Source organism: Brevibacterium sp. 239c, assembly GCF_900169365.1.
Taxonomy (GTDB): domain Bacteria; phylum Actinomycetota; class Actinomycetes; order Actinomycetales; family Brevibacteriaceae; genus Brevibacterium.
The window spans coordinates 1-115,343 of the sequence record NZ_FXZH01000008.1; the positions used below are offsets into that span (position 1 = coordinate 1).

Annotated in this window: 94 protein-coding genes, 1 tRNA gene, 1 rRNA gene and 7 pseudogenes (1 of these 103 running past the window's edge); 61 read left to right on the forward strand and 42 right to left on the reverse strand. The window is 62.0% G+C overall.

What is annotated here, in order from left to right; all coding sequences use genetic code 11:
- A 16S ribosomal RNA gene (locus BSP239C_RS09025) occupies positions 1-332 on the reverse strand; the annotation flags it as partial.
- Positions 333-1,269: 937 nt separating this feature from the next.
- Here BSP239C_RS09025 and recQ point away from each other — a divergent pair.
- The gene (gene recQ, locus BSP239C_RS09030; RefSeq protein ID WP_101572072.1) at positions 1,270-3,105 is read left to right on the forward strand and encodes a DNA helicase RecQ; all 1,836 of its coding nucleotides are present in this window, start codon (positions 1,270-1,272) and stop codon (positions 3,103-3,105) included.
- A 40-nt stretch (positions 3,106-3,145) separates the two neighbouring features.
- Here the strand turns inward: recQ and BSP239C_RS09035 are convergent, their stop codons facing one another.
- Positions 3,146-3,715, reverse strand: coding sequence for an OsmC family protein (locus tag BSP239C_RS09035; RefSeq protein WP_101572074.1), 570 nt, complete (start codon positions 3,713-3,715; stop codon positions 3,146-3,148).
- Between the two features lie 194 nt (positions 3,716-3,909).
- Between BSP239C_RS09035 and BSP239C_RS09040 the strand changes: the two genes are divergently transcribed.
- A complete protein-coding gene (locus BSP239C_RS09040; RefSeq protein WP_101572076.1) occupies positions 3,910-4,359 on the forward strand; it encodes a hypothetical protein in 450 nt (149 codons plus the stop codon).
- 6 nt (positions 4,360-4,365) lie between these two features.
- Positions 4,366-4,548, forward strand: a pseudogene (locus BSP239C_RS21350) (type II CAAX prenyl endopeptidase Rce1 family protein); the annotation flags it as partial.
- Positions 4,549-4,638: 90 nt separating this feature from the next.
- Here the strand turns inward: BSP239C_RS21350 and BSP239C_RS09050 are convergent.
- Positions 4,639-5,121 (reverse strand): Lrp/AsnC family transcriptional regulator, encoded by a 483-nt coding sequence (locus tag BSP239C_RS09050; RefSeq protein WP_257930143.1) that lies wholly within the window; start codon positions 5,119-5,121, stop codon positions 4,639-4,641.
- A gap of 131 nt (positions 5,122-5,252) precedes the next feature.
- Between BSP239C_RS09050 and kynU the strand changes: the two genes are divergently transcribed.
- The gene (kynU, locus tag BSP239C_RS09055; protein WP_101572080.1) at positions 5,253-6,536 is read left to right on the forward strand and encodes a kynureninase; all 1,284 of its coding nucleotides are present in this window, start codon (positions 5,253-5,255) and stop codon (positions 6,534-6,536) included.
- A gap of 95 nt (positions 6,537-6,631) precedes the next feature.
- Here the strand turns inward: kynU and BSP239C_RS09060 are convergent, their stop codons facing one another.
- Positions 6,632-7,906 carry an MFS transporter gene (locus BSP239C_RS09060; protein ID WP_101572083.1) on the reverse strand — a complete coding sequence of 425 codons (1,275 nt, stop codon included), beginning with the start codon at positions 7,904-7,906 and terminating at the stop codon, positions 6,632-6,634.
- Positions 7,907-8,075: 169 nt separating this feature from the next.
- Between BSP239C_RS09060 and BSP239C_RS09065 the strand changes: the two are divergent.
- Positions 8,076-8,501, forward strand: a pseudogene (locus tag BSP239C_RS09065) (isochorismatase family protein); the annotation flags it as partial.
- A 52-nt stretch (positions 8,502-8,553) separates the two neighbouring features.
- A complete protein-coding gene (locus tag BSP239C_RS09070; protein ID WP_101572087.1) occupies positions 8,554-8,976 on the forward strand; it encodes an OsmC family protein in 423 nt (140 codons plus the stop codon).
- Positions 8,977-9,001: 25 nt separating this feature from the next.
- Here the strand turns inward: BSP239C_RS09070 and BSP239C_RS09075 are convergent, their stop codons facing one another.
- The 3 genes from BSP239C_RS09075 to BSP239C_RS09085 all read right to left on the reverse strand — a co-directional run bounded on the left by BSP239C_RS09075 (position 9,002) and on the right by BSP239C_RS09085 (position 11,317).
- The gene (locus tag BSP239C_RS09075) at positions 9,002-9,865 is read right to left on the reverse strand and encodes a PPK2 family polyphosphate kinase (protein ID WP_101572089.1); all 864 of its coding nucleotides are present in this window, start codon (positions 9,863-9,865) and stop codon (positions 9,002-9,004) included.
- 67 nt (positions 9,866-9,932) lie between these two features.
- On the reverse strand, positions 9,933-10,616 hold the full coding sequence (locus tag BSP239C_RS09080) for a trimeric intracellular cation channel family protein (protein ID WP_101572091.1): 684 nt from the start codon (positions 10,614-10,616) through the stop codon (positions 9,933-9,935).
- 200 nt (positions 10,617-10,816) lie between these two features.
- Positions 10,817-11,317 (reverse strand): OsmC family protein, encoded by a 501-nt coding sequence (locus tag BSP239C_RS09085; protein WP_101572093.1) that lies wholly within the window; start codon positions 11,315-11,317, stop codon positions 10,817-10,819.
- A gap of 124 nt (positions 11,318-11,441) precedes the next feature.
- Between BSP239C_RS09085 and BSP239C_RS09090 the strand changes: the two genes are divergently transcribed.
- The 8 genes from BSP239C_RS09090 (at position 11,442) to BSP239C_RS09125 (ending at position 20,421) form a co-directional block, all read left to right on the forward strand.
- Complete coding sequence (locus BSP239C_RS09090) at positions 11,442-13,058, forward strand: molybdopterin-dependent oxidoreductase (RefSeq protein ID WP_101572095.1); 1,617 nt, start codon at positions 11,442-11,444, stop codon at positions 13,056-13,058.
- Between the two features lie 260 nt (positions 13,059-13,318).
- Positions 13,319-13,996, forward strand: coding sequence for a fasciclin domain-containing protein (locus BSP239C_RS09095; RefSeq protein WP_101572096.1), 678 nt, complete (start codon positions 13,319-13,321; stop codon positions 13,994-13,996).
- Between the two features lie 130 nt (positions 13,997-14,126).
- Positions 14,127-14,756, forward strand: a complete 630-nt coding sequence (locus BSP239C_RS09100) for a sigma-70 family RNA polymerase sigma factor (protein ID WP_101572098.1) — start codon at positions 14,127-14,129, stop codon at positions 14,754-14,756.
- On the forward strand, positions 14,753-15,637 hold the full coding sequence (locus BSP239C_RS09105) for an anti-sigma factor (protein WP_101572100.1): 885 nt from the start codon (positions 14,753-14,755) through the stop codon (positions 15,635-15,637). The genes BSP239C_RS09100 and BSP239C_RS09105 overlap by 4 nt, the downstream gene beginning before the upstream one ends.
- Before the next feature lie 99 nt (positions 15,638-15,736).
- Positions 15,737-17,113: a sensor histidine kinase gene (locus tag BSP239C_RS09110; RefSeq protein WP_101572102.1), complete on the forward strand. Its 1,377-nt coding sequence runs from the start codon at positions 15,737-15,739 to the stop codon at positions 17,111-17,113.
- A 3-nt stretch (positions 17,114-17,116) separates the two neighbouring features.
- On the forward strand, positions 17,117-17,767 hold the full coding sequence (locus BSP239C_RS09115; protein WP_101572104.1) for a response regulator transcription factor: 651 nt from the start codon (positions 17,117-17,119) through the stop codon (positions 17,765-17,767).
- A 600-nt stretch (positions 17,768-18,367) separates the two neighbouring features.
- Entirely contained in the window at positions 18,368-19,255 is an 888-nt protein-coding gene (locus tag BSP239C_RS09120) for an ABC transporter ATP-binding protein (protein WP_101572107.1), read from the forward strand.
- Positions 19,252-20,421: an ABC transporter permease gene (locus BSP239C_RS09125; protein WP_101572109.1), complete on the forward strand. Its 1,170-nt coding sequence runs from the start codon at positions 19,252-19,254 to the stop codon at positions 20,419-20,421. The genes BSP239C_RS09120 and BSP239C_RS09125 overlap by 4 nt, the downstream gene beginning before the upstream one ends.
- Positions 20,422-20,442: 21 nt before the next feature.
- Here BSP239C_RS09125 and BSP239C_RS09130 read toward each other — a convergent pair whose 3' ends face one another.
- Genes BSP239C_RS09130 through BSP239C_RS09145 form a run of 4 tightly spaced genes read right to left on the reverse strand, consistent with a single transcriptional unit; the run spans position 20,443 to position 24,070 of the window.
- Positions 20,443-21,048: a response regulator transcription factor gene (locus tag BSP239C_RS09130; RefSeq protein ID WP_101572111.1), complete on the reverse strand. Its 606-nt coding sequence runs from the start codon at positions 21,046-21,048 to the stop codon at positions 20,443-20,445.
- Positions 21,045-22,217, reverse strand: coding sequence for a sensor histidine kinase (locus BSP239C_RS09135; RefSeq protein ID WP_101572112.1), 1,173 nt, complete (start codon positions 22,215-22,217; stop codon positions 21,045-21,047). Before BSP239C_RS09135 ends, BSP239C_RS09130 begins: the two co-directional genes overlap by 4 nt.
- A gap of 31 nt (positions 22,218-22,248) precedes the next feature.
- A complete protein-coding gene (locus BSP239C_RS09140; protein ID WP_101572115.1) occupies positions 22,249-23,064 on the reverse strand; it encodes an ABC transporter permease in 816 nt (271 codons plus the stop codon).
- A gap of 1 nt (position 23,065) precedes the next feature.
- Positions 23,066-24,070 carry an ABC transporter ATP-binding protein gene (locus tag BSP239C_RS09145; protein WP_101572117.1) on the reverse strand — a complete coding sequence of 335 codons (1,005 nt, stop codon included), beginning with the start codon at positions 24,068-24,070 and terminating at the stop codon, positions 23,066-23,068.
- 142 nt (positions 24,071-24,212) lie between these two features.
- Here BSP239C_RS09145 and BSP239C_RS09150 point away from each other — a divergent pair, with 142 nt between their 5' ends.
- Positions 24,213-24,794, forward strand: a complete 582-nt coding sequence (locus BSP239C_RS09150; RefSeq protein WP_101572119.1) for a GNAT family N-acetyltransferase — start codon at positions 24,213-24,215, stop codon at positions 24,792-24,794.
- Between the two features lie 35 nt (positions 24,795-24,829).
- On the opposite strand, the gene BSP239C_RS09155 is transcribed toward BSP239C_RS09150, so the two are convergent.
- The gene (locus BSP239C_RS09155; RefSeq protein WP_101572121.1) at positions 24,830-25,564 is read right to left on the reverse strand and encodes an ABC transporter permease; all 735 of its coding nucleotides are present in this window, start codon (positions 25,562-25,564) and stop codon (positions 24,830-24,832) included.
- The gene (locus BSP239C_RS09160) at positions 25,561-26,403 is read right to left on the reverse strand and encodes an ABC transporter ATP-binding protein (RefSeq protein ID WP_101572123.1); all 843 of its coding nucleotides are present in this window, start codon (positions 26,401-26,403) and stop codon (positions 25,561-25,563) included. Before BSP239C_RS09160 ends, BSP239C_RS09155 begins: the two co-directional genes overlap by 4 nt.
- 183 nt (positions 26,404-26,586) lie before the next feature.
- Between BSP239C_RS09160 and BSP239C_RS09165 the strand changes: the two genes are divergently transcribed.
- Both BSP239C_RS09165 and BSP239C_RS09170 read left to right on the forward strand, forming a co-directional pair.
- Complete coding sequence (locus tag BSP239C_RS09165) at positions 26,587-27,855, forward strand: pyridoxal phosphate-dependent aminotransferase (RefSeq protein WP_101572125.1); 1,269 nt, start codon at positions 26,587-26,589, stop codon at positions 27,853-27,855.
- A 26-nt stretch (positions 27,856-27,881) separates the two neighbouring features.
- Positions 27,882-29,096: a GAF domain-containing protein gene (locus tag BSP239C_RS09170; protein WP_101572127.1), complete on the forward strand. Its 1,215-nt coding sequence runs from the start codon at positions 27,882-27,884 to the stop codon at positions 29,094-29,096.
- Positions 29,097-29,138: 42 nt separating this feature from the next.
- Here the strand turns inward: BSP239C_RS09170 and BSP239C_RS09175 are convergent, their stop codons facing one another.
- A complete protein-coding gene (locus BSP239C_RS09175) occupies positions 29,139-29,699 on the reverse strand; it encodes a PadR family transcriptional regulator (RefSeq protein WP_101572129.1) in 561 nt (186 codons plus the stop codon).
- Positions 29,700-29,770: 71 nt separating this feature from the next.
- On the opposite strand from BSP239C_RS09175, the gene BSP239C_RS09180 reads away from it, so the two are divergent.
- From BSP239C_RS09180 to BSP239C_RS09220, 9 genes and pseudogenes are all read left to right on the forward strand, one after another.
- The gene (locus BSP239C_RS09180; RefSeq protein WP_101572131.1) at positions 29,771-30,709 is read left to right on the forward strand and encodes a hypothetical protein; all 939 of its coding nucleotides are present in this window, start codon (positions 29,771-29,773) and stop codon (positions 30,707-30,709) included.
- Positions 30,706-31,692, forward strand: a complete 987-nt coding sequence (locus tag BSP239C_RS09185; RefSeq protein WP_101572133.1) for an IS481 family transposase — start codon at positions 30,706-30,708, stop codon at positions 31,690-31,692. Before BSP239C_RS09180 ends, BSP239C_RS09185 begins: the two co-directional genes overlap by 4 nt.
- A gap of 8 nt (positions 31,693-31,700) precedes the next feature.
- On the forward strand, positions 31,701-32,402 hold the full coding sequence (locus BSP239C_RS09190) for a CdaR family transcriptional regulator (protein ID WP_101572136.1): 702 nt from the start codon (positions 31,701-31,703) through the stop codon (positions 32,400-32,402).
- Between the two features lie 202 nt (positions 32,403-32,604).
- A pseudogene (locus BSP239C_RS09195) lies at positions 32,605-33,894 on the forward strand (hydroxymethylglutaryl-CoA reductase, degradative); the annotation flags it as partial.
- Positions 33,891-34,826, forward strand: a complete 936-nt coding sequence (locus BSP239C_RS09200) for a hydroxymethylglutaryl-CoA lyase (protein WP_308298062.1) — start codon at positions 33,891-33,893, stop codon at positions 34,824-34,826. The pseudogene BSP239C_RS09195 and the gene BSP239C_RS09200, both read left to right, overlap by 4 nt.
- 91 nt (positions 34,827-34,917) lie before the next feature.
- Complete coding sequence (locus BSP239C_RS09205) at positions 34,918-35,331, forward strand: hypothetical protein (RefSeq protein WP_101572140.1); 414 nt, start codon at positions 34,918-34,920, stop codon at positions 35,329-35,331.
- The gene (locus BSP239C_RS09210; RefSeq protein WP_101572142.1) at positions 35,328-36,713 is read left to right on the forward strand and encodes a tripartite tricarboxylate transporter permease; all 1,386 of its coding nucleotides are present in this window, start codon (positions 35,328-35,330) and stop codon (positions 36,711-36,713) included. The genes BSP239C_RS09205 and BSP239C_RS09210 overlap by 4 nt, the downstream gene beginning before the upstream one ends.
- A 198-nt stretch (positions 36,714-36,911) precedes the next feature.
- Positions 36,912-37,820, forward strand: a complete 909-nt coding sequence (locus BSP239C_RS09215) for a sulfite exporter TauE/SafE family protein (protein ID WP_101572144.1) — start codon at positions 36,912-36,914, stop codon at positions 37,818-37,820.
- A gap of 33 nt (positions 37,821-37,853) precedes the next feature.
- On the forward strand, positions 37,854-38,312 hold the full coding sequence (locus BSP239C_RS09220) for an Rrf2 family transcriptional regulator (protein ID WP_101572146.1): 459 nt from the start codon (positions 37,854-37,856) through the stop codon (positions 38,310-38,312).
- 27 nt (positions 38,313-38,339) lie between these two features.
- Here the strand turns inward: BSP239C_RS09220 and BSP239C_RS09225 are convergent, their stop codons facing one another.
- The gene (locus BSP239C_RS09225) at positions 38,340-39,341 is read right to left on the reverse strand and encodes a LysR family transcriptional regulator (protein ID WP_101572330.1); all 1,002 of its coding nucleotides are present in this window, start codon (positions 39,339-39,341) and stop codon (positions 38,340-38,342) included.
- A gap of 90 nt (positions 39,342-39,431) precedes the next feature.
- On the opposite strand from BSP239C_RS09225, the gene BSP239C_RS09230 reads away from it, so the two are divergent.
- The 3 genes and pseudogenes from BSP239C_RS09230 to BSP239C_RS09240 all read left to right on the forward strand — a co-directional run.
- Entirely contained in the window at positions 39,432-40,970 is a 1,539-nt protein-coding gene (locus BSP239C_RS09230) for an aminotransferase class I/II-fold pyridoxal phosphate-dependent enzyme (protein WP_219618873.1), read from the forward strand.
- A gap of 271 nt (positions 40,971-41,241) precedes the next feature.
- Positions 41,242-42,963: an RNA polymerase sigma factor gene (locus tag BSP239C_RS09235; protein WP_101572148.1), complete on the forward strand. Its 1,722-nt coding sequence runs from the start codon at positions 41,242-41,244 to the stop codon at positions 42,961-42,963.
- A gap of 121 nt (positions 42,964-43,084) precedes the next feature.
- Positions 43,085-43,420 (forward strand): annotated as a pseudogene (locus BSP239C_RS09240) (transposase); the annotation flags it as partial.
- A 30-nt stretch (positions 43,421-43,450) separates the two neighbouring features.
- Here BSP239C_RS09240 and BSP239C_RS09245 read toward each other — a convergent pair.
- Positions 43,451-44,640: pseudogene (locus BSP239C_RS09245) on the reverse strand (IS3 family transposase).
- A gap of 601 nt (positions 44,641-45,241) precedes the next feature.
- Between BSP239C_RS09245 and BSP239C_RS20440 the strand changes: the two are divergent.
- The 4 genes and pseudogenes from BSP239C_RS20440 (at position 45,242) to BSP239C_RS09265 (ending at position 49,365) form a co-directional block, all read left to right on the forward strand.
- Entirely contained in the window at positions 45,242-45,673 is a 432-nt protein-coding gene (locus tag BSP239C_RS20440; protein WP_145997424.1) for a hypothetical protein, read from the forward strand.
- 58 nt (positions 45,674-45,731) lie between these two features.
- Positions 45,732-45,953 (forward strand): hypothetical protein, encoded by a 222-nt coding sequence (locus BSP239C_RS20445; protein WP_145997425.1) that lies wholly within the window; start codon positions 45,732-45,734, stop codon positions 45,951-45,953.
- Between the two features lie 176 nt (positions 45,954-46,129).
- Positions 46,130-47,536: pseudogene (locus BSP239C_RS09260) on the forward strand (IS1380 family transposase).
- Positions 47,537-47,919: 383 nt separating this feature from the next.
- Positions 47,920-49,365 carry an MFS transporter gene (locus BSP239C_RS09265; RefSeq protein ID WP_101572334.1) on the forward strand — a complete coding sequence of 482 codons (1,446 nt, stop codon included), beginning with the start codon at positions 47,920-47,922 and terminating at the stop codon, positions 49,363-49,365.
- A gap of 108 nt (positions 49,366-49,473) precedes the next feature.
- On the opposite strand, the gene BSP239C_RS09270 is transcribed toward BSP239C_RS09265, so the two are convergent.
- Positions 49,474-50,136, reverse strand: coding sequence for a GntR family transcriptional regulator (locus tag BSP239C_RS09270; RefSeq protein WP_257930145.1), 663 nt, complete (start codon positions 50,134-50,136; stop codon positions 49,474-49,476).
- Positions 50,137-50,360: 224 nt separating this feature from the next.
- Between BSP239C_RS09270 and BSP239C_RS09275 the strand changes: the two genes are divergently transcribed.
- On the forward strand, positions 50,361-52,454 hold the full coding sequence (locus BSP239C_RS09275; RefSeq protein WP_101572155.1) for an FAD-dependent oxidoreductase: 2,094 nt from the start codon (positions 50,361-50,363) through the stop codon (positions 52,452-52,454).
- Positions 52,455-52,458: 4 nt separating this feature from the next.
- Positions 52,459-53,502 carry a proline racemase family protein gene (locus tag BSP239C_RS09280; RefSeq protein ID WP_101572157.1) on the forward strand — a complete coding sequence of 348 codons (1,044 nt, stop codon included), beginning with the start codon at positions 52,459-52,461 and terminating at the stop codon, positions 53,500-53,502.
- Positions 53,503-53,578: 76 nt separating this feature from the next.
- On the opposite strand, the gene BSP239C_RS09285 is transcribed toward BSP239C_RS09280, so the two are convergent.
- Both BSP239C_RS09285 and BSP239C_RS09290 read right to left on the reverse strand, forming a co-directional pair.
- Positions 53,579-54,766 (reverse strand): hybrid-cluster NAD(P)-dependent oxidoreductase, encoded by a 1,188-nt coding sequence (locus BSP239C_RS09285; RefSeq protein WP_101572159.1) that lies wholly within the window; start codon positions 54,764-54,766, stop codon positions 53,579-53,581.
- Positions 54,766-56,100: an SRPBCC family protein gene (locus tag BSP239C_RS09290; protein WP_219618874.1), complete on the reverse strand. Its 1,335-nt coding sequence runs from the start codon at positions 56,098-56,100 to the stop codon at positions 54,766-54,768. Before BSP239C_RS09290 ends, BSP239C_RS09285 begins: the two co-directional genes overlap by 1 nt.
- Before the next feature lie 112 nt (positions 56,101-56,212).
- Here BSP239C_RS09290 and BSP239C_RS09295 point away from each other — a divergent pair, with 112 nt between their 5' ends.
- The 3 genes from BSP239C_RS09295 to BSP239C_RS09305 all read left to right on the forward strand — a co-directional run bounded on the left by BSP239C_RS09295 (position 56,213) and on the right by BSP239C_RS09305 (position 59,726).
- Complete coding sequence (locus BSP239C_RS09295) at positions 56,213-57,139, forward strand: LysR family transcriptional regulator (RefSeq protein WP_101572161.1); 927 nt, start codon at positions 56,213-56,215, stop codon at positions 57,137-57,139.
- Positions 57,140-57,423: 284 nt separating this feature from the next.
- Complete coding sequence (locus tag BSP239C_RS09300; protein WP_101572163.1) at positions 57,424-58,356, forward strand: ornithine cyclodeaminase family protein; 933 nt, start codon at positions 57,424-57,426, stop codon at positions 58,354-58,356.
- Entirely contained in the window at positions 58,353-59,726 is a 1,374-nt protein-coding gene (locus BSP239C_RS09305) for an APC family permease (protein WP_101572165.1), read from the forward strand. The genes BSP239C_RS09300 and BSP239C_RS09305 overlap by 4 nt, the downstream gene beginning before the upstream one ends.
- A gap of 36 nt (positions 59,727-59,762) precedes the next feature.
- Here BSP239C_RS09305 and BSP239C_RS21105 read toward each other — a convergent pair whose 3' ends face one another.
- On the reverse strand, positions 59,763-60,803 hold the full coding sequence (locus BSP239C_RS21105; protein ID WP_257930146.1) for a hypothetical protein: 1,041 nt from the start codon (positions 60,801-60,803) through the stop codon (positions 59,763-59,765).
- Between the two features lie 794 nt (positions 60,804-61,597).
- Here BSP239C_RS21105 and BSP239C_RS09315 point away from each other — a divergent pair.
- Positions 61,598-64,345: a hypothetical protein gene (locus BSP239C_RS09315; protein WP_101572340.1), complete on the forward strand. Its 2,748-nt coding sequence runs from the start codon at positions 61,598-61,600 to the stop codon at positions 64,343-64,345.
- Here BSP239C_RS09315 and BSP239C_RS09320 read toward each other — a convergent pair whose 3' ends face one another.
- A complete protein-coding gene (locus BSP239C_RS09320) occupies positions 64,346-65,773 on the reverse strand; it encodes a D-serine ammonia-lyase (protein ID WP_101572167.1) in 1,428 nt (475 codons plus the stop codon).
- Between the two features lie 70 nt (positions 65,774-65,843).
- Positions 65,844-66,812, reverse strand: coding sequence for an ABC transporter substrate-binding protein (locus BSP239C_RS09325; protein WP_101572169.1), 969 nt, complete (start codon positions 66,810-66,812; stop codon positions 65,844-65,846).
- A gap of 285 nt (positions 66,813-67,097) precedes the next feature.
- On the opposite strand from BSP239C_RS09325, the gene BSP239C_RS09330 reads away from it, so the two are divergent.
- Entirely contained in the window at positions 67,098-68,126 is a 1,029-nt protein-coding gene (locus BSP239C_RS09330) for a siderophore-interacting protein (RefSeq protein WP_257930147.1), read from the forward strand.
- A 24-nt stretch (positions 68,127-68,150) separates the two neighbouring features.
- On the opposite strand, the gene BSP239C_RS09335 is transcribed toward BSP239C_RS09330, so the two are convergent.
- On the reverse strand, positions 68,151-69,173 hold the full coding sequence (locus BSP239C_RS09335; RefSeq protein ID WP_257930148.1) for a DMT family transporter: 1,023 nt from the start codon (positions 69,171-69,173) through the stop codon (positions 68,151-68,153).
- 82 nt (positions 69,174-69,255) lie between these two features.
- Here BSP239C_RS09335 and BSP239C_RS09340 point away from each other — a divergent pair, with 82 nt between their 5' ends.
- On the forward strand, positions 69,256-70,218 hold the full coding sequence (locus tag BSP239C_RS09340) for a LysR family transcriptional regulator (RefSeq protein ID WP_101572173.1): 963 nt from the start codon (positions 69,256-69,258) through the stop codon (positions 70,216-70,218).
- Here the strand turns inward: BSP239C_RS09340 and BSP239C_RS09345 are convergent.
- Positions 70,172-71,341, reverse strand: a complete 1,170-nt coding sequence (locus BSP239C_RS09345; protein WP_101572175.1) for an acyl-CoA dehydrogenase family protein — start codon at positions 71,339-71,341, stop codon at positions 70,172-70,174. The genes BSP239C_RS09340 and BSP239C_RS09345 overlap by 47 nt on opposite strands.
- A 205-nt stretch (positions 71,342-71,546) precedes the next feature.
- Here BSP239C_RS09345 and BSP239C_RS09350 point away from each other — a divergent pair, with 205 nt between their 5' ends.
- The 6 genes from BSP239C_RS09350 to BSP239C_RS09375 all read left to right on the forward strand — a co-directional run bounded on the left by BSP239C_RS09350 (position 71,547) and on the right by BSP239C_RS09375 (position 77,237).
- Positions 71,547-72,245, forward strand: a complete 699-nt coding sequence (locus BSP239C_RS09350; protein WP_101572177.1) for a FadR/GntR family transcriptional regulator — start codon at positions 71,547-71,549, stop codon at positions 72,243-72,245.
- A gap of 114 nt (positions 72,246-72,359) precedes the next feature.
- Positions 72,360-73,442, forward strand: coding sequence for a TRAP transporter substrate-binding protein DctP (dctP, locus tag BSP239C_RS09355; RefSeq protein WP_096161128.1), 1,083 nt, complete (start codon positions 72,360-72,362; stop codon positions 73,440-73,442).
- Entirely contained in the window at positions 73,439-73,987 is a 549-nt protein-coding gene (locus tag BSP239C_RS09360; protein WP_226831548.1) for a TRAP transporter small permease, read from the forward strand. The genes dctP and BSP239C_RS09360 overlap by 4 nt, the downstream gene beginning before the upstream one ends.
- The gene (locus tag BSP239C_RS09365; protein WP_101572179.1) at positions 73,984-75,264 is read left to right on the forward strand and encodes a TRAP transporter large permease; all 1,281 of its coding nucleotides are present in this window, start codon (positions 73,984-73,986) and stop codon (positions 75,262-75,264) included. The genes BSP239C_RS09360 and BSP239C_RS09365 overlap by 4 nt, the downstream gene beginning before the upstream one ends.
- An 11-nt stretch (positions 75,265-75,275) precedes the next feature.
- The gene (locus BSP239C_RS09370) at positions 75,276-76,478 is read left to right on the forward strand and encodes a CaiB/BaiF CoA-transferase family protein (protein ID WP_101572181.1); all 1,203 of its coding nucleotides are present in this window, start codon (positions 75,276-75,278) and stop codon (positions 76,476-76,478) included.
- Positions 76,479-76,523: 45 nt separating this feature from the next.
- Positions 76,524-77,237, forward strand: coding sequence for an IclR family transcriptional regulator (locus BSP239C_RS09375; RefSeq protein ID WP_096161358.1), 714 nt, complete (start codon positions 76,524-76,526; stop codon positions 77,235-77,237).
- A gap of 194 nt (positions 77,238-77,431) precedes the next feature.
- Here BSP239C_RS09375 and BSP239C_RS09380 read toward each other — a convergent pair whose 3' ends face one another.
- The 3 genes from BSP239C_RS09380 to BSP239C_RS09390 form a co-directional block, all read right to left on the reverse strand.
- Positions 77,432-79,330: an HNH endonuclease signature motif containing protein gene (locus tag BSP239C_RS09380; protein ID WP_257930149.1), complete on the reverse strand. Its 1,899-nt coding sequence runs from the start codon at positions 79,328-79,330 to the stop codon at positions 77,432-77,434.
- A gap of 309 nt (positions 79,331-79,639) precedes the next feature.
- Positions 79,640-81,061, reverse strand: a complete 1,422-nt coding sequence (locus BSP239C_RS09385) for an FAD-binding oxidoreductase (RefSeq protein WP_101572185.1) — start codon at positions 81,059-81,061, stop codon at positions 79,640-79,642.
- 106 nt (positions 81,062-81,167) lie between these two features.
- Entirely contained in the window at positions 81,168-82,535 is a 1,368-nt protein-coding gene (locus tag BSP239C_RS09390; RefSeq protein WP_257930150.1) for an MFS transporter, read from the reverse strand.
- Between the two features lie 235 nt (positions 82,536-82,770).
- Here BSP239C_RS09390 and BSP239C_RS09395 point away from each other — a divergent pair, with 235 nt between their 5' ends.
- The gene (locus BSP239C_RS09395; protein WP_101572348.1) at positions 82,771-83,751 is read left to right on the forward strand and encodes a DUF2332 domain-containing protein; all 981 of its coding nucleotides are present in this window, start codon (positions 82,771-82,773) and stop codon (positions 83,749-83,751) included.
- Positions 83,752-83,763: 12 nt separating this feature from the next.
- On the opposite strand, the gene BSP239C_RS09400 is transcribed toward BSP239C_RS09395, so the two are convergent.
- Complete coding sequence (locus BSP239C_RS09400) at positions 83,764-84,987, reverse strand: CdaR family transcriptional regulator (protein WP_219618875.1); 1,224 nt, start codon at positions 84,985-84,987, stop codon at positions 83,764-83,766.
- Positions 84,988-85,537: 550 nt separating this feature from the next.
- On the opposite strand from BSP239C_RS09400, the gene BSP239C_RS09405 reads away from it, so the two are divergent.
- Both BSP239C_RS09405 and BSP239C_RS09410 read left to right on the forward strand, forming a co-directional pair.
- Complete coding sequence (locus tag BSP239C_RS09405; protein WP_180958970.1) at positions 85,538-87,109, forward strand: choice-of-anchor G family protein; 1,572 nt, start codon at positions 85,538-85,540, stop codon at positions 87,107-87,109.
- A 192-nt stretch (positions 87,110-87,301) separates the two neighbouring features.
- Positions 87,302-88,669, forward strand: coding sequence for a copper amine oxidase (locus tag BSP239C_RS09410; protein WP_101572188.1), 1,368 nt, complete (start codon positions 87,302-87,304; stop codon positions 88,667-88,669).
- A 390-nt stretch (positions 88,670-89,059) separates the two neighbouring features.
- Here BSP239C_RS09410 and BSP239C_RS09415 read toward each other — a convergent pair whose 3' ends face one another.
- Positions 89,060-90,229, reverse strand: a complete 1,170-nt coding sequence (locus BSP239C_RS09415; RefSeq protein ID WP_101572190.1) for a CdaR family transcriptional regulator — start codon at positions 90,227-90,229, stop codon at positions 89,060-89,062.
- 141 nt (positions 90,230-90,370) lie between these two features.
- Between BSP239C_RS09415 and BSP239C_RS09420 the strand changes: the two genes are divergently transcribed.
- The 3 genes from BSP239C_RS09420 (at position 90,371) to BSP239C_RS09430 (ending at position 94,840) form a co-directional block, all read left to right on the forward strand.
- On the forward strand, positions 90,371-91,702 hold the full coding sequence (locus tag BSP239C_RS09420) for an MFS transporter (RefSeq protein WP_101572192.1): 1,332 nt from the start codon (positions 90,371-90,373) through the stop codon (positions 91,700-91,702).
- Positions 91,703-91,802: 100 nt separating this feature from the next.
- A complete protein-coding gene (locus BSP239C_RS09425; protein ID WP_101572194.1) occupies positions 91,803-93,479 on the forward strand; it encodes a thiamine pyrophosphate-dependent enzyme in 1,677 nt (558 codons plus the stop codon).
- An 83-nt stretch (positions 93,480-93,562) separates the two neighbouring features.
- Positions 93,563-94,840: a M20 family metallo-hydrolase gene (locus tag BSP239C_RS09430; protein ID WP_101572195.1), complete on the forward strand. Its 1,278-nt coding sequence runs from the start codon at positions 93,563-93,565 to the stop codon at positions 94,838-94,840.
- 134 nt (positions 94,841-94,974) lie between these two features.
- Here BSP239C_RS09430 and BSP239C_RS09435 read toward each other — a convergent pair whose 3' ends face one another.
- Positions 94,975-95,544: a hypothetical protein gene (locus BSP239C_RS09435; RefSeq protein WP_101572197.1), complete on the reverse strand. Its 570-nt coding sequence runs from the start codon at positions 95,542-95,544 to the stop codon at positions 94,975-94,977.
- Positions 95,545-95,816: 272 nt separating this feature from the next.
- Between BSP239C_RS09435 and BSP239C_RS09440 the strand changes: the two genes are divergently transcribed.
- The gene (locus tag BSP239C_RS09440; RefSeq protein ID WP_101572200.1) at positions 95,817-96,644 is read left to right on the forward strand and encodes an aminoglycoside adenylyltransferase domain-containing protein; all 828 of its coding nucleotides are present in this window, start codon (positions 95,817-95,819) and stop codon (positions 96,642-96,644) included.
- Here the strand turns inward: BSP239C_RS09440 and BSP239C_RS09445 are convergent.
- The 4 genes from BSP239C_RS09445 to BSP239C_RS09460 all read right to left on the reverse strand — a co-directional run bounded on the left by BSP239C_RS09445 (position 96,637) and on the right by BSP239C_RS09460 (position 100,914).
- Positions 96,637-97,245, reverse strand: coding sequence for a hypothetical protein (locus BSP239C_RS09445; protein ID WP_101572202.1), 609 nt, complete (start codon positions 97,243-97,245; stop codon positions 96,637-96,639). The genes BSP239C_RS09440 and BSP239C_RS09445 overlap by 8 nt on opposite strands.
- 334 nt (positions 97,246-97,579) lie before the next feature.
- The gene (gene selB / locus BSP239C_RS09450; RefSeq protein ID WP_180958971.1) at positions 97,580-99,391 is read right to left on the reverse strand and encodes a selenocysteine-specific translation elongation factor; all 1,812 of its coding nucleotides are present in this window, start codon (positions 99,389-99,391) and stop codon (positions 97,580-97,582) included.
- Between the two features lies 1 nt (position 99,392).
- Positions 99,393-100,793 carry an L-seryl-tRNA(Sec) selenium transferase gene (selA, locus tag BSP239C_RS09455; RefSeq protein WP_101572206.1) on the reverse strand — a complete coding sequence of 467 codons (1,401 nt, stop codon included), beginning with the start codon at positions 100,791-100,793 and terminating at the stop codon, positions 99,393-99,395.
- A gap of 26 nt (positions 100,794-100,819) precedes the next feature.
- Positions 100,820-100,914, reverse strand: a tRNA-Sec gene (locus tag BSP239C_RS09460).
- Between the two features lie 82 nt (positions 100,915-100,996).
- Here BSP239C_RS09460 and BSP239C_RS09465 point away from each other — a divergent pair.
- From BSP239C_RS09465 to selD, 4 genes are all read left to right on the forward strand, one after another.
- The gene (locus BSP239C_RS09465) at positions 100,997-101,605 is read left to right on the forward strand and encodes a class I SAM-dependent methyltransferase (RefSeq protein ID WP_101572208.1); all 609 of its coding nucleotides are present in this window, start codon (positions 100,997-100,999) and stop codon (positions 101,603-101,605) included.
- Positions 101,606-101,670: 65 nt separating this feature from the next.
- A complete protein-coding gene (locus BSP239C_RS09470; protein WP_145997427.1) occupies positions 101,671-102,345 on the forward strand; it encodes a hypothetical protein in 675 nt (224 codons plus the stop codon).
- Positions 102,329-102,925, forward strand: coding sequence for a TetR/AcrR family transcriptional regulator (locus BSP239C_RS09475; protein WP_101572212.1), 597 nt, complete (start codon positions 102,329-102,331; stop codon positions 102,923-102,925). Before BSP239C_RS09470 ends, BSP239C_RS09475 begins: the two co-directional genes overlap by 17 nt.
- A 97-nt stretch (positions 102,926-103,022) precedes the next feature.
- Positions 103,023-104,009, forward strand: a complete 987-nt coding sequence (gene selD / locus BSP239C_RS09480) for a selenide, water dikinase SelD (protein WP_101572214.1) — start codon at positions 103,023-103,025, stop codon at positions 104,007-104,009.
- A 121-nt stretch (positions 104,010-104,130) separates the two neighbouring features.
- Here selD and BSP239C_RS09485 read toward each other — a convergent pair whose 3' ends face one another.
- The 7 genes and pseudogenes from BSP239C_RS09485 to BSP239C_RS09520 form a co-directional block, all read right to left on the reverse strand.
- Complete coding sequence (locus BSP239C_RS09485) at positions 104,131-104,361, reverse strand: hypothetical protein (protein ID WP_101572216.1); 231 nt, start codon at positions 104,359-104,361, stop codon at positions 104,131-104,133.
- Between the two features lie 59 nt (positions 104,362-104,420).
- Positions 104,421-105,659, reverse strand: a complete 1,239-nt coding sequence (gene nrfD / locus BSP239C_RS09490; protein ID WP_101572218.1) for an NrfD/PsrC family molybdoenzyme membrane anchor subunit — start codon at positions 105,657-105,659, stop codon at positions 104,421-104,423.
- Positions 105,656-106,789: a 4Fe-4S dicluster domain-containing protein gene (locus BSP239C_RS09495; protein WP_180958972.1), complete on the reverse strand. Its 1,134-nt coding sequence runs from the start codon at positions 106,787-106,789 to the stop codon at positions 105,656-105,658. Before BSP239C_RS09495 ends, nrfD begins: the two co-directional genes overlap by 4 nt.
- 359 nt (positions 106,790-107,148) lie before the next feature.
- Positions 107,149-110,316: pseudogene (gene fdnG / locus BSP239C_RS09500) on the reverse strand (formate dehydrogenase-N subunit alpha); the annotation flags it as partial.
- Between the two features lie 109 nt (positions 110,317-110,425).
- The gene (locus BSP239C_RS09510; RefSeq protein WP_101572224.1) at positions 110,426-111,136 is read right to left on the reverse strand and encodes a bifunctional 2-polyprenyl-6-hydroxyphenol methylase/3-demethylubiquinol 3-O-methyltransferase UbiG; all 711 of its coding nucleotides are present in this window, start codon (positions 111,134-111,136) and stop codon (positions 110,426-110,428) included.
- A complete protein-coding gene (gene trxA, locus BSP239C_RS09515) occupies positions 111,133-111,576 on the reverse strand; it encodes a thioredoxin (protein WP_101572226.1) in 444 nt (147 codons plus the stop codon). Before trxA ends, BSP239C_RS09510 begins: the two co-directional genes overlap by 4 nt.
- An 84-nt stretch (positions 111,577-111,660) precedes the next feature.
- Complete coding sequence (locus tag BSP239C_RS09520) at positions 111,661-112,719, reverse strand: LCP family protein (RefSeq protein ID WP_257930151.1); 1,059 nt, start codon at positions 112,717-112,719, stop codon at positions 111,661-111,663.
- A gap of 504 nt (positions 112,720-113,223) precedes the next feature.
- Between BSP239C_RS09520 and BSP239C_RS09525 the strand changes: the two genes are divergently transcribed.
- From BSP239C_RS09525 to BSP239C_RS09535, 3 genes are all read left to right on the forward strand, one after another.
- A complete protein-coding gene (locus BSP239C_RS09525; protein ID WP_009882802.1) occupies positions 113,224-113,427 on the forward strand; it encodes a cold-shock protein in 204 nt (67 codons plus the stop codon).
- Positions 113,428-113,934: 507 nt separating this feature from the next.
- Positions 113,935-114,336: a hypothetical protein gene (locus tag BSP239C_RS09530; protein ID WP_145997428.1), complete on the forward strand. Its 402-nt coding sequence runs from the start codon at positions 113,935-113,937 to the stop codon at positions 114,334-114,336.
- A 163-nt stretch (positions 114,337-114,499) separates the two neighbouring features.
- The gene (locus tag BSP239C_RS09535; RefSeq protein ID WP_101572231.1) at positions 114,500-115,144 is read left to right on the forward strand and encodes an HAD-IA family hydrolase; all 645 of its coding nucleotides are present in this window, start codon (positions 114,500-114,502) and stop codon (positions 115,142-115,144) included.
- Between the two features lie 125 nt (positions 115,145-115,269).
- Here BSP239C_RS09535 and BSP239C_RS21110 read toward each other — a convergent pair whose 3' ends face one another.
- On the reverse strand, positions 115,270-115,343 hold the 3' portion of the coding sequence (locus BSP239C_RS21110; protein WP_257930152.1) for a hypothetical protein. The gene runs 58 nt beyond the window's last position; 74 of the gene's 132 nt are visible here — the last part of the coding sequence; its start codon lies beyond the right edge, outside the window — the gene reads right to left on this strand; the stop codon is at positions 115,270-115,272.

Genomic DNA, 115,343 nt, shown 5'->3' on the forward strand with positions numbered 1-115,343 from the left:
CCGTGTCTCAGTCCCAGTGTGGCCGGTCGCCCTCTCAGGCCGGCTACCCGTCGTCGTCTTGGTGAGCCATTACCTCACCAACAAACTGATAGGCCGCGAGCCCATCCCCAACCGAAAAAACTTTCCAGCATCCCTCATGCGAGGAATGCTCATATCCGGTATTAGACCCAGTTTCCCGGGCTTATCCCGAAGTCGGGGGCAGGTTACTCACGTGTTACTCACCCGTTCGCCACTCATCCACCCAGTGCAAGCACCAGGCTTCAGCGTTCGACTTGCATGTGTTAAGCACGCAGCCAGCGTTCGTCCTGAGCCAGGATCAAACTCTCCATAAAAAACTTTATGTTACGAATGAATCCCAGCAAGACAGCCAACCAACGATCACGGGGTGATCGCAGCTGACCAAAAAATCATGTCCACACACGCTGGCATGCTCCTCCGGCGAGGGAGGAAACATCAGTGCGTGAACATGTGATTGTCTTACCAGAAAACTAATATTTCTGGCATCACTATTTGTTCAAACAAACACGCTATTGGATTCTCAAACCACAAACACTCACCCGTCACCACAACCCCCAAAAAGGGCGTGTACACCAGGGGTGTCAGTTTCAATTGTCGTTGTCACCCATGTTCCGTGTGAACCACACCCAAACTGTGTTTGTGCTGGTCACACCGGTGAAAACCGTTCCAGAAGAACTCGTTTTCTGCGGGGCAACGAGATACTACTCTAGTCCAGGCCTGGCTCGTCGTGCAACTCGAAACCGGAAAACTGACAGTGACGCCCACCACACGTCAGCAAGGGGCTGGAGAAAACGCGGTGGGAGCCTGCTGTTGCCTTGAAATGTAGCGTTCGTCGGAAGACAGCGCGTAACGGGTTGCACTCGCACGTGAGGGAAACGGGTTGCGCGCGCGTACGGGCATAGGGCGTCTGAGTTGCTGCAGTCGTGGAGTCAGCGCGTTCGACTCGGTGGAGCCTGACTGTGCTCTAGGAGTCTGACTGTGTTCTACCGCCAGGATGCAGCACGGACCGTTGGGAGACCTTTTACGCGGACCGTTCGAAGGCCCTATATAAAACGATTGTTTAAAGGCCCTATATAAAACGATTGTTTATAGGAAGACTTTGTAGAGGCGGTGTACCCGCAGCCTTCAAACCCCCACGTCCTCTCTCGTGCTGGGTCCGTAGACACAGCCCCAGCGCGGTCTGGGTATACGAAGTTCAGCCTGGGTATAGGCGGTTCAGCCGAGTCAGGCCCGTCCACTAGGCTTGATTACATGACCTCGGCACCCACAACCTCCCCGCTCGACGTCCTCCACGATGTCTTCGGTTATGACGAGTTTCGAGGACAGCAGCAGGCCGTTGTTGATCAGATCGTGAGCGGTGGCGATGCCGTCGTCCTCATGCCCACCGGCGGCGGAAAGTCCCTGTGCTATCAGATCCCGAGCCTTGTCAGGCCCGGCACCGGCGTGGTGATCTCCCCACTGATCGCGCTCATGGCAGATCAGGTCGCTGCTCTGGAGAACCTCGGCGTGCGAGCGGCGTACCTCAACTCGACTCTTGACTTCGAGGAAGCCCAGAACGTCGAGCGAGCGCTCCTGGCCGGTGAGCTCGATCTGCTCTACTTAGCGCCTGAACGCCTAGTCCTGCCGCGCACGATGGCTTTGCTCGAGCGTGCTCAGGTCGCCTTGTTCGCCATTGACGAAGCCCACTGCGTATCGCAGTGGGGCCATGACTTCCGCAGCGACTACTTGGGCCTGGGAGTGTTGGCCGAACGATTCCTCGATGTTCCGCGAATCGCATTGACCGCCACGGCCACACCCGCCACGCATGCGGAACTCACCGAGCGTCTTCACCTCGGCGATGCCCAGCATTTCGTCGCCAGCTTCGACCGCCCGAACATCACCTATCGCATCGAGCCGAAGCAGTCCGGCCGCTCGCAGCTCATCAACTTCATCACCACCGAACATTCTGGTGATTCTGGCATCGTCTACTGCCTATCCCGCCGTGGGGTCGAACAGCTCACTGAGGCACTCGTGGCCCGAGGAATCAAAGCCCTGCCCTATCACGCTGGGCTGCCTTCCGAGGTCCGTGCCGACCATCAGGCTCGATTCCTCCGCGAGGACGGGCTCGTCATGGTCGCGACGATCGCCTTCGGCATGGGCATCGACAAACCCGATGTCCGCTTCGTCGCTCACCTCGACCTGCCCCGCAGCGTCGAAGGCTACTACCAGGAGACTGGTCGTGCCGGACGCGACGGATTGCCGGCCGATGCGTGGATGGTCTACGGCCTCGGCGATGTCGTCTCCCAGCGTCGCCTCATCGAATCTGGCGACGGCGATCGGACCTATCAACGACGCGCGATGTCGCACCTCGACTCCATGCTTGCTCTGTGCGAAACCGTTGATTGCCGGCGCGTGCAGCTTCTGCGCTACTTCGACGAGGAATCCGAACCGTGCGGCAACTGCGACACCTGCATCACACCCCCAGTGACCTGGGACGCAACGGTCGCCGTGCAGAAACTGTTGTCGGCGGTCATTCGCCTCGACCGGGAACGTGGCCAGAAGTTCGGTTCAGGACAGGTCATCGACGTCTTGCGCGGCAATGACAATGAACGCTCTCGCGCGGCCGATCACGAACGCCTCAGCGTCTGGGGAATCGGCGACGACCTCAGTGAGACACAGTGGAAGACCGTGGTCAGGCAGGTCCTCGCCCGCGGTCTCCTGGAATCCCATGGCGACTACGGCGTACTGGTCGTTGCCGAAGCCGCCGGCCCTGTCCTGCGCAGCGAAGTGGAAGTATCCCTGCGAGTGGACCCTGTGAAGAAGTCGGGATCCAAAAAGTCCGGAGCAAAGCGCCGAGGCGGCCCTGAGGTCGAACTCGGGACCGCAGACACAGCCCTGTTCGAAGCTCTGCGTACCTGGCGAGCCGATCAGGCCAAGGAACAGGGCGTCCCCGCCTACGTCGTATTCCCTGACGCCACCCTGTACGGAATCGTCGAAGCCAAACCAAGCACTATCGGCGAACTGGGACAAGTCAGCGGGGTGGGTCTGAAGAAGCTCGAGCGCTACGGACCCGGCGTTCTCGAAGTTCTCGAGTCCAGCGCGGGGTGACCGCAGGCCAACTGTCGGCAGGACTGCCGGCTCGCGATCGTCAGTTCGTCTTATTCAGCGTGACATCGATGGGTGTCTGGTTGGTGAAGATGTCGAAGACAGGGCAGTGGGCGTCCACCGTCGTCTGCAGCTCCTGGTAGGCCTCGTCGCTGTCCGGGCCCGTGATGTCGACGTTGACACGGACTGCTGAGAGTCCGGGCCGCACCGTGTCATCGGCGCCGAAGAGGCCTTGTACGTCAATGTCGCCCTCTGCGCTGACCTCGAGGTTCTCGATTGTCAGCCCCAGGTTGTGCGCGTACAGCCGGTAGACGACGATCTGGCATGAGATGAGGGCACCGAGGGCGTATTCCACGGGGTTCGGTGCCGCGTCATCACCGCCCAGCGGTGCCGGCTCGTCGACGGTGAAGGTGTGCTTTCCTGCTGTGATGACCGAGGACACGGAGCCTTGGGCGCATCCCTTGGCCGAAAACACCAGCTGAGCGTTCTTCGTCGAGCTTGCAATCCGCTCGTTCCAGGCCTGATCTGCCGAGGTCAGTCGTGCGGCGCGATCTTCAGCGCTGATGGCAACGGTTTCGCCTGTGTTGGTGGTGGTTTCTGCTGTGGCGGTCATGTGTACGTCTCCTTGGAGTGGGTGATCATCGTTTGCGTGATCACCACACTAGAAACACAAACTTCCCCGGCGATGGCCGCTCGTCAGATTTCGACGCAGTCCGTCATAGGCACGAAATGAGAGGACGCATTTCGACACGAATCTCATACTTCTGGATGACAACATCGCTGATCAGCGACTTATAGGGCCGAGACATGAGCGAATCCCCACTGCGAAGTCGACTCTCGAAGAGGACCCTCCTCATCTCGGCAGGCGCCGTCCTTGGCATCGCTGCTCTCATCTTCGGGACTGCCGTCGCCGTCGGGCTCACCGTTCCAGGAGTCCGAGCACATTTCGAAAGCCTGATTATCGCTGTGCTGCTCGTCCCGAGCACCGGGACGCTGATTGCGTTGGCGTTCACTCTGCGTCGCCGCGGTCACCGCTTATCAGCCATCGGCTTCCCCCGTCCCACCGCGCGACTCTTCCATCTGCTGTGGCAGGCCCCCGCCTCTGTGATCGTTGTGCTCGGGGCACAGCTCCTTGTTTTCGCTGTCACAGGCTCGGAGCCCGTCAGTGACTCATCGACCGACTCGATTGCAGGGAGTGTCGGCCCCATCGCTGCGATCTCGATGTTCGCCGCCGTCGGGATCATCACCCCACTCTAGGAGGAGCTGTTCTTTCGCGGCGTAATCTATGGCTTCGTCCGTGACCACCTCGGGCTGAAGGGGGCAGTTCCGATCAGCACAGTCGTCTTCGCGCTGTGCCACGGTGTGCCGATCCTTCTGCCCTACATGCTTGCGCTGGGTCTTTGCCTCGCGCTGCTGCGGACATTCCACCGCAATCTGTGGGGACCGCTGGGTCTGCACCAGGAATCAACTCGATGGCGTCGGTGGTCCTTCTGCAGGTCGCCTTCAACTGACGTGCATCCTGTCGGACCTCATATCTCAGGGGCGGTGGTGGCCGAACACGAGGCTGGTCTGGGTATGAGCGATCGCGGGGTCCGAGAGATGCTCATTTATAAATGCATTCAGCCCGGCCGGATGGGCCGTGGCGATGTGCACAAGCAGATCTCGCTCCCCCGAAACCTGGAAGACTTCGAGAGTTTCTGGAGCCTGGAGCAGTCCGGCGATGACGGCGTTCATCTTCGACCGCCCGACCGGTGACATCCGCACCGAGATCATGCCGAACACGTGCAGACCCAGCGCTTCGAAGTCGATGTCGGCGTGAAATCCTTTGATGATTCCGCGCGACCGCAGGGCGCTGACTCGCCCGGAGCAGGTGGACGGGGCCAGCCCCACTCGGCCGGCAAGATCCTTGTTGGAGATCCGGGCATCGGAACTGAGCTCACGCAGGATCGCCATGTCCACCTCGGCGAGGTGGGAATCCTTCGATTCAGAACGATGGTCGATGATCAATTCCGAATTCACCACAAGAATCCTCTACCTTTGTCGTCATCTATTCGGTTCCATTCGATGGTATCCGTGATCTGGGTAGTCTATGAGGAGACCCGCCGCCACCGGCGATACCGGCTTCGTGCCCGACCAGATGAAGGTGACCCATGACGACTTCAGCACACACCGCCCCGCGCGATCGCGCGGCCTGCGAGCACCTCGATGCCGCGGATCCGCTGCGCGGCTTCAAGGACGAGTTCATCCTCCCTTCCGACACGATCTATCTCGACGGGAACTCGCTCGGCGCCCGGACGAAGGGGGCGGCCGAACGTGCTCAGACGGTCATCGCCGACGAGTGGGGGACCGGGCTCATCCGGTCCTGGAACACCGCCGGATGGTTCGACCTGCCAGCGAAGCTGGGCGAGAAAGTTGCCGGCATCGTCGGTGGTGGGACCGGCAGCACCGTCGTCACGGACACCACCTCGATCAACCTGTTCAAAGCCGCGTCGGCCGCGCTGAAGATGCAGTCCGCAGATGCGCCCGATCGTCGTGTCATCCTCACTCAGCGGGAGAACTTCCCCTCCGATATCTACATGCTTCAGGGCTTGGCGGAGCAGCTTGATGCCGGCTACGAGGTCCGCCTGGTCGATGACGCCGAGGTGAGCGCAGGGTTCCCGAACACAATGACCGACGAGGTGGCTCTCGTGGTTCTCACCCACGTGAACTACCGCACGGGTCGGCTCTTCGACATGACCACGACCACCTCGGAGATCCATGACGGTGGTGCCTTGGTGATCTGGGACCTGTGCCATTCGGCGGGTGCGCTGGAGATCGACTTGGCCGGGTCGGGTGCGGACATGGCGATCGGCTGCACATACAAGTTCCTCAACGGCGGCCCAGGCTCACCCGCTTTCATCTGGGTCTCCGAGGCATTGCAGAATCGTTTCACCCAGCCGCTCTCGGGCTGGTGGGGGCATGCGAAGCCCTTCGAGATGTCACCGGACTATGCTCCGGCCGACGGTATTCGCCGGTACCTGACCGGCACGCAGGGCATCATCTCGATGTCTATGGCCGAGCTGGGACTCGACATCGCCAACCGGGTCGATATGGCCGCTGTGCGAGAGAAGTCCCTGCAGCTGTCTGACCTGTTCATCGAGCTCGTCGACTCTCGATTGGCCGATCATCCCGTCGAGATCGTCACTCCACGCGAGCACGCCCATCGCGGCTCACAGGTCTCGATCACCCACCCCGAGGGCTTTGCCATCATGAGCGCTCTCATCGAACGTGGAATCATCGGCGACTATCGCGAGCCTGAAGTGCTGCGCTTCGGCCTGACTCCGCTCTACATCGGCTTCACCGATGTCTGGGACACCGTCGAGGCGCTGCGCGACATCCTCGACAACCGGATCTGGGACGCCCCTGCGCACAAGGTCCGCGGCGCCGTCACGTGATCGGTGTGGCTCAATAGCCTCTCGGCAGCCCTCCGGGCACTGAGCAACCTCGCTTTGGAGTGGTCCCCAAAAGTTGCTCAGCCCGATTCGTTCGCTTATCCGACGCTCCGCTCCCGTCCCGCCAACACGTACGCACCGATCCCGATCGCGCCGATGGCCAAGACCGAGCCGCCGATCGTCACAGCCTGCGGGATCGTCGCGATCGTGCCGAGCACGCCGACGGTGACACCGGAGAACGTCTGCATTCCGGGCCCGAACATCGAATAGGAGCCGATCACTCTGCCCCGAATCTCAGTCGGGGCCTCGAGCTGGATGATCGCCATCTCGGTCGACTCGGCGGTGATCTTGCAGACCCCAGCGAGGACGAGGACCGTCAACGCCAGCCACAGGTGCGAGGTGAACGCGAAGACGATCGCACTCGCTCCCAACCCTGCCGCGGCGACCGCTGCTGCCGCGGGCGTTGGTCGCACCCAGCCTGTGGCCTCGAGGAAGAACCCGCCGAGCACACCTCCGGCACCAAGAGCGAAAAGCAGCAGACCGTAGGTGAAGTCACTGTCTCCGCCGGGGCCGGTGAAGATATCGCCGAAGACCGGCATCGCCGTCTGCAACACGGCCCCGATCGTGATCGAGGCGAGCGCAGCCAGCAAGAGCATGCTGATGATCGCCCGGTTGTGGCGGACGTCGACGAGCACCCGCAGTGACTGGATCAGTGTGGTCCTCGCTGCCCGCAGACCACCGCTCCTGGTATGGCCGGTGAAGGGTGTGCGCATGAGGAAAATCGTCAGCGGCAGGTAAAAGACGATGTTGATGAAGATGCCCCACGTCGGCCCGAACGACAGCAGGAGCGCCGAGCCGACAACGGGTCCGAACAGGATGCCGAGGCTGCGGAAGGTCGCATTGATGCGCACGGCGCTGGGCAGCTCGCTGCGTCCGGCGAAGTCGTAGAGCATCATCTGTTCGGCCGGTCCCCACAGGCATCCGGCCAGGCCGTGGATGATCAGCAGCACGCAGGCCTGCCACAGTTGGAGCGAATCGGTGAGGAACAGGATGCCCCAGCACAGGGACACGACCATGAACATGACCTGCCCGATCTGGATGAGTCGGCGGCAGTCGAAGCGTTCAGCCAACGATCCGGCATAAACGGACAGGAGTAGGAACGGCAGCCAGTGGCTGATGAGCTGGAATCCCACGAGGGCCGGGGACTCGAACTTCTGCCACAGCACCCAGTAGGTGATGACGTGCTCAATGTTGTCGCCCATCATCGCCATGCCGGATCCGACCAGATAGGGCGCGGTCTTCCAGCTCCGCAGCACCCCGAACCGGCGCGGATTCGGGGAGGTGTCGGAAGATTCGTCTCGGGTCTCGCTCACCCGCCCATTCTGGCACCACCTGCGTGAAATCAGTGGGTGGTCCCGAACCGTGGAATCCTGACACCGCCGAGGCGGCCCTGGTTCTTTTATGGACAGGGCCCTTGATCTGACCCCTGTATGGGGTCACCGTTGACATGATCAAGGAAGATCAGATGTCAACGACACCGAAGTCATCTGGGTCAAACACACCTCTGGAGAACTGCCCACGGGTTCACCGCAGTGGCAGATCGTCGAGGCCCTCTCCCCTGCCGACGACGAAGCTATAGTGGAGAAGACGCACGGCAACACCTTCGAAAAAACGAACTTCGAGGATGTTCTGGCGTCTAAGAACGTCGAACACCTCATCGTCACCGGCGCCCAGTCCGATGCGTGCGCGAGGTCGACGATCCACGGCGGATTTGCCCGCGGCTGCGATGTCACGCTCGTCTCCGACGCCCACACCACCGAAGATCTCAGCGACTGGAGAGCTGCGCCTCCGGAGAAGGTGGTTGCCCATACGAATCTCTGCTGGGGCTTCGAGTCAGGACCAGGCAGGACCGCTCGCGTCCAGGAAGCGGCTGGGGTCGACTTCACCGCACCGGGCACAGGCGAGTGAGCCGGCGACTCGCGTCCAGACACCGCTCATCGTTTCCTGACATGATGAGTCCATGAGTGATGACACGCGCAGCATCGAACTGACCCGCCTCGCCGAGAACCACTACCGGGCCACGGCCCCAAGTGGTGCGAGCATCGAATTCGGTCGTGGTGAGGGCCTGATGACACCCGTTGAGCTGCTGCTCGCGGCCGTCGCAGGCTGTTCCTCGATCGACGTCGACACAGTGACCAGCAGACACACTGAGCCGACGCGTTTCGATGTCTCGGCCACGGCCGACAAGATCGATGAAGACGGTGCATCTCGAGTCGACAACGTCCACCTCGACTTCGACCTCGCTTTCCCCGACGACGAGGATGGTCGCAAAGCCGATGCGCGCATCGAGAGGCTCGTCGGCCTGTCCCATGACAAGTACTGCACAGTCTCGCGCACCGTCGAGCACCCGACCAACGTGGATTTCAGCATCCGCCGCGGCTGAACTCCACCCTCGCCGCAACCGAGCCTCAGCTTTCGGCCAACCGCTCCCGTTCGACCTCAATCTCGAAGTCCGCAGCAGGCCACTGGGGGTCGATACTCCGCAGCGCATTCAATAAGAGTCGCTGGATCGCCAGACGTGCGTACCATTTGCGGTCAGCGGGGACGACGTACCAAGGCGCCGCCTCGGTCGAGGTGCGCTCGAACACCGCCTGATAAGCCTTCATGTAATCGGGCCACAGGAGGCGCTCATCAACGTCACCCGGGTTGTACTTCCAGTACTTGTCGGGGCGGTCCAAACGCTCCATGAGTCGGTCCTTCTGCTCATCGGGAGAGATGTGGAGCATGACCTTGATAATGCGCACACCCGCCTCGGCGAGCTCGGCCTCGAAGTCATTGATGGCGGCGTAGCGACGCTCGATCTCTTCGTCGTCGGCAAGCTCGCGGACTTTGCCGATGAGCACATCCTCGTAGTGGGAGCGATCGAAGACGCCGATCATGCCAGGCCCGGGCACGCGCGATCGGATGCGCCAGAGGAAATCGTGGGAGAGCTCCTCCTTCGTCGGCGCCTTGAACGCAGCGAGCTCCACGCCCTGTGGATCGACCGATCCGACGACGTGGCGCACGATCCCGCCCTTGCCTGCCGTGTCCATCGCTTGGAGGACGAGGAGAACCGCTGGCCCCGACTCCTCCTCATGATGAGCCGCGAAGAGTCGTTCCTGAAGATCGTCGAGTTCGGGGATGCAGGCTTTGAGGTCCTTGCGTCCGGATTTCTTGTTGCCTTCGTAGCCGGGGGTCGAACGCGGATCAACATCATCGAGCCGAAACCCTTCGCCTGCCCGCAGCAGCGACTCCGGATCCTCGGTCCAACTCAGCGCTGTCTTTTCGCTCATGAGTTCATCTTTGCAGGCAGGGAGGTCAGCGTCTATATCTGTGCTGATCTACAAGGGATCGTCGCCGTCAGTCGGGCTTGCGAAACACCGAGGGCAGCTTCTTCATCTTCTTCGGCGTCTCCCGATAAGACCATCGGCGCATCGGCTGTGGAACTCGCCACTGCAGCTTCCACGCCAGCATTCGGAAGCCGAATGCCAGTGCGGCGATGATCAGCGAAACCACACCGCCGAGCAGGTTCAGCGCATCGGCGATGACCGTTAGCCCCGATCCGAAGAGGGCGGGAATCAGGTAGAGGTCGGTGCCGCTGAAGATCGCCGGGTCCTCACTGGCCACCGCATCGCGCATGAGCCCGCCGCCACAGGCAGTCAAAGCCCCCATGAACAGGGCCGCAGAGTAATTCGCACCGGCACCGAGGGCAATCGTCGCTCCGGTGACACTGAAGATGGCGAGCCCGATCGCATCGAAGGTCACAATCCAGATCCGGGCGCGGGAAACGTGTTTGCCGATGAGATAGATGAGCAAGGTGGCGAACAGCGGAGTAGCCAGATAGATCGGTTGACCCAGCGCGTTCGGCACCCGGTCGAGGAGAACGTCGCGGATCATGCCTCCACCGATGCCTGCCAGCAGTCCGAGGACCAAGCCTCCGGTGATGTCGAAGCCGCGCCGGGCGGCCAGGAGGACTCCGGAGACGGCGAAGACGAAGGTGCCGGTGAGGTCGAGTGCGAGAAAGACCGCTTCTTGAATGTCCACGACTGATTCTCCTTCCGACACATGGAGGGCCCGCCCCACGCGCCGGACGGTGCGTGGTCAGCATTGCCGACGCCACGTCTGTCGTTCTCGGCGTCTGGCTACCTCTGTAGTATCAGTGCGCCGGAGCAGTGAGGTGCGCCGAGGTGGAGTGCACGGTGCTCGTCCGGGCAGGAACGTGCTCGCCCGTGCCGGGAACAGGCTCAGCTGAGCTGGAAGTTGTCCGGGTTCTTGTATTCTTCGATTTCGACGCTCGGGCTGCCCTGCCCCTTGAGCAGCTTCGATATCGGGCATCGAGCGTGGGCCCGCCCCGCGTACTTCTCCGCGTCTGCGGCGGAGACGCCTTCGATGGAGATATAGGCTCGAGGTACGAAGTAGAATCCGGCGTTGGACTCACCGTGCAGGTCGACCTCAACGCGGACTCGGGATAGAGCTTCGACATCATTGACGGCCAGCACCACCTTGAGGGTTTCACCGAGGCAGGTGCTCCACGCCATGGCGAGGAACTGCTCCGGGTTGCTGCCCTGATCGGTGTGCGAGGTGGGGGCCGTCGACAGCGTCATACCGTCTTCGACTCGCACTTCACCCGAGGTCCCGCCGAGGTTCTCGACTTTGGCAGTATAGATGGGAGCGCTTGCGCTTCTGGGTTCGTCCGAGTCTCCGCTTGGCGCCTGCGGCTCGGCGTATCCTGGGTTCTCAGTCATTGCACTATGCTACGTCAGCTTGACGGCAAGTTCACTGACAATTTCGTGAACGGGACGAGTCGCAGCAGCGAATCTTCGCTCCCGAATCACCCATCCGGATCGTCGTCGGCTCCGAATATCCGGCATGAGAAGACCATTTCGCGCCGCCCTTGCCGGGATCGTCGCCACCCTTGTCCTGTTCGGTGCCGCCGATCTGATCGCTCGGGCATTCGGTCCTCAGGCGGCCCCTCTGCTGGCGCTGGGTCAGACGATCATTCCGCTCACCCCTACCGAGATCGTCAAACCTGTCATCGACCTCTTCGGCACCAATGACAAGCTCTTCCTCATCCTCACCACAGGACTCGCAGCTTTGGTGCTCGGAGGGCTGATCGGCTGGCTGGCCTCTCACCGACTCCGCCTAGCGACCGTGCTCCTGTGCACCGCCGGGCTCGTTCCCATCCTAGTCATTCTCATCCGACCCGAGTCCAGTGTCATCGACATCATCCCAACGCTCATCGGACTCGTCGTGGGCCTGGCCGTCTTCCGCATCCTCATGAGTTCGGGAACAAGCCGGACTGAGACCGGAACGGCATCCGCAGCTCCCGCGAAGTTCCCTGCAGCTGCCCGACCCGCTCGCTCGTCCACGGCCGGGCCCTCCCCCGCCGACTCGACCGAGGCACCAGCCTCAGAGCCCTCTCGGCGACGCTTCTTCGTCATCACCGGCATCATCGGTACAGTCGGTGCCGCTGCGGTGGCGGCGGGACAGACCGTCGCCTCCTTGACTCTGGATGCTGGTGCGGCAGCTGCCAAACTGGTGTTGCCAACGCCTGCCAAGAAGGCTCCTCCGATCCCTTCCAATGCCCATCCGGATGTCAAAGGCCTCACCCCCTTCGTCACGGATCCTCAGGATTTCTACCGCATCGACACAGCACTGGCACCTCCTGTCATCGACCCTGAGGACTGGTCGCTGCGGATCCACGGCATGGTCGAGTCGGAGGTGACTTTGACGATGGACGATCTGCTCGACCTTCCTCTCGACGAGCATCACATCACGCTCACCTGCGTCTCCAACCCCGTCGGGGGTGACCTGGTCGGCAACGCCACCTGGTTGGGCTACCCGGTGCGTGAGCTGCTGCGCCGAGCGAAACCCCACAAGAACGCAGACATGGTCCTCTCCCATTCCTTCGACGGCTTCTCCGCCTCAACCCCGATCGAGGCTCTCGTCGATGGCCGGGACTCCCTATTGGCTGTTGGAATGAACGGCAGTCCGCTCCCTCCCGAACACGGGTTCCCCGCCCGCCTCGTCGTTCCCGGTCTGTATGGATTCGTCTCAGCCACCAAGTGGGTCACCGAACTCGAAGTCACTCGCTTTGATGAGAAGACCGCGTATTGGACCGACCGCGGGTGGGACGCCAAGGCGCCCATCCTCGTCGCGTCCAGGGTCGAAGTGCCGAAGCCGTTGGCCAAGGTATCGGCCGGTGATGTGGCCGTCGCCGGCACGGCATGGGCGCAGCGCAGCGGCGTCAAGCGGGTCGATGTGAAACTCGACGATGGAGAGTGGACATCTGCTGAGCTCGGTGACGAGGTGAATATCGATACCTGGCGCCAGTGGAAGACGGGATTCAGCGACGTCGATACAGGATTGCATACCGTCACGGTCCGTGCGATCGATCAGGACGGAAACGTCCAGACCCCGAAGCGCAGGAAGTCCATTCCCAATTCCGCGACCGGTCACCACCACATCCAGTTCAGTGTTGAGTAGAGCGAGCCTCCGCCCGGCACGCACCGCACCACCACGGCCCCAATCAACGCTTACAGGCGGAGGCTGGGGCCGATCTGCGCAGGTCCGAGGACTACGCGGAGAACTCCGTCAAAAAGAAATCCAAAGAATGTTTGAGTTTCACCCATCCAGAACGTCATGGGCTGCGAATACCAGATACACAGCGAGCAATGAAGGCAACTTCAGAGCTGTGCGCTGATACGCACCACCGTTGATGCACCACTTCAATTAGGAGAAGAACGATGAAAACGCTGCTTCGCACTCGCACCACCACCATCCTGGCCGCTGGCGCGATCGGTCTCATGGCTCTGAGCGGTTGCTCGGACATGGGCTCCGACTCCGATTCCGGTGATTCCGAGTCCAAGTCAAGTGACACCGCAGAAAGCCCTGACGCACCCGAAGAGTCAAGCGATGACGCCATGGCCGGCGGGGATCTCGTCGGACCGGATTGCGCGGCGTATGCCGAAGCCAATCCTGACGGCGGCGGATCTGTCGAGGGAATGGCCCAGGACCCTGTCGCCACCGCGGCATCGAACAACCCGATGCTCAAGACGCTGACCAAGGCTGTTTCGGGCAAGCTCAACCCCGATGTCGACCTCGTCGACACTCTCAATGGTGACGAGTTCACCGTCATCGCACCCACTGATGATGCCTTCGCCGATGTGCCCAAGGACGACCTGGATGCGCTGGCCAAGGATTCGGACATGCTGACGAAGGTCCTCACCTATCACGTCATCCCGGGAAAGCTGTCCCCTGACGAGATCGCCGGTGAGCACGAGACCGTCGAGGGTTCGAAGGTGAAGATCTCCGGCAAGGGCGACGACCTCAAGTTCGACGATGCCGGTCTGGTCTGCGGCGGAGTCGCAACCTCGAACGCTACTGTGTACATGGTCGACAGTGTGATGATGCCCTCTAAGTGACATTTGGGCTTCACAGGGTGGTGGCCAAGGACCGACTCCGACCACTCGGATCGGCCCTTGGCCACCACCTTTTTCACTCGATGTGCGGACAACTGAAGAACAGAAGCCGATCAGATGACATGATTGGTCAATGAGTTCAGACGATCCTTCGGTTCCAGGCCATGGACCCCCGGGAAATGATGCCCCAGCGTCAGACGGTACCGTCACCACAGCAGCGGACCCGAGTGGCGACCAGCTGCTGCGGATCGCCACCGGCGACAGGACCGCTTTCGAAGAACTCTTCGTGGCTCAGTCCCGGATCCTCATGGCAGTGATCCTGCGCATAGTGAGAAGTCAGGCGCTCGCCGAGGAGGTGCTCCAGGAATGCTTCACCGAAGTGTGGACCCGGTGCTCCGGGTTCGACCCCGACCATGGGACCGGCAGAGCATGGCTGATCACGCTGTGCCGCAGGAGAGCCATCGACTGCGTCCGCAGTGTTCAGGCCCAGCAGGATCGAGACTACTCCGACGGACTGAGATCGTCGGCTGAAGAGGGCGAGCAGGTCGAGCAGAAGGTCATTGACAGATTCGAGTCAGACAGGACCGTCACTGCGCTGAAGATACTTCCAGCGGATCAGGCACAACCAATTGTCATGGCGTTCTACCAAGGTCTGACGCACGCTGAGATTTCAGAGAATCTCAAGGTGCCCCTCGGCACCATCAAGTCACGGATCAGAGACGGAATGAAGAAGCTGCGAGAAGAGTTGGAGGCAAGCCGATGAACACCGATCGCGACTATTTGGCTGCCGGGCTGGCTCTGGGCGGACTCAGTGAAGCTGAGCTTGCCGAGGCGCAGACTCTTGCAGACACCGATGCCGATTTCCGTTCCGAGGTCGCTGAGTATGAGGACACCATGGCGCTCATGGCCGGATCCGATGCAGAAGCGTCTGAATCCTCAGCCACGGGTGCCCCTGAACCCATCAGTGCAGCCACCCGCAACGCAATTCTCGCCATCCCGAGCACACATGTTCAAGAAGATGCAGATGTGGAACCACAGAGCCTGAATCAGGCTCGTTCTGCACAGCAGCAGACTCAGTCCTCAGCACCGACTCCGCTCAATGCTCCGGTTCAACCCGCACCGCAGGCAGGCACTCATTCGTCCTCGGATGTGCCACCGCCCGCCGACCTGGCTGAGCACCGTCGGAAGCGCCGCCCCTGGGTGCCGATGGCTGCCGCAGCTGCCGCTGTCGTCGTCGCGGCCGGTGTCGGAGTGAGTTCCTGGCAGAAGCAGAACGAGCTGGAAGATGAGCTGGCCGCTGCTCAACAACAGCTCGACGATTCCGCTCGCCTGATGGAAGCCGGAGATCTGAAAACCAGCACTGCCGAGCTGCCCAAGGGCGGTTCTGTCACTGTGCTCTCGTCCGAGAAAGAACAGCTCATTCGCTTCAGTCCTCGCGACGTCACTGCTGCCCCGGCAGGGAAGTCGATGCAGATGTGGGTGATCGGCAATGAGGGTCCCGAGAGCGTAGGACTGATGACTGGACAACCGGTGACGATTGCCGATGAGCCGTTCTCCTCGGGCAGTCTCTTCGGCATCACGGTCGAACCGGAGGGCGGTTCGAAGCAGCCGACCACCGATCCGATCGTGGCCATCGACCTGTAGGCGAGGGGTGAGGGACCTCCGCCCTGCGCCGGAGACTCTGCACGTCTGATCCGCACACCGACGGATGTGGACGAACTTCAGACTGTCTAAGCTGGAGGGATGGAAGAGAACCCGACATCGCTGAGACATACGCGCGGCGACGTATATCTGGTGCTTGCCCTGGCCGCGGCCTCAGTCGTCTTCGCGGTGCTCTACAACACGACGTCGTATTGGCCGTTCAAGGGGCCCTTGTGGTTGATCTGCCTGATGTCGATCCTCGTCACCTTGCCGCTCATCTGGCGTCGACGTTATCCCAGCCAGATGGCATGGATTCAGACCGCTGTCTTCGTCACGGCGCAGGTCCTCTCGATCATGGAACCCGGGGTCACCCAAATCATCGTATTCATGGGGGTGTACTCGGTCGGCGCTTGGCAGGGCAACCGCAAAACGGCTTTCATCTCGCGGCTTCTCCTCTGCGCAGGGATTTTCGTCTACCTGCTGGTGTCGACGGGCGTGCAGTTCAAGGCGATCGGAGACATGACGGTGCTTCAGTTCGCTGCCGCCTCAGCGGTCTCATTCCTCATCAACATCGCCTTCTTCGGCGGGGCATGGCTCTTCGGCAACCGTGCCTGGAGCCAAAGGAACCTTTTCAACGAACTGCGTACCGCCAATGCGGAGGTTCGCTCCCAGGAGCAGCAGCTGACGCGCCAGGCACTCGACCTGGAGCGGGTACGCATCGCTCGTGAACTCCATGACGGCATCGCCCACCACATCACCGGCGTCGGCATCCACGCTGCTGCAGCCCGCCGCAGTCTCGAGAAGAACCCCGACAAAGCGCGCGAGTCCCTCAAAACCATCGAATCCTCTACCCGAGAAACCGTCGACGAACTGCGCGCGCTCGTGTACACGCTCCGGGACACCGACGATGTCACCACCAGTGAAGACAGCGCGAAGGGCAACCCCGGCCTCGGCGATGTTCCTGAGCTCATCGACGCTTCACATCGTTCGGGACAGCAGATCGAGTTTCACACCATCGGTCGACCGCGAGCGCTGACGCCGATCACCGAGATGTCGATCTACCGTGTGATCCAGGAATCTCTGACAAATTGCCGCCGTTACGCAGGATCGCACGCCGAGGTGGATGTCCGCTTGCGGTACGGCACCACCAAGCTCGAAGTCGAGATCAGCGACTCCCGGTCCCCCGCTGCACTTCGCGAGGAACCGCATCGGGAGCCCGAATCACCAGTGAAGCAGCCAGGGTTGGGCTTGGGCATCGTCGGCATGCGCGAACGGATGAGCGCTTTGGGCGGCACTCTGGAGGCGGGCCCCAAGTCCCGTGGCGGCTGGTTGGTGCGGGCACAGATTCCCTACCCTCGGAATGTCGCCGACCCCGAGATCGACGCCGCCGCGCCTGCTGCCATCGAGACCGAGACCGCCACCGAAACCGGCGACGGCCCAAACGCCTCCTCCATCACCGACTCCACAGCAAAGGCCTGAACCGTGATCCGAGTCCTCCTCGTCGACGACCAGTCGATGGTCCGCACCGGTTTCCGCACGATCCTCGAGAGCGAGGACGGCATCGTGGTCGCCGGCGAAGCAGAGAACGGCCAAGTCGCGATCGACCGCGCACTCGATCTCGCTCCAGACGTGATCTGCATGGACGTCCAGATGCCCGTCATGGACGGACTCGAATCCACCGCGGAGATCGTACGTCGGGGAGCGGCCGGTGCTGTCCTCATGCTCACCACCTTCGACCGTGACGACTTCCTGTTCGAGGCTTTGGCAGCAGGCGCCAGCGGGTTTCTGCTCAAGACCGCCGAGGCGGAGCAGCTCATCGACGCGGTCACTGCACTGGCCAACGGCGATGGTCTCCTGTCCCCCGAGGTGACCCGTCGTGTCATCGAACGTTCCGTCCGCAGCCCCGAGACCACAATTGCCAAGGCCCCCGAGCTCGACCTGCTCACCGACCGGGAGCTCGAGGTCCTCCACCTCGTTGCCAAGGGACTGAGCAATTCCGAAATCGCAGGCACGCTCTTCGTCGGCGAAGCAACCGTCAAGACGCATGTGTCCAACCTGCTGACCAAGCTCGACATCCGCGACCGCATCCATGTCGTCATCTTCGCCTATGAGAACGGGCTCGTCGGGAATTGAGCACGCCTGGCCTCCTGCCTTCGCCGAATACTGGTCAAGTGTGAGGCCCAGTCAACTGAATATCGATTCTCCGACAACGGGTGCAACATGATTTCAGATTGTGGAATCGTCTCACCATTGCATAGTCCACTCCCCCGAAACTCCCCGCACGATTGATCCCCAGCACGGCCGATCCAGCGCACCTCCGGCACCGGTTCGCTGCTGGACGGAAAGTTTGCATCAGCATGTGCAGCACGGATATCAGCTCCCCGTTCGACCCCATCTATGACCGCCCGCGAACAAGGCGCCGATCCGCAGTCGAGAAGCGGCGCAGGTCTTCGACTGCCTCCGTGCCGGTCGCTCCGTCGTCGTGGTCTGTCTCACCGGCGACGGTGCCCTCGACGTCGTAGCCCGGGGCGAAGGAGTCTCCGCACAGAGTTCCACAGCGCTACCCCCACGCCAGCGTCGGCACTCCGCCCCTCGACCACCGTTCACTGTCGCAAGTAGTTGTGCATTCAATGACTCAGCGGCCACTCGACCGCTTCCCTCCCCCACACCGGTGAGTAGGAAATAGTCCGCTCGGCTGAGGCGGAGCACGTCGACGCCGAATAGATTTGAACCATGATCACCTTGGACTCTATTTCGCGCAGCTTCGGCGACAAACAGGTTCTCCACGACCTGAGCTTCTCCATCGGCTCGGGTCGGATGACCGGGTTCGTCGGTTCGAACGGCTCCGGCAAGACGACGACCATGCGCATCATCCTCGGTGTGCTCGCCTCGGACTCCGGCCGCATCACCGTCGATGGCGAGCCCATCACTCCCGCACACCGCAGTGCGATCGGCTACATGCCAGAGGAGCGCGGCCTCTACCCGAAGATGCCGATCATCGATCAGCTTATCTACCTCGCCCGCTTCCACGGACTCAGCCGTCACTCCGCACGTCGCCGCGGACTTGAACTCCTCGAGCAGCTCGACCTCAATGGCGAACCCAGCGACAACCTCGAGGCCGTGAGCCTGGGCAACCAGCAGAAGGTGCAGATCGCCGCCGCGCTCATCCACCGCCCGCGTGCCCTCGTCCTCGACGAGCCCTTCTCCGGTCTCGACCCGGTCGCCGTCGAACGCACCCTTGAGGTCCTCAAGGATTTCGCCGACACCGGAGCTCCCGTCCTCTTCTCCAGCCATCAGCTCGACTTGGTCGAACGCCTTGTCGATGACCTCGTCATCATCGACGGCGGCCGGCTTGTTGCGGGCGGCACCGCCGATGAGCTGCGCAGTCAGCGCAGCACCCCCGAGTGGATTCTGCAGACCGATGCGGATATGGGATGGGTGCGCGATATCCCCGAAATCACCGTCGTCGAATTCGACGGGAACTGGGTGCGCTTCGCCGCACCGAATCCGGATATCGCCGAGGCGGTCCTGCACCGTGCCATCGCCGTGTCCTCAGTGAAGTCCTTCACTCCCCACACCGTTGCCCTCAACCGACTCTTCCAGGAGGTCACGCAGGCATGAGCATCCAACAGGATTCGAACTCTTCCGAAACGAGCACCCCCAAGAAGTCGGGACTGGCAACGACAGCGCAGACTCAACGTGCAAGCTTCACCACCGCCATCGGTCTCGTCATCGAACGCGAAATCATGGTGCGCATCAAGTCGAGGGCCTTCATGATCTCCACCTTGCTGAGCATCGTCCTCTTCGGCGCACTCGTGGCGGTATCGGGTTCGCTGCCTTCACTGTTCTCTTCCACGGACAAGGTGGCGGTCACCTCGGCGGGGGCGAAGGCAGTAGAGGGAATCGATGGGATCGAACTCGTCTCCGTCGACAGTGCGGATGAGGCGAAGGCACTGGTGACCTCCGAGGAGGTCGCGGCCGCGGTCGTCGACGACCCTGCGTCCCCTGTCGGCGTCACCGTCATCGCCGAACGCTCCGCACCCGAGTCGCTGACCGGCGAGCTCAGCCAGGTCCCGACTGTCGAGCTGCTCGACCCCGATGCCCCGGACCCGGGACTGACCTACATGATCGGGCTGGGCCTTGGGCTCGTCTTCTTCATGTCGGCGGTGACCTTCGGAACGACCATCGCCTCCTCTGTGGTGGAGGAGAAGCAGTCCCGGATCGTGGAGATCCTGCTCGCCTCCACCTCGGCGAAGGTGCTGATGTTCGGCAAGGTACTTGCGTGTTCCATCCTCGCCTTCGCACAGATCGGCCTGACCGCGCTCTCCGTCCTCGTCGGCGCCGCCATCAGCGGAAACGACCTGGTGCTCGGCAAGGTCACGGAGCCGATCGCCTGGTTCATCCCGCTCTTCATCGTCGGCTTCGTCATGATCGCCTCTCTCTACGCCGCGGCCGCATCGATGGTCTCTCGGACGGAAGATCTCGGCTCGACGAGCAGCCCGATCATGATGCTCATCTTCCTGCCCTATATGGCGGTCATCCTCTTCTCGTCCAACGAAACTGTGATGGCGGTGATGTCCTACATTCCGTTCTCCGCAGCGGTTGCGGTCCCGATGCGAGTCTTCCTCGGCACGATCGAATGGTGGGAGCCGTTGGTCTCGCTGCTCATCCTCGCGGTGACCACGATCTTGGCTCTCCTGTTGGCGACCCGGATCTTCGAACGATCCATCCTGCAGTCGGGCCCGAAGGTGTCGTGGAAGCAAGCACTGAGTCGTACGAAGAAGTGAACCAGTCGAAGCGCTGAGTTTCTACAACCAGCCGTTGTCGCGGGCGATGCGCACGGCGTCGGCTCGGTTGCGGGCGGCGGTCTTGCCGATACCTGCCGACAGTCGATTGCGCACGGTGCCGGAGGAGATGAACAGCGCTGAGGCGATCTCGCCGACACTGCCACCGCCTGCTGCGGCACGGAGGACCTCGGTCTCCCGCTCTGTCAGCGGCGAGCTCCCGTGAACGGTGGATTCGACGACGAGCTCGGGGTCGATGACCTGGAGGCCTGCCATCACTCGGCGGATCCCCTCGGCGAGGCGGTCGACCGGTGCGTCCTTGACCATGAATCCGCTCACGCCGACGTCGATCGCGCGTTTCACCCACCCCGGTCGCCCGTAGGTCGTGACGATGACGACCTTGACCTGGGGAAACTCTTCTGCCAGTACGGCTGCGACCTCAAGCCCGTCTGGGCTGGGCATATCGACGTCGAGCAGCGCTACATCTGGTGGACGGCGACGAATCGCGGGCAGCACCTCATCACCTCGGGTGCATTGGGCGATCACCTCGAAGTCGGATTCCATTCCGAGCAGAGCGGCGAGCGCCTCCCGGACCATGGTCTGATCATCGGCGACGAGCAGCGTCGTCATGCGAGTGCCTCCTGCCGTTCGACGGTCAGGACGAATCCGTCGTCGGTCTTCTCAGTCGTGACCACGGCGCCCACAGACTTCGCCCGCTCGCTCAGGCCACGCAGACCGGAACCGGCACCCACCTCGGCGAGGTCGGTGCGTTCGCCTGAGGAATCGTTTCGGATCGTCAGCCGATCGGGTTCGATGGTGATCGTGCAGTGTCTGGCGTGGGAGTGGCGGAGAACATTGGTGCTGCCCTCGCGCACACTCCAAGCGAAGAGTTCACGCAGGTTCACATCGGCGTTGTCGACCGAAGTGGGCGCCTCGACCTCGATCTCAGCGGCGCGCAGCGCTCGGGAGGCTGCGACGAGCTCCTCTGCCAGGGAGATAGACCGCGTTCCCTGCACCGTGGTGCGCACATCGGCCAGGGCACCGCGCGCCAACTGCTCGATCTCGCTGATGTGCTTCGCCGCCTCGGGAGCTCCAGCGGCTTGCAGTTTCGTGGCCAACTGGGCTTTGAGTGCGATGACAGTCAAAGAATGGCCGAGGACGTCGTGGACGTCTCGGGACACCCGCAGCCGTTCGGCCTCGTGTTCAAGTCGGCGGTTCTCCTCCTCAGCCGCACGCGCCGCACGTGCTCGATCGCCGGCCATGATGGCCATGACCATTGCGAAGCTCGAGATCGAGATGCCGAAGGTGGCGGAGTAGTCGTGGGTCCAGCCGGGTACGAGACGCTGAGCCACCTCGGCGGCGATGAGCGTCAGGCAGGCCACGATGATTCCCGGAACCACCCTCCGGACCACGACGACGAGGATGACCGAGACGTAGGCGAGGAACGACAGTCCCTCCTCACCGATGAGCTTCGTGACGATGAGGCCGATGCCGATCATCGCGACGAGGCAGAGGATGACCGGAAGGCGTCTGCGACCAACGGGGCCCCGTGATCCCCGCTGCCATGCGTTCGCAGCACCGGGGCCCGTGTCCCGGGACAGGTTACCGAGGCCGAGCCCGCTGACCCACATGGCCAGGTAGAACACCGCTGCGAAGAGGATCGTCAGGCCCACTCCCCAATACCGGACGGCACCGGTCTGATTCCATGCCGCGGTCAGCGGGTAGACGAGGAAGACCATCCAGATGGCGGGGAAGAACCACCTGATGAAGGGAAGCCGCACTGGTGATTCTGAGGTCACTGCGGCTCCCCTCCTTCGCTGCTGATTTCCCTCACACCCTGGTGGTGTCTTTGCGCAGCGCCCAAGCCGAACCGGCGGTGAAGACAGCCAACCACACGAGGATATTGACCACTGCCCACTGATCGTAACCCCCGCCGAGCGGTGCGCGGGCGATTTCTCCCGCCCCGTAGGCGGGAGTGAAGCGGGCGATCGTCTGCAGAGCGTGGGGCCACACGGCGAGGGGAACGAAGAGTCCGCCGATGAGGGAGAAGATGCCGAGGACCATGCTGGAGATCTGGATCGCGTTCTCGGCGGGCAGCAGATAGCCGAGCATGACGCCGAAGGCTGCAAACACTGAAGACGTGAGGACGACGAGGAGGCCGCAGGCGACCACGGTGCCCAGAGGCGCGTGGACTCCGGTGATCGCGGTGAGCCCGAAGACGACGATGACGGACACAGCACCCAGGACCATCGAGACGAGCACCTTGGTGAGGATGTAGGTCGCTGGATGCAACGGGGTCAGTGCCAATTGGCGGCTCCAGCCCAATGCCCGTTCCACGGCTACCTGGGCGCCGCCGGTGGTTGTGGCCACCATCGCACCGTAGGTCGCCAGGGACACGGAGATGTAGAGGGCCGCGTCCGTGTTGCCCAGCATCTGACCGCGGTTGGTCAGTCCGAAGATGAGGTAGAAGACCGCGGGCATGATCATAGTGAAGATGAGGGTGCGTCGGTTGCGCAGCTTGCGCAGAAGCTCGAGCCGCACCAGTGTCGAGGAGAATCCGCCCAGTCGCGGTGGTCTGCGTGCGTCAAGAGATTCGAGGAATTCCGTCGCCGAGGCAGTCGCCGGGTTAGCTCTCGAGGTGGTCATGTCATGCCCCTTTCGAGGTCGGAGTGCCGTTCGATGTGGGCCCGTTCGGGGTGGGTCCGTTGCTTGAGGTGAGGCTGATGAAGGCGTCTTCGAGCGAGTGGGAGGTGATCTCCAGTTCGGTGCAGGCATGGTCGAACATTGTGCGTGCGGCGGAATCCGAGTCCGTAGTTCGCATCTTCAGACGCCGGCCCTGCACATCGACGGATTCGACTCCGGCCAGGCCACGAAGCAACGTGATGAGGTCATCCGCACCCGAAGCGGGAAGAGTGGCGCTGACCGTCTTTGCCGAGGCCATGGCCCGGATCTCATGAGCGGGACCATCGGCGACGATGCGACCGCTCGAGACGAGGATGACTCTGTCTGCGAATTCGTCGGCTTCTTCGAGGTAGTGGGTGGCGAAGAGGATCGTCTTCCCGTGCAGGGCGTCGGCGCGCATCTCGTGCCAGAAATCTCGGCGCCCGGTGACGTCCATGCCTGTGGTGGGTTCGTCGAGGACGATCAGAGCAGGGTCCGGCAGGAGAGCCATGGCGAAGCGCAGCCTCTGCTTCTGCCCGCCCGAGCACTTCTTGACGACAGAGTTCGCGATGCCGCTGATGCCGGCCCGCTTGAGGACGACATCGACGTCGAGTGAGGAGGCGAAGACCGCCGAGGTGTATTCCACCGTTTCGCGCACCGTGAGGTCATCGAGGAGCCCCCCTGTCTGCATCACCGAGCTGACCAGTCCACGACTGACTGCTCGCCGGGGTGGCATGCCGAAGATCTCAACCGATCCCTCATCGGGTCGGGAGAGCCCGAGGAGCATATCGACGGTCGTGGTCTTGCCTGCGCCGTTGGGGCCGAGGAAGGCCACGACCTCACCAGGCCGGATGCGCAGGTCGATGTCGTCGACGGCCTTGAGGTCGCCGAAGCTCTTCGTCAGATGGTCAAGGGTCACAGCCGGAGGCATGGCTGCCTGCTCGGTTCGCCTGGGTGGATTGGTCGTCTCATTAGTCGTCTGTGTACTCATGACTTCAGATTAGGAAGATACGGGCGCGGCTGATGATGCCATTTGTCACCGATATTCGAGGTTGTAACTCTCCTTCTCAACAGGACGGAACAGCTGGCTCCACCCCTTGCGCACATCCGGGTCTCGTGATTGCGTTATCCATATGAATCCGCAGGAGCCGTCTCTGCCGTTGACCACCGATCGACTCATTCTGCGTGCCTATCGAGAATCCGATGCCGAGGCTCTGCTGCCCATGTACTCTCGTGAGGATGTCGCGCGATTCCTCCTCTGCGATCCCTGGACCGCCGAGGAGTCACGGACCGAGATCTCCAAGCGCATTCCGAAGACCGGTTTGAGCACCGAGTCACGTGCGCTCTCGCTGGTCATTGAGACCAAGGATGGCCTCGACGATATCGAAGGATCTATCATCATCGGCGACCTCGGAATCTGGCTCAACGGCGAATCGTCAGAGAAGGCCGAGATTGGTTGGGTCCTCAATCCGGCGGCCGGTGGCCATGGCTTCGCCTCGGAAGCGGCCACTGCCGTGCTCAATATCGCCTTCGACCACTACCGACTCAATCGGGTCGTTGCACAGATGGATGCCCGGAACACCGCCTCGGCGAGGCTGGCCAAGCGAATCGGCATGCGGCAGGAGGCGCACCTGCGCCAGGACTGGTGGTCAAAAGGCGAGTGGACGGACACCCTCGTCTACGGAATTCTGCACAGCGACCGGCAGCAGGCCTGAGCTTCAGAGAGCGTGCGTGTCTGACCGTGTGCGTCCTACGGCGTCCGCCGACGCAGAGTCAGCGAACCGACGATGATGGCACCGGTGACCCAGCAGCCGATGAAGAGGATGCGCAGCCAGATGTACGCGGCATCCTCGTTGCCCGTCGACACCGCCGTCAGCGCATCGATCGCATGGGAGAGCGGCATCCAGTCACCGATCGCCTCGAGCACACCTGGCAGCTGATCGCGAGGCAGGAAGATTCCGCCGAGCAGAATCTGTGGGAAGACGAAGACCGGCATGAATTGCACAACCTGGAACTCGGTGCGAGCAAAGGCACTGGCGAGCAGTCCCAAAGCCGTACCGAGGAGGGCATCAGCGATGGCGACGGCGAAGAGCAGGAGCACCGACTCCTCTATCTTGAGTCCGCAGACCCACGTGGCATAGCCCACCGCGATCGCAGTCTGGACGACGGCGAGAAGCCCGAACGCCAGCGTGTAGCCGAGGATGACATCGCCACGACCCATCGGCATCGACAGCAGTCTCTCGAGCGTTCCGCTGCGACGTTCGCGCAGAGTGGCGATGCTCGCGACGAGGAACATGACGATGAAGGGGAAGAGCGCAAGCATCGCGGGTCCGATTCGATCGAAGACCTGAGTCTCGTCGAAGATCCATGCCACAAGCCCGATGAGGAGGCTGGGCACGACAAGCAGCAGTGCAATCGTGCGCGGGTCATTGCGGATCTGCAGGAGGACGCGGCCCGCTGTGGCCATCGTTCGCATCGGACTCACTGCGCACGCCTCGTACGCCCCTTGCCGGGCATCGCCCCCGAGCCGGAGGTCAGAATCGTCCGCGCTCCGGCCCTCGCCTTCCGCCCTGCTCTCTTTCCAGTCCGCTTCCGTGGGAACGACGACCCGGTGGAATCGGACGTGATGATGGAGAGGAAGGCCTCCTCCGCGGTCGCCGCCCCTGTGGTCTCCAGCAGTTCGCTCGGTGTCGTGTCCGCGATCACCTGCCCCTCACGCATGAGAAGCAGCCGATCACACCGCGTGGCCTCGTCCATGACGTGGCTCGAGACCAACAACGTCGTTCCCTCGTCGGCGAGGCTGCGGAAGATGTTCCAGAGATCAGACCTCAGCACGGGATCGAGGCCGACCGTCGGCTCGTCGAGGACGAGCACATCGGGAGACCCGAGCATCGCGGCCGCCAACGACACTCGATTCGCCTGACCACCCGACAGCGTTCTGGCCAGTTGATCGGCCTGCCCGCCGAGGTCGGTGCGGTCGATGACCCGATCGACATCGGACTTCGGTGCCCCCTGGCCGCGTGCGAAGTAGCGCAGGTTCTGCCGTACCGAGAGATCTTCGTAGATGCTTGCCAGCTGCGTCATATAGCCGACCCGGTGCCGCAGAGATGCCGTTCCCGCAGGCTGTCCCAGCACGCTGACCGTGCCGCCTTTGACCGCCTGGACGCCGACGATCGCCCGCATGAGCGTCGTCTTCCCGCTGCCGCTGGGACCCAGCAGGCCAACGATCGCGCTGCGCGGGACATCAAGGTCGAGCCCGTCGATCACGATGCTGGAACCTCGGCGGATCCGCAGACTTCGCGTCTGGATCGCAATGTTTGTCATACTGCGAATCAGACCCCCGATGATCGGACACGTCAAGTGACTTAGCCTGCCAAAGGTCTGCACATCGGTCCGCAGTCCCGGGCAAAGGTTCACGAAACGGGCCTCTGATTGGTCAGAACCACCTCGGCGAGGGTCATAACGTGGAGATAGCAAACGTCGTATCGAAAGGTTCTCACGGTTCCCATGTACAGGCAGTCGTCGAAATTGGCCAACGTCCTCTATGACATTCGGGGACCCGTCCTCGAAGAGGCCGAGGCGATGGAGGCCAAGGGCCACACCATCCTCAAGCTCAACATCGGCAACCCTGCACCCTTCGGATTCGAAGCCCCCGAGGCGATCGTGCACGACATGGTCAAGCAGCTTCCGCTCGCGCAGGGCTATTCCGATTCACGCGGAATCCTCTCCGGACGCCGGGCCGTGGTCCAGTATTACGAGACTCACGGCATCCACAATCTCGATACCTCCGAGGTGTTCCTGGGCAATGGAGTCAGCGAACTCATCACCCTGTCCTTGCAGGCACTGTGCAACCCCGGCGACGAAATCCTCGTCCCCAGCCCGGACTACCCCCTGTGGACGGCATCGGTCGCCCTCTCCGGCGGCACACCCAAGCACTACCTGTGCGACGAGGCCACCGCCTGGCAACCTGACCTCGAAGATCTCGAATCGAAGATCACCGAGAGCACCCGCGGCATCGTCGTCATCAACCCGAACAATCCCACCGGTGCGGTCTACTCACGCGAAACCCTAAAGAAGATCGTCGACATCGCACGTCGCCACAACCTCATCATCTTCGCCGATGAGATCTACGAGAAGATCACCTACGACGATGTCGAGATGGTCAATATGGCTACTCTCACCGGCGACGATGTGCTGTGCCTGACCTATTCGGGCCTGTCGAAGGCCTACCGGATCGCCGGCTACCGCGCCGGCTGGCTGGCCATCACCGGACCACTGTCTGAAGCGAAGAGCTACCTTGAGGGGATCAAGCTCCTAGCCAATATGCGCATGTGCGCGAACGTTCCGGCCCAGCACGCGATCCAGGCGGCACTGGGTGGAAAGCAGTCGATCGAAGACCTTGTTTTGCCCCAGGGCCGACTCGGTGCGCAGATGAATCTCGCCCACGAGGGGTTGAACTCCATCGAGGGCGTGTCCGCGCATCGGGCCAGCGGTGCTCTCTACATGTTCGCGAAGCTCGACGTCGAGAAGTTCGACATCGTCGATGACGAACAGTTCGCACTCGACCTGCTGCGTGAACAGAAGATCCTCGTCTCCCATGGCACCGCCTTCAACTGGTCGAGTCCCGATCATTTCCGGCTCGTCACTCTGCCCTCGGTTGAGGTCCTGGACGAGTCGATCAACCGCCTCGGCGAGTTCCTCTCCGGATACAAGCAACAGGCGAGCAGCACCTGCGAACTTCCGACCGTCAAGGAGATGTCACCCGCTGCGGGGTGAGTCGTCAGGGCTGAGATAATGACCCCATGACGGAGCGCACAGCGGGGCCAGAGAAAGTAGCGGCGGAGTCCGTCGTACGGGCAGTCAGTCTGATCGCGCGGGGCAATCCCGTCGATCGCGGCTCGCTAGAAGCACAGCTCGGGCGGCAGTCGGCCCTCGTCGACTCGCTTCTCGATCTGTCCACCACCATGCTCCGCTGGAGACAGAAGGACCAGGAACGCGCAGCTCTGCTCGAAAGCGCCTCGGAACTAATCCAAGTCAGGGACACGAAGCGTCTTCTGCAGAAGCTTGTCGACAGGGCCAAGTCTCTGATCGGTTGCGACATCGCCTACCTCTCGGAGTACAACCCCGATACCGACGAGCTCAACGTTCGAGCCAGCCGGGGCGCTATTTCGCTCCAGCTCCCAGCACTCCGAGTACCACCTGGAGTCGGGCTCGCAGGCCGTGTAGTCCGCGACCGAGCTGCCCACTGGACATCGGACTACGACCTGACTCAGCTACCGCACGAGCGGCGCGTCGACTCCGCTGTCAAGGCCGAAGGCATGGATTCGCTTCTCGGTGTGCCCATGGTCGTCGACGGCGAAGTGCTCGGTGCCCTGTTTGCGGCGAACCGCTATCCTCACGACTTCGGAGCGGATGAGATCACTCTGCTCTCTGCGTTGGCAGACCACGCCTCAGTAATCCTCAAGACCGCACGGCTGATGGGCGAACTCGCCGATGCGGCGGCCCTCTCAGCAGCCTCAGAGGACCTGGCAGCAGCGAAGGCGAAGACCTTGCAACGCCTCGTTGAGGTGGAAGAGCAGCTCACCCAGCTGGTGCTGCAGGGCCATGGCACAACATCGGTTACGAACGTCATCTCCGAAACTCTCCACGCAGAGGCCCTTACCGTGAACAGTTGGCGCCTCGACTCCCCCGAGTTCCCAACAGACGACGATTTCCTCGGCCAGAGCGGCGTGAGCCGAGAAGATATTCTTGCGGCTCTGGCCACCAGCCGTCACACCGGGCGAAGTGCCCAGATCTCTGACGATGAGCGACTCATCGCCGCCTCGGTGGCATCGAATAAGCGTCAGCACAGCGGACTGTTTGTGCGCTTCCACAGCGCTCCGAAGGACGGTGACCACAGCATCGTCGCTCAGGCGGCGCAGTCCCTGGCCCTGATCCAGATGAACGAGCAGTCACGTGCTGACGCCGAGAACCGTGTGCGCGGCGAGCTAGCTGTACTGATCGGGGACATTAGTTGATTCGATGCCACGCCTTCGCGTTTGGTTGTGAAGCACTTTCTGTTAGTTGGGGTTGGCTTCGGCTGGCGGGGGCCACGGAAGATCGCCATCGTCTATGCGATGGGTTGTTCCCTCTAGCCAGTCGGCGTCGCAGTGCAACGTTGAGACAAGGTAATGAACTTCGAGCATGTGTAGTTCTCGGACAGGTCGTGTGGCTAGAGCTTGCTCGAGGCGCGCTATCCGATCTCGAGTCAACTCGAGTCGACGGCGCAGAAGATCGCTAGCCTGGTCTGGTGCGAGGATTCCGAGGTACGCGACCGCAGTCAGGAACGGCTCACTGGGTCCAAGCGGGGCTTCTACTATTTGTCGGGCGACGCCATCCGCCAGCGCGCGGCTACCACCAGTGGTGATGGTGAACGGGCACGGCGGAGGCTCCTCCGATAGATCGACCCAGCCTGCTTCCGCGAGCCGGTCAAGCAGCGTGTAGACCGTGCTACGACGCACTGAGAGGTTCTCGTAACGGTCACGCAGAGCTGTGTAGAGCCCGTAGCCGTGTAACGGCCCCTCGGTGAGGAGTCCCAAAATCGGCAGGACCAAGGGGTTCGTCAGTGCGTTAGTGGGCATACAGGCCAGTCTATGACGAATCGTCGTATACGTGTACTCTGGTGTAGTCGTATACGACTACAAGGAGAACTATGATTTTTGGAATTTGGCCCGGTGTAGTTGATGCCGACCTCGTTAACTTCTCGCCCGTGGTCTGCCCGCCCGAGGATATTGACGCGACGTGTCGAGCTCTCCAGCACTTACAAGGACGAGCTCCGCTGTTCTATGTGAGATCGTTTCGACATTTCGGTACCGGGGCCCAGGGGTTCAGTAACGCTGTGATGCCAACCCCAGCAGACCCTACGGTGTATTTGAGCGACGGTCGGCAGGTTGATCTGGTGTGCTGCTACCAATCCATGGAGCCGGACCCTGTTGGGTATGCGCGGTTCGTACGAACCGCGGTCCGTGACATACATGAGTGGGGTGGAGGGAAAATTCAGATCGGCGAGGAACTCAACATGCCAGCGCCACTCGACGGCGGTAGCCCAGGCTGCTTCCACGCCATTGCAGCAGGCGTCCGCGCTGCTGCGGAAGAGCGAGAGCGACTCGGCGCGGACGTTCTTATCGGTGTCAACGCAGCAGGTATGGCCAACGAGAAGTTCTGGGAGACCTTTGCGTGCCACCTGCAGGATGACATGGACAACCTCGACTACCTAGGCCTCGATATTTTCCCGGACGTGTTCTTCCCCATTCCGCAAGAGACGTTGGCTGAGGCTACGCAATTTGTTTTGGACACCGCTCAACAGTATTCGTCCACGGCAGGTTTCCCCACCAGCCTGCCCTTCCACATTGGCGAGACGGGTTGGCCTACCGGTCGCGATCGCACCGAGGAGAAACAAGCCGAGGTTCTCATACGTGTCGCCGAAGCCATCTTGACCAGCGGGCACAACGTCACCGCTTACGAGTTCTTCGGTCTACGCGACACTGTCACCAGAGGAAATTGGAAACAGGAGTTTGGCATCATGCGCGACGACTACTCTCCCAAGCCTGCTTTCGGGCGTGTCCTCGAACTGATCGCGAACGCCTCATGAGCCACGCTAACGCCGCCCTGACGCCGCGCCATCGAATGAGAGTCGCTCGTCTCGTCGTCATCGACGGGTGGCCGATCAGCGAAGTCGCTGCGCGGTTCCAAGTATCTTGGCCGACCGCAAGACGGTGGGTCGACCGCTACCTTGCTGGCGAATCGATGCACGATCGGTCTTCGCGGCCCAAGAGTTCACCGAACAAAACAAGAGCAAAAGTGTCGAAGCGGTGTGTGAGTTTGCGAATCCGGCTGAGGGAAGGGCCCGTTCAGCTCGGCGCTCGACTCGGCATCGCACCATCGACCGTGCACCGCATTCTGTGTACCGCGAGATTGAATCGGCTGTCTTACACCGACCGTGCGACTGGCGAGCCTATCCGGCGGTACGAGCACAATTATCCTGGCTCACTCGTCCACGTGGACGTGAAGAAGCTTGGGAACATCCCCGACGGTGGCGGCTGGCGCTATGTTGGACGCCGCCAAGGGGAACGCAATCGCGCCGCCACCCCCGGCAAGCCCAAAACTCAGTGGCACAGTCCCAAGCTCGGGTATGCATACCTCCATACCATCATCGATGATCACTCACGCGTTGCCTACACCGAGGTCCATGACGACGAGACCGCCATTACCGCCGTCGAGGTCTTGCGTCGAGCTGTCGAGTGGTTCGAGCAACGGGGCGTCGAAGTAGAACGAATTTTGTCAGACAACGGCGGCGCGTACCGCTCCGCTCTCTGGCGCGACGTATGCGAGGAGTTGAGGATCAGACCGAAACGCACGCGACCCTATCGTCCACAGACAAACGGTAAAGTAGAGCGCTTCCACCGCACCATGGCAGACGGATGGGCCTACGCCCGTTGCTATAGCTCTGAGCAGGAGCGGAGGGATGCACTTGAGGTCTGGCTGCATCACTACAATCAACACCGACCTCACTCGGCTTGCGGCAAGCAGCCTCCCTTCACGCGATTAATCAACCTCCCCGATCAGTACAGCTAGCCGTCGATTTGATCGCCGACACCAGAAATCTCGACGAGCTGCGAGCGCGAGCGCGCTCCAGCAACTTCACCCTACTCGGCCCCTGGCAGCTGATGGTGGTCCAAGCCGGCCCCAATGACTTCGACCGTATCGGCTCGCTTCTGGCTCGGATCGAGCCGCGGATTCTCATGACCCAGCGCTCGCCAGGGCTGACTGTGCTGCTGCCCCGTTCTGCTCATCGAACCCGGACGCAGTTGAAGGAGCTGCTCACAGCCTCAGAGGTCCTGCGGGACTGTCTCGTCGTCGTCTCCAACACCGATTTCCAGCGCGCACAGCTGCGCACCGCAGAGGACGAGTTGTGGTCGTGCGTGCGGGTGCTCAATTCGCTGTCGATCTCCAGCGGCGTATGTTCCGCTGAGGACTTCGCTCCCTACACTGCAATGTTCGGCACAGCTCCAGAACACGTCGGACAGTTCATGGAGCGTATGCTCGGCCCTCTCCGACAGTGGGACCAGAGGCAATCTGCCGATCTGGTCACCACGTTGCGCACATACTTCGAACACAGCAATAGCATGAGCCGCACCGCCTCGGCTCTCTCGATCCACATCAATACCCTCAAACTACGTCTGGAACGCATCGATACGGTACTCGACAACGACTGGCGAGCACCCGAATACGCGTTCCGTCTCCACGTCGCGCTCCGGCTGGACCAGCTCCAGCGCAACGTCTGAACGCAGCCGAGCAGACAACTCACCTACCCTGGCTGAAACCGCTATAGGCTGGAGTTATTACTAGCTAAAACAGCCATAGGCGATCGATCCATGAAGTGCTTGACTGAACTCTGCGCGGATTTTCTCCGCGCCGCAGTTTTGACGGGCCCAGCTCCGCCGCGTTCGGCAGCCAGCCCGGCAGACACAGAATCGAAGAAGACTCGACAGGAGACACATAATGGCAGAGAACAGTCGTATCGCCGGCTTCCGCAACATGTCGGTCAATGACCGTCGCACGGCAGTGGCCGAGGCAACCGGGCTCGACACCGAGGTGTTCGCCCAGATCGATGCGACTGCGTTTGGCCCCGCGCAGGCTGCAAACCTGAGCGAGAACGTCTTCGGCGTCTTCTCACTGCCCTTGGGAACTGCCACCAACTTTACGATCAACGGCACCGATGTCCTCGTGCCCATGGCCACCGAAGAAGCGTCTGTCATCGCCGCTGCCAGCAACGCTGCCCGGATGGCACGTCCACAGGGCGGGTTCTTCACCAGCTCGACTCAGCCCATCATGCAGGCACAGATTCAGCTCATCAATGTGGCCGACCCGCATGCCGCTCGGTCCCGCATCTTTGAACGCCAGGCCGAAATCATTGACCTGGCCAATGCCCAGGATCCGAAGCTCGTCGAGGTCGGCGGAGGAGTCAAAGACCTCGACGTTCGTCTCGTTCAGGCGAAATCGGCAACGTATGTAGTCGTCCATCTTCATGTCGATGTCCGTGATGCCATGGGTGCGAACGCAGTGAACACAATGGCCGAAGCCGTCTCGAGCAGCCTCGCGGCAATCGCCGAGGGCGACGCACTCCTGCGCATCCTGACGAACAAGGCGGATCTGCGCATCAGTCGTGCACGTGCCGTCTTCGATAAGGAGCTCCTCGGCGGCACAGAGGTCGTGGACAACATCCTCCACGCCTATGATCTGGCGGCTGCCGATCCGTACCGTGCCGCTACCCACAACAAGGGCATCATGAACGGCATCTCTGCCGTCGTTTTGGCCACCGGAAATGACACTCGCGCAGTGGAGGCCGGAGCCCATTCGCACGCACTCGTCGACGGCCGATACTCCTCACTGTCCACGTTCGAGAAGGATGCTGAGGGCAACCTCGTCGGCAACCTCGAGATGCCGATGCCTGTCGGACTCGTCGGCGGAGCCACCAAGGTTCACCCCGCAGCCCGCACCGCACTCCAGATAGCCGAGGTGAGCACGGCGAAAGATCTGGCTGAGATCATCGTCGCAGCCGGTCTGGCGCAGAATCTTGCAGCTCTGCGGGTTCTCGCAACCGAAGGAGTCCAGCGCGGCCATATGTCGCTGCATGCGAAGAATCTTGCCGTTTCCGCAGGCGCCACTGCTGAGGAAGCCAAGACCATTGTGGAGAAGCTCGTCGAAGAGAAAGCCTTCCGCTTCGATCGGGTGCAAGCCATCCTCGCCGAGCTTCGCTCAGGTGCACAGAAATGATGGAATCACTCCCACAGGTCTTCACCCGCGAAACCCTTCCGTCCCAGGTCAAGGTCTACGAGGTCAGTGCTCGTGACGGACTCCAAGCTGAATCGGTCACCCTGCCCGCCGAGGTTCGGGTTGAGCTCATCTCCCGACTGGCCAGTTCTGGCCTGAGGACTATCGAGGCCGGCAGCTTCGTGTCGCCCAAGGCTGTACCGCAGATGGCGGACACCCAAGTCGTTCTCGATGCGCTCAACCTCGACTCTGCCGTCTCCTATCCAGTCCTCACCCCCAACCGACGCGGGCTCGACGATGCTCAGGCTGCGGGGGCCAAGGACATTGCTGTCTTCGTCAGTGTCACGGAATCATTCTCTCGAGCCAACCTCGGCGACAGCCTCGAGGTGACCACGGCACGCAACCTTGATGTGGCTACCGCGGCCACCTCGGCGGGGATGCAGGTCCGCGGGTATCTGTCCATGGTCTTCGGCGATCCTTGGGAAGGCCCGGTGGATCCACAGCGTGTGGTCACTGCGTCTGCGCGGCTGCTTGATGCGGGCTGCTCGTCGATCTCGTTAGGCGACACGATCGGCACCGCCACACCCGGTCACGTCGCCGCCGTTCTGCAGGCACTGATCGAAAGCGGCATCCCAGCTGAGTCGATCGCACTGCACACCCATAACACCTACGGTCAAGCGCTGGCGAACGTCTACGCTGCTCTCCAGTTGGGCGTGAGCGAGTTCGACGCCTCTGCCGGTGGAGTTGGAGGCTGCCCGTTCGCAGGCTCAGCGACCGGAAATCTGGCAACTGAGGACCTCGTGTGGATGCTCGACGGTCTGGGAATTTCGACCGGAGTCGACATCCGCGCAGTCGCGGAGACGAGCCAATGGCTGAGCAGGCAGCTCGGGAAACCACTGGCGTCGGCCACCTCGGCGGCCATCGTCACTCAGTAGCACCACAGTTCCGCGACCGGTCCGGGGCAGAATCAGCCCCGCCCGTGTTCCACCTCCAGAAGCACGACTCAACAACAGAAGGTAGGCGAAGATGCCACAGCTGCTCGAAGTCTGGAATGACACCGTCGACTCAAAACACCTAGTCGGCAGCATTGCCATAGGAATCGGGGTGGCGGTACCGGCCTTCCTCATTTCCGACCACCTCTTCACGAGCACCGGTGATGCAGAACTGGGACACTCCTATGCTCTTCTGATCGGGATCGTCGGCTGCATCGTCGGTGCCGTGATCGCCGGAAGCCTGTTCAAACCCAAACGGGTGATCACCCAGGCAGAGGCCGACACCCGCAACCGCCAAGAAGTCATCGACGAAGTCGTCGAAGAGTACGGCGACCTGGGTGACCCTCGCGATCTCAAACCGGCGGTGCAGGAGGAGATCCGAGCCCTCGGGCTCTTCGATGCCCTGGTCGAGAATCATGAGAATCGAGCGAAGGGAACACAGCTGTGAGCGCGGATCTCATCGAACCGATCCTGTGGGCAATCGGCATGGCTCTGCTGGCTGCAGTCCTCTTCACCGGCATCGGCCTCATCTCCGGCACCGATGAGACCGCAATCGTCGCCCCTTTGGCGCTGCTCATCATTCTCATCGGCGTCCCTCCAGCCGGTGTCATCGCCTTCTTCCTCGCCGCCATCATCTCCAAACACATCTCACACGCAGTACCCACGACTCTTTTGGGGATACCCGGTGACACCACGGCCGTGCCGATGCTGCGGGAGGCACAGCTCCTGCGTTCTCTCGGGGTTCCTCACATTGCCTTGCAGAAGGCCATCTCCGGTGGCGTCATCTCGGTGATCATCGCAATCCCCCTGTCTATTCTCTTCGCCCTCATCCTTACCCCTTTCGCCGAGGCGATCGGTGCGGCAGCACCATGGATCTTCATCGCGGCGGCAATCCTCGTTGCCTACACCTCGAAGGGAAAGCTGGCCGCAGTCGTCGCGCTGATCCCCTTCGTACTCATCATCGTCGGGCTGCAGGCGTTCATCCTGGAGCAGAAGGACGCGACGTTCACAACCTCCTTCTTCCTGGGAATCGCGACTGGCCCGCTCATCTACGATCTATTCTCTGCCTTGTCCCCTGCAGGCCGTCGATCGATGACACAGACTGGCAAGCGGGAGTTCGACCTCGCTCCCGATGTTCGACCTGCGGGTGGCACGAAGCTGCCGAATCCCTTCAAGGTCCTGGATCGGCAGCAGTTGGCATACACCAGTGGTTCGGCAGTCATCACCAGCGCAACCTTCGTCTTCTCACCCGTCGCCATGGCTGTGCTCATGGGTGAGATCGCCGGCAGCCGGATCAAGAACGGCTTCCATCGGCTGACGACGGTGGTGTCCGTGAGGAACGGAACGACCGAGTCGACCTACATCGCTGAGACCCTGATCCCGTTGATCGCCATCGGGCTTCCGCTCTCTCCCATGGCCGCAGGCCCGGCAGCGCCCCTATTCAATGCCCCGCCCGTCTACACTCTCGACGCGGAGACCGGTGAGACGAATAACCTGCACGATCTGCTGTCCACCGGCGAATTCGCTCTCTTCGCGATCATTGCCGCAGTCATCGCTATCTTGGTCGCCTACCCGTTCGTGATGAGAAATGCCCACCGGGCGGCAACCTGGGTAATGAAGTCGGTTTCCCACGAAGCGATCATCGCTGGCTTCGCCGCGCTCATCTGCGTCATCTGCCTCTATGAAGGTGGGTTGCTCGCACTCGGAGTCACCATCACAGTAGGCCTCGTCGGCGGCCTGTTCAACCGCATGATCGGCATGCATGCAGGCGTGCAGTTCATGGGCTACTACGTCGCCGTTCTCACGGTTCCGGCGGTCCTGGCACTGTAGAGCCAGTGAACCAGATTCGAAGCACCGGGGCGCATTCACCTCGGTGCTTCGTGCTGTCTCGATGACGGACATCGCATGTCTCCAAAGGTCAGGAATCGTCATAGAAATTCATAGTCTAGTAATCGACTCGACTTAGTAGGTATTGTTGGCGCCGAACGAATTGCTCAACAATTTTCGGCATGCTGAAAGGTCACCACCATGCGCCAACTCATCGTCCTCGGGCTCGTCGGACTCCTCGCCCAACTCATCGACGGCTCTCTCGGCATGGCGTATGGGGTGACGTCGACGACCCTGCTGCTCGCGGCCGGGATCGCCCCGGCGACCGCCTCGGCGGCGGTGCACTTCTCTGAGATCGGCACCTCGCTGGTCTCCGGAATCTCACACCACAAGTTCGGCAATGTCGATTGGAAGACAGTCTCGATCCTCGCCGTTCCCGGCTTCGTCGGTGCCTTCGCCGGCGCCACCTTCCTCACCAGCCTCAGCGGAGACGCGGCCACACCCTGGATATCGGGCATCTTGCTGGCACTGGGCATCTATGTGATCTGGAGATTCCTCTCCCTCGGCGGGCGCCGTCCCACCTTCAAAGGCCGCCCCGGAGTGAAACTCCTCGTGCCCATGGGACTAATAGGCGGCGCTCTGGACTCCATCGGCGGAGGCGGCTGGGGGCCGGTCGGAACCACCACTCTCCTGTCCTCGGGCCGGCTGGAACCGCGCAAGGTCGTCGGCTCGATCGACACCAGCGAATTCGTCGTCGCAGTCGGCGGATCGCTCGGCTTCCTCTTCGCCTTGGGCTCCTCAGGCATCGAATGGTCCATCGCTGCGGCACTTCTGGTCGGCGGAGTCATCGCGGCGCCTGTCGCCGCCTGGCTGGTGAAGATCCTGCCCGCCCGGGTCCTTGCGATCGCGGCTGGGGGCATCATCATCCTCACGAACTCCCGCACGATCGCCTTGGCGCTCGGTGCCTCAACGGCGACTCTGTCGACCGTCCTCGTGGTGCTCGCGATCGTCTGGGCCGGACTCATCGCTCACGTCGTCCGGCTCGAACGCAGCTCTCGCCGGGCAGAGGCCGCCCAAACGGTCGAGCCGGAGTCCGTCACCAGTGGCTGAAGCCCGCAACTCGCACGCTGTTACGATGACGGCATGCGGGTCACCACGAAGTCCGACTATGCCCTGCGGGCCCTGATCGAAATCGCCAATGTCAGCGACGGCGGCCCCATCAGCGCCGACGAGCTCGGAAAACGACAGGACATCCCCAAGGGATTCCTTCAGTCGATCCTCGCCGACCTGCGCAGAGTCGAAATTGTGGCCTCGGTCCGCGGCAAGTCAGGCGGCTGGAAGCTGGTCAAACCCGCTGCAGAAACGACCATCGCCGATGTCATCCGTGCCGTCGACGGTCCCTTGGTCTCGATCTACGGTCAGCGCCCCGAGGCCGTGGAATACGACGATGCCGCCGCTTCACTTCAGCAGGTATGGATCGCGGCCCGCTTTGCTCTGCGCGACGTCCTTGAGCAGGTGAGCATCGAGGCTCTGGCCTCGAAATCGCTCCCCGCCGAGGTGGCGGAGAAGGTCGCGATCGAAGACGCCTGGCATCCGCACTGACAGTTCAACTGCCGAGGTGAACCCTCGTCACCGCCACTGTGCGGTCACGGTTCCCACGTCGGCGACCACCTCGGCGATGGCGGCATTATGGGCGGCGACGATCGGATCGTGGCGAGAAATCTTCTGACTCGATTGCGCCGTCCGTGCGCGAGACACGAGGAGCACATCGCGGCGACAAGCGTCCATGGGCATCGGGATGATCTCAACCGTCGGGCCCTCCGGCACCGAGGAATCGGGGATCACAGCGACTGCCAGCCCCGCGGCGATCATCCGGATGATCGCCGCATAGTCATCCATCCTCATCCCCACCCGCGGCTCGAAGCCGGCGGCCACACAGAACGATCTGACCACCTCGTCGATGGCGTCACCGGGATCGATGCTGAACGCCCAGGTCTGGGACACCAAAGCAGTGAGGTCGGGCATCCCGTGCGCATCGAAGGAGATCGGGCCCACGGACTTCGGCACACAGAGGAAGAGCTGCTCCGAATACAGGTGCTTGGCCGTCAGGGTCGAAGGTATCCACGTCTTGTCGATGTCGGTCGAGACGAGCAGCGCCAGATCGAGGTCACCGGACTCCAATCTGGCCACGAGCTTCGCATGCTCATCCATCGTCACGTCGAGTGCCGCGGTCGTCATCGCCGCGCTCGTCTCCTCTTGAGACTGCCACCGCACCCGCTTCTGCAGCTGATTGTGAAGCTTCGGGATCACTCGGGCACCGACCGTGGGCACAGCCCCGATCCGCACCAGAACTGCCTGATCCTCGCGCCAGAGAGCCACCTCGGCGCCGAGGCGGTCGCAGAGCCCCAGGATCTCGATCGCGCGGGAGACGACGAGGTTGCCAACAACCGTCGGCTGCGAACCTCGTGAGCTCTTCTCGATCAGCGTCGACCCCAGAGTCCTCTCCAGGTTGCGCAGGTGGTGGTTGACCGTGGGCTGGCTCCACCCGAGCGTGGTCGCTGCCGCTGCCACCGAACCGGCCTCCGCGATCGCACGCAGGGCCGAGAGACCACGAGTATCCAGAGTTTCCATCATCCTCCGAGCGACAGCTCAATAGTGTGTATTCATCAGTTTAGGGAACTTGGTATTCTCCGGCAAGGTTTCATTCCTTAATCTGGATTCATGACCGTGCACCAGGATTCCCATTTGGCCCCCACCTCAGATCAGTCGGCATTCCCGGGGAACGCGAGAACCCACGCGCCCTATGCCGATGCACTGCAGGCGGCGGCAGAACGTGACTCGCTGTTCCTGTCCACCCCCGGACACGGCGGAACCACGACGGGAATCTCGGCAGGCCAGGCCGAGTTCTTCGGCGAGCACATCCTCTCCCTGGACATCCCCCCACTCTTCGACGGCATCGACCTCGGCGTCGACACCCCGAAGGACGAAGCACTGCAATTGGCCGCCGAGGCCTGGGGCGCTAGGCGCACCTGGTTCCTCACCAACGGCTCCTCGCAGGGCAACCGCATGACCGCGCTGGCGATCGGCACCCTGGGCACGGGCGTCGTCACCCAGCGCAGCGCCCATTCGAGCTTCATCGACGGCATCGTAATGGCGGGCCTCAACCCCGGCTTCGTCTCCCCCAACGTCGATGAGGTCAATGGAATCGCACACGGAGTCACCCCGGACTCGCTGCGCCATGCCATCGCGTCCCACCCCGAAAAAGTCACTGCCGTCTACCTTGTGACTCCCAGCTACTTCGGTGCCGTCGCCGATGTCAGGGCCCTGGCCGAGGTCGCCCACGACGCCGGCGCGGCCCTCATCATCGACGCCGCATGGGGTGCTCACTTCGGTTTCCACCCCGATCTGCCGGAATCCCCGGTCACGCTGGGTGCCGACATCGTCATCATGAGCACCCACAAGCTTGCCGGCTCATTCACCCAGTCGGCCCTGCTCCACCTCGGCGATACCGAATTCGCGAATCGCCTCGAACCCGCCCTGGCCCGCGCTTTCATGATGACGGCTTCCACCAGCGAGAACGCCCACCTCTTGGCCTCGATCGATATCGCCCGCCGGGACCTGGTGAACTCACACGACGCGATCTCCGATTCGCTGGAGAACATCCGCCAGATCCGTGCCCGCATCGAGGGCTCAGAGCACTATCATCTGCTCTCCGGGGACTTCATGAACCATGCCGATGTCGTCGATATCGATCCCTTCCGCCTGCCCATCGACATCACCTCGACGGGACTCGACGGACATGCCGTGCGCAAACGCCTGACCGAGGACTTTGACATCTTCGCCGAAATGGCAACGTCGACGACGATCGTCGCGCTCATCGGCGTCGGCAAGTCACCTGACCTCAGCCGACTCTTCGACGCCCTCGATCAGATGCGCCTGGAGAACAACAGTTCCGAGACTGCCGAGGCCACGACGAAGCCGGCAGGGATTCCGGCACTGCCGAATGCCGGCAAGCTGATCACCTTGCCCCGCGATGCCTACTTCGCGGATTCCGAACTCGTTTCCGCCGCCGAGGCTGTCGGTCGAACCAGCGTCAGCTCCCTGGCCGCCTATCCGCCCGGAATCCCCAATGTCCTCCCCGGCGAGGAGATCACCGCAGAGACGGTCGAGTTCCTGCAGGCCGTTGCGGCCAGCCCCTCAGGACACGTGCGCGGCGCAGTCGATCCTCAGCTGAGCACGTTCCGAGTCCTCAAGGACTGAACTGCAGTCTGAGAATTCCCCATTGCTTTCAGCCGGTCCATTGCCTCGAAGCGGCCCGTTGACCCTGATCGGATCCCTTCCTTGAGCCAAGGAGACTGGTTGATTGTTCAAATAGCGATACTGTATGCAAAAAGCCGTCTTGTCGGCTACAGTCTCCGCTGAGGATAAATCTGACACAGAATGCTCTTCCCTTATTCTCGCTGCTGTACCAGACGTGGTCTGCAATGACGAGCTGCAGACTGCATGACGCTACCGATTGATACAGGACCGGATGGACGCGCACGCACACCAGCCAGGGGAAGAACTCGCCGACTTCACGGAGAACGAGCTCCTCTCGCTCATCGACGCCGGAACCGCAGGTGCATATTCCGAGATCTACCGCCGCTACCGCGATGACGCTGTGGCCAGGGCATCATCCTCTCTGCCCGACGCGACGGCCAGGCAGGTCGTAGATGGTGCTTTCCTCAGTGTGCTCAGGTCCCTGCTCAACAGGTCCTCCGACACAGCCGAGGATCTCCGCTCCATGGTGGACGCCGAGATCGACGTGCATCTCGCGAATCCGACGTCAGCGAATGGTGCGGAGTCATTCGGGGACGTCTCTTCTGCGAACGCGGAAGCTCCAGAGGCCGCTCTGGTCTCACAGGCGCTGTCGAACCTGCCCGATAACTGGCAACGGATCTTGTGGCTGTGCGAAGTCGAACGGCTCTCGCCCGAGGCCGTTGCCGAGCAACTGAATATCAAAGCTTCCACAGTCGAACGGCTGGCCGATCGGGCCCATCAAGGCCTGCAGGACGAGTGGCAGAAGGTTCGCCCGACGGACAGTAAGGCAACCGTCGATCACCGCGCAGCACTCATTCCTGCGTTGCTGACCTCGCCGATCGTCATCGAGCGCCTCTCAGCCACCCTGGCACAGGCGATTCCAGAACCAGCTCCCGCTGTTGCCGATACATCTACTATCGAAACCGCCGCTGGGGACACGTCTACTGCCGAACTGTCTGAAGCCGACACCGCTGCAGCTGCAGCTGCAGACGAACCTGCCACAAAGAGCTTTGTCGTCGTCGCAGGCGCAGACCCAGCAGGCACCACATCGGCACCTGCGGCAGCGGCAGGCACCGAGGCCGACCTTGCGGCCGCCACCGCCGCGGGCGCTTCAACTGAAACATTAGGTGCTTCTGCTGGAACCGCGGGGATTTCTGCCGGAGCCACGGAATACACGAACACCGGTGAGCCCACTGTTCTTACCGCGTTTGGTGCGCATCCTGCAGCCGCTGAGACCTCGGCCCAAACGCCGGCCCCAGCGGGCTTTCGCATGCCGAAACCCGTGCTGATCCCGGTGGTGGCCGCATGCATCGGTCTCTTGGGAACACTCGTCGGGGTGGCCATCGTGCCGCAGCACAGTGAGCAGACAGGTTTCCGTCCCGGCAGTGCCAGCACTGAGGTCTCACCTGCCGACTCCTCGTCGGAGCAGGGCGACAAACGCAGCACCTCTCGCTCTCCCGATGACACGAACTCGGACGAGCCAGGCCAGAGGTCAGGTTCCGGGAAGTCGAAAGCATCTGACTCCGGCCGGGACGGGAACGAGAAGTCGCCCCGAAACCCAGGGCACGACGACGACCGATCAGACAAGGGCTCTTCGACCGCGGAGAACCCCGGAGACGACGGCGACAACGGCAGCCGCGATAGCCCATCAGCAGGTGAACCAGGAGACCCGAGCCCTTCGGACTCAGACAAGCCAGACCCTGAGTCGCCTTCAGAACCGACTCCGTCGACACCCGACGAACCCGAAACCCCTCCGGAACCATCACCTTCGCAACCGGACAAGCCGACACCAACCGATCCCCCGGCAACAGATCCCCCGCCGTCAGAAGAGCCCACCGATCCGACTCCGCCGCCGCCAGAGGAGCCGAGTCCCTCGGATCCACCACCAGACACCGGGCCACCGGCAGAGACAGGGGCGCCATCGGAGTCTGGTCCAACACAGGATGGCTCCTAGCCTCGGCTTTTCATGATTAGGCGCGGTCAGATGCTGGACCGGAAAGAAGAAAGTGCCCCTGACCAGGGAAGGTGGTGTTTGCGACGACAACATCAATCCACTAAAAAGGAGCACTCTCAGAGTGAAGCCTACCCGCACCTATCCCGGCCTGCACATCGATACCAGGCCCAGCAACGCCGTGGGCCAAGCTGGCGGAATGTTGCTGACCGAAACCGTGCACACCAGCGGCCTGGGCCACCATCTGAAGACGGCACTGGCACCGTTGAAGAAGCCCTTCGTCATTCATGATCCAGCAAAGATCCTTCTTGATCTCGCGATCACAATTGGACTCGGTGGTGACGCCCTGCCCAACACTACAGCAGTCAGGGACGAACCCGACCTGTACGGTCCGGTGGCATCGAATCCGACGATCACTAGGATCATCCATACCCTGGCCAGCGACGCCGACCGAAGTCTGACAACGCAAAGAACGGTGACAGTTTGAGTTTCAAGCTACAAGCGCAGCTGGCTCCATGATTGCTCCGTACTCGATCGGTGTCAATCGGCCCAACCGGGCTTGCCTCCAACGTCGGTGATACGTCCTCTCGATCCAGGTTACGATTGCGATCCTCAATTGGTCTCTGGTTGCCCATCGGCTGCGGTCGAGAACGTTCTTCTGCAACAGGGCGAAGAACGATTCCATGGCCGCGTTGTCGCCAGCCGCGCCGACTCTTCGCATCGATCCGATGACGCCGTGATACTCCAGGGCGCGAGTGAACTTCTTCGACATTATTTGTGATCCTCTGTCGCTATGCGTCACGCATCCTCCCACGTCACCACGCCTGGCCACTGCAATCTCGAGGGCATCCACAGCCAACCGAGCCCTCATCCCGGTTCCGATCGAATCACCGACAATCCGCGACGAGTAGACGTCCTTGACCGCGCACAAGTACAGCTTGCTCTCATTCGTATGGTGCTCCGAGATATCGGTTAGCCAGAGCTAATTCGGGGCATCAGCTCTAAACTCGTGCCGTGTCCGACCGTCGGCATCGACAACCGCGCACAGATCGTCGTGGACGGGTGGACCGGGCTTCTTCCCGTTCTTGGCCCGGCCTTTGCCGAAGGCCGAGAACCAGGCATTGGACGAACACAACCGCCACGCAGTGCGTGCCGCCATGGGGTGCCCGCTCGCTTCGGCTTCGTCAGCGAGGTACCGGTATCCGAACTCCGGGTCATCACGGTGAGCGTCGAACAAGGCGTTTGCCCGATATGCCTCGATGACGTCGGCCTCGGGGACAGGGGCGGCCAGCCATCGGTAGTAGGGCTGGCGCGAGAGCTTCAATACCCGGCACGACACTGCCACGGGGATCCCGTCGGCGGCGAGCTCTCTCACGAGCGGGTAGAGCCTTTTGACGGCAGATTCGCCTGCGACAGATACGCGGCAGCACGGCGTAGGACCTCGTTCTCCTGCTCCAGTAACCGTGTCCGGTGGCGCAAGTCGCGGAGTTCTGCTGATTCGTCGGTGGACTTGCCGGGCTTGTTGCCCGCATCGATCTCGGCTTGGCGGATCCATTTGTTCAGGGTGCCTTCATAGATCCCGAAGTCCTTGGCGATCAGAGCAATCGTCGTCTTCGAGTCCCGGTTCAAAGCGACCTGGATGACGTCGTCGCGGAATTCTTTCGGGTAGGGCTGTGGCATGGCGTCAATCCTTCCAGACTTGCATGTAAACATGCCAGATTAGATGTCACCAAACCCTGCATCAGTCCCTTCGCCACCACGACCTCTGGGATGCCAGATACATGCCCTGGTTCCACGCCGCGGCATAGGACTGTGACACCGATTTTCCGTCCGCCCAACCGGCCAGAATCAGTTCCTCGATCCGACTTCGGTCTTCCTGACTGATCCGACTCTCATACGCCCGATCAGCCTGATGGATTGGCGCACTCACCTGTGGCGGTGGCACCTGTCGGTTCAGCCACGCCCCACGAGAGAGCCCGACCGTTGTCAACGCAGCCCGTTGCGAACCCAGCAGGCCACTGAGGTCGGCCACGAGCGTGTTCTCAAGCGTCAGGAACTCTTGGGCCTCGGGGTCGCTGTCGACTACTCGGGCGCGGACTCGTGCACGTCGCGGTCGTGCACGAGTCCCATAGCTTTTCCCAACGCATCGGTGGCCTCTTCAAGCCGGTGGATCACAATGAATCGTCTCGAACGAAAGCCGACATCATGGCCGTGACGTGTGACACATTCTTATTATTCAGTTAACCTGGACGTGCATTACCCCTCCAGAAAGGATAAACCGATGAACAGCAAGCGTTCCGTTTCGAATCCCCTCCGCCGAAGAGTTGCTGCAGCATTTCTATCGGCAAGTCTAGTTGCAGGCACTGCCGCGGTTGCCATGCCAGCAGAACCTGCCTCTGCCGCCTGTAAGGGGAGTAACGGCCGCAAGGCGGTAGGAGCTGGTGGTGGAGGCATGAACCCAGTTGACAAGTATGAGGTCAAGATGGATTCATGCGCAGCCAGCAAGCTCGTTGATGGATTCGAGAATTTCGGTTCCGCCACAAGCTTCATAGGCGCAGCAGGTTCGAAATGGTGGCCAGTGTCATTCTCGATGTCACCGTTCATTGCCTGGGCCTGGAAGAACAAGAGTGCCGTGAAAAACTGCGAAAAACCCGGAACGGGTATCAAATTCACTGAGACAAATGGCATTATAACTAACTGCAAAGCACAATAGATTTAAAGCTCAATGATCGATCTCGCGCCAGTCCAACATCGATCAGAGGAGGCCATACATGAATGCAGCAAAAAGTAAAGCATCGATAATACAATGGATTATAGTGGGAATCGGCGTATTAGCAATGTGCGGACTGCTCTTCGCCCGATCGCAAGGCCTTATCGGCTTTGGCGCTCAGTCCTTTAGCGCATTGATTTTACTAGCTGTTGTTACCAGCGCCGGCATTTGGGTTAGTCGCTCTGCACACGCGCCGCAGAAGCGTTCCAAGCCAAATAAATAGGGTAGGCAAGCCAATGTGTCCTCGACCTCGTCATTTAGCGAGATCGAGGACACATTGGCTTGTGCGTCTGTTACTCTCTGGCCTGACATACGCAGGCAGATTTGATGGCCTATGGCCGGGCTTCAGTGCGTTTGCAGAGTCCCGTGCCCAATCGCTGCGGCGGCTTCGGCTTCGATGTGGTCCCGGAGACTGGCTTGCAACAATCCACGGAACGCCCTCGCGAGGCCAGGCCCAGCAACGCCGTGGGCCAAGCTGGCGGAATGTTGCTGACCGAAACCGTGCACACCAGCGGCCTGGGCCACCATCTGAAGACGGCACTGGCACCGTTGAAGAAGCCCTTCGTCATTCATGATCCAGCAAAGATCCTTCTTGATCTCGCGATCACAATTGGACTCGGTGGTGACGCCCTGTCCAACACTACAGCAGTCAGGGACGAACCCGACCTGTACGGTCCGGTGGCATCGAATCCGACGATCACTAGGATCATCCATACCCTGGCCAGCGACGCCGACCGAAGTCTGACAACGCTTAATCAAGCCCGGGCAACAGCCCGGGGCCGCGTGTGAGAACTCGCCGGAACCCAAGCACCGCACCACGACGTCGATGCCCGTGATCCGTTGATCATCGACATCGATGCCAGTCTCGTCACCTCACACAGTGACAAAGAGAAAGCACGACCAACGTATAAGAAAGGGTTTGGGTTTCATCCCCTGCTCGCCTTCATCGACCATGGGGACTAGGGGACTGGTAAGCCTGTGGCCGAGATCCTACGCCCAGGGAACGCGGGATCGAACACGGCTGCCGATCACATCAGCCTGGTCAAACTCGTCCTCGACCATCTGCCAGGCCAGAAGACATGTCCGAGTAAGAGCGTCCTCGTCCGCACCGACACTGCCGTAGGCACTCATGATTCCCTCGAGTTCCTCACGAAGCGGGGCCTGTCGTATTCGGTGGGATGGATGCTTCCCTACAACACTCCCGAGTTGTATCGCCAACTGTCGGACCTCGGCGCCTGGGGACCAGCCGATGACACCAACGGGCAGCCCTGCGATGGTGCTGATGTGGCGGAGTTGACCGGGGTCCTCGACCTGGCTGACTGGCCGTAAGGGATGCGGGTCATTGTCCGCCGGGAGCGTCCTCATCCGGGCGCGCAGTTGCGTTTTGATGATGTCGACGGGTACCGGGTCACCGCGTTCGTCACGAACACGAGGGCCCGCCAGTTGGCGGATCTGGAGGTTCGTCACCAATCCAGGGCACGGTGTGAGGATCGGATCCGCATCGCCAAGGACTCCGGGTTACGGAACTTCCCAATGAAAGGCTTCGACCAGAACCGGATCTGGTTAGCTGTTGTCGCTTTGGCTGGGGAGATCGAGGCAAGGAAGTCGTTGTTGGCGTTTCCAGACCATGAGATCCGCCGGTGGGAGCCGAAGAAGCTGCGCATGCACGTCTATGCGGTGCCGGCGACGATCGCGCGAACAGGACGCCGGGTCGTGATGCATATGAAGATCACGGCCCGTTGGGCCGGCGTCATTGTTGCTGGCCTGAACCGGTTGCGGAGTCTGCCTGGGCCAGCCCCAGGATAGAACTGTGGTGTCCGTATTCGTTCGAGTTGGAGAAAGCGTTGGGGTTGGATCCCCGCCGGGTCGTGGCGACACACGGTGGTCATGTCATGCTCGAATGCGAGAATCAGTTAGTGCTCCGGTCGCCTTCAGCGAATCCTCAAATCGCCTGCCCGAAAGGCAATTCATCGTGACCTGCGACACAAAACGTGTTGACATGGGTGTTTAATCGAGTAAAGATGTTCAACATTGTCGAAAACTGAGCACCTGCGGAACGCACAGTTACTGCAGGCGGCAGATAATCGAGTTTCATCCGAAACGAGGAACCGCTGATGTCAGAAGGCCAAGGAAAACCCGCTTCCGAGGGGACGAAGACGTCCAGTCGGACGCGGAAAGCACTCAAGAAGATGCGCTTGGAGGCCGATCACTGCATCGTCATCGAGCCGAAATCCATTCGCATCGCGATCGGCGGAACCACGGTCGGCAACTTCATGGAATGGTTCGACTTCGGTGTCTACGGATACCTCGCCATAACCATGCGAACTGTTTTCACCGAAGGCATGGACGAGCAGATGGGTTTGCTCGTCACACTGCTCGGCTTCGCAGTCTCATTCCTCGTCCGCCCATTCGGCGGCATGGTCCTGGGGCCCCTGGGTGACAAGATCGGGCGCCAGAAGGTCCTCTTCTTCACTATGGCCACGATGGCCACCGCCACCGCACTCATCGGCGTACTGCCCACCGCAGCGCAGATCGGGCTGTGGGTGATCATCCCTCTCTACCTGCTCAAGATGATTCAGGGCTTCTCCACCGGCGGTGAGTACGCCGGTGCAACCACCTACGTCTCCGAATTCGCTCCCGACAAGTCGCGCGGCTTCTGGGCCTCCTGGCTCGACGTCGGCTCCTACCTCGGCTTCGCGGCCGGAGCAGGCACCGTCGCCGTCACCACCGTCATCGCAACAAGCGTCGCCGGAGAGAACGCCATGGTCGATGGCGGCTGGAGGATCCCGTTCCTCATTGCGATCCCTCTCGGCGCAGTCGCGATCTGGTTCCGCCTGAAGATCCCAGAAACCCCCAGCTTCGAAGCCACAGTGGCCGAGGGCCTCGATGTGAAAGTCAAGGATGACAAATATGCACGCCACGGTCTCATCGGCGTCATCCGTCACTTCTGGAAAGAGATCCTCATCGGCATCGCCATCGTCGCCGGTTCGCAGACGGTCGGCTACGCCCTCACGAGCTTCATGCCGACCTACCTCGAGGAAACCGTCAAGGTCTCGAATGTCCAAGCAGCTGTGGCGACCATTCCAGTCCTCGTCGTCATGTCCATCTGCCTGCCGCTGATCGGTCGCCTCTCGGACAAGATGGGCCGCAAGTTCGTCTTCCTCGTGGCGTCAGGATCGACGATCGTACTGATGGTTCCGGCCTTCGCAGTGATGCAGATCGGCGAGATGTGGGCGGTTGTCGTCGCTCTGTTCATGGTCGCCCTGCCGGCCGGTTTCTACATCGCCTGCCTCGCGTCGACGTTGCCGGCGCTGTTCCCGACAGCATCGCGCTACGGCGCCATGGGCCTGACCTTCAACATCGGGGTCTCTATGTTCGGCGGCACCACACCGCTGTTCAGCCAGGCGCTCATCGACCTCACCGGCAACTCGTTCATGCCTGCGTTCTACATCATGTTCTTCTCGATCATCGCCTTCGTGGCGGTGCTCCTGATGAAGGAATCGGCTCACAAGCCGCTGCTCGGGTCGTTCCCGACCGTTGGCTCACGTGAAGAAGCCGTCGAGCTCGTGCGCACCCAGGACGATAACCCCGACCTCGACCCGGACACCATGCCGATCCCGGTCGTGAAGGTCTGATCTCAATCGCCAACAGGTCTGATCAGCAGCCCTGACCATCGCCGAGGCGGTCGCTCCCTCACGTAGGGGCGACCGCCTCGTTGTCTGCCTGCTCCGCCGTCTGAACTCTCAAGTCTCGGCTTGTCCGGTCCGCTTGAAGAAGTAGAGGTTGCGGGTGACGAGCTCGGCAGCCTCGTCCGCCCGTCCCTCCTCAATGAGGTCAACAAGCGCCATCAGTTCCTGAGCTGAAGCAAGGATGACCGCGTCGACGGCACCCGTGGGTTGGAAGATCCGCGATTGATCACGCAGCCGGAGACTGATTTCTGCGGCAACGCGGCCGAGCCCGAATTCGAGCAGCGCTTCGTGGAAGCGACGGTCGTGGGTGAAGAACGCGGTCATATTCCCGGCTTCGGCGGCATCGACAGTCGCTGCAGCCTGGGCGCGCAACTGTTCGTTCTGGGCCGAGGTCTCCGGTGAGACTGCCGCCTGTTCGCACAGCTGCCTGACGGCGGGGACAGCGAGCAGAACCCGCACGTGGGTGATCTCTTCGAGGTCGGCCTGCGTGACCGGGACCAGGCGAAACCCTCGGTTCGGCACAGCCTCGACGGTCCCCTCGGTGACAAGAGCCATCATCGCCTCTCGCACCGGGCTCAGTGACATGCCCAGCTGCTTCGCCAGCCCGGCCGCCGAATAGATCCGATCTTCGTCGAGCTCCCCGGCGGTGATGGCATCGCGGATGATCGCCAACGCCTGTTCGCGCAGCGAGGCGACCGGCGCTCTGACCATTTCCATGAACCCTCCATCCTTTCCACGAGGTTCCCACCACACCTTCAAATATCGGTTCACCAGGTCGTGGGCATCCTAGGCGCGGGACATTTGTTTCCCGCGAGCTATTGACAGCATAACCATGAGAACTCACGATTGAGGTAGGTAGTCGGTAACCGATTACCTAAAGAATTCGACCGTGTCGGTCTTCTCATTTCCGACACCGCGTTCCTGCGACGAAGGAGGAACACATGTCCGAGGATCCGCTGCTCCAGCCATTCGAGTTGGGCCCGCTCACTCTGCGCAACCGCATCGTCTCCACCTCCCACGAACCCTCATACACCGAACTCGGCATGCCCAAGGATCGCTACCGCCTCTACCACCTGGAGAAGGCACGCGGCGGTGTGGGACTGACGATGATCGGAGGCTCCGCCATCGTCTCGAAGGACTCCCCTGCCGCCTTCGGCAACATCGACCTGTCCACCGACGAGGTGGTGCCCTGGCTCTCCGCACTTGCCGCCGACTGCCACGACGAAGGCGCCGCGGTGATGATCCAGACCACCCACCTGGGTCATCGCTCCTCGAACTTCACCGGCGACTGGCTCCCCTTGGTCTCGGCCTCACGGACCAGGGAAGCCGCGCACCGGTCGTTTACGAAGGAGATCGAAGACTTCGACATGGATCGCATCGTCGACGACTTCGCATCCGCTGCCGCAAGGGTTGCCGAGGCGGGCCTCGACGGGCTCGAGATCATGCACGCTGGCCACCTGCTCGATGCCTTCCTCGCCGCCTGGCTCAACACCCGCACTGACGAGTACAACGGAGAGCTTGAGAACCTCCTTCGCTTCCCGCTGCGAGTCATCGACGCGGTGAAGGCGGCAGTGCCCAAGGACTTCGTCGTCGGAATCCGCATGGCCGTCGACGAGCTGCGCGAGGACGGTATGCGTGAAGACCGGGCGAGTGACATCCTCACGACTTATGCCGCCCACGGCATCGATTTCCTCAACCTCAACGTCGGCACCATCAGTTCTGACAAGGACCTCGCCGAGGCGATTCCCGGGATGGGCACTCCCTCAGCGCCGTGGCTCGAAACCTGCCGTCGCATCCGCAAGGCCATCGACATTCCCGTCCTCCATGCCGCCCGCATCGCCGATGTGCCCACCGCCAGGTACGCGATCGAGGACAGTTGCCTCGACCTCGTGGGCATGACCCGGGCCCAGTTGGCCGACCCCTACCTGGTTACAAAGATCAAAGAGCATCGCGAGGACGACATCCGCCCGTGTGTGGGCGCGAACATGTGCCTCGACAGCATCTACACCTCGGGTGCCGCGACCTGCATCCACAATCCCGCGAGCGGGCGCGAAGCCGATCTGCCCCAGGAAGTTCCACGCAATGCCGGCGCCGATCCCAAACATGTCGTCATCGTGGGCGCCGGCCCGGCCGGCCTCGAAGCCGCCCGCGTCGCGGCCGTTCGCGGACACCGGGTGACCCTTCTCGAAGCGGACACGAGCGCAGGTGGGCAGGTGCGCATCGCGGCTCGTTCGGAACGCCGCCGCGACCTCATCGGCATCGTCGACTGGCGACTCCAGCAGTGCAGGAAGCACGGCGTCGATGTCCGCTTCGATACCTTCGCCGAGGCGGACGACATCCTCGCACTCGCACCCGATGTCGTCATCGTCGCCACCGGCGGCGTTCCCGATTCCAGCTACCCCTTCCGGGAGCAGGGCCCGGCCTTCGACGTCTGGGATGTGATGAACGACAGCCTGCGCCAGAAGCAGCGCGTCATCGTCTACGACGACCACGGCTTCTATCCCGCTCTGGACGCTGTCGAGCGCCTGGCCCGCAACGGCCAGCAGGTCACCTACGTGACCCCCGAACGCACCATCGGCATCGATGTCGGTTCGATGAACTCACCGGCCTACCTGCAGGTCTTCTCCGAATTCGGCGTCACGGTTCACCTCGGCGAGAGACTGGCCGCGAAGCCCGTGGCTGCAGACAAGAGCGTGCATGCGATCCTGCGCAATGACTACTCGGGCATCGAGACCGAGCTCGAGACCGACGCTGTGGTCGTCGACTTCGGGACTACACCCAACGACGACGTCTACTTCGCGCTCAAGCCGAAGTCGAGCAACCTCGGCGAGATCAGACTCGAGGCGTGGATCCACGGCCAAGCCCAACCCGAGCGCAGCGCCACCGCTGGTTCAGGCAGCCCTGGCGGCACGAGCCCAAGCACCACCGCCGAGGCGAGCGCCCCCTTCGCGCTCTATCGGATCGGTGACGCCGTCACCTCCCGCAATGTCCATGCCGCCGTCCTCGAGGGACTGCGTGTGGGAATGGGAATCTAAACCGATGTTGCTGAGCGATTTCGAGATCACGACTATCGACTATCACACGGCCGGAGAACCGTTTCGGATCGTCGCCGAGCTTCCCATGTCGATACTCGGGGCCACCGTAGCCGAGAAGCGGATGACTGCGATCAACGACGAGGAGATCGACGGACTGCGTCGGCTGCTCGTCAGCGAACCGCGGGGCCATGCCGATATGTACGGCGGTTTCATCACTGAACCCGATGACGGCGGCGCCCATTTCGGGGTCCTGTTCTGGCACAAGGACGGCTTCTCGACAGCCTGTGGTCATGGGACCATTGCCCTCGGCGCCTGGGCGATCGAGTCCGGTCTCGTCGCCGCTGACGCCTCGGGACTGACCGATGTCGTCATCGACGTACCCTCGGGCAGAGTGAAGGCGAGTGTGCACACCGATGCGCTCGGCCTTGTCACCTCGGCCGACTTCGTAAACGTCCCCTGCCGGCTCATCGCGGCAGATGTCGAAATCGAGGCCGGACTCTTCGTCGACCTCGTGTGGGGCGGGGCCATCTATGCCTGTCTCGATGCAGATCGTCTCGATGCCGACCGGTTCTCTTCGGACTCAAGCGGTGACGGGCTCGCTGTGGTCCCTGGGAACGTCAACGAGCTCATCGCCCTCGGCAGGCAGGTCAAAGCCGCCCTCGCCGATCATCCGCTGACGAGGCACCCCGATGACGAGCGGCTGAGCGGGGTCTACGGAACGGTCATCGTCAACCGCCTCGGCACACTGCCCGGAGGTGAACTTCACCAGCGCAATGTCACCGTCTTCGCCGACGGTCAGGTTGACCGCTCTCCCTGCGGGTCGGCCACAGCGGCGCGTATCGGGGCGTTGCACAGCACTGGAGAGCTGGCGGCCGGTCAGGTGCTGATCCACGAGTCGATCATCGGCACCAGGTTCCGAGCTCGGGTGCTCACAGAGACAGTGGACGGAGTCGTCCCGATCATCACTTCGAGCACGCACAAGATCGCCACCTGCACATTCGTGGTCGATCCGCGCGACGAGCTCGTCCCCGGATTCGTCCTGCGCTGACCGGAAGCCATCCGGCACGTCCTCGTCGGTGACACTTCTGGCAGGAGCTCCAAGGCGAGCCCCTCTGCGCGGCTTGCTACCGCTCCACCACGAGGTCGCTCAGTGGTGTCGAACAGCAGGGGAGGAATTTGCCGGCCGCGATCTCCTTGGGGCGGATGCCCCCGGCGTGGTTCATCTCGACCTCGCCGCTGACCAAAACGGACTTGCATGTGCCGCACATGCCTTCTTCACATGAGGAGGGGAAGACCATGCCTGCTTCGACGGCCGCGTCGAGGACCGTGGTCTCAGGGTCGCAGTCGACGTGCTTGCCGCTGGTTGTGAAGTCGATGCCGAACTTCGCGGCCACCGAAGCGCCGCAGGCGAGCGCCGAGGCACCCTCCGCCTCGGCGACCTGTCCCTTCCGTGCCAGCCGGTCGGCCGGGGTCGTCGCGAAGACGAAGGACTCTTCATGCACTCGGGAACCGAGGACACCGAGCTCGTGCAGCATGATTCGGACCGCGGCCATGTAATCGGCGGGACCGCAGACGAAGGTCTCGCGATCGGCCAACTCGGGGACCACCTCGGCGAGGGTCTCCCGGGTGATGCGGCCACGGCGGCCAGCCCACACCTCGGCGACTCCCGCCTCGGATGCGGAACCTCCTGCCTCGGATGCGCAGTCCCGGGAGCACATGGTCACCACGTTCACGCCTGGAACCTCAGCCAGCTGCTCGAGCTCGGGGCGGAAGATGATGTCGGCCGGAGTGGCCGCATTGTGGATGAGGACGATGTCGGTCGCAGTTCCCGCCGGTCGGGCCAGCAGGGATCTCACCATCGACATGATCGGGGAGATGCCCGAGCCGCCGGAGACGAACAGGTGCTTCGCAGCCGGGTGGAAGCTGGTGCTGAACAGACCGTAGGGCCCATCGACGTGGACGCGGTCGCCGACGCTCAAGACATCGTGGAGATAGGTCGAGACCGCGCCGCCGTCCACGCGTTTGACGGTCAGGGTGAACGTGTTCGTTCCGAACGGCGCCGAGGCGATCGAGTAGCAGCGCTCACGCTCGAGCTCGGGGATACGCACCGTCACGTACTGCCCGGGCTCGAAGTCGATCCTGGCCATCCAGGGAGCGAAGAGTTCGAAGCTCTTCACGTTGTGCGTGACCTCGGTGATGGCCACGCATTCGACCATCCCCGTCAGTTCCGCGTCGACGTCGGGGACAGCGGCGCCAAGGCCGGGAGCTGTCGCATCAAATCCGGCGTGCAGCGTCTCCTGGTCGATGGTCATCAGCCCTGCCCTCCTGTTCCGGTGCTCTGTGAGCTGTTGTGTGCTCGGTGAGCCTGCAGTCGTTCGATGTACCAAGTGCAGAACTCCTCGAGGTCACTCTCCGTGGGCGCATAGGGGCCGGGGACGTAGGCCGGGGATGAGATTCCTCGGTGGGCCTTCGCGCACAGGGCAGCGTCCTGCTCATTCGTCTTCACCCAGACGGTCGTGAGGTTCTCCACGTCGTAGTCGACGCCTTCGACGGCATCTTCGTGGACCAGCCAGGTCGAGCGCACTCGCGTAGTGTCGGGGCCCAGCGGGATGACGGAGAAGGTGACCGCGTGGTCGCCCATGAAGTGGAACCAAGCGTTGGGTTGGGTGTGCATCGACAGCCGTCCCAGTTCAGGGGTATCGAGTTCTCCCAGCAACTTCGCCGAGGCGGCCGCCCCGTCCATCGTGTAAGACTCTCCTTTCCCGTCGAGGGCGGCCCGTTCTATCCGGAAACCAGTAGGACGACCGCTGAGTTCTTCGATGAGCTGAGTGGGCAGATTGTTGCGTTCGCTGTTGGTCCGCAGCCGCTCTTCAGCATCGAGGTAGCGCTGATAGGCGGGCTTGAGTCGCTTCGGGACGGCTTCCGGCGCGTAGCCGTAGGTCGGGAAGAACGTGCATGTCAGCTCCGGGTGGCCGGCCTCGCAGTGATAGCACTCGCGGTTGTTCTCCATCACGAGCTTCCAATTGGCGTGCTCGATGAGGTCCACCTGGGCGGCGACTTTTGTCTTGCCCAGGGCGTGCGGTTCGATGTAGGGCGCGATCCGGTCGGCCACCTCGGCGAAGTCCTCTGGAGGATTCTGCGCCAGGCAGATGAAGACGAGTCCGGAAACGACACGGACATTGACCGAGCGCAGGGAGAAACAGGTCCGGTCGAAGCCGGGAGCCTGGACGCCTGCGGACATGAGATCGCCCTCGGGCGAGTAGGTCCACTGGTGGTAGCTGCAGACGATGTTGCCCACGGAGCCGTTGGTCTCGGACAGGAGGCGAGCGCCGCGGTGGCGACACACGTTGTGATGGGCGCGAATCTCCTCGTCGTCATCGCGGATGATGATGACCGAATAGTCGCCGATGTCGAGAGTGACGAAATCGCCGGGCTCGGGCACCTCGGCCGCCGCCGCTGCGAAGATCCATGTCGCTGCGAACACTGCATCGATGTCCCTGCGATAGAACTCCTCGGAGATATAGAACGGGGCGTCCAGGCAATAGCCGGGCCGACGGCCGTCGATGAGCCGGTCTGGATCGTCTGTTCGGACTTCGTCTGTTCGGGAAGCATCTGTTCGGGGATCAACTTCGGGTGCCAAAGTCATCGGTGTCACCGCCTCGCTGCGATTGCTGCTGTTGCTGCCTAAAGCCAGTGTCCGCCGGAAGACTCACGAATAAAAGCGAATCTTTTTCGACTTGATCGTGCAACAATATTGCATGATCGATCAGCGTCTCCACGTGCTCCGAGTCCTTGCCGAGGTCGGCACTGTCACCGAGGCCGCGCACCGCCTCGGCTATACACCCTCTGCGGTGTCTCATCAGCTGCGATCACTGTCCAAGGACCTCGGTCTGACCATCCTCGAACAGCGTGGCAGGGGCCTCGCGCTCACCCGCGTGGGCCAGCTTCTGCTCGAGAGGACGCAGGAGCTCTTCACCCGGTGGGAGGAGATCCGGGGTGAACTCGCCGAGGCGGATGCGGGTGGCTCCCTGCGGCAGAGGCGTCTGCGACTGTGTGGCTTCTCGACCGCTGCGGCGACTCTGCTGCCGCCGACCGCCGAGAGGGTGAATGAGATGTTCCCCGATTCGCACGTGACCATCATCGAAGCCGAACCGGAGGAATGCTTCGAGCTCCTTGTCACTGAACAGGCCGATATCGCCGTGGTGGTGGCCACGGATCCGCTGCCGCCGCGCAGCGATGTCCGGTTTGAGCAGAATGCCCTTGTCAGCGATCGTCTCGATCTCCTCGTGCGCAGCGATCATCGCCTCGCGACTCGCTCTGCGGTGTCACTGAGTGAAGCCGCGGAGGAGAGCTGGATCCTCGACCGCCCGGGTTCGCCCTACTACCGATTGGTGCGAACGGCCTGCGCAGCAGCCGGGTTCTTCCCCGAGAACGCCCACCAATCACGGGAATGGGAAACGGGTGCGGCCCTGGTTTCGGCCGGATTGGGCGTGGCCCTCATCCCCCGCCTGGCCAGACTGCCCGAGGGCTACGATGTGGCCCGCGTCCCGCTGCGCGGGGACCCCGTTCCCTCTCGGAAGATCCTCACTGGGGTGCGCAGCGGCTCCGCCGGACAGCCGATCATCACCGCCGCACTGAAGATCCTCCACGAGGTCGCCGCCTCGGTGGCTCAGCGCGGAGTGTGAACGGGTTGAGCTTCGCCTTGTTCGAGGTCTCACATCCGGGAAGGCCTCATCTCAGACGAGAGCTGACCAGCACCTGCCCCCACCTCTCACCGTCGGTACCTTGTGCTCCCCATCGTATCGGCACCTCGGCGCTCTTGGTCCGCCCTGCCGTGGCCGGACTGTAACGAACACGCCAGCCTTTTCGCATGCCGAAGAGCATTCACATGCTGACCAGGGGTGACATAAGGTCAGTTCCAAGACCGAGCCACTGTTCGCAGTCCCACCCGCAAAGGAAGTGCACACCGATGGACAACGTGAAGTCCCTGGACACCGAGACTGTTTTCGCCACGCTGACTCCCGCCGAGGCGGTTGCTTCCCTACGGGAGGCACTCGCGGGCGATTTCGATCCCAGCAATGACATCCCGCGCACGATCAGCGACATCTCTGCCGGGAACATGATATTCATGCCCTCCGAGATCGGGGGCTGGGTCGGCGTCAAGCTCGCCGGCGTCTCCGTCGGCAATCCCGAACGTGGCCTACCGCGGATCATGGCCCAATACCTCATGTATGACAGCACCACCCTCGAACTGCGGACCGTCATCGATGGTGCCGCTCTGACGACCCTGCGCACCCCGGCCGTGTCTCTGGCCGCGGTCGAACCCGCACTGAACAGGTTCACACAGCCGGTCAACGTCGTGATCTTCGGTGCCGGACCGCAGGGAACGGGGCATGCCGATACCATTGCCGATGTCCTCGACGTCGAGCTCGCCGATCTCACCTTCGTCGTCCGCTCCCCCGATCGTGTCACCGCCGATGTCCGTAACCGCGGCAAGGTGCTGCAAGCTCAGACCGCCGAGGTGGACGAAACGTTGCGTGTCGCCGACATCATCGTCACCGCCACCACCGCCAGCGAACCCCTGTTCTCAGCGGATCTCGTCAAGCCCGGTGCCGTGGTCATGGCCTGTGGCTCCCACGATCCCCACTCACGTGAGCTGCCAGCCGAGCTCTTCACCTCGGCGCTGGTGATCGTCGAAGACCTCAGCAACGCTCTCAGGGAGGGCGGCGACGTCGTCCTCGCGATCTCCGATGGAGCACTGGACGCGGATTCACTCGTGACCATGAAGCAGTTCAGCAATGGCGAGGTCAGCGCCGATGCTGACCAGACGGTCGTCTTCAAGGGTTCAGGCATGTCCTGGGAGGATCTGGCTGTGGCCACGAGGCTGGTCGGCAAAGCATGAGTCCTTCTGCCGAAGGAGCAGCAGGAGCCGAGGGAGCCGCGGGGAACGCAGGTGAGCTTCGCCGCAGCATCGGATTGACCGAGCTGGTGTTCATCGGCTTGGTGTTCATCGGCCCGGCGGCGGCTGTGGGCGTCTTCGGCACGCTCGACGCGAACTCGGGCGGGGCGGTCGCTCTCGTATATGTCGTGGCCACGATCGTCATGTCGTTCACCGCGGTCAGCTATATGCGGATGTCGCGGGAGATCCCGCGGGCCGGGACGGTCTTCGCCTACGCTTCGACGGGAATCGGTCCACGTGCCGGGTTCACCGCCGGGTGGATGATCCTCCTCGACTATCTGTTCATCCCGTCCGTGGCGTACCTGTTCACCGGCATTGCTCTGAACTCGATCTTCCCGAGCATCCCGGTCTGGCTGTTCACCGGCATCGCCGTCATTCTCACCACCGGGCTCAACCTGGCGGGCGTGAAGATCGCCTCACGGGTGATCACGCTGGTCGTGGTCATCGAGGTGCTCGTGCTCGGACTGGTCCTCGTCCTCGGCATCATCTTCCTCGCCGCCAACGGGCCCAGCAGAGATTGGCTGTCCCCGCTGACAGGCGTGGGCGCATTCTCACTCGCAGCGGTTCTGGCCGCGGTATCCGTGGCCGTTCTGTCCTACCTCGGCTTCGACTCCCTCGCGACCTTCGCCGAGGAGGCCAAAGGTGGGCCGAAGATCGTCGGACGCGCCACCCTCATATGCCTGGTTCTAGCGGGTGTCTTCTTCGTGGCGCAGACCTGGGTGGGCAGTCTGCTCTCACCGGTGTCTCCCGCTGAGCTGCAGGCCCACCCCGAGCTGGAGGGCGCTGCCTATTACGATGCCGTCGATGCCACCCTCGGGTCCTGGGTGCACTGGCTGTTGGCCTTGGCCAAGGCGGTCGGTGCCGCGTTCTCCGCCATGATCGGGCAGGCCGCCGGCTCACGCATTCTCATGGATATGGGCCGCAACGGCCAGGTGCCGAAGTTCCTCGGTCAGGTGTCCCCACGCACCGGTGTTCCGTGGAAGGGAATCCTCGTCGCGGCTGCTGGCAACGTCATCGTCGCCGGCTGGGCCACGACCCGGGCAGACGGACTCGACCAACTCACGTCCATCGTCAATGTCGGCGCGCTGACCGCCTTCATCTTCGTGCAGACCTCGGTGGTCGGCTACTTCCTCGTCAAACGACAGGGCTCCGAGACGCCGAGCTGGTTCAAGCACGGTCTGATTCCGATTGTCGGCGCGGCCCTGCTCGTGATCGTCCTCGTCAGTGCGAATCGCTTGGCACTGATCATCGGCGCGATCTGGTTGGCCCTCGGTCTCGTCGTGTATCTGGTACGCAACCGCAGACGGGTGTGATTGCGGGGACCAGCTTCGACCGGGGGAGAGTCGCGTTCAGTCCTGGAGCCGGGTTGTGCCATCGATCCCACCTGAGGTGTTGAGCTGCTTGGCATAGCAGTAGTCGGCGCCCAGACCGTGTGAGGAGCACCAGGAAAGCGCTTCCTCTGGATCATCGTATCCGATTCCCACAACGGTGACCCAGAAGTTGTCTTCTTTGAAGCTGGCGAAATCGCCAGACCAGACCAACTGCACGCGAGGGTATTCTTCCCGCAGCTCTTGGTGTTCGGCGAGGATGTCCTTTTCCTTCCAGACCTTCCCTTCTGCCTCCAGATCCAGCCTCTTCGAGCTCAGCTGCGGCACCCATTTTCCGTTGAGGTCGGCCTTCACGCTGGGTCTGTCACCCTTGATCAGCTGATCAAGTGCTTTCGCAGGGTCGTTCGACAGTGACGGTGATTCCGAAGGCTCGGGGCTCTCTGAGGGGCTTTGACTCGACGAGGCTTCATCGCCCGGGCTCTTCGTCGCCGATGAGGCGGGCGCCGCGACCGTGTCACCATCGGAGTCATTGCCGAATAGAGTAGCTGCGCCCCACCCGATTCCGAGTGCGACGAACACGATGAGAACCACACCCATCGCGATAAGCCCCTTCCGACTGCGGGGCTTCTCTGCCGGTGCGGCGGCATAGGGTCCTTGGCCATATTGGGCGTTGGCGTTCTGCACCGGCGCCTGCTGGTGGTGTGGGTACTGCTGATATTGCTGGTACTGGCCCTGTGGGGCCTGCGGCGAAGCGGATTCACTCTGCGGGCGCTTCGGCCTGGGGTACGGGTGCGCTGGAGGAGGGGGAGGCGTGGGAGTCGCAGCAGACCCATCGCCCCAACCAGCGTTGGAACGCTCTTCCGGTTGACCCCAACCGTTGTTCGACTGCTGCTCCGGCTGGCCCCAGCCGTTGTTGGCCTGTTGATTCCAGCCTGCATCCGACTGCTGATTCCAGGCTGTATTGGGCTGCTGCTGCGGAGAGTTCGCCCCAGGTCCTTGCTGACCGTTGCCGTTCCATGCATGGTCGCGGCCACTCCCGGATGGAGGCGGGTTCTCACTCATCAGCGGCTCTCGATCTTTCTTTGCGAAATAAGTCCGTTAAGACAACTTCGATGGTGCCACAATCCTAATATAGGATTGCCACTACAAAATGAATATACAGTCGAACAATGACTTATATCCACCTATAGAACCACTCGCCTGCATCGCAGCAGGCCCACACGGATGAAGGACCTGACATGAGCGACTCATCTCACGACGCCAAAGACAACGGAGCCGCGGACGAGTCGAGCAGCGCTGCCGCTGAGGAGCCGAAGAGCACAGAGACGTCTCCCGTCCCGAAAAAGCCTGAAGAATCCCCCTCCGCTGAGCCGGACTCAGATGCTTCATCTGCTGAATCGGAAACTGTTGCTGACTCTGAAGCTGCCACTGGCTCAGAAAATGACGATCCGGACTCCACAGCTCGATTCGCACCTGGCTGGAACCAGGACAACCAACAGCAGTCTCACCTTTATGGCTCAGGACCGCAGAGCGGATCACCACGTCCAGAGTTGGGAACGCCCCACCCGAACCAGGGCTCTCCTGCTTCGGGACAGGGCACGCCATATCCTGCGTACGGCTCTCCCCATGGACAGCAGTATCCGGACCCGAGCTCGTACTACTCTCAACCGGGCAGTCAGCCGAATGGGTATCCGGGAAGCCAACCCGGTGGATACTTCGGCAGCCACCCCAGTGGATACCCCGGCCGCCAACCGGGTGGACACATGGGCAGTCAGCCCGACGGCCATCTCGGCGGTCAACCTCAGGGAGTTCCCTATCCTCAGCCGCCCCAGCAGCCTCAGTATCCTCAGCCTCAGATGTCTCCGTCTGCGGCGAAGTACCTGTCAGCATTCGGCCAGGGATCCACATGGCGCAGCGCTCTGATCCCGGCTGGGCTTGCGCTTCTGGTCGGAATCATCGTCTCGATCATCGTCGCGGCGCTGCTCACCTCGATGGGCGATTTCACGGATCTTGCTGAAGAGACAGGCTTCAACACCGACGGAATCAGCTATGCGCTGCCCTTCGTCCTGCTGGCAATGTCTCTATTCGGTTCGGGTGTGTTCCGCTTCAATGTGCAGGCTGGAGACATGGGCCAGGCAACCGGCAGCTTCTTCGCCTCCGGTGCGCCGTTGCTCATCACCATCATCGTCATCGGTGTGCTGTGGTGGTTCACGAAGCGCAGCGAGCTGAAATCACCGTCGCCCAACCGCGGCATCACCTGGATCCGCATCGGAATCACAACCTTGGCGATGGCCCTCGTTCTGCTTCTTCTCGAGGTGATTTTTGCGGCACGCTTCTCCATCACGGAAAGCGGCGGCGTGATCGATCTCGAGTTCTCCGCTGTGACCGTTCGTTCGTTCTTCCTGCCTCTGCTCGCCGTCCTCAGCACCAGCATCTGCGCGAGGATCGCCGGGCACTTCAAGGGCAGCGAGGCCATCGGTGCTCCCTTCCTGCGGTGGCTCGTCCCGCCTATTCTCGTGACGTGGACCCACCTCATCGTGACCACCCTTGCCCTGTCGGTCGTCGCGATCTTCATCATACCGCTGTCCTTCGACATGCCCTGGCAGACGATTCCTGCACTCTTCATCAATGTGGGTCTGATCCTCACCATGCTCGTCCACCTCGGCGGAGTCAGTGCCACGTCACAGGGGGACATGATGGGATACGACTCTGGCGGATTCTCGGAGTCACTGACCATCTTCAGCCGCGAGGCGCCCGGGCAGCTGTGGATCGGGCTGCTTGCCGTCGTGGCCGCCATCCTCGCCGCAACATTGGTCGCCACCGTGACTCGTCGTCCCTATTGGACAGTCACTGGCGAGGACAAACAACAATGGACCACTGCGTGGAAGATTCCGTTGGCCTTCTGCGCTATCTGGGGGCTGGTCTCGGTGCTGGCGGTTCCCCTCCGAATTCACTTTGAGGGGTCTGCCGAGGCTGCGTCGATGTTCGATAGTTTCGGCACCGCCCGTGCTGGTGTCAGCCCTCTGGCTTGGTCGTTCCTCATCTTTGCCGTCTGGGGTGCTGTGATCGAGGTTCTGTCGAGGACCCTCGGCCCGCGGCTTGTCCTGACCATTCCAACGGTCGCGAAATTCTTCGCTGGGCGGGCCGTCCACCCGCACTGGGGCCAGGCTCTGAGGATGAGCGAACCACGCCATCCCCTCATCCATCCTGACGCCGTCGCCGGTCGCGGAGCCGGAGTCGGCATGACGGCGGCTGGTGCCGGTGCTGCCGGCGCTGCTGCGGCATTTGGCAGCCAGCCCGGATCGTTTACCTCAGGCACCGGTCCAACCTCCGTTCCTGGTTCGGCCTTGACTACTGGTTCTGCCCCGACTCCTGGAGCAGATTCTTCGGGCTATTCAAACGTCCCGCAATCAGGCTCCCCTACCCCTACTCACGCTGGACCCGGGGCGTACCCATCTGCCGATGCCACCTACCCGATGTCTACTCCTCCGAGTGGGGCCTATTCCACAGCTGGCTCGCCCCCACCTCCCGGACCAGCACCAGCCAAGCCCTTCGACAAGAAGAAGGCCACTCTGGTCGGTGTGATCAGCGGCGCGGCGGTTCTCGCAATCGTCGCCGCACTCATCGTCGTCACGCAGATCAACGGGAACACTTTCAGCCCCGAGGCCGCCGTTGAGAAGTACTTCTCGGAACTCTCCGATGGAGATGCCGAAGGCGCGCTGAAGATGGCCGATGTCGACGTACCCACCGAGCAGCGGCAGCTGCTCACGAACGACGTTCTCGGTGCAGCGAAAGCCCTGCCGAAGGACGTCACCGTCGAAGATGCTGATGTCAATGGGAACTCGGCGACAGTGACCGCGACCTACGACGTCGGAGGCAGCAAGGGCACAACGAGCTTCTCACTGCACAAGGCGGGCAAGAAGGCACTGTTCTTCGACGACTGGAGGCTGCAGGTACCCGAGCTCTTCTACCTCTCCGTCGAGACTCCCGGCCTGGACAAGGTCAAGATCAACGGCATCGATATCGAAACCAATGAATCTGCCCTCTCACTTCCCGCATTCCCGGGAATGTACACCATCGGGCTATCCGAAGAGACTGACCTGGTATCCGCAGACGAGATCGAGGCCCGCGCGTTCTTCGCTGAGGAAGGAGATATGGAAGAGTACGAGCCCGCAATGCTCGCGGCCCAGCCCACCGATGCTTTCCGCACCGAGGTGAACAAGCAGGTCAAGACGCTCATCGACAGTTGCGCCAAAAAGACCGTCGCCCAACCCGACGGCTGCCCCTTCGGCTCCTACAGCGCCGAGAGCCACGACGCGACAAACATCAAATGGTCGATCTCTTCGTATCCGACGGCCAGTGTGGGCGATTCGTCGGGCGAAGGCTACTTCGACCCTGAAGAATCCACCGGACCGAACGGTGGTCCAGCCTGGCCGATCTCGACCGAGTCGACAGGTGAGGCATTTGTGACCGGAAAGTACGAGTCGTACTTCGATGAGTCGGAGACCCTTGATGACACTGTGACGTTCTCGGTCGACGGAACTGCCGAAATCGTCGACGGCAAGGTCGTCATCAACATCGAAGGTGACTCGTACGGCTACTGATCAGGAGTTGAGCCTCGGCAGCAGATCCAGGCCTTCGGCCAGATATCGCTCGTGATCGGCGGGCGGCACCATGGCACCGCCCGTCAACCAGACCAGATGCGTAGCGTTTGCCCATCCGTCACCGCCCGACCCGTCATCGCCCGACCCGTCGCCCTGCCCCTCTCCCTGCCCCTCGCCGAGGTGGTCCATCGTTCGCCAGGGAACGGTCAGTCCCGCGGTCGCCGATGGTTCGACATCGAGGCCTTCGGTCTGGTGGAGCACTGCCACTCCCGCCTTGATGACCTCGTCGGTGACCGTAGCGAATCCCGAGATCAGAGGGCTGATGACCGGACCGATGAAGCGCGAGGGTCGTGCCACAGCCAAACCGTCGGCGGCTGTGGCTCCGCTCAGGCCGATGTCCTGAACTGAGATCGCGCTGTGCAATCCGGTTCTCACGCCGAGGAACATGGCGGGTGCTTGGCTCGGCTCGACGAAGATGGCGTGCACAGCGTCGCCGAAGACGCGTTTGAGTCCATAGGTCACTCCGCCGGGTCCGCCGCCGATCCCGCAGGGCAGGTACACGACCAGAGGGTGATCAGCGTCGACGGCCACTTGTGCAGCCTCGAACTGTTCTTTGAGACGCAGAGCCGCCACCGAATACCCGGCGAAGAGACTGCGTGAGTCTTCGTCGTCGACGAAGTGAGTGCGCGGCGCTCCTTCGGCCGATGTTCGGCCGGCTGACACCGCTGCCACGAAGTCACCGGCGTGTTCGATCACCTCGACGCCGTGACCGCGCAGGAGCTCCTTCTTCCATTCTCGTGCGTCGGCCGACATGTGCACAGAGGCTGCGAAGCCAAGTGCCGCACTGAGGATGCCGATCGACAGCCCCAGGTTTCCGGTTGAACCAACAACGATCCGGTGAGTTGCGGCGAGCGCGCGAAATTCCTCGGAGCTGTAGGTGGTGGGCTCGTTCGTGCTCAGTCCCTGTTCGGCGGCGACCGCCTCGGCGTATTCAAGTACTTCGTGGAAACCTCCACGGGCCTTGATCGATCCACTGACCGGAAGGGCATCATCGCGCTTGAGCCACAGCCTGCCGGGAAGTTCGACACCGAGGCGCTGGTTGAGATCGGCTTGGGCAGCATCGGCAGGAACAAGAGCAGATTCGATGATCCCCTCAGCGCCTGAGGTCTCCGGGAAGGCTTCAGCGAACCATGGAGCAAACCGTTCGAAACGCTGCGCGGCCGCACCCATGATTCCGGGATTCACACCTGTTCGGCGTTCCGCATCGGCTTCGAAGCTCGCGGCCATACCCTGAAGTACCTCGGCTGTGGGGTCGAGGTCGCTGCGCAGCCAGGTTGTCGGTTCACCGGCTGCTAGGGACCGGATCACCGGGTCGGCTGCATCGAATTCGATCTCAGGGTTCGGCTGAGACTGTGATTGAGGGGTCATACGGGCAGACTCCGGTTCTGAGCAGTGTCGAAGGACTCAATACGCTGATCTTATCCCTGGGGTTCGGAACTCAGTCCTTATTGATGTCCTTCGCTTCTTCCAACACATCCGCGAGTTCGCCGAGCCAGTCGGTGTAGCCGTCGTAGGTGTAGGCGCGTTTGTCGTCCCAGGTGCCGAGCTGTTTGTGCTTGACCGGGGGCAGACTTTTGAAGATGGGGTTGTCCTCGTAGTCGGTCGATGCGTCGTGGACGAGAATGACGTCTGCTGGGTAGTCGCTCATCTTCTCCCAGGAGACTTCGGCCCAGCTGGTGTCCTTCCCAGACTCGGGCCCAACGAGATTCAGACCGTCATCGGTGAGCATCTTCGCGACACCCAACTTCTTGGCTGTGTAGTTGATCTCGGGGCTGAAGTTCGCGAGCAGCACGGTCAGCCAGTCCTTGTCAGCAGTGATGTCGCGGATTCTCTGTCGAGCGGCATCGAATGCTTTGCGCTGCTGTGCGATCTCCCCAGTCTCAGTGTCTCTGCCGAGCGCCTGTGCGATCGCGGCATATTGGGCAAACATGTCCTCTGGCGTTCCACCGTCGAGCTTGACCGGGACAAACGGAACGAGCTTCGCCACCTGGTCTTTCAGCTTGTCGTCCCACCATGTCCACCCATCGCCTTTGTCATTGCCATAGGCGATGATGATGTCGGGATTCGTCGCCGCGAGGGCTTCGAGGTCGAACTCCATATCGGTGCCGACGACTTCTACCCCTGTCTGGTCAAACGACTTTCCGGGGGACTCATTCTGACCGAAGCCGTAGACGGCTACCGGCTTGATTCCATAGGGGGCAAGCGCCGCGGCGGAGTAGAAGTCCATTGCGATCCGTTCAGCTGGGCGGTCCAGCTCAATGGTGAGGTCATCGTAACCTTTCGGACTATAGGAGAAGCCCTGCGTCCCGGTTGTCCCTGTGGTGGCAGCTTCACTCCCGGGGCTGCCGCAGGCGGCAAGGGCGAATGGAGCGAGTACGGATAATGCGAGCAGTTGGCGGCGGCGCATGGATGACCTTCCGGTATTCGTCTGTGCTGCGATCGGTGGAATCGAGCGAGGGGGTGAACAATTCGTTTGGCACGCAGCTGGATCTTCGTCTGGTGAGCAGCTGAACGTCACCGATCGGGGCCCTTGGACGCCAGCCGAGAACACCGTAGCATTATTTGGGAAGGCTATCCTTACTCAAGTGGCGTAGACTGGTTGATGACCCTGCACCACACCGCCCGCAGAGAGCTTCTCTCCACGGGCGGACGTACCGAGTTCCCCGCCACGGCGAGGGACGAAGGAGCATTTGTGCCACAAGCACCCATCACCGCCTTCGAGGCCACCGTAATCGGCATCGAAGATCTCAGCCCCGTTTTCCGCCGAATCACCTTCGGCGGCGAAGGACTCAGGGACTTCGGATGCAGCAGTCACCCCCGTGACCTGCGGTTCAAACTCATCATCCCCTCGGCCGGAGCAACGAAGCCGCAGTTCGATCTCCTCCGTTTCCTCGATGAGCAGGACCCCGACTCCGGCGTGTCCTGGTACCAGGCATGGTTGCAGCTCGACCCTGAAATGCGCGGTGAAATGCGCACCTACACGGTGCGCGAATGGCGCGAAGAAGCCTGCGAACTCGTCGTCGACATGGTTCTCCACACCGACGATCAGGGCCACTCGGGCCCCGCTGCCGCCTGGGCGCAGAACGCCGAGGTCGGCCACAGCCTGCACATCATCGGACCATCGCGTCATGCCGAAGGACCCACGGCCGGCATCGAGTTCGCACCCGCGGATGCCGACACCATCCTCCTCGCCGGTGACGAGACCGCGGTGCCCGCGATCGCATCGATCCTTGAGTCACTGAAGGACGCCAAGGTGCAGGGCAAGGCAATTCTCGAGGTCCCGACCGCCGAGGATGTTCTTGATCTGGACGCGCCCGCAGGGTTCGAGATCCAGTGGCTGCCCCGCGACACCGCCGCCCATGGTCAGCGGCTTGAGCCGGCTGTCCGTGATGCTGTCAGAGTCGAGGACCATGCCCTCGCCGAGGTGGGTGCTGGTACGGGTGCGAACATGAGTGCCGGCGCGCCAAGCAAACGGTCTGTTGAGCTCGACGACGTGAACATCGACGAAGAGATTCTGTGGGATGTGCCGGCTGCGCTGACGCAGGCCGCTCAAGGCAGTTCGAGTGGCACCGACAAACATGCCCGCCCGTTCTATGCCTGGATTGCGGGTGAGGCCGGCCCTGTCAAACGTCTGCGTCGTTACCTCGTCCAAGAAGTGGGCGTCGATCGTCATCAGATCGCGTTCATGGGTTATTGGCGTCAGGGCAAAGCCGAAGGCTGATCATCGTCGCGGCGCCACTCGGGTTCAGTTGTGAGCAGTTCGATTCGCCGTCGAGCTCTTTGAGGTCGAACGCAGCACTTGCGGGACTATGGTGAAAGCCGCACCGAAGAGACAGAATGCGCCGCCAAGCGCTGCCAGCGGCGGTGGAACTTCGCCGAGAATGAGCCAGGCGAGAACGACGACGATCGCGGGGACAAGCAGCCCCGAAGAGCTCAGGACACCAGCCGGAAGGTAACGGATCGCATATCCCCACAGGTTGAAGGCGAGTGCGGTGGGCACTACGCCGAGGTAGATGATCTGAACGGTGATGTCGACGGGAGCTTGGGCCACCTCGGCGATCAATCCGGGCGCGAAGACGAGGCAGGCAAGGGTTCCGGTAAGAATGCCTCCCCAGGTCACGGTCACAGAATCAGTGTGGGACAGGAACCGTTTCTGCAGCAGCACGCAGGAGGCATAGAGAATCGCTGCGGTGAGACTGAGGAGCATGCCGCCGATGGTGAACTTTCCGGTGAAGCTGGCCACCGTGATCATCCCGATTCCAGCCATCGAAACCACTATGCCGATGAGCAGCCTGATCGGCAGCCCCTCGCCGAGAAACAGCCCCGCAAAGACGGCGACCAAGAGTGGGCCGATGTTGACGATCATCGCAGCTGTTCCTGCGTCGATCGACTGCTCGGCTGCGTTGAGGACGACCGTGTACCCGGCGAACCAGGCAACTCCCCAGATGAGCATGATCAGCCATGTCATCTTCGAGGTCGGGAACCTCGGCTTGCGAAAGAGCATCCAGGCGGAGAGGACGATCACAGCAGCGCCCATCCGCAGCAGTGACATAGGACCTGGGGAGTAGTGGTCGCCGGCATCGCGAATGACGACGAACGACGAGGCCCAGAAGACCATCGTCAACAACGCCGCTATCCACGGCATGATCCGTGGCGGAGTTTCTTCCGCGACTGGCTCGACCGGTGGCGGGGGCACGTCAAACATCGAGGCGGCAGTGGTGGTCATCTGAATCGGCGCGCAATTTCCGGCGTCTGAGCAGTCCTTCATGGCTACGATTATTCTGCTGCTTGCCGTCAATTAAAAGCGCACACTATTGCACATCTGTGCGCAGAGTCCGTACGGTTGCTGAATGAACAATGTCATCCAATTGCGATCGTTCAAATCCGTTGCCGCCACCGGCTCCGTTCGAGCAGCAGCTCAGCATCTCGGCCTGTCACCGTCGGCAGTCAGCCATCACCTCAAGCTGCTCGAAGAGAACGCTGGACTGACATTGTTCCGACGCCGAGGCCGAGGCCTGTGCCTGACTGATACCGGCACCGCCATTATGGGAGAGGTCGACGGAGTCCTCGAATCGTCGAGCCGACTGCAGCGGCGCATCTCAGATCTGAAAGACAGCCGAGTCAACCGACTGTCGATCGGATATTTCAGCACCGCAGGCAACCGATGGATGCCGGAACTGGTGCTCTTCCTCGAACATAAGTTCCCGAATACGGCAGTTCAACTCAACTTGGCTGAGGATCAATGGCATGAGGGTCGGTCCGACATCCAGATCATCATCACCGAATCCAAAAACCCACCGTTTCCACCTCAGATCAACAGCAGCCTTCTGCTTGAAGATCCGTACGTCGTCGCTGTACCCGAAAACCACGAGCTGGCCACACGCAGAGAACTCTCGCTGATCGAAGTGGAGAGATACTCGTGGATCGACAACGATAGAGGCGAGGGGCCATGCAGGACGATCCTCTTCGACGCCTGCGCCCGGGCTGGAGTTCAGGTGCAGTTCAAACACGAAGCCCACTCGTACGTCGCCGCGCTCCACATGGTCAGCCGTGGATTGGGGATCACCCTGCTCCCCCGCCTCGGCATCGACCAACTTCCAGCCGGAGTGGCTATCGTGCCACTGGCAGCACCCGAGCCGATCCGCTATGTCCACGCCATCAGCGACCCTGGTCATCCGCAGCAGGAAGTCATCGATGATGCGATCTCTGCTCTTCATGAACTTGCCAGTGACGATGCCGAGAAGAGCAGAGGAACCGCGGCTCGATTCAGTAGCTTCGCGGCATCCCGAGAACGTGGGAACCGAGGTAGTTAAGCACCATCTCCTGACTCACGGGTGCAATTTTCATGAGCCGAACTTCCCGAAGATAACGCCCCACATGGTACTCCTCTGAGTATCCCATTCCACCGTGCACCTGAACCGCGCGATCCGCAGCGTCCACCCCAGCCTCGGCACACAGATATTTTGCTGTGTTTGCCTCCCGACCACTTGCCAGCCCTTGATCGTAGGTCCAAGTAGCCTTCCGAAGTGCCAGCTCAGCAGCGTCAAGCTTCGCGAGGGAATCTGCCAATGGGAACTGGAGCCCCTGATTCATACCAATGGGCCGATCGAAGACGACCCGCTCATTTGCATACTTGACCGCCTTGGCAAGTGCCGCACGTCCGATCCCCAGAGCCTCTGCCGCGATGAGCATGCGCTCCGGATTAAGTCCGTCCAAGAGGTACTTGAACCCCTTGCCCTCCTCGCCCACTCGATGTGATTCAGGGACCACGAGGCCCTCGATAACGAGCTCGTTGGAGGAGACTGCGTTGCGTCCGATCTTGCGGATCGGGTTGATCTGCACATGAGTCCGGTCGAGGTCAGTAAAGAACAAGGTCATACCGTCTGTCGGCTTCTCGACATCTTCACGCTTCGTGGTGCGCGCCAACAAAAGGATCTTGTCGGACTCCATCGCCTTCGAAATCCAAACCTTACGGCCAGAGATTACATATTCATCGCCCCGCCGCTTCGCGAAAGTAGTCACTCGAGTTGTGTCAAGACCTGCGTCAGGCTCAGTCACTCCGAAGCATACGTGCGTTTTACCCTCCGCGATCAGCGGCAAGTTAGCCTTCTTGAGCTCCTCGCTGCCGTGCTTGATTACCGGGTGTAGACCAAAGATCGTCATATGGATCGAACTCGCCGCGTTCATAGCACCACCCGCAGCTGCAACCGATTCGAGCAATAGGGTCGCCTCTGTGATGCCAAGACCGTGGCCCCCATACTCAGTCGGCGTAGTCAGACCGAGCCACCCCTTCTCCGCCAGCAGGTTGTAGAACTCCGTCGGGAACTCATGGTTGGCGTCCCTGTCAGCCCAGTACTCGTCGTCGAATTGAGCCACAATTTCCTGGGCGGCTTCGCGCACCATCAGCTGATCATCAGTCAAGGCGAAATCCGCCATAATAATCTCCTCGATAAATTCAGTGCCATAAGGTCGAACGATTCGACGATTGCGGCTAATACGCGCGAATCGCTGTCACACCTATACCCGAAATTCTCATCCGGCCCTCCGTGGTTGTCGTTGTACAACGAGTTCGATCGCACTTTATTTGGTAGTACCAATATAGAATGTAATCGAGGATCCCGTCAGACTCAAGAAAGAACTCATGAACACGACCGAGACTTCCAGGTTCGTCGCCGAGCTGCGCTCACGAATTCTCGACGGCACATTACCTGCAGGCACCAGGCTAGACGCGGAACGCGAACTCGCCGCGCACTACGAACTCAGCCGCACCACAATTCGTGCCGGCCTGCAGGCATTGGCCTCCGAGGGAATGATCCAGCGAAAAATCGGACGGAATGGCGGTAGTTTCGTCACCACGCCGAGTGGGGACACAGTGACAAGCTCTCTCCAGCTCGTCATCGGAACTGGCGGAATCGCGGAGCGTGATCTCATGGAGACTCGCCTGGCCATCGAGCCCCAGTGTGCCGACCTCGCTGCGACTCGAATGAGCGAGGATGAAATTGGCAAACTCTCAGCAATCCAATCGGAGATGACTGCGGCTATCCGGCCAGTTGGCAACCCAGCCGATCGGCCGGCTTTCCTGCGGGCCAACGCTCGCTTCCATCTCCACATAGCCCAGGGAAGCCACAATCACGCCCTATCCGCGATCCTCGCGGGGCTCATTGGCCCTATTGAAGTACTCACCGACGACCCTCATCTTGTCGGGCCGGGTCAGCTTCGGGAACTGGTGCAAGCCCATGAGCACATCTTTTCTGCAATTAAGTCGCGTGACGGAGTCCGTGCTGCCGACGTGATGCGCAAGCACCTACGCGCCCATATCCGGTTGTCCAACAAACACTGAAGTCACTCACCGAGCGAAGTTTAACCAGTGAGATCACCCTTGTTGGGCAACCTGTTTTCGTCTACAGTATTCGTTAATACGTACCGTTCGTGCGCATATACCAATGGAGGTGTAATGAAGTCACGCACACAGGTCATAGCAGCACTGTCCGCCGTCCTCATTCTGGCGTCAACGACACTGAGTTCATGTACCCCGGCAACAACTGCAGACACGACTACTCTGTCCTTGGCCGACAGCTATGCTCCCACACATATTTTCGCGGAATCCGGAGTCAGCATCTTCATGGACGAAGCTTCGGATCCAGACAGCGGTCCTATCGGCGGTTCAGAGGAAACACTGGACTTCGCCTATTACCCGGCAGGACAAATGGGGACTCCGCGAGACCTCGTGTCTCTCAATCGATCGGGAGTTCTTGACATTACCCCCGCTTCGGCGGCCTATCTCTCCGACCAGCTTCCCTTATCCAGTGTGTCCGACTTGCCAGGCATGGTTGAGGATTCTTGCGTGGGCGCACAAGCTCTGTTCGACATGATGTCCCCGGGAGGGATTCTCTACCAAGAGGAATATGCACCACGTGGTCTGCGTCCACTGTGGGTGTCGGTGCTTCCCAGCTACGAGATTCTGACTGTCAGCCGCCAGATCAATTCTCCTTCGGACCTTCGCGGACTCAATATCAGAACTTCAGGCGGAGCTCTCGACGCGACTCTTTCCGACCTCGGGGCGGCAGCTGTCAGCATGCCGGCGCCCGAGGCATATGAAGCGCTGTCCCGGAAGACTGTGGACGGCGTGGCTTTTCCCTTCATCAGCGTGCTCCCGTACAAGCTGCAAGAGGTACTCGACTACTCGACGACAGGACTGAACATCGGAGCATTCGCGATTCCATATGTCATCAGCGAAGAGACATGGAGCGAACTTGACCCTGCAATGCGGAGTCGAATCGAGAGGGCCGGCCACGATGCGCAGAACAGCCTGTGTCAGGCGGTCAATGACGAGACCCCAGCAGCAATCGACGCGATCGGCAAGGACGGGGTCGAGTTCAAGACCCCCGATGCTCAGGGAATGAAGGAATTCGAAGACAAGCTGGCACCTGTGCGCAAACAATGGGCCGAAAACATGGATTCGATCGGCAAACCGGGTTCACAGGTGCTCTCCCAGTACGAAGCTCTCATCGCGCGATACGAAGGGAACTCGAAATGACTCGTGAACACAGATCGGCGATACAGCGGACGATTCACACCATCAAGATCGTCAGCGTGACGCTTGCCGGTGTGGCGATCACAGCCATGGCGCTGGTCATGCTGGCAGAGACCTTGATGCGTTATGTCTTCACCAACCCTCTTGGTTGGAATATCAGTGCAGTTGAGCGGATCTTCATGCCAATGTCCGTCTTCCTTGCGCTGCCCTGGCTGTATCTGACTGCGGGACATGTCACTGCGGAGCTCGTCTACGACAGATTGCCAACTGCGTGGCGTACGAGTGCCCGCATCATCGGGCATCTAGTACTCATCCTCATTACTGCGGCTCTTACATACGGAGGCATGGTGACGGCCATGGATTCGTTCACTCTAGGCGACGCTCCGCCTCCGGGTTCAAGCGAGATTCCAATTCCGACATGGCTGTGGCAACTTAGTCAGCCAGTGGGAGCTGCGGCCCTGTTCTTCGTCGCTGTCGTCGACACTCCTAATGTCATCACAGGTTCATCATCAGCCAATGCCAACGCAACCGGGGGTGAAGACGCGTGATCGCCATAACAATCAGCGTCGTCCTACTGATTCTCATCCTCATCAAGGTTCCTATTCCTTTCGCGATCCTGGGCGCAGCTGGTATTGGTCTGTTGTGGGTGGGAGGTAGCGAGAACCTCATCGGAGTCTTCGAAGTCATTCCGATGAGCTCGGTCGGTAGCAATTCGCTCGCTGCAATCCCACTCTTCATCCTCATGGCCCATCTCGTTCTCAAGAGTGGGGTCTTGGACACCTTGTTCAACTCGGCGAGTACGTTGATCGGACGAATTCGAGGCGGAACCGGCATCGCAGCGGTATTGGCAGGCGCAGGCTTCGCGGCAGTGTCGGGGTCTTCAACAGCCGCAGCAGCCACACTTGCCCACACTTCTACAGGCACAATGCTCAAGCAGGGTTACAGTCCCAGACTTGCAAGCGGAACGGTCGCAAGCGCGGGCACACTGGCTGCGATGATTCCGCCGAGTATCCTGCTGGTCTTCTACGCCATCACCGCTGAAACCAGCGTCGGAAAGACGCTGCTCGCCGGAGTCATCCCCGGCATACTCATGAGCTTGGGACTGGCAATCACAGTCTGGGTGATGGGTCTACGTGGACATGCTCCTGCAACCGAGCGCACTCCATGGATGGCCAAGCTCACCGCTTTGAAAGGCCTACTGCCGATTGCCTTCCTGTTCGCTGTAGTCGTAGGAACGGTCTTTCTCGGGATCGCAACCGCCACCGAGGCCGCGGCGCTTGGATGCTTAGGCGGGCTCTTCCTTATGGTGTCGATGAAGACGATGACCTGGTCAAACCTCAAATCCGCTGTTGTGGGCAGTGTCTCCAGCAGCGCGATGATACTCTCCATCGTCTTCGCGGCACATGTGTTCGGGATCTTCCTTACACAAACTCAGGTCGCTCCAACAGTGGTGGAATACGTCCAAGGTCTAGCGATCGCTCCGACTCTCGTCATCGTCATCTTTGCGCTCATCTATTTAGTGCTCGGGTTCTTCATGGATCAAATGGCGATTATCGCTCTGACAGTTCCGGTGACTCTTCCAGTTGTCGAAGCGCTCGGCTTCGACCCGATTTGGTTCGGCGTAATCGTCATACTTTTAGCAGAGATCGGGCTGATCACCCCACCCCTGGGGCTCAACGCGTTTGTCGTGTCTCGCGCGGCCGGAATCAGAGTCGAAACCGTTTTCATGGGCTCAGTTCCCTTCATTATTGCAATGCTCATCGTCACGACCCTGATATTCGTGTTCCCCGATCTGTCATTGTTTCTGACCACAAGTGTGAATTGAGGAAATAAGCAGTGAACTCCGCTCCTTCTCAACCAAGTTCGGACAAAACCGATCCTTCAGCGTCTACCCGGCCCGTCTTGGACGGTTTGAAGGTTCTCGAATTGGGCACTGTCATAATGGCGCCGTATGCAGGGAAGATCCTTACCGATCTTGGTGCCACGGTGATAAAGGCCGAGCAACCGGGCGGGGACATCGGCCGACGCATAGGACTTGGTGGGGTATCCGGAGACAGCGTGCTATCGATGAACCTCAATGCTTCAAAACACAGCATCGAGATCGATGCCGGCTCCGAAGCCGATCGGCCCGTCCTCGAACACCTCATCGGCTGGTCGGATGTCATTATCACCAATCTGCTGCCCCGGCGACGACGTCGCTACGGGCTTGACTGGGAGAATGTCCGCCGACTGAATCCTCGAACGATCCTGTGCACTGCGCAGGGCTTCTCCTCCCATTCCGACCTGGGTGATCGGCCAGCTTACGACGACATCATCCAAGCAGGGTCTGGTGTCGCAGACACATACAGCTTGCGCGATGGCAGGCCAAGCTATTCTCCCTATGTCGTGGCCGACAAAGTCTGCGGAATGACCATGGTCCAGGCAGTTTTGGCAGCCCTATTCAAAACGCAGGCGAGCGGAAAGGGCACGTGGGTCGATGTTCCGATGGTCGAAACCATGGCGGCGTTCACGTTGGTCGAACACCTTGGCGGCCGGACCTACTCCCCTCCCCGCGGAGATGTCGGATGGTCGCGTGTACTCTCCCCCGAACACAGGCCTCATCAAGCTCTCGACGGCTTCATGTGTGTAATGCCCTATACAGACAAGAACTGGGCTGATTTCTGCGCAATCATTGATCGACCCGACTACCTGGACCACCCTGATCTACTTTCAAATCAGGCAAGGACTCGTAATCCGAGAGTCTATGAGTCCGTTCTCGCCGAGTATGCCTCGACACGTACGTGTACGCAGATCAAGGAGGAATGCGAGGTTCTTTCCATTCCAGTTCAAAAGGTCATGAAGGTCGAGGAAATACCAACTGACGAATATCTGGGAGCGTCGTCGATGCTCTCGCGTGCCTCACACTCAAACGAGGGCGACTTCGTCCACGTAGGATCACCTCTCACTTTCGTCAACCATCCACGGCCCCCGGTGAGAGGGACTTCGGCAATCGATGCCGACCGCGCCGAGGTCTTCGACATGATCGGCTATTCGAATTGACTCTGTACGCTGTCTCTCACACCACTATCCGGTAAGAGAGAGTCCATGACATCGACACATCGTACGGTCAATCGTATTGTTCGAATACTTGAGTCGGTCGCCCGATCGGGAGATACAGCTGTCAGCCTGACGACCCTGGTACGCGAGCTCGAAGCCCCCAAGAGCAGTGTCTACGGTTTCGTGAAGGGGTTGTGCGCGGAAGGATACCTCGACGAAGTCCACGACGGCTACATGCTCGGCACAGGCGTCGCGCATGTCCTCGGCCCAGCTGAGAACTCGATTGTGCTGCTCATTGAGGATGTGCTCGAAGAGATCTCAGCTCGCACTGGTGAGACCGTAACTGTGGCCATTCGTGTTGCCAGCTCGGTTGTCTATGTTCACAGTCTGCCCGCTGACTATGAAGTCTGCTATGTCCCGCAGCTCAAAGTCAGACGCCCATTGTTACCAACGTCCTCAGGAAAGCTGTTCTTCGCACTACAGCCGAAACCCGGGGACGAAGAACTGCTCGCAAAATTCGAGCCCAACCAGCGGTCGAAGCTGCAAGCAGAACTGCCTGGAATTCGCGCCTCCGGAACCGCACTCAATCGCGGAGAGACAGTTCCCGACGTGGCAGCTACCGCAGTAGGAGTGTTCGTCGACTCGGTGCTCAATGCAGCGATCACAATCGCGGGCCCAACCACCAGGACAGAACCACACTTGCAACACTACGGAGATATTGCGCGCGAGCTGCTCGAGCGCGCGGGGTTCGGTCAACCCTGAAATTATGGTCATCTACTTCCACGTGGTGTAGCGCCGGGAGGCAGCTGCCAGTAAAACCAGTTGCCACCGGAGACCGGTGTTCAAGTTCGCCTCGCTTCCAGAAAGAGGTCCTCTTCCCGCAAGCATGATCTGGCACGCTCAGCTTCCAGCGAGTGGAAGCCCAGGCACCTAAAGCGGCTATAGTCCACTCCAACTCATTCGTCGAAGAGTGTGTCGATGACGTCTTGAGCCACGAACTTCGCATGCAAGATCGGTCGCCTACCCGGATCGATCGAGGCAGGAGGCACCCACGCCGGACGACCATCCTGAAGCATCACTGTCTCCCAATCCGACCGATCCAATAAATGGTGATGAGCCGAACAACTCAACATCATGTTATTGATATCGGTTTTACCTTCTTGTGCCCACTCCACAATATGGTGGGCATCGCACCACCCCGGCGGAGCATCACAACCAGGGAACGTACACCCCTGATCACGAGCAGTCAGGACCGCGATCTGCTTCGCATTCGCGAACCGATTCTCCGTGACCACCTGCATCGTCTTCGCCTTCTCGGAGATCAGTTCGAAGAACACCGCCCCGTTCAAACCATGACGAACCAGCTCACTGATAGGGACCGGATTCTCAGTCCCCGTGGTACCGACCCCGGTTCCATTCGCAAGATCTTCGGCCTTGGCTGTCACGACGAGTGCGTATTGCGAGCCTTGACCAGTCCGCGTCATATCGATACGCCCGATCAACGTCGCGAAGCGTTCGTAGATCCACTCCTGAGCACTCAACCGCTGTCCCGACATGTCAACGAGAGTTCCATCCTCGAGAGCACCGGACTCGCTCGCGGAATGATCGTTACTGCCAGCAATGGTGTTTCCACCGTTTGCATCGATTGCACTGTCGTTCTTCGCGATTTTGGTTCTCTGTGTCAGTAACCCGTTGAGTTGGCCACCGGTGACGGGGTCGAGGAGACCCGTGATCTCCCAGTCCCCGTTGTCACACGCATGCATGTTCACTTTGTACTTGGTCCGGTCCGTGGCATCGACGGGTTCTTGACCATCGGGATCGATGTGGGCCAAGAGGCGGGCGAAGATAGCGTGGAGGTCATGGACCCGCACCACTGGTGCCTTCTCAACCAGCATCGCTTCGGCATAATCACGATGAGCCTGGCTCACCCAGGCCGGCAGCTTCTTCAAACAGTCCTTGATGACTCTGGCCTGGTCGGCTGAGAGCCGACCTTCGTTGAAGGCATCGGCGACGATAGGACAGACCGGTGCCTGTGGCTGACCGGTCAGGGTGACCCGACCGCCGAGGTTCTTCGCCATATCAGTACGCCGGTTGGCTTCGCGGCTGGTGATATTCAACCGGTCTTGGATGAGGGCCTTCGTGGTTTTGGCACCATAGTCGGTGGGTGTCCCGACTCGTTCACACACGGCCAACGCCAGGGTGGATAGGGCTTCGTTGACGCGGCCCAGGGCTTCGAGCCCGTCGATGAGTCTGATGGCCTCTTCGGGACCCATACGCCGGTCGAAGGTCCGCAGCCCCTCCTTGAGTCCGCTCAGCGCGGTGAGACTGTTCGTGACTTCGGGAGCGAAGCGTGCAAGATCCGTCCACTCTTCACTCGACAGCAAAGGGTGAGGACTCGAACTGCTGACATCAGAGACTGGGCTGTCAGCTGAAGCACCGAGAGTCGGAGCCGGACTGGCCGCAGCGAAGCCATCGCCAGTCAACGGCTCGGTAACGTCGCTGACTCCCTCGGTCTCGTTGTCATCAGCGGCTACCGAAACATCGGTGCCCACCTCACCCTGATCATCGGCAGCACCCTGACCACTCGACTCACCCTCCTGACCCTGATCAATCGGGTCTTCATGGTCACCTGTGGGTACGGCTGGCAGGGATTCGAACTTCTTCGCCAGAGGGTGGCCGGTGAGGTCGAAGTCGGAGTCTTTGAGCTGGTCGAACAATGACGGCGGCCCGTCTGCTGACGACGAAGCCTCAGCCGCCTCAGAAGCCGCATCGTCCCCCGCCATGGCATCACCGGTACCGGGGCGTGGGTCACGCTCTTCCGAGTGTCCTGGTGTGCGGTCGGGGGTGAGAGTCATGGTACTGAAGTCCATTCGCCAACATCGTCGTTGCTCTTCCTCTAACTATACTCCTGTTTCGCTTATTTTGACCTGCGAGTTTCGATTTTCTTTCGTTTATTCTTTGACTGTTGTATCAATTGATGCTCGAGGGCCTCGTCACGTCCCAGGTCAGTGTGTGGAACGGTGATAGGTGTCTGATCGTAGGAACATGACGAGGAAATCCGTCACACACAAACACTGAACACAAAAAGAGCCGCGACACTGTGCGTTCACAATGTCGCGGCTCTCACAGTCACACGCCAATCGTCCCAAGCGAGGACTCGCACCTCAGATCGCGCTGAGCATCTTCCCTGGGTTGAGGATCCCCCGCGGGTCAAGAGCATTCTTCACAGCGATCTGGATCCGCCTCGAGCCCTCATCAAGCTCGTTGTTGAGCCAATCACGTTTGAGGAAGCCCACGCCATGTTCACCAGTGATCGTGCCGCCCAGCTCCAGACCGATGCGCATGATCTCGCCGAAGATCTCCTGCGCCCGTGCGGTCTGCTCCTCATCACTTGCGTCGAAGAATACCGAGGGGTGCGTATTGCCGTCACCAGCATGGGCCACCAGGGCGATCATCAGGCCCGAAGACTCCTGCAGCTCCTTCAACCGGTCGCAGAACTCGGGCATCGCCACCCGAGGCAGGCACACATCGTCGAGCAGCTGGCCTCCCCCATGACTGTTGGCGAACTTCTCGTAGGCGGGTTGGATCATCCGTCGTGCGGCAATGAGCGCGGCCGAATCGCTCGGATCGTCGGAGTACGCGACGTCGAGTGCACCGCAGGCCTCGGCCACCTCGGCGAATTGGGCCATGACTTCCTGCGAATCCGCAGGATTCTGGTCGACCTGCATGATCAGCATCGCCCCCGCGTCACCGTCGAGGCCGAAATCTCCGAACTCGTTGAGCATCTTCAGGCTGGACGAGTCGAGGAACTCCATCAGGCTCGGCACTCCACCGGCAGCCATGAAGTCCGCAACCGTCTGCAGGCCCGAGCGTTCGTCGGGGAACGTTGCGACGGCGGTGAATGGATCCGGCAGCTTCGGGATCAGGCGCAGGGTCGCCTCGACGACGATGCCCAGCGTGCCCTCGGAGCCGACGAACAGATGGCGCATGTCGAGGCCGGCCACACTTTTCGCCGTCTGCGGGCCCAACTTCGTCAGCGTGCCATCGGCCAAGACAACGGTGAGGCTGCGCACGTAGTCCCTGGTCACACCGTATTTCACACAGCACAGGCCACCAGCGTTGGTGGCGATGTTGCCGCCGATCGATGACAGCGCGACCGAGCCAGGATCGGGTGGATAGGACAGACCGAAGGGAGCCAGATGATCCTTGAGGTCCTGGTTGATGATGCCAGGCTGGACGGTGACGAGTCTTTCGGCCTCATTGACGCTGAGGACGTCCTTCATCCGGGAGACGTTGAGCAGGATCGCTCCTGGTGAGCCGTTCGCGCCTCCAGAGATCCCCGACCGCGCACCCTGCGGAACGACCGGCACGCCGTGCTCGGTGGCGAAGCGCATGACTTCTTGGACATCGGCCGCCGACGTGGCCCTGACCAGAGCGATCGCCCCTTCGTGAGGGCAGAACAGAGCTTCATCACGAGCGTGAGCTTCGATGACGTCGGGATCCGTCGTCAGCGCCCCATCACCCAGCCGGGCCGCGAGCGCATCGAGTTCGGCCGGTCCCACCGTGGTCTGGTTCTGTGCTGTCATGACATCCTTCCGAACGGAAATGTCGGGACGGTCCCGACCGCCTCGGCGATTCTCATCTGTGACGACGCAATTCCCGACCGGGGCCCGGGTCGGGCCACGTGCGAGGCTACGTCGTCATCTCCGGATTCACCTTATCGGGCGCGGGTGCGGCCTTGAGAACGAGGGTGACGACTCCGGCTGCGACCATGGCTGCACCGACGACCCACATGCCCGCGTTCTGGGTTCCGGTGAGCTCGGCGAGTCCGCCGGTGATGTAGGGCGCGAAGAATCCGGCGGAGTTGCCCAGCGAATTGATCAGCGCGAGCCCCGCGGCAGCTCCGGCTCCGGCGAGGAAGGTCTGCGGCAGCGGCCAGAAGGTCGGAAGGGCCGCACAGATGGCCATGCAGGTGATGGTCACAGCGATCATCGTGGTGAACGGCGAACTCAGGTACAGAGCAATAGGGATCGTGACGCCGCCGATGAAGAGCGGAATCGCAACGTGCCACACTCGCTCGTTGGTCTTGTCTCCGTGACGGGACCAGAAGTACATGGCGAAGGCACCGAAGACATAGGGAATCGCGGTGATGAAGCCGATCTCGACGATCGAATACTCGACGCCGAAGGTCTCCTGGAAGCCGGAGATGATGGTCGGCAGGAAGAAGCTCATCGCGTAGAGGCCGTAGACCATGCCGAAGTAGACGAAGGACAGTGCCCACACTCGCGGCTGGAGCAGCGACCGGCGGACCGGGTAGTGGAACGAGTCGGCCTTGCCCTTCTCTTCGGCGTCCATCGTCGACTGGAGCCAGTTCCGCTCCTCCGGAGACAGCCACTTGGCGTTTCGGGGGTGGTCGGTGAGGTAGAAGATGCACATGATGCCGAGCAGGATCGCGGGCACACCTTCGATGATGAACATGAAGCGCCAGCCGGCGAAATTGGCAAAGAGCGAGTCGCCGCCGGAGATCAGCCACGAGGACAGCGGTGAACCGACGACGCTGGAGAGTGGGATCGCGAGCATGAACAGCGCGGTGGCCCGGGCTCGCATGGATGAGGGGAACCAATATGTGAGGTAGAGGATGATGCCCGGGAAGAATCCCGCCTCGGCGACGCCCAGGAGGAAGCGCAGGAAGTAGAGCCACCCGTGGCTGGGCACGAATGCCATCGCCGCTGCCACGATGCCCCAACTGATGAGAATGCGGGCGAGCCAGATCCGTGCGCCGAATTTGTGCAGAGCAAGATTCGAGGGCACTTCGAGGAGGAGGTAGCCGAAGAAGAAGATGCCGGCGGCGAACCCGAACTGAGTGGCCGTCATCGCGAGGTCTTCGTTCATTCCGCCGGGGCCCGCGATACCGAGATTGGTGCGGTCGAGGTAGTTGATGAAGTACATCGCGATGATGAATGGGATCAGCCGAAGAATGACCTTTCGCAGGGTCCGCTTCTCCATTGCTGAATCGCTCGGCGGCTGCTGGCTCACAGGTGGGTTCACCTCGGATGACATGTGATCTCCCTCGATCAGTCTGAGTCGCCGATGACGGCCCTCGGCACACTACGTCGAAAACATTACGTCAGCACTGCCTGCGTTCCTATACTTCGCTCGATTTGTACCGAATACCGGGACTGGGTGCCGCCTTTGTCCGTCCGAATGCCGACCGTCGCCGAGGTGGTGCCGGAGTTCGCGTCAGGGCCAGGGTCTACGCTGGAGCCACGACCACAGGAAGGCAACGATGCAGCCGATGACCGAGCTTGACGCCGATTCCCTGCGTGAGTACTACCGCAAGTTCGCCCAGCTCGAGGCGACCGACACCTCACCGATCTACGCCGCCTGGGCCTCGGGTGTGGCTCAGGACGACGAGGTCATCAAGCACCTCCTCGATCTGCCCAAGCCGAAGCGCCAGGCCAACCTCCTCTTCGCAGCTGCCCGCCACCTCGGCGCCGGTGAAGGTGACTACGCAGCTCTGCGAACCTGGCTGCTGGAGCACTGGGAGATGACCCGGGATCTGATGCTCGCGCGGTCGACGCAGACGAACGAGGCCGGACGCTGTGCCGTGCTCCTGCCGGCGCTGGCTCAGATTGAGCGCCCGATCTCACTCATCGAGGTCGGCGCCTCGGCGGGCCTGTGCCTGTATCCCGATCGCTACAGCTACACGTACACCACAGAGTCAGGGCCGGTGACCCTCCACCCCAAAGATGGCCCGAGCACGGTCGCACTCGCCTGCGAACTGACGAATGCACCTCCACCCGACCGGATTCCCGAGGTTGCCTGGCGAACCGGAATCGATCTCAATCCCATCGACATCACCGACGGTGACCAGCAGGAATGGCTGCGCTCGCTGATCTGGCCCGAGCACAAGCTGCGCCGGGATCGCCTGAGTGCCGCGGCCTCCATTGTGTCCGCTGAGCCGCCGAGGCTGGTCCCGGGCGATCTGCTCGAGACCGTCGATTCCGTGCTGTCTGAGGCTCCCGCGCAAACGCAGAAAGTCGTATTCCACAGCGCGGTGCTTGCCTATGTCGAACCGACCGAACGCGAACGCTTCGCCGTCCTCATGCGATCGCGTGATGACGTCGTGTGGATCAGCAATGAGGGAGGCGGAGTGCTGCCGGAGATCGGAGCTCAGGTTGATCGCGAAAAGGACGGACGGTTCGTGCTCGCTGTCGATGGACGGGTAATTGCACTGACCGGACCACACGGGCAGAGCTTCGAGGGATTGGATTGACGACGCTGCTATTCAAGCAATCGATGAGTTAGCCGTATAGAGCTTGCACATCCGCAGCGAAAACACCGCGCTGACGAGCTCGGCCAAGCTCAGCGGATCTTTCAGCGAGCGTCCCGTGAGTTCGTGCACACGGCGGAGTCGATAGCGGACCGTGTTGGAGTGGCAGTACAGCTGTTCGGCGGCGCGCTCGGCCGAGCCCTCATTGTCGAAATAGGCAACAAGCGTGTCGAGTATCAACGACCGATCTGCGGCGGGCAGTTCCAAGACTCCTCTGAGCACCTCATAGGCCAGCCGCCGCCCCTCGTTCGGCTCACACGCGAGGAGCGCCGCCAAAGGACTCGAGTTGAACTCACACACCTCGGTCTGACCTGGGCGCAATGTCGACAGAGCCGTGCGTGCCAGCTGCAGGGCCCGCGGAGTTTCAGCCAACACCCTATATGGCGGGCTCACTCCTGCACGTGCCGCAATAGTTCTCAGAACGCCCAATGCAACTTCGTGCTGCTCGGAGTGGAACGACACAACCCCGAGCTGCAGCGTCGGCGTCAGCTGCCACCCCGAGACGATCCCCTGGTCCGCAAACTTCTGCTCCAGGTCGCCCAGACCTCCGCCTGCCGGGTTGCGGTTGTCAACCGCAACCACGATGAGATCCGCATCCGGAGCCAGACCGAGCAAGGTCGCCATCTCCCACGAGCTGCAATCCGGACTCGGCCGTCCTGCGAGCAGCGACTCAACCAACGCCGCACGTCGGCGCCCCTCCTCGGCGAGAAGCTCAGCCGATGCTGCCCTATACGATTCAGTCAATGCCACCGCGTGCGCGTCCGCGACTGACCACAGCCACGTCGCCACCGCGAAGATGGCTTCCGGAGCTTCGCAATCGCCTCCTGGTCTCGCCGCCTCGACCAACGCATCCCAGAGAACGCCGAAGCTGAAATGGTTCGCCTGCAAGATCTCGGCCAGAGGGATCCCCTGCTGAGCCCGACGTCTGCCCGTCTCATGCGGCGTGCTCAGCTGCAACGTGTCGTGACACTGGTTCATCGCGCTGACCGCGGCCCTCAGATTGTCCTCGATCGACTGATGAAGCTCCGCCTGAAGATGCGGCTCTGAGCGCTCGTAGAGTGGAATTCGCTCGAGAATCCTGTCATAGGCATCTCCGACGATGCGCGGCATCTGAGTCTCGGCCCAATTCACGAGTTGGTTGGCATCAGACATCGTCAGCGCCCCCGCCGGCCGGCTCATCTCTGAAAGGTGCAACCCTGTACCCATTCCTCAACCTCGCGTCCAACCGATGTGTACCGATAGTACAAGTTTCAAGCTAGTCATGCACGCATCATCCATGGCCACCTCCACATTCACTCAAATGACAAATCATCTTGATTTCACATGAGCACAGAACTCATCAGTGCACACATTTGCACAGGTTCGCGAAAACGCCGGAAGGGTGAGCATGAAAAAACCTCCCGCGCTGCGGCTATATCAATGGAACCAGATCGAGTATGACGCAGAAATTCAGATCGGCCACCGGTATCCAACAATTGTTCCAGATTACAAACTAGCTTGTTCTTCATGTCAAAGTTTCAAAAAACTCTCAAAATCCCTGGACACGGCCTGAGTGCTTCGCAAGGATGTCCTGTGGGCAACGCTCGTTGGTGCATATGCCGACATCTGAATGAGCGGGCCAACCAACGAGCGGTACTTTGGAGGTAAATTCGTGTCTCACCACGTGCAATCACGTCCCCACAGTGGTCATCGAAAGAGAAAGATGGTTCTCAGGCGAATTCTGCCTGGCATGGCCATCGGAGTTGCGGGCACACTGCTGGCGTCGACCGCGGTATCGGCACAGGGCCTCAACGTCCACGCCGACGAGCCGACGGAAGCTGGAGCCAGTGTCGCAGGCATGACCCTGGACTCGAAAGAACTCGTCGCACTGGGTAAGTCCACGGCCGCATCCAAATCGGATCCGGGTCCCAACCGCGAAGCATTCAACGGCGCCATCGGCGACGACGAAGTCGTCGACTTCGGTGCAGGCTACGAGATTCCGCTCGATGATTTCCTCAGCTTCGGTGAAGCCGGCGCTATCCACAGCGAATCGACCGCAACCGACTCCAAGAACGGCAAGGCCGTCACCGGAATCGTCGGCGCCGATGGTGGACTCACGCTCGATGGTAAAGACAACGAGTTCGGTACCGCCAACGTCGACCTCCTGTCGCTGGTCGACGCCACTGGAAAATCTGATGTCACCGACGGACTCATCGACCAAGCAGACCTGAACTTCGGCCTCGGCGGCGCCTGGGTCGAAGCAGTTGACGGCGAATTCCAGGATCCGGACGGTGTCGGCGGAATCGGCCAGTACCGCGTCGGCGACGCAAAGCTCAACCTCCATTCCCCAGCCATCGAGGACGCCGGCGACGGCGTGTCCGACGCTGCAGGTCAGATGGAAGACGAAGTCGCCGACAGGGTCAACGACGCGCTCGGCCTCGGCAAAGCCCTTCCGGGGATGAAGGTCGACACGACCGTCACCTCCGACATCCAGGATGACGTACTCGATGCAATTCTGCGTGAACCGATCAAGACCGATGACGGACTCGCCACGATCGACCTTGGAAAGGGTTCAGTCGAGGTCGACCTCGCCCGCCTCGGCGGCAACGACGACGGTGTGACCGATCGTCCAGTCGGAATCAACAACCAGGATCCGAACTCAGAGCTGATCGACGATGAGACATACCCGCTCATCGCCAGCAGCATCCACGATGCCATCGAGAAGGTCATCGACGTCGCAGTGGACACAGCGATCGAATCGCTGCGCAGTGCGAACGTGAACGTTGATATCACTGCTCTCGACGGAACCACCGCTGGATGGGACATGGACCTCACCGGAAAGGTCAGCAACTACGACTGCAAACCTTCCGGTGCGACGGGCGCCGTATCCTGCACGACGATCGACACCGTGATGAACTCGATGGAGACCGTCCTAGGCCCGATCCATGACAAGCTCGCAGACCCGGCCGGCCTGCTGTACAAGGCGTTCACCACGATCAAGACCGACATGATGACGGCCCCAATCCGCGCTGCAGTTGATCCGTTCCTCAAACTGCTGGCAGATAACCTCGTCTCGCTGCAGATCAACCACCAGGAGAAAACTGAGTGCGAGACTGCAGACGGCAAGAAGGTCGTCAGCGGAATGGACGTCTCTGCGCTGAGCCTCGGCGTTGCAGGTGGCAAGTCACGGATGGGCTTCGGTAACGCTGGAGTTCGCACCGATCCCTGCGGCAAGTCGGCAGACGCCGCGAAGCCGGGACCGGTGGAGCCACACAGCGGCACATCGATGTTCGACCCACGCAACCTGTTCCCAGGCTTGTGACACCTTCGACAGCTGCTGATCGCGATGCCAGGCATCGCAGTCGACGCAGATGCAGTACATGCGTTCATGAACACAAGGAACGTATGAGGCTCATCGCGAGATGAGCACCCGGGTGGTGGCGACACATTTCAGGTGCCGCCGCCACCCCTATCTGTCCATGAGATGCCGCCGGGAAAGACGAACTGAGCAACTGTGAGAAGACATGCCTACACGAACAAACGTCTGTTGCAGATCGTGGCAGGAGGGCTATGTCTGATCCTCTTCGTCTCGGCGTGCACTCGAGGTGACGCCTCACCCGAAGATGCGAAGACCGCGGAGTCCTCAGCAGTCGCCTCCAGCACCTGCAAGAAACCCGCGAAGAAGGTCTCGCAGACTCTGTCCAGCGGAGCGACCTGGACGATGTGCTGGGGAGTCCATCCCGATTTCGGTCTCTCTCTTTCCGAAGTCTTCATCGCTCCTCCCGGCAAGGATCCGATCAGAATCATCGATTCTGCCTCCATCGCCCAGCTGGAAGTCCCGTATGACACCGGAAAGCGCAACACATCCGATATCACTGCGGCCGGCTTCGGCGGCCGCAAGATGAAGACGCTGCAGTCCGATGCCTGCGCGGGAGACCTGAACTCGATGGAGATCCCGAAGATCGGCGACGGCAAGTACGGGGAGACCGAGACCCGCAACGTCCTGTGCACCGAGGTCATCGACGACGGACTCGCCTATCATTCGAGTGATCTCGTAGCACCGACCTCCGCCCGAAAGAACGCTTTGCGACTGTCAACGGTGTCTCGGGTGGGCTGGTATGAGTACGTCTCTCAGTACACATTCGGCTCTGATGGATCCATCGATGTGCAGCTCGGCGCAACCGGTGACCTATCGCCTGTCGACTACACGGATGAGGATCACGGTTCGGACGTCGGACATGACGAACATGCGGCGAGTCATTCGCATAACGCCGTCTGGAAGGTCCGCTGGGGGCTCGGAGGCGAAGGCGGAATGAAGGCGCAGCAGTTCGACGCCAACCCGACGGGCAAGTCCGGACCGGAATCACCGATCATGAAGGGGAAGCTGAAGGATATCGAGCACCCTGCCCTTGCACGGTGGAAGGACCGCCGGTGGTGGCGGGTCCTCAACCCCGCGGCGCTCAACGACGACGGGCATCCCATCTCCTATGAGATCGACACCGGAAAGTCGGACTCATTCGAGTTCGTCGATGACGTTGAACATACCCACTCCCACGAGGAAGAGCCCGGGTACGACGTCGGCTTCACGAACTTCAACGAATGCGAACAGTATGCGACGAAAAATCGCGGTGACTGCGGCCGTGGAGTTCCTGAGTTCGTCGACGACGGCAAGGGTCAAAAGCTCGATGACGTCGTGTCATGGGTCGCTGTCGGATTCCACCATGTCCCCCGTGATGAAGAGCAGTCGCCCATGGAGATGCACTGGCAGGGATTCAAGCTGCTCCCTCGTGATCTCACCGCTCAACGATTCGACGTTCCCAAAGGTCATGAAGAAGTGAATGGTGTTCCGGACTCAGAATGGAATCAGGAGCCGACGAATTGATCAGCTATCGCCCATAAGTAGTATTTATATTATTCAATAGACCATGCTTGGAATAGTTTCCTATAAACTTGCATTTGAAAACCAGATCGGCACGTAAATTTTTATTTAGATATCGATAATCCGATATTGTCGATTCGCCATTTTGGCTATTTGCCGATCGCGCTAACTTTTCTCAGAACGGAACAGCTGCGGCCCATGCGAATAAGCCAACTCCCAGCGCATGTAGAGGCTTTTATAGGGCGACTACAGTCGTTTATCTAAAATATTAGATTGGCTAAATTGCCCGATCTCGACGAGCTCTGCATGCGCTGCGCAAGTGTGCTGCGCCAGTGGCCTGCTCCAGCTCCCTGCGATCGGGATGGATCAGATGGATGAAGCCGGACCCCTCACTCACGCCCATCCGACAACTAGACGTGCCGCCTCGGCGGGGATCATCGGGTCGACTCCGGTCAGGTCGGCGAAGCGGCGCAGGCGATTGGCCACAGTATTGCGATGGCAGAACAGTTCCGCGGCGCTGGCTCCGATGCTGCCCGAGTGCAGGTAGGTGTGGACGGCCTCGACGAGACGTTCACGTTCGGCCGCTCCGCAGACGGCGAGCGCACGTTCGACGTCGGTGACGATGGAGTTCCCGGCCGCGTTCAGTGCCTGAGCGGCGAGTCTGGCCCAACCGCGTTCCCAGGTCATCGCCCCCACCTCATCATGTGTGAGCAGCTGCGCCAGATCTCGAGCGGTCAGCGCTGACCTGCGCAGGGACCCGATGCCGGCCGCGTGGACCAAACCCACCCGCACCTCGGCGAGGCGACGTTCGGTCGCTTCCAACCGCGACCCGGCGAGCTCGGACGTGCGAGTGAAGGCAATGAGGACATCGCCGAGGTGGTGCGTGAACATGGTCCCGCCTGCGCGCTCGTGATCGGAGATGAGCACCCGCAGCGCCGAGGTGTCCTCACCGCGGGCGGCCACGACGAGCAGCGGACGTTCCGGATCGAGGCCCAGCGCCGAGGCGATCGTGGACAGACGCTCGTCCGTCGGGTGAAGATCGTCGAACAGTCCCGCGATGAGTCCCTGCCGGACGGAGGATTCTTCCTCCCGCATCCGCTGCTGTTCGGCGGCGTAGGCCTGCTGAACCTGGGAGACGTATTCGTCGACGGTGGAGAGCACGATCCCCGTGTGTCGGATGACGAGCTCCGCGTCGTCTTGCGTCGCGACCCTGGTCAGCGCCTCCCACAAGACGTTGAAGTCATGCCGGATCGCCGTCATCAGTGCCTCCAGCGGAATCCCCACCCGAGCGCGTGAGACCCCAACCTCCGTGGACACCGCAACCGGGCCGTCGAAACCACCGGCACGCAGACCTTCGACGAGGGATTGAAATGAACTATGACCGGTCCGCCGCAGTTCTGAGACCGGAATCGGGGCGGGATCGTAGCCGGGCACTCTGACGACTCGTGACATGAACCGTTCGGTGAGCTGTTCGAGATCGAGGGCATCGAGGAGTTCGATCCAGCGCTGACGGTCTCCCGGCAGCGGCTGATCCCTGAGCTGTCTCTCATGTGTTGGCGGCATCGTCCTAGACTATGTGCAGTTGCACAATCTAAAACAGCGTTTCCGGGGCAAAAGATGCTCGAAATCGTGCGATCTCACTCTGTAGTGTTCTAAGTTACAGGTTGAATGCCCAACCACGTCCTGCGCTCGATGGAGAAATACATGAGTCACAACGACCCAACTGCTGCGGCGGAATACTCCGCGACGCAGGAGCTCAGCATCAAGGATGCCAACAAGGTCGCCCTCGGCGCCCTGCTCGGCACCGCACTCGAATGGTATGACTTCTTCCTCTTCAGCGCGGCTGCGGCATTGGTCTTCAACGTCCAGTACTTCACCAGTGAGAACGCAACCGCGGCCGCAATGGCTTCGTTCGCCACCTTCGGCGTCGGACTTGCCGCTCGCCCGATCGGCGGACTCATCTTCGGTCGCCTCGGCGACAAGGTCGGCCGCCGCCGGGTCCTCATGGTCACGATCGTCGGCATCGGCATCGTCACCGGCCTCATCGGCGCTTTGCCGACCTACGCCGCGATCGGCTTCGCCGCTCCGGTGCTGCTCGTGCTCCTGCGCATCCTGCAGGGCCTGTTCGTCGGTGGTGAATGGTCGGGTGCCATGACGCTCGTCGTCGAGAACGCCCCACTTCACCTGCGCGCACGCTACGCCGCGATTCCTCAGATCGGTTCGCCCATCGGCACCATTCTGTCCTCCGGCGGCTTCTTCATCATGACCCTGATCCTGTCGGCCGACAGCTTCAGCGCCTGGGGTTGGCGCATCCCGTTCCTCGCCGCCATCCCGCTCCTCCTCGTCGCCGTCTACATCCGCAGCCGCCTCGAGGAATCCCCGGTCTTCCGCCAGCTCGAGGAATCCGGTGAGCTCGAGAAGAGCCCCGTGCGCACCACCTTCCGCGACAGCTGGAAACAGATCATCGTCGGCATGGCCGCTGCCCTTCTGGGCGTCGGCGGGTTCTACCTCGTCACCGCATTCTGCGTCTGGTACGGCGTCAACGTCCTCGGCTACGACGATTCGCTTCTGCTCCTTGGCAGCATGGTCGCCGCCGCTGTCGAGATCTTCTGCCTCATCTGGGGTGGAGCGCTCGGAACGAAGTACGGGGCCAGCAAGGTCATCCTGTGGGGTGGAATCGCCTCGGCGGTGGTCGCCGTTCCGGCCTTCCTCATGTTCGCCTCCGGCCAGCCGGTCCTCGTCGTCCTCGCTATGACACTGGCTGTCGGCACACTGTCACTGCCCTACGCCGCCTCCGGCACCGTGATGACCGGCCTGTTCCCAGCCAGCACCCGCTACACCGGCGTCGCCCTGGCCCAGAACGTCGCCGGCATGCTCTCCGGTTTCATTCCGCTGGCAGCCACCGGACTCGTCGCCGCGGCGGCCAATCACTGGTGGCCGGCCGCTGCGATGCTGGCCTTCCTGTCCCTGTTCACGGCTTTCGCCGGGGCCGTCGCACCGCGCCTGAGCGTCGATCTGCCCGGCTTCAAACACTGAGCAACGCTCGCCGAGGTGGGCCGCCGTGAGCACGGCGGACCACCCGCGCCCCCGCCTGCCCTCACACACCATCGCTTCGCCTTAGGAAGGACCCACACGCATGTTCCGCTCGGCCGGTCATCACATCGTCAATACTCTGGAGAACGCTGGAATCCAGCGGGTCTACGCCGTTCCCGGCGAAAGCTACCTCGACGTTCTCGATGGTCTCTACGACTCCTCGATCGAGACAGTCGTGTGCCGTCAGGAGGGCGGTGCCGGGTTCATGGCTCTGTCCGAGTCGCGCCTGACCGGCCGGCCCGGAATCGCCATGGTCACGCGTGGGCCGGGGGCGGCGAACGCCATGATCTCTGTGCACACCGCCTACCAGGACGCCACTGCACTCGTCCTGTTCGTCGGACTCGTGCCCATCGCGGACCGTGCCCGAGAGTCCTTCCAGGAATTCAGCCTGCCCGAGTGGTTCTCCTCGACCGCGAAGAAGGTCATCATCATCGATGATGAGGATCGCGCCGGTGACCTCACGGCCGATGCCCTGCGCATCGCCGCATCCGGGCGCCCCGGCCCCGTCGTCGTGGGACTGCCAGAGGATGTCCTCGTCCGCATGACAGAGGCACCGGACACAGCCCCGGCCCCGATCGCCGAACCTCAGCCCTCTGCAACAGACCTCGAATCCCTGGCCACACGCATCGGCAATGCAGCGAAGCCGGCCTTCGTCCTCGGCGGGGACGGCTGGCACGAGGGCCACGGGCGGGCGCTGCTCGACCTGGCCGCCTCGGCGGGGATTGCGGTCTACTGCGATTGGCGCGCCTACGACGCCGTCCCCCACACCGGACCCGCCTGGGCCGGCTGGTTGGGCTATGGCCGCGCCGAGGCAGTCGCCGCCGGATACGGTGATGCCGACCTTCTCGTCTTCGTCGGTGCCACCCGATCCGATGTGGCCAGCGACGGCTACACGCGCGGCTTCGACGCGGAGACCGTCGTCGTGGGGCTCGACCCGGAGGCAACCCAGCATGCCGGGCGCATCGACCAGCAGATCCTGGCCTCCCCACGCAGCTTCGTCACGGCGCTGACCGCGTCCACCTCGGTGAACGGCTCGATCGATGCGGCTGATCTGCGCGGGGAGCGCACCGATGAGTGGATGACCTCCCGTTCGGACGTGCAGTCGAAGGTCGCCGCACATCGTCCCGACGCCGAGGTGGCCGGAGCGGTTGCTCGAACCGGCGTCGATCTCGGGGTGGCGTTCGGGATCCTCGACGACCGACTCGACGGGGAAGCCGTGCTCACGTACGGGGCGGGCAACGCCACGATCTGGGGCCACCGCTTCATCAGGCATCTTCAATCGGCGAGCCTCGTCGGTGCCCGCAACGGGGCCATGGGTCTGGCTGTGCCCGGCGCCGTCGCGGCCTCACTCGCCTTCCCAGAACGTCGTGCGGTCGCGATCTGCGGCGATGGCGACTTCCTCATGAACGGTCAGGAGCTGGCCACGGCCTTCGCTCACGGGGCGAGTCCGCTGGTCATCGTCGCCGACAACGGCGTGTACGGCACGATCGTCCAGCACCAGGTCAACCACTATCCGGGCAGGCCCTCGGGCACACGCATGGTCAACCCCGATTTCGCGGTATGGATGTCATCCTTCGGCGGACACGGCGAACGCGTGGAGAAGACCGAAGACTTCGAGGCGGCCCTCGACCGCGCCCTGGCAGCAGAGGGCCCGGCGCTCATCCACGTCCTCATCGATTCCGAGCTCATGCCTCCGGCCGCCGATGAGATCGCAGGCTGACGCTGCCACACGCATGACACAGTCGCACTCCTGACTCTGCCTCACCCCTGACATCTCCCCAGCACACCCGAAAAGGACGCACCATGACACAGACCCCCATTTCGCAGACTCCCGCAGCACAGGCCGACCGTGACGACGAGTTCCTCGCCGACTGGTCCGTGCATTCGCGATTCGGAGCCGTCGAGGGCACGAACGGCGTCGATCGGCAGGCGGCGAGCGCTGCCGATGGCGAGCAGCGCAAATGGTTCGCCGAGCTGCTGGAGAAGCACGGGTTCAGCGTTCACCGGGATGCGATCGGCAATCAGTTCGGTCTGCTCGAACTCGTTCCCGGCGCCCCTTACGTCCTCACCGGATCGCACATGGATTCGCAGCCGACCGCCGGCCGCTTCGATGGGGCGTATGGCGTCATGTCCTCGGCCCACGCCTGCTTCGCCGTCGCCGATGAGCTGCGCGCCGACCCTGCAAGGGCGAAGTACAACCTCGCCGTCATCAACTGGTTCAACGAAGAGGGCTCGCGCTTCAAACCCTCGATGATGGGCAGCAATGTCTTCACCGGCAAGGCCGAGCTCGAGGCGGCACTGGCCACCACCGATCCCAAAGGAATCACCGTCGCCGAGGCGCTCGATGCCATCGGTGAGCGCGGAGACTTCACCGCACCCGAGATTGCCGCCTATGCCGAGATCCACGTCCAGCAGGGTCGCAGCATGGAAGAGGACGGGGTCACGATCGGCCTCGTCAATGCCACCTGGGCCGCCCATAAGTACGAATTCCGTGTCACCGGGGAGCAGGCCCACAGCGGATCGACCCTGATGAGTGACCGCCGCGATGCTCTCCTCGGTGCCGCTCGCCTGGTGGTGGCCGCCCGTGAGCTCGTCGACGAATTCGACGCTGGGGCGCTGCACACCGCGTGCGGTGAGCTCAACGTCTACCCGAATTCCCCGGTCGTCGTCGCGAGCGAGGTCGGGCTGCTCCTCGACCTGCGATCGCCGCGCGCCGAGGTGATCGCCGCCGCCCACGATTCCCTCATGTCCACAATCGCGAAGGTCAAGGACGAGGTCGGTGTCGAGATCGAGATCGTCGCCGAACACAGCTGGGATCAGAACCCGTATTCCGAGGACGGGGTCGAGCTGGCACGATCAGCCGCCGAGGACCTGGGACTCACCTCGGCGAGGGTGATGACCGTGGCCGGCCACGACTCGACGAACATGAAGGACACCGTCCCCACGGTCATGCTCTTCATCCCCAGCGTCGGCGGTGTCTCGCACAGCCTGCAGGAGTTCACGAAGGACGAGGATCTCGTCTCCGGCCTGCATCACCTCACCGAGGTGGTGCGGCGGCTGGCCGCTGGCGCGCTGGGCTGAGCTCGCCCCTCCCGCTTCCGCTTCCGCTTCCGCTTCCGCTAGCCAAAAGTGCCCTGGTAGAGCACAAATGCTCTACGTGAGCACGTTTGGCTTGCGGGCGTCAGGGCTCGCCGCAGCCGGGACACATAGGTGCGTCAATTGATGGGCTCGACGTCCTGGTTCTCATCGACGAGCTCTTCGGCCAGCGTCTCCCACTTGTCATAGGCATCGGGGTGTCCTGAGCCTTGGACCGCCTGGGCCGCGGCGCCGGGATCCATCGTCTCCCACCCCGCGATCTGAAGCAGCCCCGGGTTCGGGCACTCTGGATTGACTCCGTAGAAGGACTTCGAGGCGTACACCGCATCGGTGATCTGCCCGTGGGTCCCCCAACCGTATGACGGCCGCTGTTGGAACAGTCCGGCAGAGTCTTTGTCGCCGCTGTCGAGATTCCGCAGACTCGATTCCTGCAGCGCGGTCATGACAGCGATCTTCTGAGCCTGGTTCGAGAGTTCAGAGCCCTTGCCGACGGCGATGATGGTGCGCGCATTGTCGATCTGCTCCTGGGTGAGCTGGCTGGTGTCCTGGGTGCTGCTGATTTCACCGCCGTCGGGGGCCTTGCTCGTAGGAGGAAAAATCTCCGCAGGCACTGCGGTCGCCGCCGACGCGCCACCGGCGAGGAAGCCTGCGGAAAGAGCTGCCACCGCTAATGCTCGTGCAAGTTTCATCGGTTCTGATTCTCCTGAAATTTTCTCAATAGAGCAATGGGCATTGTGTTGAGCGGTTGGTCCGCACACAGTATCCTCACTCGAGAAAGACACGGACCTCTGAAAACTCGCCCACGCCCCAGCCTCTCGAAGGGACAATGTCGCCTGCAACGAACACGGAGCCAACGGCTGTTGAATTGTGCTGATCCGGCGGCGTGTCGAAGCCGCACCGCGGCCGACGCTGCACTGCGATTGACGCACTACGGCCGACGCCGAAGCAGTACTCTTGCCCCATGGACTCGACACTGCCTGAGGAAGCTTCCCGCTCAGTCGAGTCATATCTGCGAGTCGCCGACCGACTGCTGCCGGGTGCGGTCATCGCATGCGCAGTCGGTGGGTCCATCGCCCTTGATGCCTACCGACCGGGCCGCAGCGATATCGATGTCATCGCTGTGCTCAGCGATGAGTGGAAAGACCACCGCAGCCTCATGGCCCGCTTGAGGCTTCTGCATCTCTCTCAGGTGCCCCGCCTGACCGTCCGTGCTGCACGCGGTCTGGGGTTCAGCGCATGCTGCAACACCGTGTTCGTCTGGCAGTCCGAGATCTCCCGCGCGGTGGCCGAGATCCACCCGGTCGCGTCCCACGTAGGCGAGGTCTTCGACGCTCAGGGCGCGTTCGACGTCAATCCGGTGATCTGGAAGGAACTTATCGACGGCGGCATCTCCGTCCGCGGCGGCCCCGTCTCGGATTGGAGTCTCGACTCCGAGCCGGGTGAACTCCGTAACTGGGTGGCGCGCAACGTCCGCGAGTATTGGGCCCCGCTAGCTGAAAGCGCCCGCGGAGGTCGACACACCTTGTCAGCTGGAGCTGTGGAATGGTGCCTTCTCGGACCGGCGCGAATGCACTATACCCTCCTGACCGGGGAGATCATCAGCAAGGAGGGTGCAGGAAGGCATGCGCTCGATGCTTTCCCTGATCACTCGGCGATCATCGAGGTTGCCCTCGCCCAGCTGCGAAGCGATCCGCTTCCGACAACCCCACCTCGTGATCAGTGGCGTGCTCTGACTGCGTCTGCGATGGAGTCGATCATCGCCGACTCCCCAGTGAACGACCTCAATTGATGTCGTCGACGTCCTGGTTGTCATCGACGAGCTGCGCGGCAAGGGGTTCCCACTTCGCGTATTCGTCGGGGAAAGCCGAGGACTGCACGTCCTGCGCGGCCCGACCCGAGTCGATGTTCTCCCAGTTGTCGATCTGGGTCAGGCCCGGATTGGGGCTGTCGGGGTTGACTCCATAGAACGACTTCGAGGCGAAGACGGGATCCTCCACCTGCTCGGCCGATCCCCAGTTCATCGAGGGGCGCTGCTGGAACGCTCCGACGGAGTCACGATCCCCGCCGTCGAGATTCTGCAGGTTCGACTCCTGCAGTGCGGTCATCACGGCGATCTTCTGGGCCTTCTCCGACAAGTCTGCGCCCTTACCGACACCGATGATGGTGCGAGCATTGTGGATCTGCTCGGAGCTGAGCTCATCCGGATCGTCGATGCCCACGGCTGTGCCGTCGCCCTGGCCCTGACCGGCCCCCGAGACGTTCTCGCTCGGCTGGTCGACGGCTCCTGAGATCGGACCCGCCGCGGCCGAAGTCACCGCCCCCAGGGAGAGACCCCCTGCGATGACGGCAGCGGACAGTGCAGTCACCGCAAATTTGCGCACGCTTTTCATCTGTTCTCACTTTCCTGTTGGATCGGGCGAGCTGCCCGGACGGCGTCCTGATCGGATTCGGAACACATCTGCTTCCTGCTTTCGGCACAGGGATGCTCCGGTAATCGCCTCACACCACACTGTCGGACGCAGGTAGGCGGTTCAATGCCGAGACGCTCATAGGTGGCTTAGTCTCGCAGCAACGAATCGGAAGGGGCTGGTGAGCATCAGCTCAGAATTCGCTGGATGCTCTGCGACACTACGGGGCGCCCGCACGCATCCGTGACCCGGGTCTCGGCCCGCCCATCGGGCCACTCGAAGGTGAGGGTCAGGCTCCATTCAGGCGCGCGTCTGTCTACCTCACAACCTCGCGTGATGTGTTGTCGATACGGCGGGTCCAACCGCGACCGTCGAGGTATTCGAGCAGGGGAATGACGACGCGCCGCGTGGTGCCCAGAGCCTTCCTGGCCGCACTCGTCGTGAACGGCTGGTCCAGTCGCGCAAGCAGTCGCATCGCCTGTGCCGGTGTCCGTGGTGACACAACCACACCATCGCCGAGGCGCAGGAGCCGTCCCGCGGATTCGGCGACAGCAAGCTCTCGCACTCCCAGTCGGAGTTCTCGCAGGTCATCGGCTTCGGGAGCTGCGAAGGGATTGGCCGCCAAGCGTCGTTCCACCTCGGCGACGCCTGCCTCGGCCGGACCCAGATCGGCGGTGTGACCGGGCGGGCGGACCATGCCTTTGACCATATCGAGGCCGGCGCGAGAGGCGATGGCAGCGACGAGTTCCTGACCGCCGCTGTCAGGCAATGGAGGGTCGACGCGGCGCAGCTCTTCGGCCAGTGCCTTCTCGGGCACACCAGCAGCCAGAGGCTCTGCCGCCAGCTTCGCCCTCACGATGGTCTCCGCGTTCTCGACCCACTTCTCGAGTGTCTGCCGGTGGACGAGCCATCCTCCGGCGATCTCTTCAACGCCCGCGACGGCGTCGGGAAGCGTCAGTCCGAAGCGCACCAATCTGGCCCGTTCCACGGCTCCACGGCGGGCCACCTCGGCGAGGATGTCCCCGGTTTCCGGACGCCCGTTCAGCTCTCGGGCACGCCGGGTGCCGGCTCCACGGCGGCCGAGTTCGGGAGGGTCGACATCGAGGACGACGACGCCTGCAAAGACGTTGCGGCTGCCGGGGCTGCGCAGCACGATCCGGTCCGTGACCTGCAGCGGCAGCGGACGCTCGAGTGTGAGGCGGGCGTGGTCACCGTCGAAGGGCCTCATGTGCACCGCGACCGCGGCGGTTCCGATGTGGAGCATGAGTCCGTGCACGCCCTCGTCGAGCAGCTGGCCCATGGTTCGGCGAACGTCGATGATGTCGACGATCGGCCATGCATCGTCGGTGATGAGAGCGTCACCGCGGTGGATATCATCGGCTGCGACCTCGCGCAGATTCACGGCGACACGGGCGCTGGGGGCGACCTCCTCGGCGGAGGAGTTCCGGCTCTGCAGACCACGGACGGCCGGCGCCTCGTCCGAGGTCTCCCCGACGAGGCGCAGGCGGTCCCCGGTGCGCAGAGTTCCGGCCGTGAGCGTGCCGGTGACCACGGTGCCGGCGCCCTTGATCGTGAAGGCACGGTCGACCCACAGCCGCAGTCGGGCCTCCGCGTCGGGGGCCGGAGCTTTGGCGGTGACGGCATCGAGCGTCGCGACGAGTTCGTCGAGTCCGTCCCCGGTAGCCGCGGAGACGGTGAGCACCGGAGCATCGGCCAGCGGTGTACCCCGCAGTTCTGCTCTGATCTGGGCCTCTGTCGCTGCGACCGACTCGGGGGCGAGGTCAGCGCGGGTGATGACGACGAGGCCACGGGTGATGCCCAGCGCGGTGATCGCGTCCCGGTGGTCACTCGACTGGGCCTGCCACCCCTTGTCCCCTGCGACGACGAAGCACACGATGGGGGCCGGGCCGATGCCTGCGAGCATGTTCGCGAGGAACTTCTCATGCCCGGGAACGTCGACGAAGGCGAGTTCCCTCCCGGACGGCAGAGTCGTCCAAGCGAAGCCGAGGTCGATCGTCAGACCCCGCTTCCTCTCCTCTGCCCACCGGTCCGGTTCCATCCCGGTCAGGGCGTTGACCAGGGTGGACTTCCCGTGATCGACGTGGCCGGCGGTTGCGAGAACGTACATCTCAGGCATGGTTCGTGAAGTCCGGATCATCGCCGAAACCCACATCATGGTCGCCGAGGCGGCTCCGCGTGTTCGCACGAGCCCGGTTCACGGCCTCGCCGATCAGATCGTCATCGGCTTCGGGAACGCAACGCAGGTCGATGAGGCATCGTCCCTGGTGAACTCGGGCGACGACTGCCGGGTCGCCGAGGCGCAGCGGGCGGGCGAGCTCCTCGGGCAGTTCGATGGCCCATCCGGGAAGGGGAACACCGGGGGCTCCCCCGCCTCCGACGCGACCGTCATGGGCGACGACGGCTCCAGAGGCAAGCTCTGCCAGGTGCTCGGTGCGTTCTTTGAGTCTGTCGAGATCGATGTGCAGTGCCTCATGGACCGGGTTCTCGGTGTTCGCAACCGTCGCCTCGATTGCGGCCAACGTGAGTTTGTCGGTGCGCATTGCCCTGGCCAGGGGGTGCTTCGCGATGCGCTGGACGGCGTCGCTGCGACCGAGGATGAGGCCCGCTTGAGGACCGCCGAGGAGTTTGTCACCGCTGACGATGACGACATCGGCTCCGGCGGCGAGCGCGCTGGCGATATCGGGTTCGTTGGGCAGATACGGGTCGGGTTCGAAAAGTCCGCTTCCCAGATCGGCGATGAGGGGAAGGTCGTGCTCGTCGGCGAGTTCACGCAGCTGCGCAATCTCAACCGAGGCGGTGAAGCCTTCGACTCGGAAGTTGCTTGTGTGGACCTTGAGCAGGCTCGTAGTTTCGGCGGTGATGGCCTGCGCATAATCGTCGAGGTGGGTGCGGTTCGTCATTCCGACTTCGCGCAGCCGGGACCCGGTCGTGGCCATGAGGTCGGGAAGGCGGAAGCCGGCTCCGATCTCGATGAGTTCGCCGCGGCTGATGACGATCTCACCGGGACCACCCGTGTTACCAGCGCCGACGCCGTCTTCACGGCACAGCGCTGTCACGGCGAGCAGCAGGGCCGCGGCACCGTTGTTGATGACCAGTGCGTCTTCGGCGTCTGGGCAGGCACGCAGAAGTGCCTGCTTGGCGCCGGTCCCCCGCTTGCTTCGCTTGCCGCTGACCAGGTCCAACTCAACGTCGACATAGCCGGCCGCATCGGCCACGGCCCGGCGAGCGGACTCGGACAGAGGAGCCCTGCCCAGATTGGTGTGGACGATGATTCCGGTGGCGTTGAGGACCGGGGTCAGTGACGATGCCGAGTCGGAACTTAAGCGGGAGATGATGGTGGGGGCCACCTCGGCGACGGGAATCTCACCGTTGCGAGCAGCGGTCTGAGCTTCGGAGATGATCGCTTTGATCGTCGCCTGACTCCGGCTCTCACCTGCGGCGATGACCTCGGGAAGGGCGAGGAGATGATCGGTGCGCGGGATGCTGCGCCGCGGATCCGTATCGACCAAGACTGCGTTCTCCTTCACTGCGGTGGTGGCGGAGGCGGACGGGAATCGAACCCGCCAGACCGAGATACTCGGTCTCACCGGTTTTGAAGACCGGGGAGCCCACCAGGACTCGGACGCCTCCGTGTGAAATCCTACCCCGCGTGGCCGGTGCTATCGCTCTGCTCGTGCTGATCACCGAGTGCTAGCCTGAAAGCGGAGGCATCATGGCTGATTTCACCTGGAACCCCGACACTTACCTCGACGTCATGTCCGAGGAGATCCCCGATTACCGACTGCTGCAGGACGAGCTGCTGGCTGCTGTGGTGGAGGTCGGCCCACGGACGATCCTCGACCTCGGCGTGGGCAGCGGGCTGACCGCCAGACGCGTCGCCGAGGTGTTGCCGGAGACTCATATCCACGGCATCGATGAGAGCGTTGAGATGCTCGCCGGTGCCGCGAAGGTCCTCGACCCGGATCGCAGTTCGCTCTCTCATTGGCGACTCCAAGATTCCCTGCCGGCCGTCCCCGTCGACCTCGTCATGTCGACCCTCGCTGTGCATCATCTCGATGCCGATGAGAAGGCCGATCTGTTCATGAGAATCCATGAGGTGCTCGTCGACGGCGGTCGGTTCGTGCTCGCCGACCTCGTCGTCCCTCCCGATCCGTCAGATGTGGTCACGCCGATCGACGGAGTTGTCGACACCCCCAGCCCGCTGGCCGAGCAACTCGAGTGGCTGACCGAGGCCGGTTTCACGCCACGTGTGACCTGGCAACATCGCGACCTCGCTGTGGTCGCCGCAGACAAGGCGGGGCAGAGACACCGACCGGATTGAGTACACCTCCCGGTGAAGTCGCCTTCGGGTGACCCGCTGCCTTGACGCACGTACAATACGTCCGTATGGTGAATACAATACGAACGTATTGGAGAGTGGTCGTGTTCCGCATCCTCGAGCTCGTGGGCCTGCTTGCCCCGGCGGCAGGAATCGTTCTGCTTGTCATCTATCGACGAGGAGCCGCTGGCGGCGCCTGGGTGGGCATCGTCGGCTGCCTCCTGGCGTTGCTCGCGTCCGGGATCGGCATTGCCGATACGCGCCTGGCTGCGGTCGGGAGTCTTGGAGAAGCCAGTTTCGGCGAGCAGCTTACCGGGTGGACGGTCGGACGATTCGTCCTGCTGACGCTCGCGGTTGCGCTGCTGCTCACCGGAGCATCAGCCGGACGCAGACGGACAGTTCGCACTTCACCTGGGAGTGCCGCCGCCCCGGCCGGCCCCACAGCAAACAGAACAGTGACGGCGCTGATGATCACCGGAGTGGCACTGTCCCTCATCGGCATCGTCGTCCAGTTTGTACCGATCGACCTCGGCGTCGACCACGAGAGACTGACCACGATCATCGGCTTGCTGATGGAGACGGTGGAATTCGCTCTGTTGGGAGGAGGAGTGTTTGCCCTATGTCTTGCCATCGTCACCGACAGACCACTATCCGGTTCCCTGCCCGATCCTGGCGACTGGCTCAAACGTTCAGCCGTCGGGGCCCATCGCCTGTATCGTCAGTTCCATGAACGACGCGGATGAGCAGAGCGGTCCGATCATCAGCGAGTCCGCCCAACACCTGATTGATACGATGATCGATCTCGTCTCCGAAGGAGGATTCGAGGCACTCAGCGTGCGAACAGTGGCGACTCGAACCGGGGTATCGATCGGCGCGGTACAACATCACTTCCCCACCAAGTCGCAGATGCTTATCGGTGCCATGAGCGAGATCGCACGGCGCGAAACCAAGAGATTCGAGCAGGCGACCGCCGACAAGAACCCCACTTCTCGCCGTAGCGCTCTGCTCGACATACTCCTGCCCTCGAATCCCGATGACCCGGCGGCTCGAGTCTGGCTCCAACTCTCCGCGCAAGCAAGCGTGGACCCTGCGGTCAAGGAAATAAACTCCGCCAGGTGGGGCCGCTTGCGGTCCGAGCTGGCTGATGCGCTTCGTCCACAGATCGCACAACCTGAGGACGCGATGCTTCGGGCAACCGAACTGCTGGCCCTATGCGACGGTCTCGCTGTGACGATCCTCGCCGAGGATGGGGCAGTCACCTCCACAACCGCTCGCACAATCGTCGAAGGGCACATAGCAAGACTGTTGCCGACTGCGAACTGACACATGGTTGCCCCCTCTGCGAGGCCTCCGCCGAGGCGGAGAAGATCGCCGAGGTGGCCCGTAGAATCGAGCGTCACCTCGGTGCTAGTCTCGCGGTATGATCGCCACCCAGGAACGTCTGACATCATTCGCCCACGGCGGAGGCTGCGCCTGCAAGATCCCGCCAGGTGAGCTGGAGGAAGCAGTCAAAGGACTGACCGGTCAGTCCGGACCTGATGTGCTCGTCGGACTCGACGACGGTGACGATGCCTCTGCCGTGCGGGTCCGCGAAGACCTCGCGGTGCTCTCGACGGCCGATTTCTTCACCCCTGTCGTCGACGACGCCTACGATTGGGGCCGAATCGCGGCCGCGAATGCGCTCTCCGACATCTACGCGATGGGTGGGACCCCGGTGACAGCGATCAACCTCGTCGGTTGGCCGCGGGAGAAACTGCCGATGGAGCTGCTCACCGAAGTGCTGCGCGGTGGCCTCGACGTCGCCGCCCAGGCGAACTGTCCCGTCGCCGGTGGGCATTCGATCGATGACCCCGAGCCGAAGTACGGCATGGCTGTGACCGGCATCGCCCACCCCGATGAACTCATGCGCAATGATGCCGCCGAGATGGGCCTGCCGTTGACGCTGACGAAGCCGATCGGTGTGGGTATCCTCAACAACCGACACAAGCAGACCGGTGAGAACTTCGACGAAGCGATTGCCACAATGACCGCGCTCAATCGCGATGCAGCGCAGGCGGCCGTGGCTGCTGGCGTGCGCGCGGCCACCGATGTCACCGGGTTCGGTTTGCTTGGCCACCTGTTCAAGATGTGCCGTGCCTCAGGCGTGGGAGCGGTCATTGATGCGTCCGCGGTGCCCCGCCTCGGCGGAGTCGATGAATCGATCGCGGACGGATACGTGTCCGGTGGGACGCGTCGCAACCTCGACTGGGTGCGCCCCAATCTCACGACCGACGACTCGGTGACCGAGGACGATCTCTTCCTCCTGGCGGATGCTCAGACGTCCGGCGGACTGCTCGTCGTCGGCGAACTGCCTGGTCACCCGATCATCGGTGAGATCGTCGTCGGTTCGGGCGTGCGCGTGCGGTGACCCGTGAGGCACTCCACACCGCTAGTGTCGCGAACACCCTGTGCAGCAGGTGGTTTCGTCACCGACAGGGTGGGGCGCGCAGGTACCTGTTTGCCGTGACTGACCGCTCCCCCTCTTCAGTTCAGGAGGGCGTGACGTCCTCATCGCGGAAGCGACGGAATCCGCTGGTAACGACCCAATAGAAGCCTCCGGTCAACAGCGCGCCGAGGATAACTTCCCACCAGCCGAATGAGCCGTGGCCCCAGCCGATCAGGTGCATGATGTACCGGACGAGAGGGACGAGCACAGTCACGACTGCAGCTTCTTTGAGACTGCGGCGGTCGGCGAGAAGCTCCTTGATTGCGTTCTTCATACGTGTCCCACGTTACTACTCGGGAAGTTTTTCGCAAGCCATCTTGGCAATTGTGCGAACTAGGACCCGGTCGTGATCGAATCGTCGACGATGCCTCGGGCACGGCGTTCTTCGAGGCGAGCGCGCTGCGGTTCCACCACGTGGCGCGGATCCTTCGTCGATTCGATGCCGGCCTCAAGCACCCCGAAACGCGTGTACGCCGAGGCGGCTGCGAGTGCCGTACCGGAGACGACCGACAGCGTCCGCAGGGCAGCACGAGTCTTCCAGCTGCGCTTGCCAGCTCCAACCAGACCGGACCCCGCTCCAGAGTGCTGGCCCAGCTTCTTCGCGAACACCCTAGCCCCCACCTCGACGGCGGCAGTGCCGATCGCACCGGCGATGAGCAGCTTCTCTGCCCGGTGGAGCTTGTGGCCGGGTTCGCCCTCTTCGAGCGGGTCCACCTCGGCGGGGTGCATGCCCTGCTTCATCCGATTCATCGCGAAAGCCTCACCGGCAGCACCGCCGAGCGCGAGCAGACGCGCTGGCCCGGTCTCCCGCACGGGAGCCAAGGCCATTGCCGCACCTCCAGCGGCCACTGCGGCCGAAGATACGAAGACGAACGAGAGTCCGCTGCGACCAGCAGCGTTCCAGGTGGGAACCGCCGTATCGCCCAGGAGAGCCCCGGTGTAGGCCGCCAATGGTGCCGCAAAGAGCGCCGATTCGAGCGCGGCAGGAGTCTCGAAGGCGTGCAGAATTCGACGCAGCGGACCGAGAGGCAGACGCTCACCGGTCAGTCGATCGACCTCGATCGCGGTGAGGACACCGGAACCAACGCCGAAGCCGGACAGGATCCAGGTGCCCATACTCATGGGAGAGCTGACCTTGAATACGCGCATCATGTTGAGGAAGCGTTCGGGCCGGCCGAGGTCGGCCACGAGTGCCGCTCCCCCGACAGCCGTCGCTGTGATCGCAGTCAGTCTGGTCGCAATCCGCAGCTGCGGACGATCACTGAATTGCGCCCCCAACCCAAGCAGCGAAGAGCCTCCGGCCAGACCGCCCAGGAACAGGTAGATCGCGATCTCATCGCCCCATGGCGGAGCCTTGACGATCGGCCTGCCGTAATAGGAGGAGAATTCGACGTCCTCGACCATCGGCATCTCACGATTGCCGTCGGCCCCACGGTTCTTCCAACCCTGACCGCCACGCCCTCCGGCACCCGGTCCGCTACGGCCACCACCGGGGCGACCACCTCGGCGACGCTTCTTCCGTCCGCGATCGAGCTCAGGTGGGCGGTAGGAATCGTATTCGGATGTGCTCAACGCCGGCTCCCGAGGAAGGCAAGTCCGGCGGCGGCCACCATGCCGAGCGCCGCGATGCCGGCCTTGGCGTACATCTGAGGCAGGTCTTTCGTCGGCACACGTGGGTCCGGCGGCAGTCCGTAGACCTCGGGTTCATCGAGGATGAGGAAGACCGATCCGGTTCCGCCGACGCCGTCGTTCGGGTTCGCGCCGTACAGGCGAGCCTCGGTCAGACCCTTCGCATGGAGGTCGGCCACGCGGGCGTGAGCCTTGTCGACCATGTCGTCGTGGTCGCCGAACTTGATCGACTCCGTGGGGCAGGTCTGCGCGCACGCCGGTTCCTGCCCATCGAGGAGGCGGTCGTAGCAGAGCGTGCACTTATTGGCCGTGTTCTTGTCCGGCACATCCATGTCCGAGGCGCTGCGATCACGGTCGGTCGGTGTGTTGATCGTGCCGTCATCGCGGCGCTCGATGACGCCGAAGGGACAGCCGGCCACGCAGGTCCCGCAGCCGTTGCAGACATCGTTCTGCACGACGACGGTGTCGAATTCCGTGCGGAAGAGAGCTCCCGTGGGGCACACGTCGAGGCAGCCGGCGTGGGTGCAGTGCTTGCACACGTCCGAGGACATCAGCCAGCGGAAGTCCGCCGTGTCCGGGGGCGTCGTGTCGAGATTGGCGATGTCCTCGGGATCGCTCGGATCCAAGGCGCCGGGTGCCAACAGGTCGATGCCCATCGGTGGGGTCGATGGCAGTCCGCCGCTTCCGGCAGACCCATCTGCCGCCGCGCCGAGGGCACCGCCGAGAGGCTGTGCACCCGCAGACTCGTCCGTGCGCGGGCGGATCGTCGGCATGCCGAGGTTGACGAGCTTCCTTCCCGATTCACGAGCGGCTTCGATCCTCTCGGAGTCCTGTTCGATGAAGGCGACGTGACGCCAGGTATTCGCCCCGAGGCTGCCCGTGTTGTCGTAGGAGGACTCGAGGAGTTCGTAGGTCCCGTCCTGCGGATTGTTGTTCCACTCCTTGCAGGCGACCTCACAGGCCTTGCAGCCGATGCAGATCGACGTATCGGTGAAGAACCCTTTGCGCTCGTGCGCGGAACCATGCCAGTGCCCGTCCGCAACGGCGTCGTTCTCGACGGTCGATGTCGACATCAGCCCTCCTCCTCGTTTCCTGTGTTGTCCACCGTATCCGTCTGGGCACCCTCGCCGAGGTTGCCCTGCTGAACCTTGTCGACATCCTTGCCGATGTAGCCGCGGTCGGGGTCCCCATCGGTCGGGTCCCCGTCGTCGGCGCGGTTCGCGTCTACGGTCTCGGTCGGGTTCTGGTCCACGCTGTCGGTGGGTCGGAGATCGGCCCGGCCCGTGCGGTCGCCGGCACTGTCGACAGCTTCGTCTCCGAGGGTGCGCCCGGGAGTGACACCGACGGCGGAGTCTCCGCCGCGATGCGGATGCCCGCCCTTGCTGGCCGCAGAGTCCGCGGCCAGGGACTCGGCGACGACATCATCGGAGACCGTGACCAGCTGATTGCCCGATTCGGGGCTCAGACCGGCCTCACGCTGATACTTCTCGACGAAGTCGACGAGCTCCGGACCTCGTGGGCGGCGTCCCGGCATGATCGTGCCGGCCACGTACTTGCTGTTCTGGATGAACACATTGGGGTCCATCGTCACTCCCAGCAGGTCGTTCGCGGAGTCGCCTTCGACGGTGGCGTCTCCGCCGACACCCCAGTGGTAGGGCAGGCCGATCTGGTGGAGGGTCTTCCCGCCGATCGTCAACGGCGTCATCCTCCGGGTCACGAGCACGCGGGCCTCGATGGCCGCACGTGGGGAGACCAGCGTCGCCCACCCGTAGGGCTCAAGTCCCACCTCGGCGGCGAGTTCCGGTGAGATTTCGCAGAACATCTCCGGCTGCAGCTCCGAGAGGTAGGGCAGCCACCGCGACATTCCTCCGGCGGTGTGATGCTCGGTCAGGCGGTAGGTCGTGAACACGTAGGGGTAGACCTCGGAACCGGGATTGCCTGCGGCCGGGGCTGAGAGGTTGTCCTCCCTGCGCATCACCAGTCGTGTCGGGCTCGACTGCTGGTCGTAGAGCGGGTTGGATACCGTCGATTCCTGCGGCTCGTAGTGCGTGGGCATGGGGCCATCGACCATGCCGCTGGGAGCGAACAGCCAGCCCTTGCCGTCGGCCTGCATGATGAACGGGTCGTCGCCGTCGAGGTTGGCCGGACCACCGTGGGCCTGATCCGAGCGGGCCGAAGGAGACCGGTCGATCGGGAAGTCGGGTACGTCCTTACCCGTCCACTTGCCGGATTCCTCATCCCACCAGACGAATTTCTTTCGCTCCGACCAGGGTGTGCCGTCGGGTGCCGCCGAGGCACGGTTGTAGAGGATCCGACGGTTCGCCGGCCAGGCCCACGCCCATTCGGCAGCGGTCTCGTCCTGTTCGGCTCGGGGCTTGCGACGGGCGGCCATGTTCTGCCCGCCTGCGTAGATTCCCGCGTAGATCCAGCAGCCGCCGGCGGTGGTGCCGTCGTCGGTCATCTGGTTGAAGTTGTCGAGCGGCTGCCCGTCCTTGTCGCCGCCGATGTGGTATCCGTTGATCTCGGCCAGCACGGATTCGGCGTCGACCTCACCCTCCTCGTCGACCGGGTAGTCCCAGGTCATGTCAAGGAGCGGACGGTCGCGAGGATCCTCGGAATCCTTCAGCTTCTCGCGCACTCGCTTACCGAGTTCGAAGAAGAAGTCGAGTTCGCTCTGTGCGTCGCCGGGCGGGTTGACGGCCTTGTGCCGCCACTGCACGAGGCGCTGCGTCTGCGTGAAGGTGCCGGCCTTCTCCGTGTGGTTGGCGGCGGGCATGAAGAACATCTCGGTCTCGATGTCTTCGGTCTTCAGCTCACCACTGGCGATCTCGGGACCGTCCTTCCACCAGGTGGCGGATTCGATGAGCCGGAAGTCGCGGACGACCATCCACTTGAGGTGGCTCATCGCCATGCGCTGCATTCGGCCGTTGGCCGAGCCGACTGCCGGGTTCTGACCGAGCAGGAAGTACCCGTCGACACCGTCGTTGAGCATGCGGACCTGCGTCTGATAGGTGCCGTGGGCACCGTTGATCTTCGGCAGATAATCGTAGGCGAAGTTGTTCTCCTTCGTTGCCGCATCGCCCCACCAGGCCTTGAGCAGGTTGGTGGCGTAGCTGCGCCCGTTCGCCCAATAACCTTTGTGGGTCTCCGGGGTACCGACGGCGGCGACGTAGTCCTCGAAGGTCTCGTGAACTCCGGCGCTGGGCATCGGCAGGTAGCCGGGCAGCAGGTTGAACAGCGTCGGGATGTCGGTCGAGCCCTGGATCGTGGCGTGTCCGCGCAGTGCCATGATGCCGCCGCCGGGACGACCCATGTTGCCCAGCAGAAGCTGGAGGATCGAGGCGGTGCGGATGAACTGCGCACCCAGGGAATGCTGGGTCCAGCCCACGGCGTAGGCGAAGCAGGTGGTGCGTTCGCGCCCGGAATTCTGGGTCACCGACTCGACCAGGTATTCGAAGTCGGCGGGTTTGATGCCGCAGTTCTCGGCTACCATCTCCGGCGTGTACCGGGAGTAGTGCCGCTTGAGAATCTGGAACACCGACCTGGGGTCGCTCAGGGTCTCATCGGTGATGGGCGCCCCCGACTCATCGGTCTGGTACGACCAGGTCGAGTTGTCGTAGGAGTTCGTCTCCGGGTCGAAGCCGGAGAACAGGCCGTCGAGATCCTCCGTGTCCTGATAGTTCTCACTGATGAGATTCGTGGCGTTGGTATACGCACGGACGTACTCGTCGAAGTGCAGACCGTCGCTGAGGACACGGTTGATGAGCGCACCGAGCAAGACGATGTCGGAACCCGCCCGGATCGGGACGTGCTTATCGGCGATCGCCGTGGTGCGGGTGAAACGAGGATCGACGTGGATGACGCGGGCACCTCGAGCCTTGGCCTCGGTCACCCATTGGAAGCCCACGGGGTGGCACTCGGCCATATTGGATCCCTGGATGATGATGCAGTCCGCATTCGCCATATCCTGGACGGGTTGTGTGGCGCCGCCTCGCCCAAACGAGGTTCCCAAACTGGGAACCGTGGCGGAGTGTCAAATACGCGCCTGGTTCTCGATCTGTATCGCGCCGGCCGCCGTGTAGAGCTTCTTCGCGAGGTAGTTCTCCTCGTTGTCGATGGTCGCCCCGCCGAGGCTGGCGATCCCCATCGTGCGACGCAGGGGGTGGCCCTTGTCGTCGAAGTCCTCCCAATGGTTGCGGCGGGCTTCGATGAAGCGGTCGGCGACCATGTCGATCGCGGTGCCCAGATCGAGCTTCTGCCAGTCCTTGGCTTTGGGAGCTCGGTAGAGGACGTCGGTGATACGCCCGTTGGCGTTGACCAGCTGTTCGCTGGCGGCACCTTTGGGGCAGAGACGTCCACGAGAGATGGGTGAGTCCGGGTCGCCTTCGATCTGGATGACCTTGTCATCTTGGACGAAGACCTTCTGGCCGCAGCCGACGGCGCAGTATGGGCAGACCGACTGCACCACTTTGTCCGCTGTGGCGGTGCGCGGGGTGGTCTCCCGCGTCTTCTGGGACACCACTGATTCGCCGCGTCCCGACGCATCGGAGGAACGCAGCTGCCGGATCACCGGCCACTCGAGAGGACTGAACCGAGCCATGGCTCACATCCTAGCCCTTCTCGGTGGCCGATGGAGACCAATTCGGTCACGATCATCCGCAGCGTTTCACGAGGTGAGATACGGTGATCTCACCCGCCGAGGTGGTCCTTCAGTCGGTGATCCTGTGTGCCAGGAGCACGCTGTCGTCGAGTTCGGCCGGCTGACCGTCGGGTCCTTCGACCTCGCGGGTGCGCAGTTCGGCGAAATCTATCTCCCAGCGGACGGGACTGCCGCCGATGAGGAGAGCGAAATCGCCGTTCGGGGTCACCGGCTCATGATGGTGACCGAGGCCGTGACCCAGTTCGTCATCCTGATTCTCGGCCCACGGCGGCATCTCGGCGTGCGAGATGAGCAGCAGGCGGCCGTCCGGCGCGACATGTTCGGCGACCTTCCCGACAAGTTCTTCGCGGGTGTCGGGCAACCGGGTGTGAAGGAAGCAGCCGACGACAAGGTCATAGCCGCCTCGGCGAGGGTGCTCTCCCTCTGCTTGTGAACCCGAGGGATCCCAGGTGGAGACGTCTCCGACCTCGAAGGATGCGGTGACACCCTTCGCTGCGGCCGCTTCTGCGGCCCGGTCGACGGCGGTCTGCGACAGATCGATGCCGGTAGCTTCCCAGCCGTGCTCGGCCAGCCAGATGACATCTGCGCCCTCACCGCAGCCGACGTCGAGGACCCGGCCGGGGGTGAGGCTTGAGACAGTGGCGACGAGCGCCTCGTTCGGCTTGCCCGACCAGATCGGATCGCTTCCGGAGTAACGCTCTTCCCAGGCCGCCACGGAGTCAGGGACTCCCGCATTTGCGGCCTGTTGGGGTTCGGTCACTGCTCTGTTCCGGATTCGGAGGAAACCTCGGTCGCCTCTGACACCACGGCACCATCCGATCCTTCGGCGGCGTCGACCTCGGCTTCCTGCTTGGCCAGCTCCTCGCGGACCTCGTTCATGTCGAGTTCCTTGACAGCGTTGATGACCTGCTCGAGCTGGGGCGCAGCGAGCGCACCCGGCTGAGCGAAGACGACGATGCCCTCACGGAAGGCGACGAGGGTCGGGATCGAGGAGATCGCGAAGAGACCCGCGAGTTCCTGCTGTGCCTCGGTGTCGACCTTGCCGAAGACGACGTCCGAATACTGTTCGGAGGCCTCTTCGTAGACGGGGGCGAACTGCTTGCAGGGTCCGCACCAGTCGGCCCAGAAGTCGAGAAGCAGGATCGAGCTGTCGGTGATGGTTGACTCGAAGTTGTCTTTGGTGATTTCGATCGTAGACATCCGGGCAGTCTAAACGCCGACTATGAATACTGTCTGGACACTGTCGCAGTCAGGACAGTTCGTGCGGGTCTCGACCCGCTCGAATCAGTCGGCGAGGTCGACTAGGCCGGCGATCGGCTGATCTGCAGTGATAGCAGAGAAGACGGCGTCGGCCGCCGGAGACTTGACGACCCGGTTCTGATTGTCCGGAGCCTGCTGCCACGGCATGATCGCGAACGTGATCGAATCCTTGGGCACGGAGGACACGGTCGCAGCCAGTGACCCGAGTGCTGAGACCGAATCGAGCTCGTCATCGACGCGCAGAGACGAGGTGACCGCGTCAAGGAAACCATAGAGCCGATTCGGCCTCGACAGCGTGTGGGAGCTCTTCGCTCTGTCGATGATGGATTCCATGACCATCTGCTGGTTGCCCATGCGCGAGATGTCACTGCCGTCACCGACAGCATGGCGTGTTCTTGCCAGCGCCAGGGCATCGACGCCGTCAAGAGTCTGTTCACCCGCAGGCAGGTCAAGGTTCGCTTTGTCGTCGTACAAGGGTTCGTCGAGGTCGACGGTGATTCCGTCCAATGCGTCGACGATCGTTGCGAAGCCGTCGAAATTGACCTCGACGAAGTGGTCGACACGAACTCCCGTGAGTTCTTCGGCAGCGGAGACCGAACAGGCCGGGCCCTGATTGAGTGCCGAGTTGATCATTCCGCGCAGGGGCCCCGAGGCACCAGAACCGGTGTCTTCGCAGGCAGGCATGTCCATCATCGTGTCGCGCGGAATCTGGACGGCGTCGATGCGAGAGGAGTCGTCGGAGATGTGGGCCAGAATCATCGCGTCGCTGCGCGCACCATCTGCCGCGCCATAGTCCTCAGCGTCGAGTTCACGGGTGTCGGATCCGAGGATGAGGACATTCAGTTCGTCCGTGATCTTCTCGGGCACCTCACCATCACCTGCACGCAGTGCCGAGGAGGTGATGTTCGACTTCAGACTGTGCATGGCCGCCACGACCGTGACCGGGACCGCGATGACGAGAACAGCGATCATGGCGACGATGGTGCGGCGGCGACGGTACTTCATGGCGAGACGACGCTGACGCCGTGGGCCGATTTCGGGATGCTGCATGAACTTCAATTCGAGATCGGGGTCAGATTGCATACAATCCTAAAAAACTTTTCTTCGAACTTTCTGACACCGCTGGTCGATACATTCTGTTAGAGTTAAATTGTTCCCGTACGAGACAGTGCGGAACACATGGTGCCGCGAGCGTAGGTAGATTCGCTTGGTACCGTGCAGTTGCCAGTTGGCGCGTGTCTACCGTCCGCGCCTCTTATATTTTTTCAGACTTTTCAATCCGGCCGTCCTTCGGCCTCCATCCCGCACCTTCGGTGCATTACCGAAACCGAGCTTCCCCGTTTTCGCCTGAGACAAGGATCTTCACATCAGCACGAATTCCGGAACACCGGTTTCTCCACAGATTTTCGTTGGATCTGCGTTCAATGCGCAGACCATCCAGCGAGAAGTCACACGTTCAGACGATCTACTGATCGACATCGTCGGTCAGCCCAGGTCCCTGAGAGTGTGAACAGCCGGGCCCACTCAAGGGTCCGACCATCCAGATCGTTTCGGCGATCACCAGTTTAAAATAAGGATACAAAGATTATGGCTACAGGTACCGTGAAATGGTTCAACTCGGAAAAAGGTTTCGGATTCATCCAGCCTGACGATGGTTCAGCAGACGTCTTCACTCACTTCTCCGCGATCGAATCGACCGGCTACCGTGAGCTCGCCGAGGGCCAGAATGTCGAATTCGACTCGGAAATGGGTTCCAAGGGCCTTCAGGCCACAAGCGTTCGTCCCCTCTGAGACTTCCGTAACTTTCCGGTCCCGGCCGGATCGCGATTGATTCGTCAATAGCGAGCACCTGCCGGGAACGCAGTTGCACTGAGCTACACCAAAAGCGTGTGTTCGCGTTTGGAGTTTGTGTTTTCACTTGCTCTGAATGCGATCACACGCTTTTCGGCGTCCGCAGGCCCTTTTCCGTGTCGACGCATGAAACCAGGGAACGCCGAGCACCGCCCGGCAAACCGATCACTGATGGCCTGCCCGGATCCTTCACTCACACCCGCAAACAGCCCCGAACCCGAGACCGTTGCACACGCCTGCCATCCCAGCTCGCCATACAGCTTCGGATCAATACTCAACCACTCAACGCGAACGCGCGCTTCACCCCACTCCAGACAACCCAGCAACTCGTTGAGCCGTCCTGAACTGGCATCACTGTCTTCAGCGCGTGGGACCGTCTTACGGGCAATGAGCTGAGGGTCGTCGAGCCATTGTCGACGGTTCGCGGTGCGCTATACGTTGTGATTTATGCAACCACGGCCGTGCGACCACAACGCGCACGCCCCACCGCCGCCACCTGCACCACGGGCGCTTCGCTGGCTGGTGGTCGGAGTCCTCGCCAGCATCATCCTGCTCATTGCACTGCCCATCGTCATGATGATCGATCAGGCCGGCCTCAAAGCAGCCATCGAGGAGGGCACCGGAGCGGGCCTGGATCCCGAGTGGATGGACTGGGCCCGCATCACATTGACGGCATATCTGGTTGTCGCCAGCTATTTCAGCCTCTACTCGGCCACCCAGGGAGCGATGTTCCTATGGGCCGTGATTCCCACCGATATTCTGCCCGTTCTGATGATCGGTCTCCTCTGGATCCCCGCCCCCGTACGTCGGTACTTCAAACCGCAGCGACCCACGGCTCACCAACCGTGACGCCGCCGAACCACCTACGTGACCGCAGCTGCTCATCGTCGCCATGAGACTGCTCATCGACCGGGCCGGCGAGCGCGTGCATGCTCGACAACGACGACTTCGTGCCCTGAAGTCTGTACCGTAGGAATTCTTGAGTTCCCCACACAGAACAGGTGATGTCACGATGACTCAGCCGACCGACCTGCACCCCACCACCGTCGTCTTCGATCTGGGCAACGTTCTCATCGGCTGGGATCAGACTGGCCCTCTCGCCGACCGGATGACCCGCGAAGAGTGGAATGATTTTGCCGCCGAGGCGAACTTCGGCATGCTGAATACGCTGGCTGATCGCGGTGTGCCGATCACAGAGGTGATCGCACGGGCGGCCGAATCCGATCCCCGCCACGGCGAAATCGTCGCCGCCTACTATGACCGTTTCGATCTGTCCCTGACCGGTCCGATCGAAGGAATGGCCGAAATCGTCGCCGAGCTCAAGGCCTCCGACATCAGGCTGCTGGGTCTCTCGAACTGGTCGGCAGAGACCTTCCACCATGCGCCGAAGGTCGCGCCGGCGATCAATGAACTCGAAGATATCGTGGTCTCAGGACGGGAGGAGCTGATCAAGCCCGACCCTGAGATCTTCCGTGTCCTGAGCCGACGTTTCGACCTTGTCCCCGAACGGACGGTCTTCGTCGACGACCTGCCGGCGAACATCGATGCCGCCGAAGAGCTCGGCTTCATCGGCCTGCTCTTCACCGATGCTCAGCAACTGCGAGGTGACCTCGGAGGCCTTGGACTCTTCGTCTCCCCAGCCGCCGATGAAAGCTGACGGGGGTTGTTCCCGTGCGCACTCGAGGACTGCTTCGATGAATGGGTCGTTCTGCCGGCGGCTCCGGCCACCGCCTCGGAGGACTTCAACACAATTCCGAATGCCTTCGAGATTCCCTACGCTCATCAGATGATCGGGTCCAGCGACGCGGAGAGGTACAAGTAGGCGGCCGAGGCGGGAACCGTGAACACCGATGCCC

Coding starts and splice junctions, on each gene's coding strand:
- BSP239C_RS09315 (WP_101572340.1), top strand. CDS start 61,598: ATGTCTCCGTCTGCGGCGAAGTACCTGTCAGCATTCGGCCAGGGATCC.
- BSP239C_RS09465 (WP_101572208.1), top strand. CDS start 100,997: ATGGCTGATTTCACCTGGAACCCCGACACTTACCTCGACGTCATGTCC.
- BSP239C_RS09215 (WP_101572144.1), top strand. CDS start 36,912: ATGCGCCAACTCATCGTCCTCGGGCTCGTCGGACTCCTCGCCCAACTC.
- BSP239C_RS09090 (WP_101572095.1), top strand. CDS start 11,442: ATGAGAAGACCATTTCGCGCCGCCCTTGCCGGGATCGTCGCCACCCTT.
- dctP (WP_096161128.1), top strand. CDS start 72,360: ATGAAGTCACGCACACAGGTCATAGCAGCACTGTCCGCCGTCCTCATT.
- BSP239C_RS09525 (WP_009882802.1), top strand. CDS start 113,224: ATGGCTACAGGTACCGTGAAATGGTTCAACTCGGAAAAAGGTTTCGGA.
- BSP239C_RS09340 (WP_101572173.1), top strand. CDS start 69,256: ATGAACAATGTCATCCAATTGCGATCGTTCAAATCCGTTGCCGCCACC.
- BSP239C_RS09265 (WP_101572334.1), top strand. CDS start 47,920: ATGCGCTTGGAGGCCGATCACTGCATCGTCATCGAGCCGAAATCCATT.
- BSP239C_RS09125 (WP_101572109.1), top strand. CDS start 19,252: ATGAGCATCCAACAGGATTCGAACTCTTCCGAAACGAGCACCCCCAAG.
- BSP239C_RS09470 (WP_145997427.1), top strand. CDS start 101,671: ATGGTGAATACAATACGAACGTATTGGAGAGTGGTCGTGTTCCGCATC.
- BSP239C_RS09290 (WP_219618874.1), bottom strand. CDS start 56,100: ATGACTTTGGCACCCGAAGTTGATCCCCGAACAGATGCTTCCCGAACA.
- BSP239C_RS09425 (WP_101572194.1), top strand. CDS start 91,803: ATGTTCCGCTCGGCCGGTCATCACATCGTCAATACTCTGGAGAACGCT.
- BSP239C_RS09325 (WP_101572169.1), bottom strand. CDS start 66,812: ATGCGCCGCCGCCAACTGCTCGCATTATCCGTACTCGCTCCATTCGCC.
- BSP239C_RS09320 (WP_101572167.1), bottom strand. CDS start 65,773: ATGACCCCTCAATCACAGTCTCAGCCGAACCCTGAGATCGAATTCGAT.
- BSP239C_RS09380 (WP_257930149.1), bottom strand. CDS start 79,330: ATGACTCTCACCCCCGACCGCACACCAGGACACTCGGAAGAGCGTGAC.
- kynU (WP_101572080.1), top strand. CDS start 5,253: ATGACGACTTCAGCACACACCGCCCCGCGCGATCGCGCGGCCTGCGAG.
- BSP239C_RS09130 (WP_101572111.1), bottom strand. CDS start 21,048: ATGACGACGCTGCTCGTCGCCGATGATCAGACCATGGTCCGGGAGGCG.
- BSP239C_RS09305 (WP_101572165.1), top strand. CDS start 58,353: ATGAGTCCTTCTGCCGAAGGAGCAGCAGGAGCCGAGGGAGCCGCGGGG.
- BSP239C_RS09385 (WP_101572185.1), bottom strand. CDS start 81,061: ATGACAGCACAGAACCAGACCACGGTGGGACCGGCCGAACTCGATGCG.
- selB (WP_180958971.1), bottom strand. CDS start 99,391: ATGTACGTTCTCGCAACCGCCGGCCACGTCGATCACGGGAAGTCCACC.
- BSP239C_RS09185 (WP_101572133.1), top strand. CDS start 30,706: ATGAGCCACGCTAACGCCGCCCTGACGCCGCGCCATCGAATGAGAGTC.
- BSP239C_RS09035 (WP_101572074.1), bottom strand. CDS start 3,715: ATGACCGCCACAGCAGAAACCACCACCAACACAGGCGAAACCGTTGCC.
- BSP239C_RS09440 (WP_101572200.1), top strand. CDS start 95,817: ATGGACTCGACACTGCCTGAGGAAGCTTCCCGCTCAGTCGAGTCATAT.
- BSP239C_RS09040 (WP_101572076.1), top strand. CDS start 3,910: ATGAGCGAATCCCCACTGCGAAGTCGACTCTCGAAGAGGACCCTCCTC.
- BSP239C_RS09415 (WP_101572190.1), bottom strand. CDS start 90,229: ATGCCGCCAACACATGAGAGACAGCTCAGGGATCAGCCGCTGCCGGGA.
- BSP239C_RS09105 (WP_101572100.1), top strand. CDS start 14,753: ATGAACACCGATCGCGACTATTTGGCTGCCGGGCTGGCTCTGGGCGGA.
- BSP239C_RS09220 (WP_101572146.1), top strand. CDS start 37,854: ATGCGGGTCACCACGAAGTCCGACTATGCCCTGCGGGCCCTGATCGAA.
- trxA (WP_101572226.1), bottom strand. CDS start 111,576: ATGTCTACGATCGAAATCACCAAAGACAACTTCGAGTCAACCATCACC.
- BSP239C_RS09075 (WP_101572089.1), bottom strand. CDS start 9,865: ATGAGCGAAAAGACAGCGCTGAGTTGGACCGAGGATCCGGAGTCGCTG.
- BSP239C_RS09280 (WP_101572157.1), top strand. CDS start 52,459: ATGTTGCTGAGCGATTTCGAGATCACGACTATCGACTATCACACGGCC.
- BSP239C_RS09390 (WP_257930150.1), bottom strand. CDS start 82,535: ATGTCATCCGAGGTGAACCCACCTGTGAGCCAGCAGCCGCCGAGCGAT.
- BSP239C_RS09095 (WP_101572096.1), top strand. CDS start 13,319: ATGAAAACGCTGCTTCGCACTCGCACCACCACCATCCTGGCCGCTGGC.
- BSP239C_RS09270 (WP_257930145.1), bottom strand. CDS start 50,136: ATGGAAATGGTCAGAGCGCCGGTCGCCTCGCTGCGCGAACAGGCGTTG.
- BSP239C_RS09520 (WP_257930151.1), bottom strand. CDS start 112,719: ATGCAATCTGACCCCGATCTCGAATTGAAGTTCATGCAGCATCCCGAA.
- BSP239C_RS09170 (WP_101572127.1), top strand. CDS start 27,882: ATGACGGAGCGCACAGCGGGGCCAGAGAAAGTAGCGGCGGAGTCCGTC.
- BSP239C_RS09375 (WP_096161358.1), top strand. CDS start 76,524: ATGACATCGACACATCGTACGGTCAATCGTATTGTTCGAATACTTGAG.
- BSP239C_RS09420 (WP_101572192.1), top strand. CDS start 90,371: ATGAGTCACAACGACCCAACTGCTGCGGCGGAATACTCCGCGACGCAG.
- BSP239C_RS09295 (WP_101572161.1), top strand. CDS start 56,213: ATGATCGATCAGCGTCTCCACGTGCTCCGAGTCCTTGCCGAGGTCGGC.
- BSP239C_RS09180 (WP_101572131.1), top strand. CDS start 29,771: ATGATTTTTGGAATTTGGCCCGGTGTAGTTGATGCCGACCTCGTTAAC.
- BSP239C_RS09140 (WP_101572115.1), bottom strand. CDS start 23,064: ATGACCACCTCGAGAGCTAACCCGGCGACTGCCTCGGCGACGGAATTC.
- BSP239C_RS09435 (WP_101572197.1), bottom strand. CDS start 95,544: ATGAAACTTGCACGAGCATTAGCGGTGGCAGCTCTTTCCGCAGGCTTC.
- BSP239C_RS09120 (WP_101572107.1), top strand. CDS start 18,368: ATGATCACCTTGGACTCTATTTCGCGCAGCTTCGGCGACAAACAGGTT.
- BSP239C_RS09530 (WP_145997428.1), top strand. CDS start 113,935: ATGCAACCACGGCCGTGCGACCACAACGCGCACGCCCCACCGCCGCCA.
- BSP239C_RS21105 (WP_257930146.1), bottom strand. CDS start 60,803: ATGAGTGAGAACCCGCCTCCATCCGGGAGTGGCCGCGACCATGCATGG.
- BSP239C_RS09360 (WP_226831548.1), top strand. CDS start 73,439: ATGACTCGTGAACACAGATCGGCGATACAGCGGACGATTCACACCATC.
- BSP239C_RS09145 (WP_101572117.1), bottom strand. CDS start 24,070: ATGAGTACACAGACGACTAATGAGACGACCAATCCACCCAGGCGAACC.
- BSP239C_RS09395 (WP_101572348.1), top strand. CDS start 82,771: ATGACCGAGCTTGACGCCGATTCCCTGCGTGAGTACTACCGCAAGTTC.
- BSP239C_RS09085 (WP_101572093.1), bottom strand. CDS start 11,317: ATGACTGAGAACCCAGGATACGCCGAGCCGCAGGCGCCAAGCGGAGAC.
- BSP239C_RS09230 (WP_219618873.1), top strand. CDS start 39,432: ATGACCGTGCACCAGGATTCCCATTTGGCCCCCACCTCAGATCAGTCG.
- BSP239C_RS09495 (WP_180958972.1), bottom strand. CDS start 106,789: ATGTCGACATCGACCGTCGAGAACGACGCCGTTGCGGACGGGCACTGG.
- BSP239C_RS09200 (WP_308298062.1), top strand. CDS start 33,891: ATGATGGAATCACTCCCACAGGTCTTCACCCGCGAAACCCTTCCGTCC.
- BSP239C_RS09345 (WP_101572175.1), bottom strand. CDS start 71,341: ATGGCGGATTTCGCCTTGACTGATGATCAGCTGATGGTGCGCGAAGCC.
- BSP239C_RS09300 (WP_101572163.1), top strand. CDS start 57,424: ATGGACAACGTGAAGTCCCTGGACACCGAGACTGTTTTCGCCACGCTG.
- BSP239C_RS20440 (WP_145997424.1), top strand. CDS start 45,242: ATGAACAGCAAGCGTTCCGTTTCGAATCCCCTCCGCCGAAGAGTTGCT.
- BSP239C_RS09165 (WP_101572125.1), top strand. CDS start 26,587: ATGTACAGGCAGTCGTCGAAATTGGCCAACGTCCTCTATGACATTCGG.
- BSP239C_RS09225 (WP_101572330.1), bottom strand. CDS start 39,341: ATGGAAACTCTGGATACTCGTGGTCTCTCGGCCCTGCGTGCGATCGCG.
- BSP239C_RS09405 (WP_180958970.1), top strand. CDS start 85,538: ATGGCCATCGGAGTTGCGGGCACACTGCTGGCGTCGACCGCGGTATCG.
- BSP239C_RS09430 (WP_101572195.1), top strand. CDS start 93,563: ATGACACAGACCCCCATTTCGCAGACTCCCGCAGCACAGGCCGACCGT.
- BSP239C_RS09175 (WP_101572129.1), bottom strand. CDS start 29,699: ATGCCCACTAACGCACTGACGAACCCCTTGGTCCTGCCGATTTTGGGA.
- BSP239C_RS20445 (WP_145997425.1), top strand. CDS start 45,732: ATGAATGCAGCAAAAAGTAAAGCATCGATAATACAATGGATTATAGTG.
- BSP239C_RS09070 (WP_101572087.1), top strand. CDS start 8,554: ATGAGTGATGACACGCGCAGCATCGAACTGACCCGCCTCGCCGAGAAC.
- BSP239C_RS09110 (WP_101572102.1), top strand. CDS start 15,737: ATGGAAGAGAACCCGACATCGCTGAGACATACGCGCGGCGACGTATAT.
- BSP239C_RS09335 (WP_257930148.1), bottom strand. CDS start 69,173: ATGAAGGACTGCTCAGACGCCGGAAATTGCGCGCCGATTCAGATGACC.
- BSP239C_RS09100 (WP_101572098.1), top strand. CDS start 14,127: ATGAGTTCAGACGATCCTTCGGTTCCAGGCCATGGACCCCCGGGAAAT.
- BSP239C_RS09475 (WP_101572212.1), top strand. CDS start 102,329: ATGAACGACGCGGATGAGCAGAGCGGTCCGATCATCAGCGAGTCCGCC.
- BSP239C_RS09150 (WP_101572119.1), top strand. CDS start 24,213: ATGAATCCGCAGGAGCCGTCTCTGCCGTTGACCACCGATCGACTCATT.
- BSP239C_RS09285 (WP_101572159.1), bottom strand. CDS start 54,766: ATGACCATCGACCAGGAGACGCTGCACGCCGGATTTGATGCGACAGCT.
- BSP239C_RS09485 (WP_101572216.1), bottom strand. CDS start 104,361: ATGAAGAACGCAATCAAGGAGCTTCTCGCCGACCGCCGCAGTCTCAAA.
- BSP239C_RS09445 (WP_101572202.1), bottom strand. CDS start 97,245: ATGAAAAGCGTGCGCAAATTTGCGGTGACTGCACTGTCCGCTGCCGTC.
- recQ (WP_101572072.1), top strand. CDS start 1,270: ATGACCTCGGCACCCACAACCTCCCCGCTCGACGTCCTCCACGATGTC.
- BSP239C_RS09275 (WP_101572155.1), top strand. CDS start 50,361: ATGTCCGAGGATCCGCTGCTCCAGCCATTCGAGTTGGGCCCGCTCACT.
- BSP239C_RS09350 (WP_101572177.1), top strand. CDS start 71,547: ATGAACACGACCGAGACTTCCAGGTTCGTCGCCGAGCTGCGCTCACGA.
- BSP239C_RS09160 (WP_101572123.1), bottom strand. CDS start 26,403: ATGACAAACATTGCGATCCAGACGCGAAGTCTGCGGATCCGCCGAGGT.
- BSP239C_RS09205 (WP_101572140.1), top strand. CDS start 34,918: ATGCCACAGCTGCTCGAAGTCTGGAATGACACCGTCGACTCAAAACAC.
- BSP239C_RS09535 (WP_101572231.1), top strand. CDS start 114,500: ATGACTCAGCCGACCGACCTGCACCCCACCACCGTCGTCTTCGATCTG.
- BSP239C_RS09235 (WP_101572148.1), top strand. CDS start 41,242: ATGGACGCGCACGCACACCAGCCAGGGGAAGAACTCGCCGACTTCACG.
- selD (WP_101572214.1), top strand. CDS start 103,023: ATGATCGCCACCCAGGAACGTCTGACATCATTCGCCCACGGCGGAGGC.
- BSP239C_RS09400 (WP_219618875.1), bottom strand. CDS start 84,987: ATGAGCCGGCCGGCGGGGGCGCTGACGATGTCTGATGCCAACCAACTC.